This window comes from Paracoccus sp. SJTW-4, assembly GCF_047716885.1.
Taxonomy (GTDB): Bacteria; Pseudomonadota; Alphaproteobacteria; order Rhodobacterales; family Rhodobacteraceae; genus Paracoccus; species Paracoccus solventivorans.
In genome coordinates this window covers 1,833,920-1,949,262 of the sequence record NZ_CP136681.1, presented here as the reverse complement: position 1 = coordinate 1,949,262, position 115,343 = coordinate 1,833,920, and the positions used below count along the sequence as shown (strand labels likewise).

Genomic DNA, 115,343 nt, shown 5'->3' with positions numbered 1-115,343 from the left:
CCAGGTCAAGCCGGCGGCAGGCGATCCATTCCGGGCCTGTTTCCCCGCGCACCTGCCCCATGGGACGGCGGATCGGCGTGCCCGTCACCACCACCGACGAGGCGCGGCCGTTATAGCCGATCGGCATATGCGTCCATTGCGGCGGCAGCGCGTTTTCCGGACCGCGGAACAGCACGCCCACGTTGAACGCGTGGTTTTTCGAGGCGTAGAAATCGGTGAACTCGGTTACCCGGATCGGCAGGTGCAGCGTGGCATCGGCCATCGGGACCAGCGGCAGGGTCTCGTCGCCGCCCTCGGCCAGCAGCTCGGTCAGCCGGGCGCGGGTGGCGGTCCAGATCTCGCGTCCCAGCGCAATGAAGTCGTTCAGTTCCGGGCGCGAGAAGCTGCCCTGCGCGTCGATCAGCCCACGTTCCTCGCAGGCGGCCAGGTCCAGGATCATGTCGCCAATGGCGACCCCGCAGCGGCGTGCGCCACCGGCCACGGAAAACACGCCGTAGGGCAGGTTCTGGATGGGAAATTCGCAGCCCGCCGCATTGGCGGAAGTCACCCAGCTTTTCAGCGTCGCAGCCATGGTCGATCCTCGTATCTGAAAGACCCCCGCGCCGATGGCGGCGCGGGAGGGGAGAGTATGGAAAGAGAGGGGAAATGCGCGGGTCGGGCGCTTACTTGACTCCCGGGGTGCCGTCGAACTTCTTTTCGAGCTGGTTCCAGACCTCGATGTATTCCTTTTGCATCGGGGCCTCTTTCGCGGCGAACTCGGTCAGGTGCTGCGGGAAGCGGGTCTCGAACATGAAGGACATGGTCTCGTCCAGCTTTTCGGGCTTCAGCTCGCCGTTCGAGGCGCCCTCGAAGGCGTCGCGGTCGGGCCCGTGCGGCAACATGCAGTTGTGCAGGCTCATGCCCCCCGGCGCGAAGCCCTGCGGCTTGGCGTCGTAGATGCCGTAGATATTGCCCATCAGCTCGGACATGATGTTCTTGTGATACCACGGCGGGCGGAAGCTGTGCTCGGCCACCATCCAGCGTTCGCGGAACAGCACGAAATCGATGTTCGCCGTCCCCGGCTGCCCCGAAGGTGCGGTCAGCACCGTGAAGATCGAGGGGTCGGGATGGTCGAACAGGATCGCGCCGACCGGGGAATAGGTCCGCAGGTCGTATTTATAGGGGCAGTAGTTGCCGTGCCAGGCCACCACGTCCAGCGGCGAATGGTCGATCCAGGTTTCGTGGAACTGGCCGCACCACTTGATGACCACGCGCGAGCGCACGCCGTCGCGGTCCTCGAACGCCGCCACCGGGCATTTGAAATCGCGCGGGTTCGCCATGCAGTTGGCGCCGATCGGGCCGCGGCTGGGCAGGTCGAACTTCTGCCCGTAGTTTTCGCAGACAAAGCCGCGCGCCGGGCCTTCCAGCACCTCGACCCGATAGACCAGTCCGCGCGGGATGATGGCGATTTCCTTGGGCTCGAGGTCGATGATCCCCAGTTCCGTGCAGAAGCGCAGCCGCCCCTCTTGCGGGACGATCAGCAACTCGCTGTCGGCGGAAAAGAAATACTCATCCTGCATCGAGCGGGTGACCAGATAGATGTGGCTGGCCATGCCGACCTGGGTGTTCACGTCGCCGGCGGTGGTGATGGTCCGCATCCCGGTGATCCAGGTCAGGTCCTCGTCCGCGCCGGGCAGCGGCACCGGGTCCCAGCGGTACTGGCCCAGGCTGGTCACGTCGGGCAGCACGTTGGGCGCGGTTTTCCAGTAGGGGACCTGGATCGCCTTGAACTCGCCCGTATGCCGGACCGAGGGTCGGATGCGGTAGCACCAGGTCCGTTCGTTCTGGCCGCGCGGGGCGGTAAAGGCGGTGCCGGACAGCTGCTCGGCATAAAGCCCGTAGTTGCATTTCTGCGGGCTGTTCTGGCCCTGGGGCAGGGCGCCGGACAGCGCCTCGGTTTCGAAATCATTGCCGAAGCCCGGCATGTAACCTTCGACCGTGCCGGTGGTGACGCTGGCGCGCACCATGGATTTCGGCAGTTCATGGATGGTCATGGTGGCTCCCCAAGCAGATCATTTCCAATGCAACGATATGCTGTTGCATTGGCAACGATGTCAAGTCCCCCCAGGGGTGCCCCTATTCCGCCGCGCCGGTGCCGCCCGGCCGGGGGAAGCTGGTGCCGTGGCCGGTTTCGGGGTCGGTGACGGCGGCGATGGCGCGGTCGAGGGCGGCGATGCCGCGGGTCAGGGCCTCGCGGTCGTGCGGGGGCATGGCGTCCAGGATTTCCTTGGCGCGGGCCTCGACCTCGGCGAAGACGCGGGCGAACAGCGCCTCTCCGGCGGGGGTGATGCGATAGTCGCGCAGCCGCCGGTCCGACCCCAGCACCGAGCGGGTGATCAGCCCCTTGGCCTCGAGCCGCGTGGCGGCGCGGCTGACCTGCACCTTGTCCAGCGAGGTCCGCTGCGCCAGCTGCAGGGAATCGAGCTTGCCGGCATCCTCGAGCAGGAACAGCAGCCGCCATTCCTCGCGCGTCAGCCCGTGGGTGCGGCCGTAGACCGCCACCAGCTGGCGCGAGAATGCCTCGGCGGTGACCGCGATCCGATAGGGAAAGAACGCTTCCAGTTTCATGCAATGCCCCGCAAGTGACAAACCGGCCTGATTTCAAACGCAACGATGTCTGCCGGTGTGCCGGAAGCGGTCCGGCCCCGTCAAGCGGCGCAAGGTCGCGGGCGTGGGGGCCGGGCGCAGGGGCTATTTATATTCGATGATCCGGCTTTGCCGCGCCCGCAGCCGGTTCAGCCAGTAGCGCAGCGCGCCCGTCGCCTCGGCAAACTTGCCCAGCAGGGAAAACCCGGCTGCACGCGGCCCCATGCGCCGCGCCAGCCGCAGGAACTGCAGCGGATAGATCAGCGCGAGGATCAGGAAATCCCCGTCCAGCAGCGCCAGCAGCAGGATCGCCAGCGGCAGCACCAGCCCCCACAGCAGCGCGCGGCGGGTCTCGCGGACATAATGGCGCTCGGGGCCGTGGCCATGCAGGGCGGCGCCTTCGGCAAAGGCGTGGCCGGCGCGGACCGAGCGGGCCCACCATTGCCCGAACCGGTGCATCGCCGCGTCGTGGCGGGTCATGTCGCTGTCGATGCGCCAGATCTCGCCGCCCGCCCGGCGCAGCCGCAGGGCGAGTTCCGGCTCTTCGCCGGCGATCAGGCTGTCGCGATAGCCGCCGGCGGCCGCCAGCGCGGCGCTGCGCATCAGCACGTCGCCGCCGAAGGGCGTGCCGGGGCCGGGCGGCGTGTTCCATTCGTCTTCGCACTGGCGGTTGTAGACCGAGGCGTCGGGGAAACGCTCGCGCCGCCGCCCGGCCACCGCCACCACCTCTGGGTGAGCGTCCAGAAAGCCGGTGGCCTGCGCCAGGAACCCCGGCACCAGCTCGCAATCGCCGTCGATGAACATCACCAGCGGCGGTGCGTCGGGCCCGGACGTCAGCTGCGCGAAGCCGGCGTTGCGCGCCCGCGCCGCGGTAAAGGGGACCGTGGGGTCCAGCACCACCACCTCTGCCCCGGTGCGGCGGGCGATCCCGAGGCTGTCGTCGGTCGAGCCGGAATCGACATAGACCAGCGGCGCCACCGCCTCGGCCCGCAGCGACGCAAGGCAGGCGGCCAGCCGCGGCCCCTCGTTGCGGCCGATGACCACGGCGCCGACCCGCGCCGCCCCGGGACCGGGCAAAACTTGCGTGAGATCGGTCATATTGCCCCGGTCATGGCCTGTTCGCGCTTTCGATCCTAGTCATCTCTGCTTATGAGGTGAAGTCGAAGCGAGTGCAGGGGCGCCGGATGCGGGCAAGGCCGACTCATAAGAACGAGGACTCCAATCTGCCGGTGGCAATGGTGCAGGTCGCGGGCAGCCGCAACCTGACCGAGACCGAGGTCGAGCTGAACTGGTCGCGCCTGCCGTCGGTGCAGGTGGACCGGGCGGTCCTGCGCGAACAGCAGCTGTATTCCGACAGCGGCACCGGCGGCGATCCGGCCGACGCCTTCGACCTGCTGCGCACTGAGCTGTTGCAGGCCGCGCACAACCACGGGCTGACCCGCATCGCCGTGACCAGCGCGCATCGCGGCGCCGGGGTGACCCATGTCGCGGCCAATCTGGCGGTCGCCATCGCGCGGCGCAAAAGCGCGCGGGTGGTGCTGGCCGATCTGGACCTTGCCCGCCCCGATCTTTCCGCCCGCTTCGGAATCAAGGCGCCGGGGCCGCTGCCGCCGGTGCTGCTGGGCGAGGTGGCGCCGATGGTGCAGCCGCTGCGGGTGGCGGGCAACCTGGCGCTGGTCCTGAACGAACAGCGCGTGGCGGCCCCGGCCAGCATCCTTGGCGAACACAGCGCGCGCGAGGCGCTGGACGACCTGGAACGGATGCTGCAGCCCGACATCATGCTGATCGACCTGCCGCCGCTGATCGAGGGCGATGCGGCGCTGTCGATCCTGCCGGCGATGGACGGCATCCTGCTGGTCGCCGACGGAACCACGACCACCCGGCGCGACCTGCAGCAATGCGAACGCGCGCTCGAGGGAAAGACGCGGCTGGTGGGGCTGGTGCTCAACCGGGCCGAGGACACCACGCGGCGCTGGTGGCGCCGCCACAGACGGGACTGATCGCCATGCTGCATATCGTGCAGACCCCGGCCGAGGCTGTTTCGGCGCTGTGGCGGCACCGCTGGCTGGCCGGCGGGGTGCTGGTCGCCGGTTCGGCGATCTCGTTGCAGGTGGCGCTGATGCAGCCGCGCAGCTTTGAAAGCTCGGCGCTGATCCAGATCGACAATCTGCAGTCGGTGAACCCCGAGGGCGATGCGCGCACCAGCCTGGCCAGCTCGGCCTGGCTCGAGCAGATCGAGGCGCGGCTGATGCGGCGCGACCACCTGCTGCAGATCCTGGACGATTACGGGCTGTTTTCCGACCTGCCGGCCACCGACAGCGAAAAGGTGGCGCTGCTGCGGCAGACGCTGCGGATCGTGCCGGTCAGCCAGCGCGCGCCCGTCTACGGGGTCGAGCCGGCGATGGGGCTGTTGCAGGTGACCGCGCAGGCCGATTCGGCCGAGCTGGCGGCGACGCTGGCCAATGACCTGGCCGCGCAGCTGGTGGCGCTGAACGCCGAGATCGTCGAGCAGCGGGTGCAGGAAACCGCCGCCTTCTACATCCACGAGGAAACCCGGCTGGAGCAGCAGATCGCCGACGTGGACGCGCGGATCTCGGACTATCGCAGGCGCAATTTCGACGTGCTGCCCACCGGGCTGCACAACCGCACCGAAGAGCTGTTGCAGCTGGGCGTCTCGATCCGCGAGATCGACGCCGAGCTGGTGGGGCTGCGCCGCAAGCAGGCCGCGACGGACGACCGCGGCTCGGCGCTGGAACGGCAGGCGGCGGAAGAGCTGCAGCGGCAGATCTCGGTGCTCGAGACCCAGCGCGAGGCCCTGCAGGCGCGGGTCGCGGAAATCGAGGACACCGCCCGGCAAAGCGTCACCGCCGAGGCCGAGCTGGCGGCGCTGGACCGCGAACGCGACACGCTGCGCGAGCAGCTGGTGGGGGTGGCGAATCGCCGGGTGGCGGCGGAAAGCCAGCAGCGCCGCGACAGCTCGATGGTGTCGGATTCGTTCACCCTGCTGGAAAAGGCGGTGCCGCCGGATTACCCGATGTCGTCGCAGCGCAAGAAGATCGCGCTGGGCGGCGGGATGCTGTCGGTGCTGGCGGCCCTTGCCCTGACCCTGCTGATGGAGATGCGCCGCCCGATCATCCGCACCGCCGCGCAGATGGAGCGGATCACCGGCCTGCGCCCGGTGATCGACCTGCCCGACACGAAACAGAAAAACACGCGGCGCTGAGGCTCGCGGGTCCGGGATCGACGCAGGACCAAAGATGCCCGCCGCGAGGGAGAGGCGAAGGACCGGCGGCTAGCAGCCGGTCCCGCGCAGGACCACCCGCACGGTCTTGAACAGCAGCGCGACATCGCCGCTCAGCGTCAGGCTGGCATCATAGGCATCGTCGAACCGCGCCCGGTCGGCAAAGGCCGAAAGATGCCGCGCGCTGACCTGCCAGGGGCCGGTCAGCCCCGGCCGTAGCCGGTAATAGGCGTTCGAGGGGTACAGCTTCTGCTGGTCCAACATCATCGGCCGCGGTCCGACCAGGCTCATGTCCCCGGCCAGCACGTTCCACAGCTGCGGCAGCTCGTCCAGTGAGGTCTGGCGCAGGAACCGCCCCATCAGTGTGATGCGCGGGTCGTCGGTCAGCTTCTGGCTGCGGTCCCATTCCAGCCGCGCCGCCGGGTTGGCCGCCAGATAGCTTTCCAGCATTTCGTCGGCATTCGGCACCATGGTGCGCAATTTCCAGATGCGGAAGGCCGAACCGCCCTTTCCGACGCGCAGCTGGGAATAGAAGGGATTGGCCCGCTCGATGATCAGCATCACCAGCGCGATCAACCCTACGGTGAAAAACACGATCGGCAATGCTGCCAGAACGAGTGCAATATCCAGCGCGCGCTTTCCACCATGACGATAGATCGGCGCCTTGACCCGCTGGAGCTTCGGATCTGCTGCAAAATCGTTGATCCGTTCGATACTCATACCATTTGTCCCCGAAACATAGGCGACTCTCCAATACGTTACACGGCTCACACGGCGGGTTATTGCCGAGCCCTATACATGAACTTTCAACCTATTGCGCCCGGCAGACCCGCAGATCTACCGGAACGCGCTTGCAGATTGGCAAGTTATCGCTCGCGTTGCAATTTATACATAAAGGTAGTTGACTGGCCGCCGTTAACGATCATTAACACAAGGTTAATGAGTTTGCCACCACGATTCGTTCGCGGGTGCGGGCTGGTCGAATCTCCCCATGGTTGTGTAAATGATGTGTTGAGCGGTCTGGACCTCCGGTCTAGTCTCCGCCGTCGACGGGTATTTTGCCCGCCTCTGTGCAGCAGGGCTGTGTTTGATCGGCGCATGAACTCCAGACCTGACATCGACGGCCCGAGCGGGGCGGCTTTTCCCCGCGCGGCGGCGCCGCTGAACCCGGAGGCCGGCCTATGACCGCCGCGGCGCGGTTCTCGCCCGATGTGGTGGTGATCGGGGCGGGCATGGGTGGGGGGCTGGCCGGCCGCGCCCTGGCCGAGGCCGGGCTGTCGGTGCTGTTCCTGGAACGCGGTCCGACCCCGCCGCGGCTGGCGGTCAACGCCATGGCCGCCGAGCCTGGCAATGCCAGCGCGCGCGAGTTGCTGGGCTGCTGGCCCGCCCCCACCCGGGCGGTGATCGGTGGCGTCCCCAGCCTGCCCGTGGCCAACCAGGGGGTGGGGCCGGGGGGCACTTCGGCGTTTTACGGGGCGGCGCTGGAACGCCCCGCCCGCCGCGACCTGGAAACCGTGGGCGCCATGGCCCACCCCACCGGCGGCTGGCCGGTCGGGCATGACGAGTTCGCGCCGTGGTTCGACCGCGCCCAGCAGCTGCTGTATCTGAGCGGCACCTCTGACCCGCTGGGCGATCCGCCTGCCGTGCCGCTGCTGACGCCGCCGCCGCTGTCCCCCGCGCATGAGGCGCAGGTGGCGCAGCTGCGCCGCCGCGGGCTGCACCCCTATCGCACGCCGCTGGGCATCCGCTACCTGCCGGGCTGCCTGGAATGCATCGGCCATCGCTGCCCGCTGTCCTGCAAGATGGACGGCCGCTCTGCGGGGGTGGAACCGGCGCTGGCCACCGGCCGGGCCCAGCTGTGGGACCGCGCGGTGGTGCGCCGCCTGCTGGGCCGCGGCCGCCTGGTCGAGGGGGTCGAGGTCGAGGTCGGCGGTCGCCTGCGCATCGTGCGCGCGCCGGTGGTGGTGCTGGCGGCCGGGGCGATGTCCTCGCCGCGGCTGCTGCTGGCCTCGGCCAGCGAGGACTGGCCGCAGGGCTGCGCCAATGGCAGCGGGCTGGTCGGGCGCGGGCTGATGTTCCACCTGGACGAGATGTTCGCGTTGTGGGCGCCCCGCGGCCTGTCGCGGCAGGGCCCGCGCAAGACCTTTTCGCTGCGCGACTTCTACGACGGCGCCGGGGTTCCCGGCCTGGAACCGGCGGCGCCCGAGCGGCTGGGGCTGGTGCAGGCGCTGGGGGTGCGGGCGGAATACGGGCTGATCCTGGCGGCGCTGCGGGCGCGGCTGGAAAGCTCGGCGTTCCACCGGCTGCCGGGGCTGCGGCTGGCGCTGCATCTGCCGGCGGCGATGGCCGCGCGGCTGCTGGGCAGCGCCGATCTGTATGCCGCGATGATCGAGGACCTGCCCAGCGACGAGAACCGCGTCCTCTACGACCCCGACAACCCCGACGACCTGCTGTTCACCTATGATTTCCCGGCCGAGCTGCTGGCCCGCCGCCACCGCCTGCGCCGGCAACTGGTGCGCCGCTTCGGGCGCGGGCGGATCCTGTTCCTGAACCACCGGCCCGAGCCGAACCTGGCCCATGCCTGCGGCACGCTGCGGTTTTCCGACGACCCGGCGCGCGGGGTGCTGGACCGCGACTGCCGCGCGCATGAGCTGGACAATCTTTACGTGGCCGATGCCTCGTTCATGCCGACCTCGACCGGGGTGAACCCAAGCCTGACCATCGCCGCCAACGCCCTGCGCGTGGCCGGCATCATCGCGGCCAGCCGTTCCGCCAGCCGCAAGGGGGTGTCATGACCATCACCATGCCGGACCCGAGCAGAACCCCCGGCGAAGATGCCGAGACCGGGCTTTTCCCGGTGGCGGCTGTGTCCGCGGGCTGCCGCGTGGCCGGGCCGCCGGTCCCGGCGATGCGGATGGGGCGCCGCGGTGGGGTGGACTCCTGCGCCGGGCTGGCGCCGCATGGCGTGATCCTTGCAGTCCGGCGTCTCGCCCCCCTCGGCCGGCGCAGCCTGCCGGCCCTGCGCCGGCTGGACGGGGGCGGGCGATGATGCGGGACGCGGCCTCGAACCGGGACCCCGGCTCTCGCCCGCAGCGCCGGCTGGCGCGGCTGCTGCAAGGCGACGGGCTCGAGCAGCGGGCGCTGCGCGGGTCGCTGTGGACGGTCGTCGGCTTCGGCAGCTCGCAGGGGCTGCGGCTGGCGTCGAACCTGATCCTGACCCGGCTGCTGTTCCCCGAGATCTTCGGGGTGATGGCGCTGATCATGGTGGTGATCCAGGGGCTGAACAATTTCTCGGATGTCGGCGTTGGCCCGGCGATCATGCAAAGCCGCCGCGGCGACGACCGCGATTTCCTGAACACCGCCTTTACCATGCAGGCGGTGCGCGGGGTGATACTGTGGCTGGGCTGCGTGGTGCTGGCGGTGCCGGTGGCGCGGTTCTACGACACGCCCGAGCTGGCATGGTACCTGCCGGTTGCCGGGTTCGTCTCGGTCATCAACGGCCTGCTGACCACCCGGCTGGAAGAGGCCAACCGCCACCTGCAGCTGGGGCTGCTGACGCGGATCGAGCTGGCGTCCTCGGCCCTGTCCATCGTGCTGACGGTGACGCTGGCGGCGGTGATGCGCTCGGCCTGGGCGCTGGTGATCGGCATGGTGATCGGGGCGGCGATCAAGTGGCTGCTGGCCGAGCGGCTGCTGCCGGGAGAGCGCAACCGCTTCCGCTGGGACCGCAGCGCGGTGGCCGAGCTGGTCGGGTTCGGCAAATGGATCTTTCCCAGCACCATCGTCGGCTTTGGCATCGGCCAGGGCGACCGCGCGATCCTGGGCAAATACCTGACGCTGGACGAGCTGGGCATCTACAACATCGCCTATTTCCTGGCCAGCTTTCCGCTGCAGCTGGCGATCGCGGTGATCTGGCGGCTGATGATCCCGGTCTATCGCGAATATCATCAGGGTCCCTCGCCCATGCTGACCTACCGGCTGCGGCGCATCCACTGGGGGCTGACCGGCGGTTTCCTGGCGGTGCTGGTGACGATGGCGGCGCTGGGGCCGTGGATCGTGGCGCTGCTTTACGACCCGCGCTACGAATCCGCCGGGATGATGCTGCCGATGATCGCCTGCGCCACCATCCCGCAGATCGTGATGCTCAGCTACGACCAGGCGGCACTGGCGAACGCCGACAGCAAGCGGTTCCTGGTGGTGACCGCGGTGCGGGCGACGCTGTTCCTGTCGCTCTACTGGGTGGGGGTGCATTTTGCCGGGCTACCGGGGGCGCTGGCCGGGCAGGCGCTGGGGGCGATGCTGGCCTATCCGGCGGTGGTGTGGATCGCGCGGCGCCACCAGGTGTGGGACCCGCTGCATGACGCGGTGTTCCTGTCCGCGGGGGCGCTGGTGGCGCTGCTGGTGCTGTGGTTCTGACGGGCCGGGGGGGGGTGTGTTGCCCTTGGGGATCGTCGATGAAAACTCCGGGCGGCCGCGCTCAGCCCTCGCGGCGCTGGCGCCGTGCGGCCAGGTATTCCCCCGGCAGGATCGCCGCGCATTTCGCATAGCGCGGCCCCAGCCGCCGCGGGGCCGAGGCGGCGCGCCACAGCCATTCCAGCGCCAGCCCCCGCACCAGCGCCGGCGCCCGTGTCTGCGCCCCGGCGATGAAGTCGATGCCCGCGCCCACCGACAGGAACCCCATCGCCGGCAGCAGCTCGCGCCCGCGGGAGGCGAGGATTTCCTGCTTGGGCGCCCCGAGTGCAAGGAACGTCACCCGCGCCCCGGTCGCGCCCAGTTCCGCCAGCAGCGCCTCGGCCTGCGGCCCCCTGGGGTCGAACCCCATCGGCGGCGCGATCCGCGCCACCACCCGCAGCCCGGGGCAGAGCGCCTCCAGCCGGGCGGCGGCGTCGTCCAGCACCGCGGCGGTGCTGCCCAGCAGCGCGACCGGCGCGTCCTCGGCCGCCGCCAGCGCCGCCATCGGCAGCACCAGATCCGAGCCGGGGACCAGCGCGACCCGATGCCCCGCCGTGCGCGCCAGCCACACGATCGGGTTGCCGTCGGCCACGATCAGGTCCTGGGCCGCATAGGCCCGGCGGAAGCCGGCATCGCCGCGCAGCTTGACCAGGTGGTCCAGGTTGATCGTGGCCACCGCAAAGCCCCGCCCCTCGCGCAGCCGCTGCCGGATTTCCGCCAGCAGAGTCTCGCGATCCGGCATATTGACCGTTATGGTGATGTCCTCGTAACGGAACTTCATCGCGCCGGCCCGCCCGTTACGGCCAGCCGCAAGGCCCGCAGCAAGGAACCATCGCCCCGTGCCCAGCAGTCCCGTTGCATTCCTGGCCCTGGCGCTGTGGTTCCCGCTGACATTCGTGCTGTTCGCCCGTATGGCGCCGCTGCGGGCGCTGCTAGTTTCGGTTCTGGGCGGCTATCTGCTGCTGCCGCCGCTGGTTGCCTTCGACCTGCCACTTCTGCCGGCGCTGGACAAGCTGGCAATCCCGGCGATCGCCTCGTATCTCGCCGCCTGGACGATCCGGGGCGAGCGGGCGCCGCTGTTCGGCGCCGGGATCTGGGCGGCCCTGTGTCTGGCGCTGATCATCGGCGGCGGGGTCGGCACGGCGCTGACCAACGGGGATGCGCGCTTCGTCGGCGGCGGCGTGGTGCTGCCCGGCCTGTCGCTGCGCGACGGGCTGTCGATGGTCATCAACATCCTGCCGCCGCTGCTGATCTGGGCGCTGGGGGTGCGCTATGTCCGCAGCCCCCGCGACCTGCGCGAGCTGCTGGGGGCGCTGGTCGCGGCGATGCTGCTCTATGCGGTGCCGATGCTGGTCGAGGTGCGGATGTCCCCGCAACTGAACGTCTGGGTCTACGGGTATTTCCAGCACCAGTTCGACCAGATGGTCCGATTCGGGGGATACCGCCCCATCGTGTTCCTGGAACACGGCATCTGGGTGGCGCTGCTGACCTATATGGCCGCCCATGCCGCGGCGCTGCTGACCCGCCTGTCCGCACCCGAGCGCCGGCGCCGGCTGCTGGCGGCGCTGCTGGCGCTGCTGGTGATGGTGGTCCTGTGCCGGACGCTGGCGGCGTGGATCTATGCGCTGCTGTTCGTGCCGCTGGTGCTGGCGGCGCCGCCTTGGCTGATCGGGCGGGTGGCCGTGGCGATGGCGGCGGCGGTGTTCTGCTATCCGCTGCTGCGGCTTTACGGGCTGGTGCCGATCGACTGGATGCTGGAAATGGCGGGCAAGGTCAGCGTCGACCGCGCGAGCTCGCTGCAATATCGTTTCGACAACGAGTGGGTGCTGCTTGAGCATGTGCAGATGCGCCCGCTGTTCGGCTGGGGCGAATGGAACCGCAACCACGTCTTCGACGTGGACGGCAGCATCCTGACCGTCACCGACGGCGAATGGATCATCGTGATGAGCTCGCGCGGGGTGGTGGGCTTTGCCGGACGGTTCGGGCTGCTGGTGCTGGCGGTGCTGCGGGCGGCGCAGGCGGCGCGGCGGGCGGTAAATCAGGGCGCGGGCGGGCAGGCGTCGTTGCTTTTCGCCGGCACGGCGCTGATGCTGGCGGTGAACATGGTCGATCTGGTTCCCAACGCCACCATGACCCCGCTGACCTGGCTGCTGGCCGGGGCGCTGCTGGGGGCGGCGCAATCTGCGGGCGAGCTGGCCGAGGATCCGGCCGCATCCCCCGAGGATCCGCGCCCGGCCCGGACCCTGATCTGACCGCGCTGCGACAGGCTGTATAAATAGACAGAGTTTTTGTTCATATTGACTGCTGTATACCCGTTGCCGGATCTGGCGATATCTGACTGTGGTTGTGTTTAATGAGGGGCGATGCACGCATGGATATGCAGGACAGGCCCGGTTCGGGCGACATCGCGATCGTCGGGATGGCCGCGCATCTGCCCGGGGCGGCCTCAATCACCGAATACTGGGACAACCTGCGGCAGGGCGTCGAATCGATTCGCACCCTGACCGAGTCCGAGCTGCGCGAGGCCGGCGAAAGCCCGTCCCGGATGCGCCAGCCGAACTACGTCCCCGCTGCCGCGACGCTGGACCGCTTCGACCATTTCGACGCCGAGTTCTTCGGCCTGTCGCCGAAAGAGGCGGCGATCATGGACCCCCAGCATCGCCAGTTCCTGGAAACCGCGTGGGAGGCGATGGAGAATGCCGGCCACACGCCCGAAGGTCTGGGCCGCCCCATCGGCGTCTTTGCCGGCTGCGGCATGGGCAGCTATTTCTATTTCAACGTCTGTTCCCAGGACGAGCTGGTGCGCTCTACGGGCATGTTCCTGCTGCGCCATACCGGCAACGACAAGGATTTCCTGTCCACCCGGGTCAGCCATATCCTCGACCTGACCGGGCCCAGCATTTCGGTGCAGACGGCGTGCTCGACCTCGCTGGTGGCAATCCACATGGCCTGCCAGTCGATCCAGCGCGGCGAATGCGCCATGGCGCTGGCCGGCGGCGTCACCATCGAACTGCCCCACGGCCGCGGCTATCTGTATCAGGACGGCGAGGTGCTGTCCCCCGACGGGCATTGCCATGCCTTCGACCACCGCGGGCAGGGGACGGTGTTCGGGTCCGGCGCGGGCTGCGTGGTGCTGCGCCCGCTGGCCGATGCGCTGGCCGAGGGCGACCATATCTGGGCGGTGATCCGCGGCAGCGCCATCAACAACGACGGCGCGGCCAAGGCTGGCTATCTGGCGCCTTCGGTCGACGGGCAGGCGGCCGCGGTGGCGGCGGCGCATCGCGCGGCGGGCGTCAGCGCCGACAGCATCGGCTATGTCGAATGCCACGGCACCGGCACCTATCTGGGCGACCCGATCGAGATCGCCGCCCTGACCGAGGCTTTCGCCAAAACCGGCTCGGATGCCGCGCGCTGCCTGGTGGGCAGCGTCAAGACCAATATCGGCCATCTCGACACCGCCGCGGGGGTGGCCAGCGTCATCAAGGCGTCGCTGGCGCTGCATCACGGGGAAATCCCGCCCTCTCTGGGATATGAGGCGCCGAATCCCTCGATCGACTTTGAACATTCGCCCTTTGCAGTCTGCGACCGGCTGACGCCGTTCCCGCAGCAGGGCGCGCCGCGGCGGGCGGGGGTGAACAGCCTGGGCGTCGGCGGCACCAACGCGCATCTTGTGCTTGAAGAAGCGCCCGCGCGCGCCCCATCCGAGGAACCGGATTTCCCGTTCCAGCCGCTGGTGGTCTCGGCCCGCAGCAAGGCGGCGCTGGATCAGGCCACCGCAAGGCTGGCCGCGCATCTGCGCGCCCATCCCGAACAGAAGCTGGCCGATGTCGCCTTTACCCTGATGCAGGGGCGGCGCCAGTTCGACCATCGCCGCATCGTCGTCGCCAGCGACCACGACACCGCCGCCGCGCGGCTGGAATCGGGCGACCAGCGGCAGGTGTTCACCCACCAGCATCTGGGCAACCGCCCCGAGGTGGTGTTCATGTTCCCCGGCGGCGGCGCGCAATATGCGCAGATGGCGCGCGGGCTTTACGATACCGAGCCCGAGTTCCGCGAGTGGATGGACAAGGGCCTGTCGCATCTGGCCCCGATGCTGGATTACGACCCCCGCGCCGTCTGGCTGCCCGAGCCGGGGCAGGAAGCGGCGGCCGAGGCGGCGCTGACCAGGCCCTCGGTCCAGCTGCCGCTGATCGCGATCACCGAATATGCGCTGGCGAAGCTGTGGATGAGCTGGGGCGTGCAGCCCTCGGCGCTGATCGGGCATTCCATGGGCGAAAACGTCGCCGCCTGCATCGCCGGGGTGATGTCGTTTCAGGACTGCATCGGGCTGGTGCACCGGCGCGGGCAGCTGTTCGACAGCGTGCCGCCGGGGGGGATGCTGTCGGTGCCGCTGTCGGTCGATGCGGTGCGGCCGTATCTGAGCGATGATCTGGACATCGCCTCGGTCAACGCGCCCGAGCTTTGCGTGATTTCCGGCCCCGACGCGGCGCTGGACGCGCTGGCCGCACGGCTGGCGGCGGATGAGATCACCCCCCAGCGCATCCGCATCGACATCGCCGCACATTCCCGGATGCTCGAGCCGATCCTGGCCGATTTCGGCGCGCATCTGCGCGGGATGAAGCTGTCGGCGCCCAGGCTGCCGGTGATTTCCAACCGTACGGGCGAGGAACTGACCGCCGCGCAGGCCACCGACCCGGAGTATTGGGTCGCGCATCTGCGCAATACCGTGCATTTTGCCGACGGCATGGCGCAGCTGAGCCGCGACAAGGGGCGGGTCTATCTTGAGGTCGGGCCGGGGCGGACGCTCGCCTCGCTGGCCGTGGCCAACGGGGTGCCGGCGAACCAGTCGCTGGCAACGCTGCGCCACCCCGACCATCAGGTCGCCGATGACGAATGGTTCATCGCCACGCTGACCCGGCTGTGGGCGCTGGGGGTGGCAGTGGACTGGCCGCAGTTCTGGGGCGACGTGCCGCGGCAGCGGGTGGTGCTGCCGACCTATCCGTTCCAGCGCCAGCGCTATTTCATCGACCGCGCCGCGACTGTCGCGCGCGACGACACCGCCCGTTTCCCCGAACGGGTGGACGATGTGGCCGACTGGGGGTGGGAGCCTTACTGGCTGCGGCGCAGCGCCGAGATCGCGGTGGATGCACTGGATCGTGCGGAAAAACGCTGCTGGCTGTTCCTGTCGGACGGGCAGGGCTTGGGCGCCGCGGTGGCCGCGCCCCTGCGCGCCGCCGGGCATCGGGTGATCGAGGTGCTGGCCGGCGACAGCTTTGCCCGGCTGGATCAGGACCGCTATTGCATCTCGGCCGAGCGCGGGCGCGACGATTACGACCTGCTGCTGGGCGATCTGGTGGCGCAGGGGCTGGCCCCCGACCGGATCGCGCATTTCTGGCTGGCCGCGGATGACGGGTTTCGCCCGGGGTCGAGCCTGTTCCACCGCAATCTGGAACAGGGGTTCTACAGCCTGACCTTCCTTGCGCAGGCGATGGACGAGGCCGGGCTGCCTGCGCCATGGCACCTGACCGCGATCACCAGCGGCGCGGCGGCGCTGCCCCTGCGCGGGGGTGTTGGTGGCGCGGCCGGAGCCTCCGGCGGGGATATTTCGGGACAGAAGATCGAGCGGCTCGCCCACCCGGAAAAAGCCGCGATTGCCGGGCCGCTGGGGGTGATCCCGCGCGAATTCGCGGGCGCGAGCTGTTCCAGCCTGGATATCGACCCGGGGATGCCGCCGGCCGACACCGCCGCCGAGGTTCTGGCCGAGCTGCTGGCCCCGCCCGGCCGCCGCACCGCCGCCCTGCGCGCGGGCGTGCGCTATGAGCGTGACTGGCGCCCCCGGGCGCTGACCGTGCCCGAGGATGCGGCGCTGCCGCGGGGTGCGGTCTGCCTGATTACCGGTGCGTTCGGCGGCATTGGCCTGACCGTGGCGCGGCGGCTGTGGCGCGACCATGGCGCGCGGCTGGTGCTGCTGGGCCGCAGCGCCCTGCCGGAACGCGGCGAGTGGCCGGCGCTGATCCGGCAGGCGCCGCCCGGCGACCCGCTGGCAGCAAGGCTGCGCGCCGTCGAGGCGCTGGAGGCCGAGGGCGCTGAGGTGCTGACCCTCGCCGCCGACATCTGCAACGTCCAGGAGGTCGAGGCCGCCCGCGCCGCCGCCGAGGCAAGGTTCGGCCGCATCGACGCGGTGATCCATGCCGCCGGCGTGGTCGACGACGCGCCGATCCTGGCCAAGACCCCCGAATCCATCGAGCAGGTTCTGGCCCCCAAGCTGCATGGCACCATGGTGCTGGACAGCGTGTTCCCGGACGGCTCGGTCGGGCTGATCGTGGTGTTTTCGTCCTCGTCCACGGTGACGACGCCGCCCGGGCAGCTGGATTACGTCGCGGCCAACAGCTTCCTGAACGCCTGGGCGGAATCGCGCGCGGGCGGCGCCACGCGGGTGCTGGCGATCAACTGGGGGATCTGGGCCGATGTCGGCATGGCCGCCGCGGCACTGGCGCCGCCTGCGCCTGCCGCGCCGACGACGATCACCCAGCCCCTGCTGGCCGAGGCCGGGTTCGATCCCGACGGCCGGCGGCTGTTTTCGGGGGTGGTGGACCACCGCGACTGGATCATCGACGGGCACCGGCTGGCTTCGGGTCAGGCGCTGCTGCCCGGCACCGGCTATCTGGAGCTGCTGGCCGAGGCGCTGGCCGAGGTCGAGGCCCCGGGACCCCTGCGCATCACCGACCTGACCTTCCTGCGCCCGCTGCTGGTGGCGGATGGCGAGCAGGCGCGCATCCGCGTGCGGCTGACCCGCACGCAGGGCGGCTATGACGCCGAGATCCGCAACGCGGTGGCGGTGGACGGCAGCACCGGCTGGCTGCTGCACGCCGAGGCGCGGGTCGAGACTGCTGTCGCCGCGCCGCCCACGCTGGACCTTGCCGCGATCCGCGCCCGCTGCCCCCAGCCCGAGCGGGGCGAAGGGCTGGTGACCGATCAGGAACGCCACCTGCGCTTCGGCCCGCGCTGGCGGGTGCTGCAAAGCCGCGCCTTGGGCGCGGGTGAGGGCATCGCCGATCTGGCGCTGCCGCCGCGGTTCCGCGACACCGATGCGGCTTGGCTGCTGCACCCGGCGCTGCTGGACATCGCCACCGGCTGGGCGATGCGGCTGATCGAGGGCTATGACGACGCAAGGCTGTGGGTGCCGCTGAGCTATGGCGCGATCACCCTGACCGGGGCGCTGCCGGCGCAGATCGTCAGCCATATCCGCAACGCCGCCCCCAATCGCGACGGCGACGGGCTGGCGCGGCTCGACATCACCCTGGCCGACACCGACGGCAAGGTGGTGGCCGAGATCGCCGGCTTTACCCTGCGCCGGATCGAGGGGGCGCTGGACCTCTCCGCCACGCCCGACGCGCGCGAGATCGCCTTTGACGCCGCCGATGCGCCGCGCCAGATCGGCCCTGCCGAAGAGCAGCTGCGCCACAACCTGTCGCAGGGCATCCACGCCGACGAGGGGGCCGAGGCGTTCCTGCGCGCCATCGCCAGCGGCGCCGGGCAGCTGGTGGTCAGCTCGATCCCGCTGCCGGCGCTGATCGCGCAGGCCGATGCCGGCGCGGATGCGGCGAAACCCGGCGCCACCGAGTTCGAGCGCCCCGAGCTCGACAGCGAGTTCGTCGCCCCCCGCAACGATATCGAGCGCACCCTGGTCGGGTTTTGGAAGGACCTGCTGGGCGTCGGCAATCTGGGGGTCGAGGACAGTTTCTTCGACCTTGGCGGGCATTCGCTGATCGCGGTGCGGCTGTTTTCCATGATCCGCAAGACCTATGCGGTGGATTTCCCGATCTCGATCCTGTTCGAGGCCCCGACCATCGCCGCCTGCGCCGCGCTGATCGAGGCGCAGATCGGGCCGGCGGGCGATACCGCCGAGCCAGCGGCCGACAGCGCCCCGGCCGAGGTCACGCCGATGCGCCGCCACACCCATCTGGTCGCGATGCATCGCGGCGACGGCGGGCCGCGCACGCCGTTCTTCCTGGTGGCGGGGATGTTCGGCAACGTGCTGAACCTGCGCCATCTTGCGCAGCTGCTGGGCCATGAGCGGCCGTTCTACGGCCTGCAGGCGCGGGGGCTGTTCGGGGATGCGCCGCCGCATGAGGATTTCACTGACGCCGCCCGCGATTACATCGCGGAAATGCGGCAGGTGCAGCCGCATGGGCCCTATCTGGTCGGCGGATTCTCGGGCGGCGGGCTGATCGCCTGGGAAATCGCCCGCCAGCTTGAAGAGGCGGGCGAAACCGTCGCCGTCACCGTGCTGCTGGACACGCCGCTGCCGATGCGGCCGGTGCCGGGGCGGGTGGACAAGGCGCTGATCAAGCTGGCGCTGCTGCGCGAGGAAGGCCCCGCCTATCTGTCGCGCTGGGCCCGCGAACGTGCCGAATGGAAGCGCGCGCAGCGCAACCCCCGCGCGGTCGAGGATGCGCACCAGCTGCACAACTCGGCGATCGAGGCGGCGTTCTATGCGGCGCTGCCCCGCTTCGACATGGTGCGGCGTGACGGGCGGGTGGTGCTGCTGCGCCCGCCGCTGGACCGGCGCTTCAAGGTGTCGGGCGGGCGCTGGATCAGTGCGGCCAAGGAATATGTGATGGAAGACAACGGCCTGACCCCGCTTTCCCCCGCGCTCGAGGTGATCGAGGTGCCGGGCGACCACGACAGCATGGTGCTGGAACCCAACGTCCGGGTGCTCGCCTCGCATCTGCGGCGCATCCTGGCGCAGGCGGAAGCGGCGCCCATGCGCCAGGCGGCGGAGTGATCATGACGGTGCTGCACGCGATCATCCTGAACTGGCGCACGCCCGACATGACCCTGCGCTCGGCCGAGGCGCTGGTGGCGGCGATGGCGGGCATCGACGGCGCCATCACCATCGTCGACAACGACAGCGGCGACGGCTCCGAAGACGCCATCGCCCGCGGCATCGCCGAACGCGGCTGGGACCGGGTGCGGCTGCTGCAATCGGGCCGCAACGGCGGTTTCGGGGCGGGCAACAACCACGCGATCCGGGCCGGGCTGCCGGATGGGCGGCGGCCGGATTTCGTCTATCTGCTGAACTCGGACGCGTTTCCGGCCCCGGATGCGGTGCGGGCGCTGCTGGACCACATGCTGGCGCATCCGCGGACCGGCATGGCCGGCAGCTATATCCACGGCCCCGACGGCGACCCCCACACCGCCTGTTTCCGCTTTCCCTCTGTCGCGTCCGAATTCGAGGGCGCGGCCGTCACCGGCCCGATCACCAGGCTGCTGCACCGCCATGTGGTGCCGCGGCCGATCCCCGACCAGCCTACGCGCATGGACTGGGTGGCGGGCGCAAGCCTGATGATGCGGCAGGACCTGCTGGACGAGATCGGCATCTTCGACGAGGAGTTCTTCCTCTATTTCGAGGAAACCGACCTGTGCCTGCGCGCCGCCCGCGCCGGCTGGCAGACCGATTTCGTGCCCGCCAGCCGGGTGATGCATATCGGCTCGGTCTCGACGGGGATGAAGACCTGGGCGCGGACGCCCGACTACTGGTTCGATAGCCGCCGCCATTACTGGCGCAAGAACCACGGGCAGCTGCGCTATCTTGCCGCGACCGGCGCGGTGGTCGCCGGGTCCATGATTGCCCGGCTGCGCGGACGTCGGGCTGCGGCCCCGGGGTTCACCCGCCAGCTGCTCGCCCATATGCTGACCGGCCCCCGGCCAGCCCCTTAGTCACATCGTTAGAGGTTTGCCATGTCCGTTTCGGCGCTTTTCATCGGTAACGAATCGCTTCTGGTCCAGTGCGCCGAGCATTGGCTGGGGCGCGGCCTGACCATCGCCGCGGTGGCCACGCGCAACCCCGACATCGCCCGCTGGGCCGAAGGGCGCGGCATTCCCCTGCGCGCGCAGGATGATCTGCGCAGCCCCGAGGGGCTGGACTACGACTGGCTGCTGAGCGTGGCGAACCTGTCGATCATCCCGCAGCCGCTGCTGGACGGCGCGCGGCGCGGCGCGGTGAACTTTCACGACGGGCCGCTGCCGCGCCACGCCGGGCTGAACGCCCCCGCCTGGGCGATCCTGGGGGCCGAGCCGCGCCACGGCATCACCTGGCACCTGATCGAGGGCGGCATCGATGAGGGCGACATCCTGGTCTCGCGCGAGTTCGAGATCGCCCCGGACGACACCACCCTGACCCTGAACGCCCGCGCGTGGGAGGCTGCGGTGGACAGCTTCCCCGAGCTGGCCGAGGCGCTGCTTACCGGCGCGCCCGCGCGGCGCCCGCAGGACCTGTCGCTGCGCAGCTATCACCCCCGCGACAAGCGGCCCGCGGCTGGCGGCCGGCTGGGCTTCGACCGCCCGGCGGCCGAGGTGGCGCGGCTGGTCCGCGCGCTCGACCACGGCGATTTCGCCAACCCGCTGGCGTTGCCCAAGCTGTGGGTGCGGGGGCGGCTGCTTTCCGTCCGCACCGCCGCGCTGGCCGAGGGTGCCGGCGCGCCCGGCACGGTGCTGGCCGCCGATGACACCGGCCTGACCGTCGCCTGCGCCAGCGGCGCCGTGCGCCTGTCGGGGCTGCGCGAGATGGACGGGACCGAGGTCGCCGCCGCGGACGCGGCGCAGCTGGGCGAGGTGCTGGCCACCGCCCCCGCCGACGAGGTCGCGCGGATCGACGTCGCCATCGCCGCCGTCGCCGGGGGCGAGGGGGCGTTCCGCCGCGCGCTGACCGCTGAACCCGCCGCGCTGCCCTTTGCGCAGCCGGGGCAGGGCGCCGCCGACTGGCAGGAGTTCCCGCTGGGCACCGCCGCGACCCCGGCGGCGCTGGCGCTATGGGCCGCGCAGCTGGCGGGGCGCGAGCGTGTTTATCTGGCCTTTGCCGATGGCAATGCGCCGCGGCTGCCGGGGTATCTGTCGGGCTGGGCGCCGCTGCCGCTGACGGGCACTGGCCCGCTGGACCGTATCGCCGCTGATGCCGAACAGGGGTTCCAGCGCGCCCGCCGCTGGCCCGAGTTCGCCGTGGACCTGCCGCTGCGCGACCCCGCCATCGGGGCCGCGCCGATCCCCGCCATCGGCTGGTCCGACGCGAACCGCCCCGTCCCCGGCACCGTTCTGACCGTGACCGCCGACGGGCGGCTGCTGGCGGACCTGTCCCGCATCGACCGGATGGGCGCGCAACTGCTGGCCGCGCGGCTGGCGCATTTCACCGCTGCGGTTGCCGCGGCCGCCAGCGACGCCGATGCCGCCACCATCCCGACGATGCCCGAGGCCGAACGCCAGCTGCTGCTGACCGGCCTGAACGGCACCGCCTGCGCCGTCCCCGACCACTCGATCCACCGCGCGTTCGAGGCTCAGGCCGCCCGCACCCCCGGCGGCGCCGCGCTGACGCATGAGGACAGCACCCTGACCTATGCGCAGTTGAACGCCCGCGCCAACCGGCTGGCGCATCTGCTGCGGCAGATGGGGGTGGGGCCGGGCACGGTGGTCGGGCTGAACCTGCGCCGCTCGCCGCTGTTGCTGGTGGGGGCGCTGGGGATCCTCAAGGCCGGCGGCGCCTATCTGCCGCTGGACCCCGCCTATCCCGCCGACCGCATCGCGCTGTATGTGGAAGATTCCGGCGCCCCGGTCATCATCACCGAAACCGCGCTGCAACCCGCGCTGCCCGACAGCGAGGCCGAACTGCTGGTGCTGGATGCCGAGCCGCGGCTGGCGGCGATGCCTGAATCCAACCCCGAGGGCGGCGCCGCGCCCGAGGATCTGGCCTATCTGATCTACACCTCGGGCTCGACCGGCCGCCCCAAGGGGGTGATGCTGGAACACCGCAACGCGGCGAATTTCTTTGCCGGCATGGACCAGCGCATCCCTGACAGCGACGGGCGGGTGTGGCTGGCGGTGACCTCGCTTTCCTTCGACATCTCGGTGCTGGAACTGTTCTGGACGCTGGCCCGCGGCTATCAGGTGGTGCTGATGGGCGAGGAAGAACGCGCGCTCGTCTCTGCCGGCAGCCGCATCAGCGCCCGCAAGATGGATTTCAGCCTGTTCTACTGGGGCAACGACGATGGCGTCGGGCGGCAGAAATACCGGGTGCTGCTGGAAGGGGCGAAATTCGCCGACCAGCACGGGTTCTGCGCCGTCTGGACGCCGGAAAGGCATTTCCACGCCTTTGGCGGCCCCTATCCGAACCCCTCGGTCACCGGGGCGGCGGTTGCGGCGGTCACGACCAACCTTGAGGTCCGCGCCGGGTCCTGCGTGGCGCCGCTGCACCATCCGATTCGCATTGCCGAGGAATGGGCGGTCATCGACAACCTGACCAACGGGCGCACGGCGCTGGGCATCGCCTCGGGCTGGCACCCTGAGGATTTCGTGCTGCGCCCGGAAAACGGCCCGCCGAACAACAAGGCGGCGATGTTCGACACCATCGACAAGCTGCGGCGCCTGTGGCGGGGCGAGGCGGTGCCGTTTCCGCTGAACGACGGGCGCATGGTCGATGTGGTGACGCAGCCGCGCCCGGTCAGACGCGAGTTGTCGCTGTGGGTGACCACCGCCGGCAACCCCGCCACCTGGCGCGAGGCCGGCGAAATCGGCGCCAACGTGCTGACCCACCTGCTGGGCCAGTCGGTCGAAGAGGTCGGCGAAAAGATCGCGATCTATCACGACGCGCTGCGCAAATCCGGCCGCGATCCGGCGGATTTCAAGGTCACGCTGATGCTGCACAGCTATATCTGCCACGACCGCGAGGTGGCGCGCGAACGCGCGCGCGGCCCGATGAAGGATTACCTGAGATCGGCCGCGGCGCTGGTCAAGCAATACGCCTGGGCCTTTCCCGCCTTCAAGAAGCCGCAGGGCGTGACCAACCCCATGGACATCGACCTGCGCAGCCTGGACGCCGAGGAAACCGAGGCGATCCTCGATTTCGCCTTCCAGCGCTATTTCGAGGATTCGGGCCTGTTCGGCACCGTCGAGGACGGGCTGGCGCGGGTCGAACAGCTCAAGCGTATCGGCGTGGACGAGATTGCCTGTCTGATCGACTATGGCCTGCCGTGCGAGACGGTGCTGGAAGGGTTGGCCCCGCTGGCCGAGATCCTGCGCCGCAGCAATGAGGCGCCGGAACTGGCCGAGGGCGACTGGTCGATCGCCGCGCAGATCACCCGTCACCGCGCCACGCATATGCAATGCACTCCCTCGATGGCGCGGATGATCGCGATGAACGACGACGCCCGCGCCGCCATGGGCGGGCTGCGCCATCTGGTGCTGGGGGGCGAGGCGCTGCCGGCCTCGCTGGTGGGTGACCTGACCCGCGCCGGCGCGCGCCGGATCACCAACATGTATGGCCCGACCGAGACCACGATCTGGTCCACCACCGCCCCCGCCGGGGTCGCGGACCCGGTGGTCAGCATCGGCACCCCCATCGCCAACACCCAGTGCTATGTGCTGGACGCGGACGGCCAGCCCGTTCCGCTGGGGGCCGAGGGCGAGCTGTGGATCGGCGGCGAGGGCGTGGCCCGCGGCTATTGGCAGCGCCCCGACCTGACCGAGGACCGGTTCCGCCCCAATCCCTTCGCTCCCGGCCGCATCTACGGCACCGGCGATCTGGTGCGCTGGCGTCCCGACGGACAGGGCGGCGCGAAGCTCGAGTTCCTGGGCCGCGCCGACCATCAGGTCAAGCTGCGCGGCTATCGCATCGAGCTGGGCGAGATCGAGGCCGCCGCCGAGGACTGCGCCGGCGTCCGCCAGGCGGTGGTGATCTGCCGCGAGATGGCCCCGGGCGACCTGCGGTTGATCGCCTATCTGACTGGCGACCACCAGCTGTCCACCGATGCGGTCAAGCGCCATCTGGCCGAGCGCCTGCCCCCGCATATGATCCCCGCGCATTTCGTGCGGCTGGCCGAGTTCCCGCTGACCCCCAACCGCAAGGTGGACCGCAAGGCGCTGCCCGACGTGGTGGAAAGCGCCGATGCGGTGGCCGAGGATTTCGTGGCGCCCTCGGACGGGATCGAGGCGACCATCGCCGCGGTCTGGGCGCGGGTGCTGAACCGGCCGCGGATCGGCTCGCGCGACAATTTCTTTGCGCTGGGCGGGCATTCGCTGCTGGCGGTGCAGGCGCACCGGGAAATCCGGGCGGCGCTGGGCGGGGGCGTGCGGCTGTCGATCACCGACATCTTCCGCTTTCCGACGCTGGAATCGCTGGCCGCGCATCTGTCGGGCGGCGCGGTGGACGACAGCGCCCGCAAGGAGGCCGAGGCCGCCGAGGAAACCGCCCGCGCCGATGCCATCGCGCGGCGCCGCGCGCTGCGGGCGCAGCGCGATGGCGGCTGAGGCCGTCCTGACCGGGACAAGCGCCGCCCGCACGGTGGCGGCGCTGTTTCCCCCGGGCATCGGCGTCGGCGCCTGTGTGGTGGGGCAGGGCGGGCCGCTGCTGGGGGCCGAGGGCGCCGCCATGGCGCGCGCGGTCCCGGCCCGGCAGGCCGAGTTCGCCGCCGGCCGCCACGCCGCGCGGCAGGCGATGGCACGGCTGGGCCTGCCCGCAAGTCCGATCCCGATGGGCGAGGACCGTGCCCCGATCTGGCCCGCAGGCGTCACCGGCAGCATCACCCACCACGGCTGGCTGGCGCTGGCGGTGGCCGCGCGCGCTGGGGCGCTGGCGCTGGGGCTGGACGTCGAACCCGACGAGGAACTGCCCGGCGATCTGCTGCCGCTGATCTTTCCCGATCCGGCGGAACAGCGCCTGCTGGCGGCCTCGCCCCAGCCGCTGCGCCGCGCGCGCGAAGGCTTCGCCGCCAAGGAGGCCGCCTATAAATGCCAGTTCCCCCGCAGCCGCCAACTGCTGGAGTTCACCGGCCTGCGGCTGGACGCACTGACGGCGGATGCGGCGACCCTGCGCTTTACCCGCGCCGTGCCGCCCTATCCGGCAGGCGCGGTGCTGCCGGTGCGGTTGGCGCGGGCCGGGGGGCTGGTCATCGCGGCCTGTGCGGATCCTCGGCCCGATCCCGCGGGGGCGGCAGATGCGTCAGGATGATCCGGCTGCGATGCGCAAACGCGGTCTCGTCGTCGTGGCCGTGGGCGGCCTTGGCGGTCGCCGTGATCATCCGCGCCAGCGTTGCGCGGTGACGGTGCAGCAGGGCAAGCTCCTGCGCCAGCAGGTCCGGCCGCCCGTCGGGGACCAGCGCCCCGGCGCCGTTGTCCGCGATCAGCGACTGCTGGAACGGCCCCTCATAGCCGATCAGCGGCGCGCCCGAGACCAGCGCCTCGATCAGCACCCGCGGCGATTCCGGGGTGCGGTGGCAGAACAGCAGCGCATCGGCATCCCGCAGCGCCGCCAGCACCGCCGCCCGGTCGGAAAGGAACCCCGGCGCCGTCACCTGCCCGGCCAGCGGGCCTTGGGCGATGCGGGCGCGCAGCGCCTCGATCTGTTCGCCCCCGCCGATCCAGCTGGCGCGCAGATCGACGCCGGCCTGCGCGGCAAGCTCCAGCGCCTCGATCCAGTCGAGCGGGCCTTTCATCGGATCAGCGCGGCCGACATAGACCAGCCGCAGCGGCCCGCCCGCGCCTGCGCGCGCGGCCTTTGCGGCCAGCGCCTTGGCCGGGATCAGGTCGGCGGCGCGGACATGGATGTCGTGGACCAGATGCGGATCGCGGCTGAAGCGCGCGTAATGGTCGAAGGTTGCCTGCCCGTGGAACAGCCCCAGCGTCGCGCGCCGCACCGCGCGCCGTTCCAGCGCCGCCATCGGGCGCCAGATCAGCTGCGCCTTGAGCCGGCGCCGCAGCCGCGGGGCGCCCACGGCCTCCATCCGTGTGACCTCGGATTCCACGCGGTCGGTCCAGACGGCATGGGGGCGGCCCATGCGACAGGCCTCGGCGCAGGCCAGCGCGCCCCAGTCGCCGACCAGCCCGCCGATTGCAAAGGACAGGTAGTCCGCGCGCGCGATCTCGTCGCGGATCAGCTGCCGCACGGCGGGGCGGGCGCGCAGGAACCGGCCCAGCGTCCAGGCCTGTGGCACCGGCAGCAGCCGGATGCGCTCCAGCGCCGGGCCGACCCGCTCGACCGGCACCCAGCTGGCCGGGGCAGGGGCGTCGGAAACCGGCATGATCGCCGTCACCTGCGCGAAATGCGCCGCCCACAGCCGCAGGCCGTTGCAGGCTTGGTCCTCAAGCAGAAGCTGCGCGCCGTCCCGGTGCAGCGGCACCGGCGCATAGATCAGCAGGCTTGCGTCGGCTGGTTCTGGCATTCGCGGCCTACTCCTGCATATTCTGGGGAAACAGCGTCTTGAACAGGAAACCGCACATGACCGCCCAAGGCAACCATGGTTAGCCGCCGGCAGGGATTGCTGGGGGCCGCGGGGGTGCTGGCTGCGGGCGCGGCCGCGGCGCTGGGCTGGCGCCGGCAGCGCCGCGCCGGGCCGCCGATGCCCGAGCCGTTGCCGCCTGAGGATTATCGCGCCGCGCAGCCCCGGCTGGCGCCGCCGGTGCCGCCGGTGAATGTCTACCACCTGGGCCACAGTCTGGTCGGGCGCGACATGCCGGCGCTGGCCACCGCGCTAGCGGGGCCCTTGGGCGGGCAGGATCACGCGGTGCAGCTGGGCTGGGGCGCCTCGCTGATGCAGCACTGGCAGGGCGACGCCGCCGTGCCCGGGTTCGAGCGCGAGAACGCGCATCCGCATTTCCGCCCGGTGCGGCAGGCGCTGGAAACGGGCTGGGCCGATGTGCTGGTGCTGACCGAGATGGTCGAATTGCGCGATGCGATCCGCTGGCACCACTCGGCGCATTACCTGGCGCAATGGGCGCTGCTGGCGCGGCAGGCCCGCCCAGACCTGCGCATCTATCTTTACGAAAGCTGGCACCAGCTGACCGACCCCGAGGGCTGGCTGGAACGTATCGACCGCGACCTGCCCGAACTGTGGGAACAGCAGATCCTGCGCCGCGCGCTGGCGGTGCCGGGGGTGGGGCCGATCCACCTGATCCCCGGCGGGCAGGCGATGGCCGCCGTCGCCCGCGCCGCCGAGGCGGGGCAGATCCCCGGCGTCACCTCGCGCGAGCAGCTGTTCGCCCGCGACGATGCGGGCGCGCTGGACCCGATCCATTTCAGCGATCTGGGCGCGCTGGTGGTGGCGCTGACGCATGTGGCGGTGATCCACCAGCGCCTGCCCGAGCCGGCCCCGGCGCCGCTGACCGCCGCCGACGGCCGCCCGATCGACGTCGCGCCCGACACCCTGGCTGCGCTGCACCGGATCGTCGCGGCCACCATCCGCCGCTTTCCGCAAACCGGGGTTCCGACATGATGCTGCGCCTTGTCCTTGCCCTGCTGGCGTTCCTGGCCCCGGCTGCGGTGCTTTCCGCCCCGCAGACCGTGCTGCGCGACGACATCGGCTTTGGGCTCGAGGGGATTTCCGACTGGACGGCAGAGCAGCCGTTCCTGGACCTGATGAAGACCGCGCGGCCCTGGATCGGCCATCTGCCCGACCAATGGGGCGGCTGGGACCATCAGCGGCTGCGGGCCGAGGGGTTTCTGGACGAAAACGGCTGGCTGAAGGCGCTGCCCGCGGAGGTGACCGGCGTGTCCACGCTGGTGCTGACCGACCTGCCCGAGGGCGCCGCTGACACCGCCGGCCGCTATGAGCTGCGCTGGGACGGCCGCGGCGCGCTGTCGGTCGAGGGCCGCGTGTCGCGGCTGGACCTGCGCCCCACCCTTGCGCGGTTCGATTTCACCCCCGGCGAGGGGATGGTGGTGCTGACCATCCGCAAGACCGACCCCGCCGACCCGATCCGCAACCTGCGGCTGGTGCGCGAGGATCGCCGCGCGCTGCTGGAATCGGGCGAGATCTTCAACCCCGATTTTCTGGCGCGGATCGAGGGCGCGCGCAGCATCCGCTTCATGGACTGGATGGCGACGAACGACGCCACCCTGGTCGAGGCCGCCGACCGCCCCCGCATCGACGACTATGCCTGGACGGTGAAGGGCGTCCCGGTCGAGGTGATGGTGGAGCTGGCCAACCGTATCAAGGCCGACCCCTGGTTCACCATGCCGCACACCGGCTCGGACGGGCTGGCGCGCGAGTATGCGGCGATCGTGGCGCGCGATCTCGACCCCGGGCTGCGCGCGCATGTCGAGTTCTCGAACGAGATCTGGAACTGGCAGTTCCAGCAGGCGCAATGGGCCGACGACCACGCGCAGGAACGCTGGGGCATCCGCGATGCCTGGGTGCAATACGGCGCCGTGCGCGCGGCCGAGGTCGCGGCGATCTGGACCGAGGAGTTCGGCGATTCCGCCCCCCAGCGGCTGGTGCGCGTCATCGCCACCCAGACCGGCTGGCTGGGGCTGGAAGACGACATCCTCAACGCACCGCGGGCCCGGCAGGTGGAACGCACGCTGCGGCCGCCGGTGGAAAGCTTCGACGCCTATGCAGTGACCGGGTATTTCGGCCATGGCTTCGGCAGCGAGGAGTTCCGCCCGGTCTGGCAGCAATGGCTGGCTGGCGCGGGCGGCGACATGGCGGCGGTCTTCCCGCAGGCGGCGCAGGCGCTGCTGGAGGATCCGCGCACCGATTCCCTGGACCGGCTGCTGACCGAGATCCTGCCCCATCATCGCAAGATCGCCGATCAATACGGGCTGAAGCTGCTGATGTACGAGGGCGGCACCCATGTGGTCGGGCAGGGCCCGGTGGTCGACGACGAACAGGCGACCGGGTTCTTTCTGGCGCTGAACTACTCGGACGAGATGGCGGGGCTGTATCGCAGGCTGATCGACGGCTGGGCGGAACTGGGCGACGGCCCGTTCATGGCGTTTGTCGACGTGTCCGCGCCGTCGAAATGGGGCAGCTGGGGCGCGCTGCGGCATCTGTCCGACGACAACCCGCGCTGGCAGGCGCTGCGCCGGGCGGCGGACGAGTGATCCTGTCGGTCATCATCCCCGCTAGCAACGAGGAACGCTGGCTCGGCGCCTGCCTCTCGGCGCTGATCGCCTCGGACCCGGTGGCGGGTGGGGCGGAAATCATCGTCGCGGCGAACGGCTGCCGCGACCGCACCGCCGATGTGGCGCGCGCGGCGATCCCGGCCGCCGCCGCCGCGGGTTGGCAACTGACGGTGATCGAGCGGGCCGAGGGCGGCAAGCCCGCCGCGCTGAACCATGCCGACCGCGTGGCGCGGGGGGAAATCCGCGCCTATCTGGACGCCGACGTGATCGTTTCACCCCCGCTGCTGGCGGCGCTGGCGCGGGGGCTTATGGCGCGCGAGGGCGCGGCCTATGGTTCGGGGCGGCCGCGGGTGACGGCGCAGTCCCGGCTCAGCCGCGCCTATGCGCGGTTCTGGTCGCGGCTGCCCTTTGCCCGCAGCACCGCGCCGGGCTTCGGGCTGTTCGCGGTCAACCGCGCCGGCCGCGCCCGCTGGGGCGAGTTCCCGGCGATCATTTCCGACGACAGCTATGTGCGGATGCTGTTCCAGCCGTCCGAGCGGATCGAGGTCGCCGCCCCCTACGACTGGCCGATGACCGAGGGTTTCGCGGCGCTGGTCCGCGTCCGCCGCCGCCAGGACGCCGGCGTGGCCGAGATCGCCGCCCGCTGGCCCGAGCTGCTGGCGAATGAGGGCAAGCCGCGGCTGGGCGCGGGCGGGGTGCTGCGGCTGGCGGCCGCCGATCCCGCGGGGTTCGCGGCCTATGCGGCGGTGTCGCTGGCCGTCCGCATGGGGCGGGACAGCGGCACCTGGGCAAGGGGACGACAATGACCGCGCGTATCGCCTATCTGCTGAACACCTATCCGCAGCCCAGCGTCACCTTTATCCGCCGAGAGATCGCGGCGCTGGAGCGGCAGGGGGTAAAGATCCACCGCTTTGCCATGCGCTCGGACCGCGCCGGGCTGAAGGACGCGGCCGATCTGGCGGAACATGAGCGCACCGAGTTCGTGCTGAAGGCGGGCGCCCCGCGGCTGCTGGCCGACATGGGCGCGCGGCTGCTGGCCGAGCCGCGGCGGTTCCTGTCGGCGGCCAGGCTGGCGCTGCGCATGGGCCGGCGGCACCCGCAGGGGCGGCTGCGGCATCTGATCTATCTGGCCGAGGCCGCGCATGTCGCCGCCCGCGCCCGCGCGCTGGGGATCACCCATCTGCACGCGCATTTCGGCACCAACGCGGCGGCAGTGGCGGCGCTGGTCCGGGCGATGGGCGGGCCCGGCTACAGCTTCACCGTCCACGGCCCCGAGGAGTTCGACGCTCCGCGGGCGCTGAGCCTGGCCGACAAGATCGCCGGCGCCCGCTTCGTCGCGGCGATTTCCCAGCACGGGCGCAGCCAGCTGTTCCGCTGGGCGCGGCTGGGCGATTGGGACAAGCTGCGGGTGATCCATTGCGGCATCGCCCCCGCGGCCTTTGCAGAGCTGCCCGACCCGCCGCCGCTGGCGGGACGGCCGGTGCATCTGGTCAACATCGGCCGCTTTGCCGAGCAAAAGGGGCAGATCCTGCTGCCCGCGGCGCTGGCGCAGGCGGTGGATCAGGGCGCGGATGTGCGGCTGACGCTGGTCGGCGACGGCGCGCTGCGCCCGCAGATCGAGGCCGCGATCACCGCCACCGGCATGGGCGGGCGCATCCGGCTGGCCGGCTGGCTGGACGACCGCGGCGTGCGCGAGGCGCTGGCCCAGGCCGACGCGCTGATCCTGCCCAGCTTCGCCGAGGGCCTGCCCGTGGTCGCGATGGAGGCGATGGCCGCCGGCCGTCCGGTGATTTCCACCTGGATCGCCGGCACGCCGGAACTGGTGCGCGACGGGCGCGACGGGCTGCTGGTGCCCGCGGGCGACATCGACGCGCTGGCGGGCGCCATCGCCCGCTTCTGCGCCCTGCCCGAGGACCAGCGGCTGGCGATGGGCCGCAGCGCAAGGGCGCGGGTGGCCGGGGCGCATGACATCGACCTGATCGCCGCCGATCTTGCCGCCGCCTTTGCGGAAACCTCCGGGGCGTGATTGCCGCGGCCGGGGTGGGACGGAAGCGCCGCCCCGCCCGGTTTCACGCTACCCCAGCGCCCGCACCAGCCCCAGGGTGATGCCGGGAAACGCCACCAGCAGCACGATGCGCAGCAGGTCCGAAATCAGGAACGGCATGACCCCGCGGAAGCTGTCCCACATCGGCACGTCGCGGGCCAGGCCGTTGATGACGAACACGTTCATCCCGACCGGCGGGGTGATCAGCCCGACCTCGACCACCACCACGGCAAGGATGCCGAACCAGATCAGCGTCTCTTCGCGGCCCATGCCGAAATCCAGCCCGGCGATGATCGGGTAGAAGATCGGGATGGTCAGCAGCAGCATGGACATGGAATCCATCACGCAGCCCATCGCCAGATACAGCAGCAGGATCGCCGCCAGCACCATCAGCGGCGACAGCCCCGCCTCGACGATCATCTGCGAGGCGAGCGTGGGCGTCTGCGTGGCCGACAGGAAGGCGTTGAACATCTCGGCCCCCAGCATGATCAGGAAGATCATCCCCGAGGTCCGCGCCGTGCCCAGGATGCACTGCACCACCCCGCGCAGCCGCATCCCGCCCTTGACCACCGCCAGCACGAAGGCGCCGAAGGCGCCGACCGCCGCGCCCTCGGTGGGGGTGAACCAGCCGCGATACATGCCGACGATCACCACGCCGAAGATCAGGATGATCGACCAGGTTTCCTGCAGCGACTCCAGCCGCTCGGACCAGCTGGCGCGGGGGCCGGCGGGGCCGGCCTCGGGGCGGCGGCGCACGAAGATGGCGACCGCCAGCATGTAGCCCAGTGCCGCGATCACCCCCGGCACCATGGCGGCGACGAACATCTTGGCGATGCTCTGTTCCGCCATCAGCGCGTAAAGCACCAGGATGACCGAAGGCGGGATCAGGATCCCCAGCGTGCCCCCCGCCGCCAGCGAGCCGGTGGCGAGCGCGCCGGAATAGTTGTAGCGCCGCATCTCGGGCAGGGCGACCTGCCCCATGGTGGCGGCGGTGGCCAGCGACGAGCCGCAGATCGCCCCGAAGGCCGCGCAGCCCCCGATCGAGGCCATGGCCAGCCCGCCGCGCAGATGCCCCATGAAGGCCGCGGCGGCGCGGTAGAGCGCCCGGCTCATCCCGGCGTGGGTGGCGAACTCGCCCATCAGCACGAACAGCGGGATCACCGACAGCGAATAGGTGGAGAACTGGTAATAGGTGTTGGTCTTGAGAAAGGCGAGCAGCGGCATCCAGCCGCTGACCAGCCCATAGCCCACGATGCCGGTGGTCAGCATCGCCACCGCAATCGGAATGCGGATGGCCATCAGCGCCAGCAGCACCGCGAAACCCGTCAGCCCGGCGGCGATCCCGGTCATGCGGCGGCCTTTCTGACATGGCCCAGCAGGGTGAACAGGGTGGTCACGATCAGCAGCGCCATGGCCGGCATGGCGATGACGAAGCTCCACCAGATCGGGATGCGCAGCACCATGGTCTGCTCGCCGTAGGCGTGGAAATCCACCGCCCCGTGCCACAGCCGCCAGGTCAGCAGCGCCCCGATCGCCAGATACACCAGGTCCCCCAGCGCCTCGAGCGCATGGTTGACCCGCGGCCCCGCCTTCATGGTGAAGAAATCCACCAGCACGTTGCCGCCGACGATCTGGCACCAGGGCAGAAAGCAGAACACGGTGATGGCGGAAAGCACCTCGACCAGCTCGAAATCGCCGGGGATCGGCCAGCCCAGGACCGAGCGTAGCGTGACGCTGGTGACGGTCATCAGCATCATCGCCAGCAGGGCGGTGCCGCCGATGGTGGCGAACCAGCGGCACAGGGTGACCAGCCAGCCGGGCACCGGCACCGGATGGGCATGTTCGGTCAGGGGTTCGGCTTTGGTCATCTCGCCCTCGCGGTCCCTTATTCGGCCTGCGCCGCGGCCAGCATGGCGTGCGCGTCGTCCAGCATCGCCTGCCCGTCCAGCCCGCGCCCGTCCATCGCCTTGACCCAGCCGTCAACCACCGGCTGCACCGCCTCGCGCCAGTCGCCCAGCTGGTCGGCCGGGATCACGTTGATCTGCGCGCCGGCGTCCAGGTATTTCTGCCGTTCCTCGGCCTCGACCCGGTCGAACGCCTCGCCCGCCAGCGCGGCCAGCGCCGCGCCGCTGTTGTCGTCGATCACCTTCTTCAGGTCGTCGGGCAAGGCGTCGTATTTCGCCCGGTTCATCACCAGCGCCATCACGGCGGTGGACATGCCGCCGTTCTCGACGCCAATTTCCGTGTGGGCCTTGGTAATCTCCTCGACCCGCAGCGAGCCGACGACTTCCCACGGGATCTGGGCGCCGTCGATAACGCCGGTGGTCAGCGCCTGCGCGACCTCGGGAACCGGCATCCCGACCGCGGTGGCCCCCAGCGCGTTCAGCGCGTCGGTCATCGCGCGCGAGGGGGCGCGGATCTTCTTGCCCCTGAGATCGGCCAGCGAGGCGATGGGGTCGCTGCGCATGTGGAACTTGTAGCCCGCCGGCGCGTGCAGCAGCAGCGGTTTGACCTGCGCCAGTTCTTCGCCCAGGTATTTCGCCTGGAACTGCTGCAGCGCGGCGGTGGTCTGGGCGGCGGTGCCGGACATGAACGGCAGCTCGAACACCTCGGCGATGGGGAAGCGGCCGGGGGTGTAGCCCAGCAGCGTCCACGAGATGTCCACGATGCCGTCGCGCGCCTGGTCGAACAGCTGCGGCGGCTTGCCGCCCAGCTGCATCGAGGGGAACAGCTGCACGTCGATGCGGCCGCCCGACTGTTCCTCGACGGTCTTTTCCCAGGGAATCAGCACCTCGGTATGCATCGGCGCCTCGGCCGACAGGAAGTGGTGGACGCGCAGCGTCACCTCGGCGGCGGATGCCGCGCCGCCCAGCGACAGCGAGGCGATGGCCGACAGGATCAGGGTTTTCATGGTTTCCTCCCGTTTGGTTCGTTCAGTCCGGTGTTGCGGCGCGGGCCTGGTCGGGCGCGGCGCCGGTCAGGTTTTCGGGGCGCAGCGCCTCGGCCCAGTCGCGGCCGGGGACAAGCTGCGCCAACGCCTCGGCCAGCGTCGCGGCCTTGCCGTCGTCGAGCTGCGCCAGCGCCTGCGCGACGATGGCCAGCGCCCGGTCGCGCGGCATGGCCCGGGCCAGCAGGAAGCCCGCGGCCTCGGCCGCCATCCGGCCGCGGTCGGCGGCGAAGCTGGCGGCGATGCGGTCGGGGCGCGGCGCCAGCGTGCCCGCCAACGCGCAGCCGATGCGCAACGCGGCGGCGGTGCGTTCCAGCATCGCGGGCAGCAGCATCCATTCCAGCCCCAGCGCGCTGCCGTCGCGTTCCTGCGCGTGGATCATCGCCTGATGCATCCCGGCCAGATCGCCCGCATTCAGCCGCGCCAGCGTCACCAGCGCCTCGGCCGCGACCGGGTTCTGTTTCTGCGGCATGGTGGACGAGCCGCCCCCGTCCCCGGCCGAAACCTCGGCGATCTCGCTTTGCCCCAGCTGGATCAGGTCGAGGCCCATCTTGCCCAGGCCCCCCGTGACTAGCGACAGCCAGCCTGCCAGTTCTGCGATGCCGTCGCGGGCAGCGTGCCAAGGGCCGCCCGGCACGCCCAGCCCCAGTGCCGCCGCCATCGCGGCGCGTAGCGCCTTGCCTTGGCCGGCCAGCGCGGCTTCCGTCCCCGCCGCGCCGTGCAGCGACACCAGCAGCAGCCGCGGGCGCAGCTGCACCAGCCGCTGGCGGTTGCGTGCCGCCATCCCCTGCCAGACCGCGATCTTGGCGCCCAGCGTGGTCGGCGCGGCAAGCTGGTGGCGGGTGCGCGCGGGAATCGGCAGTTCCGCATGGTCGGCGGCCTTTTGCGCCAGCAACGCCGCCAGCTGCCCCAGCCGCGCGTCCAGCAGGTCCAGCGCCTGCACCAGTTGCAGCGCCAGCGCGGTGTCCTGGATATCTTGCGAGGTGGCGCCGTAATGGGCGAAGCCCCCGGCCTCGCCCGCCGCGGATTTCAGCGCCGCGATCACCGGCTGCGCGGGGATGCCCGCCACCGCCACCGCCGCAGAAAGCTCTGCCGGGTCGGGGTTGAGGGTCGCGGCCGCCTGCGCGATCGCCGCGGCCGCCGCGGCCGGGATCACCTCCAGATCGGCCTGCGCGCGCGCGAGCGCCACCTCGACCCGCAGCATGGCGGCAATGGCGGACCGATCCGACAGGACCGCCGCCATCTCCGCATCGCCGTAAAGCTGCCCCCGCAGCGTGCCCGTGGTCATTGTGGCATCCGCAGCCCGAGGATCTGCCGCGCCTGCTGCCAGCTGGCGACCGGGCGGCCGTATTTCCCGCACAGTTCGACCGCACGGGCCACCAGCGCCGCGTTCGAGGGAGCCAGCCGCGTCCGGTCCAGCCGCACGTTGTCTTCCAGCCCGGTGCGCGCGTGCCCGCCCGAGGCAATCGCCCATTCGTTCAGCACGATCTGGTTCGGCCCGATCCCGGCCGCGCACCAGGGCGCATCCGCGCCGAACAGCCGCTTCACCGTGTGGATGTAATAGTCGAACACATCGCGGTCGGCGGGCATGGCGTTTTTCACCCCCATCACGAACTGGACATAGGGGGTGCCCGCCAGCCGCCCGTCCTCGGCCATGAGCTTCGCCTGCAGGATATGGGACAGATCGAAGGCCTCGATTTCCGGCTTGACCCCGTGTTCCAGCATCTGCCCGGCCAGCCAGTCCACCAGATCCGGCGGGTTTTCATAGACCCGCGTCGGGAAGTTGTTGGACCCGACCGACAGCGAGGCCATGTCGGGCCGCAGCGGCAGCATCCCCCCTCGCGCCTGTCCCGCACCCGAGCGTCCGCCGGTCGACAGCTGCACGATCATACCGGGGCAATGTTTCTCCAGCCCCTCTTTCAGCGCGGCGAAGCGGTCGGGGTCGCTGGTTGGGCGGCCCTGATCGTCGCGGACGTGGCAATGGGCGATCGAGGCCCCGGCCTCGAACGCCTCATGCGTCGATTCGATCTGCTCGGCCACGGTGATCGGCACCGCCGGGTTGTCGGCCTTGGTCGGCAGGCTGCCGGTGATGGCGACGCAGATGATGCAGGGCTTGCCGGGCAGCTCAGACATCGAAGAACACCGTCTCGTCCTCGCCCTGCAGGCGGATGTCGAAGCGATAGACCGGGGTGCCGTCGCGGACCGTGCGCCTGGCGATCAGCGTGGCGCGGCGGCGTTCCCATTCGATCAGGTTCAGCACCGGATCGGCGGTATTGGCCGCGGCCTCGTCGTCGAAATACATCCTTGTGTTCAGGCCGATGTTGATGCCGCGGGCGACGATCCACAGGTTCAGGTGCGGCGCCATCGGCACGTTGTCTTCCTGCGCGCGGCCCTGCCAGTCGGGATGGCTGTCGCGCACCCGCTGGGCCACGCCCGATTCCATGCGGCCCCGCGCCCGCACCGGCCCGGGCTTCACCGTGTCGAAACCCCATTCGCCGGTCTCGAAATCGGTGATCACCCGGCCCCAGCCGCGAAACCCGTCCTCGACCTCGCCGCCGCCCTCGGGGTGGGCGTAGATGCCGGCGGCATTGGCCTGCCAGACCTCGATCAGCACGTCCTTGACCGGGCTGCCGGTGCCGTCGATCACCAGCCCCTCGACCCGGATGCGCTCGCCCGCCGCATTCGGCCCGGCGATGTCCCAGCCCAGTTCCCGGTCGAAGATCCGGAAGCCGGCGGCCCCCGGCGCCAGCCCGATATGGACATAGGGGCCGGCGGTCTGCGAGGCGGTTTCCGGCAGGTATTGCGGGCGGTTGGCCCGCGCGTCGACGATCTTCATCAGTTCCCCTCCAGCCGGTTTTCGAACATGGTGGAGCGGCGCCCGCGCAGCACGATGTCGAAACGATAGGCGATGCTGTCCAGCGGCACCCCGGCGTTCATGTCCAGCTTGGCGGTCAGCCGGTCGATGGCGTCGGGGTCGGGGATGGTCTGCACGATGGGGCAGATCGGGATCAGGGGATCGCCCTCGAAATACAGCTGGGTGATCAGCCGCTGGCAGAAGGCATGGCCGAAGACCGAGACATGGATATGCGCCGGCCGCCAGTTGTTGACCCAGTTGCGCCAGGGATAGGCGCCGGGCTTGATGGTGCGGAAGAAATAATAGCCGTTGTCGTCGGTGATGGTGCGCCCGCAGCCGCCGAAATTGGGGTCGATCGGGGCCAGGTAGCTGTCCTTCTTGTGGCGATAGCGGCCGCCGGCATTGGCCTGCCACACCTCGACCAGCGTGTTCGGCACGGGGCGGGCGTTCTCGTCCAGCACCCGGCCATGGACGATGATGCGTTCCCCGATCGGGTCGCCGTCCTTGGCGTAGTTCTTGATCAGGTCGTTGTCGATCGGGCTGATGTCGCCGTGGCCAAAGGTCGGGCCGGTGATTTCCGACATCGAGCCCTGCAGGCTGATCAGGCTGAGGCGCGGGCTGCGCGCGACCGAGGTCTTGTAGTCGGGGGTCAGCGCCGGCGGGTGCAGTCGCCGGTCGCGCTGGTAATATTCGGCGGGGGTCATGGGGTCTCCTCCTGCTCCATCTCGGCGTAGGTATCGCGGGCGATCTTCAGCGCGTGGTTGGCCCTGGGCACGCCGCAATAGATCGCGACATGCTGGAACGCCTCGAGCACGTCGCGTTTGCTGGCGCCGGTGCGGGCGGTGGCACGGATGTGCATGGGGATCTCCTCCCAATTGCCCATGGCGGCCAGCAGCGCCAGCGTCAGCATCGAGCGCTCGCGCCGCGCAATCCCGTCCGAGGCCCAGACCGTGCCCCAAGCCGACAGGGTGATCAATTCCTGAAACGGGCGGTCGAAATCCGAAGCCGCCGCCTCGGCGCGGTCCACATGCGCGTCGCCCAGCACTTCGCGGCGCACCTGCATCCCGGTCGCATGACGGTCAGACATGGCCGATGTCCCTGAAAAAGCGGTTAAGAATGGCGGCATGGGCGGCGGGCGCCTCCACGCACGGAATATGCGCGGCCCCTGGGATCAGGTCGAAGCGCGCGCCGGGGATCAGCGCGGCGGTGGCCTGCACCAGATCCGGCGGGGTCGAGCCGTCCAGCCCGCCCGCGATCACCTGCACCGGCAGGGCCAGCGCCCGGGCGGCGTCGGTCAGGTCGGCCCCGGCAATGGCCTGGCAGCAGGCGACATAGCCCTGCTGCGGCTGGCGGGACAGCATCCGCGCCCAGACCGCATCGCGACCCAAAGCGCGGAAGGCGGGCGAGAACCAGCGCTCCATCGTGGGGGCGGCGATGCTGGCCAGCCCGTCCTTGCGGATCGCCGCGATCCTTGTGTTCCACATCGCCGCATCGCCAATTCTGGCGGCCGAGTTCGAGACGACCAGCCCCGCCAGCAGCCCGGGATGGCGGGCGGCCAGCGACAGGCCGATCAGCCCGCCGATGGACAGGCCCACGAACACCACCCGGCGCAGACCCAGCGCCGCAATCAGCGCCGCGGCGTCGTCCGCCAGCGTCCCGATGCTGTAGGGGCCGGGGGTTTCCTCGGACAGGCCGTGGCCGCGCTTGTCATAGCGCACCAGCCGCAGCCCCGGCGCCAGATGCCGGATCAGCGCGTCCCAGACCCGCAGGTCGGTGCCCAGAGAGTTGGCAAACACCACCGCCGGGCCGGTGTCCGGCCCCGACACCGCGACATGCAGCTCTGCCCCGTTTGCCTGGATCGTCTGCATCAGTACGGCAACCCCACGTAGTTTTCGGCAAACGCGCGCTGCTGCGATTCGTTGTCGCGCAGGAACGCGATGTCGGCCTTTTGCATCTTGAGGTCGAACGGGCTCTGGTCGGGATAGCGGTGCAGCAGGCCGCTGAACCACCAGCTGAACCGCTCGGCCTTCCACACCCGCAGCAGCGCCTTTTCGGAATAGCGGTCCAGCCCCTCGCTGTCGCCGTCGTGGTAATGCTGCACCAGCCCGTGATACAGATACTGCACGTCGCTGGCGGCGGTGTTCAGCCCTTTGGCGCCGGTCGGCGGCACGATGTGGGCGGCGTCGCCGCACAGGAACAGCCGCCCCCAGCGCATCGGCTCGGTCACGAACGACCGCAGGGGGGCGATGGATTTCTCGATCGAGGGGCCGGTGACCAGACGCTCGGCCACATCCGCGGGCAGGCGGCGGCGCAATTCGTCCCAGAATGCCGCGTCGGTCCAGTCGCTGGTGTGGTCCGACAGTGCGCATTGGATGTAATAGCGCGACAGATTGGCATTGCGCATCGAACACAGCGCAAAGCCGCGGTCGGAACTGGCGTAGATCAGCTCGTCATGCACCGGGGGCGTTTCCGACAGGATGCCCAGCCAGCCGAAGGGATAGGTCTTTTCGTATTCGCGCCGCACGTCCAGCGGGATGGTCTGGCGGCTGATGCCGTGGAACCCGTCGCAGCCGGCGATGAAATCGCAGTCGATGCGGTGGCTTTGCCCTGCGCGCGTGTAGGTCACATGCGGGCGGTCGCTGTCGGCGTCATGGATCACCACGTCGTCGACCTGAAAGATGGTCTGCGCGCCTGCGGCCTCGCGCGCGTCGTAAAGATCGCGCGTCACCTCGGTCTGGCCATAGACCACCACCGGGGTGCCGGTCAGTTGCTTGAAGTCGATGTGGAACATGCCGCCGTCCCAGGCGATCTGGGTGCCGTCGTGGACATAGCCCTCGCGGTGCAGGCGGTCGGCGACGCCGGCTTCCTCCATCAGGCGCACGAGGCCGGTTTCCAGCACCCCGGCGCGGATGCGGCCCAGCACATAGTCGCGGGTCTTGCGCTCCAGCACCACCGCCTCAATGCCCTTGCGGTGCAAAAGCTGCCCCAGCAGCAGCCCGGACGGCCCGCCCCCGATGATGACGACTTGTGTACGCATGACTGCTCCCCCCTTGCCTGTGCAGCTTGACCTGTCGCGCGGTGCAAATAAAATGAATAATACGCTGGGTTGATTATCGGAATTGGTAAGTATTGGACCGCAGGATCCGCCTTCGCCATATCCAGGCCTTTGCCGAGATCGTCCGGCAGGGCAGTCTCAAGCGCGCGGCCGAGGTGCTGTACCTGACCCAGCCCGCGATTTCCCGCACCATCGCCGAGCTGGAGGAGATCGTCGGCGCAAGGCTGCTGAGCCGCAGCCGCCGCGGCGTGTCGCTGACCCCGCAGGGCGAGTTCTTCCACGGCCACGCCCTGAATGCGCTGGGGGCGCTGACCCAGGGGCTGGCTGGAATCGGCGGCCAGGCCGACCCGGGGCTGGCGCTGCTGGTGGGGGCGCTGCCCTCGGTCTCGGCGCGGCTGATGCCGGATGTGGTGGCCGAGCTGCAGCGCGTCGCGCCGCATCTGCGGCTGAGCATCGCCGACGGCGGCCACGGGCATCTGACCACGCTGCTGCGCGCGGGCGACCTGGACGTGGTGATCGGCCGGCTGGGCGCGCCCGAGACCATGCAGGGGTTGAGCTTCACCCAGCTTTACCTTGAGGATGTGGCGGTGGTGGTGCGCCCCGGGCATCCGATCCTTGACGATCCCGACCTGCGCCGCATCGCCGAGTTCCCGGTGCTTTACCCGCCCCGGACCGCCGCGATCCATCCGCTGGTCGAGCGGCTGCTGCTGTCCCGCGGCATCGCACCACCGCCCCGGCGGATCGAGACCGTCTCGGGCGCCTTCGGCCGCGTCCATGTGCGGCAAAGCGATGCGGTGTGGTTCATCTCGGCCGGGGTGGTCGCGCGCGAGATCGCCGACGGCCGGCTGGTGCGGCTGCCGCTGGATACCGAACTGACCAAGGGCCCGGTGGGGCTGATGACCCGCGCCAGCCAGCCCGAGACCAGCGCGCAGCTGCTGTTCCGACAGGCGGTGATGCGGGTGGTGGCGCCGGGGTTCGTCGGTCCCTCGGCCTAGGGATCACGGCCAATCCGCAAAGGAGGTGGTGGCGGGGCGCGAGGCCGTGCTCTGGTTGCGGACCTGCTGGCGATAGGCCGAGGGCGACAGCCCGCTGTTGCGCTTGAAGAAATGGCTGAACTCGGCGCTGTCGTGAAAGCCCAGCAGATGCGCGATCTGCTGGACCGAGCGGCCCGATCGCTCCAGCCAGTCCGCCGCCTCGCGCATCATCCGCCGGTGCACCAGCTGCAGCGGCGAGCGTTGCAGGTTGCGCCGGCAGATCCGGTGCAGGCGGTCATAGCTGACCCCCAGCAGCCCGGCATAGTCGCGGACCCCCAGCCGGCTGCGGAAATGCAGCTCGACCAGCCGCCGGAACGCCTGCAGCACGTGGATTTCGTTGCCGCGGCCGACAAGCCCGGGCTGGATGTCGCTGCCGCGCCAGATGTCCAGCAGGATCAGCCGCAGACAGGCCAGCACCGCCATCTGCGCCCCGACAGCGCCGCGCGACAGCTCGTCCCCGATCCGCTCGGCCAGCAGGAACGGGTCGGGGGCGGTTGCCTCGGACAGGCCCGGCGCGATCAGCAGCTGCGTGCCGATGGGGACGAGAAACTCGGATTCCGCCCGCACCCCCACCGCCGCGGCCCACATCGAGGGCGCCATCCCCAGCAGCCAGCCGCCGCAGCCGGGACCAAGCTGCAACAGCAGTGATTCGCCCGGCGGCAGGATCGCGGCGGCGGGCCCCTCGATCTGGCGGGCGGACTCGGCCGTCTCGATGCCGATTTCGCCGTGGTCCAGCAGCAACAGATGGGTGAAGGGCGCGTAGCTGCCGCGCCCGGGGCGAATCGCCGTGCGGCGCAGTGCCGCAGGCAGCGGCTCGGCCCGGACCAGCTGGTCCAGCCGGGCGGAAGCAGGGTTTTGGGGCGCAATCATGCCAGAAACTCACAATTAACTGCCATGAAACGACATTACGCGACGCCGGGCAACCATGTAGCGTTCATGGATCGGCACAGGCCGCACGCAATCACCCTGCGACAGGAGGGCGCAATGACAGGATCGACGCAGGCCCGCGCCCGGCCGGGGACGGGCGCCGCCACCGCGACGGCGGCCGAGTTCCAGCGCCTGGACCCCGCGACCGGGCTGGTCGCCTCGACCGCGCCCGCCTGCCGCCGGCGCGAGGCGGTGCTGGCCGCCAGCCGCGCCGCGCACGCCCATGCCGACTGGTCCCGCACCCCGCCCGCCCGCCGGCGCGAGATCCTGACCCGCGCCGCCGAGCTGGTCGCCGCCTATGAGCCTCGGCTTGCCGCCGCGATGCAGGCAGAGATCGGGGCGACGCCGCTGTGGGTGCGGTTCAACCTGGATATCGGGCGCCAGCATCTGGAAAACGCCGCCGCGATGGTGACGCAGGCCAGCGGCACGGTGCAGCGCGACCCCTTGGGCCTCAGCTTCGCCTTTCGCGAGCCGGTCGGGGTCTGCCTGGCGATGGCGCCGTGGAATGCGCCCTTCGTGCTGGGGATGCGGGCGGTCGCCACGGCGCTGGCCTGCGGCAACAGCGTGGTGCTGAAAGCCTCGGAAATCTGCCCGCAGACCCATCTGCTGATCGGGCGCATCCTTGCCGATGCCGGGCTGCCCGAGGGGGTGCTGAACATCGTCACCCACGCCCCCGAACACGCGCAGGAAGTGGTCGAGGCGCTGATCGCCCACCCGGCGGTGCGGCGCATCAACTTCACCGGCTCGACCCGGGTCGGGCGGCTGGTCGCGGAAATCGCCGCCCGGCATCTGAAACGCTGCCTGCTGGAACTGGGTGGCAAGGCGCCGCTGATCGTGCTCGACGATGCCGACCTCGAGGCGGCGGCGGATGCCGCTGCCTGGGGCGCGTTCTTCAACCAGGGCCAGATCTGCATGGCCACTGACCGGATCGTGGTGCTGGACAGCGTGGCCGAGGATTTCATCGCACTGCTGTCGGACCGTGCCCGGCGGCTGCGGGCGGGCGACCCGCGGCAGGAGAGTTGCGCGCTGGGGCCGCTGGTCAGCGGCAATGTCGCCGCGCGGCTGGCCGAGCTGCTGCGCGACGCACAGGAACGCGGCGCGGTGCTGCGGGCGGGCGGGCCGCCGCGCGGCAGTTTCATGGACGCCACCGTGGTGGACGGGGTGGCGCCCGGCATGGCGCTTTACGCCGAGGAGTGTTTCGGCCCGATCGCCGGCATCTGCCGCGCCGCGACCGAGGCCGAGGCGATCGGCATCGCCAACGATACGCAATACGGGCTGTCGGCGGCGATCTTCAGCCGTGACAGCGGGCGCGCGCTGCGGCTGGCGCGGCAGCTGGAAACCGGCATCTGCCACATCAACGGCCCGACCCTGAATGACCGCCCCGACCAGCCCATCGGCGGCGTCAAGGACAGCGGCTACGGCCGGTTCGGCGGCGTATCGGTGCTGGACGAGTTCACCGAGCTGCGCTGGGTCACCCTGGCCGATGCCCCGCGCAGCTATCCGTTTCTGCAACCTCCGGCCAGCGAAGGACCCGACAGATGATGCTTTTCGGAAAGACGGTCGCCATCACCGGCGTGGCCAGCGGCATCGGCCGGCGCACGGCGGAACTGGCGGCGCAGATGGGGGCCGATGTCATCGGCATCGACCGCAACCCGCCCGCGCAGGCGGTGGGCGATTTCATCCGGGGAGACCTGTCCTCGGCCCAGGGCGTGCAGGCGCTGGCGCAGGCGCTGCCCGACGGCATCGACGCGCTGCTGAACATCGCGGGCGTGTCGGGCAACACCGGCGCGGCGCCGACGCTGGCCATCAATTTCTATGGGCTGCGGGCGCTGTCCCAAGCGCTGGCGCCGCAGATGCGGCCGGGCGGCGCCATCGTCAGCGTCGCCTCGATCGCCGGCTATGGCTGGCGAGGCAATCTCGACCGGGCGCGGGCGCTGGTCGGGGCGCAAGGCTTCCCCGACACCGCCCGTCTGGCCGCCGATCTGGGGGTGCCGGACGAGGCCGGCTATCCGGTCTCGAAAGAGGCGCTGATCCTGTGGACCCAGATCGCGGCCTTTCAGCCCGCCTTCCGCGACCGCGGCATCCGGGTGAACAGCGTGTCCCCCGGCCCAGTGGAAACCCCGATCCTGACCCAGTTCCGCGAGGTGCTGGGCGAGGCGCGGGTCAACAGCGACGTGACCCGCGTCGGCCGCGCCGGCACCCCGGGCGACATCGCGCCGGTGGTGCTGTTTCTGGCCTCGGACGGGGCGCGCTGGATCAACGGCGCCAATATCGCGGCGGATGGGGGGCTGGAAGCCTCGGTCAACGCCGAAACCATGGGCTTCTGAACAGGACATGCAGATGGACACCAAGCTTCTGATCAACGGCGAACACCGCGCGGCCGCGGGCGGGCGCAGCTATGACCGGCGCGATCCGGTGACCGGGGCGGTCGCCTCGACCGCCGCCGCGGCGGGGGATGCCGATGCGCTGGCGGCGGTCGCCGCCGCCCATGCCGCCTTTCCCGGCTGGTCGCGCACGTCGCCCCAGGACCGCCGCGCCCTGCTGCTGAAGGCCGCCGACGCGATGGAGGCGCGGATGGACGACTTCATCGCCGCCGCCATGGCCGAAACCGGCGCCACCGGCCCCTGGATCGGCTTCAACGTGACGCTGGCCGCCGGCATCCTGCGCGAGGCTGCCAGCATCGTCACCCAGGCGGGGGGCGAGATCATCCCCTCGAATAAGCCCGGCTGCCTGTCGATGGCGGTGGCGCGGCCGCACGGGGTCTGCCTGGGCATCGCGCCGTGGAACGCGCCGGTGATCCTGGGCACCCGCGCGGTGGCGGTGCCGGTGGCGCTGGGCAATACCGCGGTGCTGAAATCCTCGGAAATGTGCCCGGAAACCCACCGGCTGATCGGGCAGTGCTTTGTCGATGCCGGGTTCCCGCCGGGCGTGGTCAACGTGATTTCGAACGCGCCCGAGGACGCAGGCGCCATCGTCGAGACCCTGATCCGCGCGCCCGAGGTGCGGCACGTGAACTTCACCGGTTCGACCCGCGTGGGGCGGATCATCGGCCGGCTGGCGGGCGAGAACCTCAAGCCCGCACTGCTGGAACTGGGCGGCAAGGCGCCTTTCGTGGTGCTGGAGGACGCCGATATCGACGCGGCGGTGAATGCCGCGATCTTCGGCTGCTACATGAACCAGGGCCAGATCTGCATGTCGACCGAGCGGATGATCGTGGTCGACAGCGTGGCCGACGATTTCGCCCGCAAGTTTGCCGAGCGCGCGGCGGCGTTGCCGGCCGGCGATCCGCGCGGGCAGGTGGTGCTCGGGGCGCTGTGCCTGCCCGGCGCCGCCGACCGGATGGAGGAACTGATCGCCGATGCCGTCGCCAAGGGCGGCCGGGTGCTGGCCGGCGGCAGCCGCGACGGCGCCGTGGTCGCCGCGACGGTGATCGACGGGGTCACGCCGGAGATGCGCATCCACTCCGAGGAAAGCTTCGGCCCGGTCAAGCCCATCATCCGCGTGCGCGACGAGGCCGAGGCGCTGCGAGTCGCCAACGACAGCGACTATGGCCTGTCCTCGGCGGTGTTCAGCCGCGACATCAGCCGCGCCATGGGTTTTGCCGAGCGGCTGGAAACCGGCATCTGCCACATCAACGGCCCCACCGTGAACGATGAGCCGCAGGCCCCCTTCGGCGGGGTCAAGGCCTCGGGCTATGGCCGTTTCGGCGGCAGGGCCGGCATCGCCGAGTTCACGCAGCTGCGCTGGGTCACCATCGAGGACCCCGCCCAGCCTTATCCGTTCTGATCGCCCCCAGGCCGCGGCCCGCGCGCCCGGGCCGCCGCCACACCTGTCCAGGGAGGAACCATGTTCACCAGACGCAGCTTCATGCAGGGCAGCGCCGCCCTGCTTGGCGCGCTGTCCGCCGCCGGTGCGGCCGGTGCCACGCCAGCGGCGGCGCCGATCACCATCGACAGCGCCGAGACCCCGTTCTTCGGCCCCGGGCCGCGGCATCTACGGCTGGCGGGCAGCCAGCTTGACCGGTTCCGGCAGTTGCGCGCCCTGCTTGCCGACCCGGCGGCGTTGCGGCTTGAGCTTCATCTCGATGCCGCGGCCGAGGTGCTGCTGGACACCGCGCTGAATGCCCAGGGCCGCGCGGTCCTGCACCGCACCCGCCGCGGCGCCATCGAACGCCTGACCATCCAGAGCAGCTGAGGACACCATGTTCGACCCCAGATTGATCCCCGCGCTGGCGCTTGTGCTGGCAGCGGGCGGGACCGCCCTTGCTGATGCACCGCGGCTGGATGCGCAGCGGATGTTCCCCTCGGGCGAGATCGCCTTTCAGAAGATCTGCGCCCGCTGCCACACCGGGCGCGAGGATGCGGTCGGCCCCGACCTGACCGCCAACGACTATGACCCCGACACCATCCGCCATTTCGCCCGCCACGGCTCGGGCCCGATGCCGGCCTTTACCGAATCGATGGTGGATGCAGTCACCCTGGATCAGATCGCCGCCCACCTCGCCTCTATCCGCAAGGAAACCGAAGAATGACCACGCAGCGCGAAATCACCGTAACCCCGGACGGGGTGTCGCCCGAACAGTTCATGCAGGCGATGACCCGGTTTGAAAGTGTCGTCGGCCCCGACAACGTGCTGACCGGCGAGGATCGGCTGACCCCCTATCGCAAGACCATGATGCCGGTGGCGGACGAGGATTACGCCATGTCGGCGGTGCTGCAGCCGACCAGCGTCGAGCAGGTGCAAGAGATCGTGCGCATCTGCAACGACTTCGGGGTGCCGGTCTGGCCGACCTCGACCGGGCGCAATTTCGGCTATGGCACCTATGCGCAGGGCAATGCGCAGGGGCATCGCCATCAGGTGGTGATCGACTTCCGCCACATGAACCGGATTCTGGAGGTGGACGCCGAACTCGGCACCGCGCTGCTGGAACCGGGCGTCACCTATCAGCAGCTGGTGGATTATCTGGAAGAAAACAACATCCCGCTGTGGGTGTCCTGCCCGGCGCCCTCGGCCATCGCCTCGCCGGTGGGCAACACGCTGGACCGCGGTGTCGGCTACACCCCCTATGGCGAGCATTTCATGATGCAATGCGGGATGGAGGTGGTGCTGCCGAACGGCGATCTGCTGCGCACCGCCATGGGCGGCGTCGAGGGCTCGAACAGCTGGCAGGTGTTCAAATGGGGTTACGGCCCGTATCTGGACGGCATCTTCACCCAATCGAACTACGGCATCGTCACCAAGATGGGCCTGTGGCTGATGCCGAAGCCGCCGGCCTACAAGCCCTTCTACATCCGGTTCCGCGACGACGACGACATCGCCGAAATCGTGGACATGATGCGGCCGCTGCGCATGGCCAACATCATCCCCAACGCGGTGGTCTTTGCCCATGCGCTGTGGGAAGCCCCCGCCGTCATCCCGCGGTCGAAATACTATGACGGCCCCGGCGCCATGCCGCAGGCCGAGATCGAGCGCATGAAAGAGGCCGAGGGCTTCGGCGCCTGGAACGTCTATGCGGCGCTTTACGGCACGCCCGAGCAGATCGAGGTGAACTGGAAGATCGTCACCGATGCGGTCAAGCCGCTGGGCAAGGGCGAGATCTTCACGCAGGAGGACATGGCCGGCACCGAGCCGTTCGAATACCGCGCCGCCTTGATGCGGGGCGGGATGAACCTGCAGGAATTCGGGCTTTACCGCTGGCGCGGCGGCGGCGGCTCGATGTGGTTTGCGCCGGTGACGGTCGCCAAGGGATCCGAGACACTGAAACAGACCCGGATGGCCATGGAGATCCTGAACCGCTGGGGCTTCGACTATTGCGGCGAATATATTGTCGGCATGCGCGACATGCACCACGTCATCGACCTGCTGTTCGACAAGACCCACCCCGAGGATACCAGCAACGCCCATGCCTGCATGACCGAGCTGATCGAGACCTTCCGCCAGCACGGCTATGCGGTCTATCGCACCAACAACGCCTTCATGGATCAGGTGGCAGAGTGCTACGGGCCGGTGCAGCGGCGGGTGAACCAGACCCTGAAACGGGCGCTGGACCCCAACGGGATCATCGCCCCCGGCAAGTCGGGGATCACCGTCTGAGAACGCCGCCCGGCCGCCCGCCGGCCGGGATCGCGCCCCGAAATCCCCTCGTGCCCTGTCCTTGGCGGCGCGATGCCCTATGTCATGTGCATGATCGTGGTGTCGCGCGCTTTCCCCGGATCGCCGCGGCATCGGTGGATCGAGGTTGAGGGGGCGTGATGGGACGGCTGTCTTTCTTTACCGGCATGATGTCGGGCCTGTTCGAAAGGGTGCCGCGGCGCGGTGCGGCCCGCCGGGGCCGCGCCTCGGGCGACGGGATCACCGAGCTGGCGCTGGCGCTGCTGTCGGCGCAGGGCGAGGTCTCGGGGACGCGGCTGGCGGGCGAGATCCTGGACGAATACCGCGGGCTGGACCGCGACGGGCAGCTGGGGTTCTTCGGCTGGATGGCCGGGGCGCTGGACGTGGACCCGGCCGCGATCATCGCCGCGGCGGAACGCTATCGCGATGCGCCCGACCGGCGGTCCTACATGGCGCTGGCCGAGGCGGCCGAGCCGCGCCGGCAGGAACTGCTGCGACGGCTGAACCAGGCGCCGGGAGCGACGCTGGATCTGGTGCGGATGCGGCTGGACCTGCTGCGGCTGCTGCCCGACCACCCCGGGCTTGCGGCGCTGGACGTGGATTTCCGGCATCTGTTCCGGTCGTGGTTCAACCGCGGCTTTCTGGTGCTGCGGCCGATCGACTGGCACACGCCCGCCAACATCCTTGAAAAGATTGTGGAATACGAGGCCGTCCACGCCATCGACGACTGGTCCGACCTGCAACGGCGGGTGATGCCGCAGGACCGGCGCTGCTTTGCCTTCTTCCACCCCTCGATGCTGGAAGAGCCGCTGATCTTCGTCGAGGTGGCGCTGTGCCGGGGCATCCCGTCCTCGGTCCAGGACCTGCTGGCGGAAAACCGGGTGGCGATGGACGACGAGGATACCGATACGGCGGTGTTCTATTCGATCTCGAACTGCCAGGAAGGCTTGCGCGGCATTTCCTTTGGCAATTCGCTGATCAAGCAGGTGGTGGCGGAACTGCATCAGGAACTGCCGCAGCTACGGACCTTCGTGACGCTGTCGCCGATCCCGGGGCTGATGGGGCATCTGCGCGCGCAGGACGACGATTCCGCCCGCAAGCTGGTCGCCGCGGCCGAGGCGGGCGACCGCGACGCCATCGCCGCGCTGTCGGACCGGCTGCGCATCCATGCCGCCCGCTGGCTGGCCGAGGAAAAACGCCCCGGCGGCGCCCCCGCCGACCCGGTGGCGCGGTTCCATCTGGGTAACGGTGCCGAGCTGCATCTGATCCACGCGCTGGCCGATGTGTCGGCGCAGGGGCTGGCGCAGTCGGCCTCGGCCATGGTCAGCTATCTTTACGACCTGGACCGGGTCGAGGCGAACCACGAGGCTTTCGCCTCGCAGAATACCGTGGTGATGTCCAAGGATATCCGGGCCCTGCTGTCCCGGGGCAAGCAGACAGGAAAGACCAAGGAATGACCAACCCGCTGTATGACGCGCTGATCGCGCCGCAGATCGACCGCGCCGCGCCCCTGCTGCTGACTGACGGGGCCGAGATTTCCGGCGCCGAGTTCGCCGCCATGGCCCATCGCTTCGCCCATGCGCTGGTGGTGCTGGGGCTTGAGCCGGGCGACCGCATGGCGGTGCAGATCCAGAAATCGCCGGCGGCGCTGGCGCTGTATGGGGCGGCGCTGGCGGCGGGGGTGGTGTTCCTGCCGCTGAACACCGCCTATACCCCCGACGAGGTCGCCTATTTCGTGGAAAATTCGGGGGCGGTGCTGCTGGTCTGCGACCCTTCGGCGTCTGAATCGCTGGGGCCGGTCGCAGCCCACCACGGCGCCGCCATGCAGACACTGGACGGCACCGGCGACGGCAGCCTGGCGCTGCTGGCGGCCGAGCAGCCGGACAGTTTCGATCCGGTAGGGCGCGGCCGCGACGATCTGGCGGCGATCCTTTACACCTCGGGGACGACGGGGCGATCCAAGGGCGCGATGCTGACGCAGGCGAACCTGCTGGACAACGCGCAGGTGCTGGTGGACGAGTGGCGCTTTACCGCCGATGATGTGCTGCTGCACATGCTGCCGATCTTTCACACCCACGGGCTGTTCGTGGCCTCGAACGTGTCGCTGCTGTCGGGGGGCAAGATGATCTTCCTGCCCGGGTTCAGCGTGGACCGGGCGCTGCGCTGGCTGCCGCGGGCGACCAGCATGATGGGGGTGCCGACCTTCTACACAAGGCTGCTGGACGATCCGCGTTTCGACCGGGCGCTGACCGGGCATATGCGGCTGTTCACCTCGGGCTCGGCGCCGCTCTTGGCGGAAACCCACCGGCAGTTTCAGGGGCGTACCGGCCACCGCATCCTGGAACGCTACGGGATGACGGAAACCAACATGTCCACCTCGAACCCCTATGACGGCGAGCGGCGCGCGGGCACCGTCGGCTTTCCGCTGCCGGGGGTCGAGCTGAAGATCACCGATCCCGAAACCGGCGCGGAACTGCCGCAGGGCACCCCCGGCATGATCGAGGTGCGCGGCCACAACGTCTTCAAGGGCTATTGGCAGATGCCTGAAAAGACCGCCGAGGAGCTGCGCGCCGACGGGTTCTTCATCACCGGCGACATCGGGGTGATCGACGCGGACGGCTATGTCTCGATCGTCGGGCGGCAGAAGGACCTGATCATCTCGGGCGGCTACAACATCTACCCCAAGGAAATCGAGCTGGTCTTGGACGAACAGCCCGGCGTGCTGGAAAGCGCGGTGATCGGGGTGCCGCATCCCGATTTCGGCGAAGGGGTGGTGGCGGTGATCGTGCCCGAGGCGGGGGCCGAGGTTTCGGCGCAGGCGCTGGAGGCCGCGATTGCCCCCCGGCTTGCGCGGTTCAAGCAGCCCAAGCGCTACGCGGTGGTGGCCGAGCTGCCGCGCAACACCATGGGCAAGGTGCAGAAGAACCTGCTGCGCGAACAGTTCCGGGACAGCTTCACCGGATAGACCACCGGGGCGCGGCCTCTATTCGATGTCGGCCAGATCCGGCACCGCGTCCAGCAGCATCCTTGTGTAATCCGCCTGCGGGTGGTCGAAGATCGCATCGACCGGGCCGCTTTCGACCAGCACGCCCCGATGCAGCACGCCCACGTCATTGGCCATCTGCCGGATCACCGCCAGGTTGTGGCTGATCAGCAGATAGGTCAGGCCGAACTCGTCCTGCAGCTCGCTCATCAGGTCCAGAACCTGCGCCTGCACCGACACATCCAGCGCCGAGGTCGGCTCGTCGCAGACGATGAACTCGGGCTGGCTGGACAGCGCGCGGGCAATGGCGATGCGCTGGCGCTGGCCGCCGGAAAACTCATGCGGGAACTTGCGCATGACGATCGGGTCCAGCCGCACCTTGCGCAAGAGGTCCGCGACCCGGTCCTCGATTTCGGAACCCCGGGCCAGCCCCAGCACCCGGATCGGTTCCGCGATGATGTTGCCCACCCGCCAGCGCGGGTTCAGGCTGGCATAGGGGTCCTGAAAGATCATCTGCACCGCGCGGCGGCGCGCGCGTTCGGCGGCGCTGACCTGCCAGACGTCCATGCCGTTGACCACCACCCGGCCGGCGGTGGGTTCGATCAGCCCGGCGATCATCCGGGCGCAGGTGGATTTGCCGGATCCGGATTCGCCGACCAGCCCATAGGTTTCCCCGCGGCGGATGCGGAAGGACACGTCATTGACCGCCCGGAACGGCGGCACCGCCCGGCCCAGCACCCGCGCCAGCCAGCCGCCGCCGGCGTCGAAATCCTTGACCAGCCCCTGCACCTGAACAAAGGCCGGGGCGCTGTCCTGCGCCGGCGGGGGCGGGGGCTCGCCGGTGCGGGCGATGGTGGGGATCGAGCTGATCAGCTTGATGGTGTAATCCTCGCGCGGGTGGCGGATCACCTGCGCCACCGGGCCGGTTTCCACCACGCGGCCCGCGTTCATCACCATGATGCGGTCGGCGATCTGGGCGATCACCCCCATGTCATGGGTGATCAGCATCACTGCGGTGCCCCGGCGCTGGCACAGGTCCTTCAGCACCTTGATCACCTGCGCCTGCACCGACACGTCCAGCGCCGACGTCGGTTCGTCCGCGATCACCAGTTCCGGGTCGGCGGCGATGGCCAGCGCGATTACCACCCGCTGCCGCATACCGCCGGAAAACTGGTGCGGATAGGCGTGGATACGCCCGCGGGCATCGGGAATCCCGGCCTCTTCCAGCAGCGAGATGGCGCGTTCCAGCGCCTGGTCCTCGGACAGGTCCATGTGCTGGCGGATGGTTTCCACCAGCTGGTCGCCGATGGTGAACAGCGGGTTCAGCGAGGTCAGCGGGTCCTGCATCACCATGCCGATGCGCTTGCCGCGCAGGGCCTGCATCTGCGCGGGCGGCAGGGTGTCGATGCGGGTGCCGGACAGATGCACCTCGCCCGCGGTGATGCGGCCCGGGGGCTCCAGCAGCCCGATCACCGCGGCCCCGGTCATCGATTTGCCGGCGCCGGATTCGCCCACCACGCCCAGTACCTCGCCCGCCGCGATGTCGAAGCTGACGCCATCGAGCGCGCGGAAATTGCCCCGGCGCAGCGGGAAATCCACCACGAGATCGCGGACTGAAAGAACGGGCGTGTCGGTCATTTGCGCAGCCTCGGGTTCAGGGCGTCGCGCAGCCAGTCGCCCAGCAGGTTGACCGACAGCGCCAGCAGGATCAGCGTGACGGCTGGGAAGGCGAGGATCCACCACTCGCCCGAGAACAGGAACCGCTGCCCGATGCGGATCAGCGTGCCGAGGCTGGGCTGGGTGGGCGGCACGCCGACGCCCAGATAGGAAAGCGTGGCTTCCTCGATGATGGCCAGCGCAAGGCTGATGGTGGCGATCACCAGCACCGGCCCCAGCACGTTGGGCAGCACGTGGCGGGTGACGATGGCCAGCGGGTTGCGCCCCAGCAGCCGGGCGGCGGAAACATAGTCCTTTTGCCGCTCGACCATGGTGGTGCCGCGCACGGTGCGGGCGAATTGCGCCCAGTTGGACAGGCCGATGGCCAGGATCAGCACCCAGACCGCGGTCTGTTCCTGCTGGCTGGCCGGGATCAGCCCTTGCGCCACCCCAAAGATCAGCAGCGCGATCAGGATTGCCGGGAAGGACAGCTGCACATCGGCGATGCGCATGATGATGGTGTCGGCAAAGCCGCCGCGATAGCCGGCGGTCAGCCCCAGCGCGATGCCCAGCGTCATCGCGAACAGCGTGGCCGCAAACCCCACGAACAGCGACACGCGCGAGCCGTACATGATCGTCGACAGCATGTCGCGGCCCTGGTCGTCGCTGCCCAGCAGATAGGTGGTGCCCGACAGCGCCTGCTGGCCGGGTGGGGTGAAGCCGTCCATCAGCTCGACCGTGGCGGGGTCGAAGGGGGTGTGCGGCGCGATCCACGGCGCCAGCACCGCCGCCAGGATCAGCGCCAGCGCCACCAGCGAGGCGATGATGGTCACGGGCGAGCGCGACCAGGAAAACCAGATGTCGCTGTCGAACAGCCGCTGCCAGAAGCCGCGCGGGGCGGAAGTGGGGGAAGTGGTCGGATCGGTCATCTCAGCGCCCCTTGCCCTGCACCCGCAGCCGCGGATCGACCAGGTAATAAAGGATGTCCACCACCAGGTTGATGGTGACGAAGACCAGCCCGACCATCATCAGATAGGTCGCCATCACCGGCACATCGACCGCCTGCACCGAGTTGATGAACAGCGAGCCCACCCCCGGCCACTGGAACACGGTTTCCGTCACGATGGCGAAGGCGATCACCGAACCCAGCTGCAGGCCGGTGATGGTGATGACCGGGACCAGCGTGTTTTTCAGCGCGTGGCGGAAGTTGATCACCCGGTCGGGCAGGCCGCGGGCGCGGGCAAAGCGGATATAGTCGCTGCGCAGCACCTCGAGCATCTCGGCCCGCACCAACCGCATGATCAGCGTCATCTGGAACAGCGACAGGGTGATCGCCGGCAGGATCAGCGAGCGCAGCCCGCTTTCGGTCAAAAACCCGGTGCGCCACCAGCCCAGCTGCACCGTGGTGCCGCGCCCGTTCGAGGGCAGCCACTGCAGTTCCACCGCAAAGATGTAGATCAGCCCGATCCCGATCAGGAAGGTCGGCAGCGACACCCCGACCAGCGACAGCGTCATGATGACGCCCGACAGGAACGACCGCGCCCGCAGCGCGGTGAAGATGCCCATCAGCACCCCCAGCACCAGCGCCAGCGTGGCCGACACCACCGCCAGCTCGATCGTGGCGGGCAGCCGGTCGAGGATCAGCCGCATCGCCGGTTGTTGCAGACGATACGAGATCCCGAAATCCCCGTGCAGCGCATTGGTCAGGAAGTTCCAGAACTGGATATAGAACGGGTCGTTCAGCCCCAGCCGCTCTCGCATCAGCTCCTGATCCTCAAGCCGCGTGTCGACCCCGGCCATGGAAACGATGGGATCGCCGACATAGCGGAAGATCAGGAACGCGATCAGCGCCACCACCAGCATCACGATGACGGACTGGAGAAGGCGTCGCACGATGAAGATGAGCATGGGCGGGTTCCTGCAGGTCGATGCCGACAAGCGTCGGGCGGGCGATGGATCGGCGGGAAGGGATCTGGCTGGCGGATAGCGGCTGGCTGGCTGAATCGGCTGGCGGCGAGAGACGGGGCCATCTGGCCGATCCCGTGTCCCGGCGCAAGCGTGACGCAGGGGCGCGGGCAGCAATGCGGCCCGCCCGAGCGGGGCGGGCCGGGCGGCGTCACTGGTCGAAGGTGACGGTCATCATCAGCGGCTGGTTTTCCGGGTGCACCGCGATGTTGACCCCCTTGCGCGTCGCATAGGCCAGCATCTGGTTGTGCAGCGGCAGCAGCACCCGGTCCTTCTGCACCACGTCCCAGATTTCGGCGATGGTGGCGTTGCGCTTGTCGATGTCGATCTCGGTTTCCAGCGACTCGATCTTGGGGTCCAGCTCGGGGTTGGAATAGAGCCCGCCGTTATAGGCGCCGAAATTGCCCTCTTTCGTGTGGACCAGATCGTTGAAGATATAGGCGGAATCGAAGGTCGGCACCCCCCAGCCCATCAGGTAGAAATCCGTCAGGTTGTTGGTGATCTGCGGCGAGTGCTGCGCGATCGGGCGCGAGGCCAGCGTCACCTTGATCCCGATCCGCGCCAGCATCCCCACCACGGACTGCGAGATCGCCTCGTCGTTCACATAGCGGTTGTTGGGGGTGTCCAGCGTGATGGTGAAGCCGTCCGGATAGCCTGCCTCGGCCAGCAGCGCCTTGGCGCGTTCCGGGTCGGGGGCGGGATAGGCGTCCAGTTCCTCGGTCCAGCCGTTGACGAAGGGCGGCGTCGCCACCCCGGTCGGGATCGAGTTGCCGCGCATCACCACCCGCTGGATCGTGTCGCGGTCGATGGCCAGATGCATCGCCTCGCGCACCAGCGGATTGTTGATCGGGTTCGAATCGGTGACGTTCGAGGTCTTCAGCGGCTCTTCGCCGAAGCGGTAGCCCAGATAGATGATGCGGTTTTCCGGGCCCTTGGTGACGGTGATGCCTTCGCTGGATTCCAGCCGCTCGATGTCCTGAACCGGCACGTCCTGCACGAAATCGACCTCGCCCGACAGCAGCGCGGCGATGCGGGTCGCGTTCTCGGCGATGGGGACATAGACGATCTCGGTCACCTGCGGCTTGTCGGCCCAGTGGTTCTCGAACCAGGTCAGGACCGAGCGCACGTCGACCTCGCGTTCGGTCAGCGTATAGGGGCCGGTGCCGTTGGTGTTGCGCACGGCATAGTTGTCCTCGCCGGCGGCATAGTCCTGCACCTCGACCACGTTGTTTGCCTCGGACCATTCGCGGTCCATGATGAAGGTGTTGGTCAGGTTGTCGGGATAAAGCGGGTTCGGGCCGACCATGTGGACCTCGACCGTGTGGTCGTCCACCGCAACCACGTGATCCACCCCCGCGTGCAGCTGCCGCATGTTCGAGGTTTCCGAGCGCGCCCGGTCGATGGAAAACACCACGTCGTCGGCGGTGAACGGCGCGCCGTCGTGGAAGGTCACGCCCTCGCGCAGCTTGAACACCCAGACGTTGGGCTCGCCTTCCTTGATCGCCCACTCGGTCGCCAGCCGCGGGACCAGCGTGCCGTCGACCTCGCGCTCGACCAGCGTTTCGTAGATGTGGTGCAGGAAATTGTGGTTGGTTCCAAGGTTTTGCGAATGCGGGTCCAGGGTGGTCGCATCCGCCGCCTTGGCCCAGCGCAGGGTCTCGGCCGAGACCGGCCCCGCCAGGATGCTGGCCGACAGCAGCGCCGCTGTCAGAAGTTTGTGACGATATTGCATGAGCTTGCACCTCCGCTGCATTTTGTCTGCCAAGGTGACCCGAGCGGGATGGTTCTGCAACTGTCGTTTTGCATCCCCCGCCCGGGCCGCCGGAAGTGACGAGGCGTCAGCACGGGCGGGGCGGGCAGGGCGGGTCTATTCGAACTCCATCTCGGCAAAGACCAGCCCGGCGTTCTTGGTCGCCAGCTCGTCGAAGGTGTCCAGATCCTGCCAGCGGCTCTGGTCGACGTAATAGGCGCCGGCCAGATCGCCGCCCTCGGCGATATGGGCGCCGATCTTTTCGCGCAGGTCCAGCAGGTAGTCGCGGGTGTAAAGCTGCACGGTGGCCATGTCGGTGGGGTGGCCGTGGCCGGGGATCACCACCTCGGCCCCCAAGGGCACCAGCGCATTGTCCCAGGTCTCGATCCAGCAGCTGGTGCAGGTGTCGTTGAACAGCGGCAGCATCCGTTCGTGGAACGCGATGTCGCCGGCGATCAGGGTCCTGTCGTCGGGCAGCCAGACCTGGGTGTCGCCTGGGCTGTGGGCGGGGCCGAGATACAGCACCTCGATCGTGACGCCGCCCATGCTGGCGTCGTAGCGGTCGGTGAAGGTCTCGTCCGGGGCGACGATGCTGGTGCCCTCGGCGCCTTCGCGGGCGTAACCCTTCAGCGATTCCAGCGCCTGCGGGGCGCTGTCGGCGAACTCGGCCGCCGCGTCCTCATGCGCGACGATGCGGACCCCCTGTTCGCGCCAATAGCCGTTGCCCAGCATGGAATGGCCCTGGCCGTTTTCGTTGATGACCAGCCTGACCGGCTGGTCGGTGACGGCCTTGATCTCGTCATGCAGCGCCTGCGCCAGCACGGTCGAGGCGCCGCCGTTGATCACCACCACGCCCTCGTCGGTGACGATGAAGGACAGGTTGTTGTTGTGCCCCTGGTTTTCATAGGTCGGCGGCGCGGTGGCGCCGATGGCCGACCAGACCCGGTCGGTCACCTGCACGGGTTTGTCGTAAAGCGGCGATTCGGGGTATTTGTCGGGGATGTCCTCGGATGCGGCCGCGGCCGCGGCGGCGCAGATGACCGCAGCAGCGGCAAGCGGCGCAAGGCTGCGCCGGACGGAACTGGACATGAAAGACCCTCCCTTACATTCAAACATCACGATATGTGCGAGAATGGAGAGAGGTCAACGCCCCTTATCCGAGGGCAGGGCCAGGATCTGCTGCACGATCCGCGCCGTGGGCTGGCCCGCGTCGATGCGGTGCCAGCCGGTGATCTCGGCCGTGCGCTGCAATTGCGATTCCAGCACCGCCAGCGTGGCGTCCGATACCCCGCCCCGCCGCGCCGCCACCCGCTGGCGCAGCAGCGCCGGGTCGGCGTCCAGCCAGACTCCCAGGAACGCCGCGCCCGCGGCGCGGGCGGCCTGCTCGATCGCGGCGCGGTCGGGTTCGCGGTCGTGCACCCCGTTGGCGACCACCGGCGCGCCCTGCGCCAGCATGGCGGTGCTGCGCCCCGCCATCTGCGCATAGACCTGCGCCGAGACCTCGGGCGCATAGGCGGCGGCGGGCAGCCGTGTTTCGGCGGCGACCCCGTGCATCGCCTTGCGCAGCCGGTCGCTTTCCAGCAGCCGCGCCCCGGGCGGGGGCGACAGATGCGGGGCCAGCGCCTCGGCCACCGTGGTCTTGCCCGACCCGCTGAGCCCCCCCAGCGCCACCAGCCGCGCGGGCGCTTGCGCCAGCAGCGCCTGCGCAAGGTCGAAATACCCCCGCGCCTCGGCCGCCAGCCGGTCGCGGCCTGCGCCCGCGGTTTCGGCCTGGGTGGCGATGACATGCGCCCGCACCGCCGCCCGCACCGCCATGAAGAACGGCAGCAGCGCAAAGCCGTCCTCGTCGCCGGTCGCGTCGCACCAGCGGTTGGCGGCCAGGTTCGCCAGCCCGGCCAGCCCGCGGTGCCACAGGTCCATCAGCAGAAAGGCGAGGTCATAGGCCACGTCGATGCCGGCCAGCTGCTCGTTGAACTCGATGCAGTCGAACAGCAGCGGGCGGCCGTCGATCAGGCAGATGTTGCGCAGATGCAGGTCGCCATGGCAGCGCCGCACCATCCCGGCATCGGCGCGGCGGTCCAGCGCCGGGGCGTGGCGGTCCAGCGCGGCGCGGAAGGCGGTGTTGAGCGCGGTCTGTTCGGTGGCAGAAAACACGCGACTGCCGGCGAAACCGGCCTCGTTGATGCCCAGCACCCAAGCCATGTTGTCGGCGCCGCCCAGATGCAGCACCGGCGCCGAGGCGTGGAAATTGGCGATGTTGCGGGCAAGCGCCTCGATCAGCGCGGGCGTCAGCTGCCCCGCCGCGGCCATGCGGTCGAACAGGCAGTCCTGATCGAAGCGGGCCATTTCCACCACCGCATCGACCAGCTCGCCGGTGCCGTCGAACGCGATGCCCTCGGCGGTCCGCGTCAGCCGCCGCACCCGCAGGTACAGCGCGGGGGCGGTGCGGCGGTTCAGGTCAAGCTCGGCCCCACATGCCGCCAGCCGCAGCGCCGGGGTCGAGAAATCCGCATAGGGCAGGCGCACCGCCCGCTTCATCTTCCAGGCGCGGTCGCCGGCCAGGAAGATGCGCGAGATATGGGTCTCGATCACATCGACCGATGCGCCGCCATGGGTGGCGGGATCGGACAGGAATGCGATCACATCCGCCTGATCGTCCATGGCCGCCCCTTTCGGTTTCAGCCCATCCGCTCGGACGCGTAGCTGCCGGGCGAGGCGGGGAACACCACCGTCTTGTTGCCGTTCAGGAACACCCGCCCGTTCACATGCGCATGGACCGCCCGCGCCAGCACCGCCGCTTCCACGTCGCGGCCAAGGCTGACGTAATCCTCGGGCGATTGCGCGTGGGTCACCCGCACGATGTCCTGTTCGATGATCGGGCCTTCGTCCAGATCGGCGGTGACGTAATGCGAGGTCGCGCCGATAAGCTTCACCCCGCGCTCGAACGCCTGCTTGTAGGGGTTAGCGCCCTTGAAGCTGGGCAGGAACGAGTGGTGGATGTTGATGATCCGCCCCGACATTTCCTGGCACATGCGGTCCGACAGCACCTGCATGTAGCGGGCCAGCACGATCAGCTCGGCCCCGGTTTCCTCGACGATGCGCATCTGCTGGGCCTCGGCCTCGGCCTTGGTCTCGGGGGTCACGCGGATGCAGTAATAGGGGATGTCGTGGTTCACCACCAGCTTCTGGTAGTCCATGTGGTTCGAGATCACCGCCACGATGTCGATGGGCAGCGCGCCGATGCGCCAGCGATACAGCAGGTCGTTCAGGCAATGGCCGAAGCGGCTGACCATCAGGATCACCCGGCGCTTGCGGGTCTCGTCGAAGAACTCGGTCTCCATCGCGAAAGGTGCGGCAACGGGGGCGAATCCCTGCCGCAGCTTGTCCAGCGTGCGGCCCTTTTCGCTTCGGAAGCTGATGCGCATGAAGAAACGGCCGGTGTGGGTGTCGTCGAACTGGGCGCTGTCGGTGATGTTGCAGCCCTGATCGGCCAGAAAGCCCGAGATGGCGGCGACGATGCCGCGGGTCGAGGGGCAGGAGACGCGAAGGGCAAAGCGGGACATGAGGGTTCCTGTGGCGGTTTGCGGATCGGGCGGGTGCGGCCGCCGGGCGGCGGCTTCATGCCAGATCGCGGGATGGTTGTCAGCGGTGCGCGGCGACGCAGGCGGGCGCGGGGGTCAGCCCGAGGGCAGGGGCGCAGGCTCGGGCAGCGGCTCGAGCGGTTCCAGCGGCGGCAGCGGCTCCATGGTGAACAGCGGCTCGGGGGCGGGGGTGCTGGTGCGGATCACCGCGCCGGGACCGCCCAGCGTCGCGATCTGTGCGGCCAGCTGCGCGATGGCGGCATTCTGCGCGGCGGCGATGGCGGCGGGCGGGGCCGGGGGCTTGCGCCTGCCGCTGGCGGGGGCGGCCTGCGGGATCGGCACCGCGATGGCGAAGCTGCGGGCGTGGTTGGCGCCGCCGGCGCTGTCCTGCGCGACGTAATAGCGCCCGCCCAGCCGATAGACGCCGTCCATCCCGGCCAGCGCCTGTTCCACCCGCACCTCGATCCGGCGCCGCGGCGGCTCGGCCAGGGGCCAAGGCTCGGCGATCACCGTCGCCCCGCTCATGTCGGAAATCGCCCGCGCCAGCGCCAGGGTGAAGCCGCGTTCCGGCTTGTCGGCCCACAGGGTTTTCGTGTTCGAGCGCACCGCCCCGTCCGCGGTCTGCCACGCCACCTCGCCCGAGGCCGCGTATTCCGGTAGCGACACGTCGCGCAGCTCGGCGGTGCCCAGGTTGTTGGCCACCCGTATGGGCGGCGTCGGCGGGTCGATCAGATAGCGGCCCGTCGCCTCGGGGTTGGAACAGCCCGCCAGAACCAGCGCCACGGCAGGGAAGAACAGGAAAGCCCGCATGGTCTAACGTCCCAGGATAAAGGCGCGGGGGTTGCGCTCGATGGTGGTGGCAAGGCTGCCGAACGCCTCGGCGGCGCGGCGCAGGCTGCGCATGGTGTTGATGGTTTCCGTGTTGAAGGCGCCGCGTTCGCCGTAGCTGGCGATCACGGTTTCCCCCCGCATCGCCAGCTGCTGGAAGCGCAGCGACAGCGCGGGCAGGGTGTTGGCGGCCTGCGCCACCTGGTCGGCCGCGCGCCGCGCCGATTGCAGCGCCGCGTTCAGGTTGCCCGACGCGCCGCCCTCGCGCAGATCGTTCAGCAGCGCCGAGGCCGCCTGCAGCGTGTCCGACAGGTTGCGCGGCAGCTGCTCGGCGTCCTCGCTGCCCAGCATGGCGCGCAGGTCGTCCACCACCGCCTTGGCAGAGTCGCTGATGCCCGAAAAGTCGAACTCCTCGACCGCGACGGCGGCAGCCTCGATCTGCTCGACCATCGAGGGCACGTCGGCGGCGGCCTCGGTCACCGCCTTGGCGGCGGCCGAGGTATCGTCGAGCGCCTGCCCGATCCGCCCCGCCAGCCCGCTGTCGCGCAGCTCGGCGGAGATCGCGCTGATGTCGGCGGCCGCGGCGCCGATCTCGTCGCTGGCCTTGCGCACCGATTCCGGGATGGCGCGGGTGTCCTGCGACGAGGCGATGGCGGTGACGCTGTCCATCATCTCGGTCGCCGATTTCAGCAGCTCTTCCAGCTTGAGCTTGCCAATCCGCGTCATCAGCCCCTGCGCGGTGGTCGAGATGTCGGACAGGTCCGGCGGCGCGGTGGGGATGACGGGGAAGGGCTCGGCATCGGGCTGCATCTGCGCGGGCGGCGCCTCGGGCAGCTCGACCAGCTCGACCATCAGCGAGGTGCCCAGCAGCCCGGCGCCCGCGACCCGCGCCCGCAGCCCCTGTTCGGCGACCAGCTGGGACAGGAACTCCAGCGCCTCGGCGGGGCCGGCGTCCTGGGGCAGGCCCATGCGCTGGGGCGACACCGCCAGGGTGATGTCCTGGAACACGTCGCCGTCGTCGGGCGAGACGCGCACCGACAGGTTGGTGATGCGGCCCACGCTCAGCCCCTGGAACTGCACGTCGGCGCCGACCGGCAGGCCGCGCACCGCCTCGGGGACCAGCATGGTCAGGCGCAGCTCGTCCTCGGGCGAGGTGGCAAACAGGCTGTTCTGCGCGGTCTCGCGGTCGGGCTGCAGGTGGAACACATGCCCCGCCGTGACCGGCCGCCCGCCCGAGGACAGGGTGGCGAACTCGGCCCCCCCTTGCAGCACCGAGGCCAGCGAGCCGACGTTCAGCGCCAGCCCCTGCGTCCCCAGCGAGATGTTGAACCCCGACACGTCCCAGAACACGGTGGTGGTGGTGAGCCGGCGGTCGTGCGGGGCCTCGATGAACACATCGGCGATCACGGTCTCATCGGCCTCGGACAGGCGCAGGTTCTGCATCCGTCCCACCGCCAGCCCGTGATAGAGGATCGGGGCGCCCTCGCTCATCCCGGTGGCGTCGGTGGCGGCCAGCCGCACCCAGGTGCCGCGTTCGTTGCTGCGCGTCAGCGGCGCGCGTTCCAGCCCGCTGTGAACCTCAAGCGCGGTGGTGCCGATCTCGCTGTCCCACCAGCCCTCGATGAAGGCGCCGGTCAGCACCGTGTCCAGCCGCGAGATCCCCTGCGTGGAAACCTGCGGGCGCACGATCCAGAACTCGGCGTCGTCGTCGATGAACTGGGCGATGTCCTTGTCCACCCGCATGTCCACGATCACCTGTTCCAGATCGTGGGTGAAGCGCACGGCCTCGACCTGGCCGACGGTGATCTCGCGGAACTTCAGCAGGGTTTCGCCGGGGGTGATGCCGGTGGCGTCCTTGAAGGCGACGGAGACCAGCGTGCCGCGCCCGGCATAGGCGTTCCAGGCCAGCGCCAGCGTGACCAGCAGCGCGATGATCGGCACCGCCCAGATGACCGAGACGCTGGCCCGCGCCGCCCGCGCCGCGGTGCGCCGGACCGGATGCGCCGGGCGCAGCGGCGGCGGCGGGCCCTTGGGTGGGGTCTGCTGCGGGGGCGTGGTCCCCGGGGGGATGTCGGTCATTCGGCGGTCCTGTCCCTGCGGGTCCGAAGCGGCAGTCCGCGCCAGATCAGCCGCGGATCGAAACTTTGTGCCGAAAGCATCGTGAAGGCAACCGACAGCGCGAAACTGGCCGCCGCCGGGCCGGGGTGGATGGTTGCGACGAAGCCCAGCTGCACCAGCGCCGACAGGATCGCCACCACGAACACGTCGATCATCGACCAGCGGCCGATGTATTCGACCGCCTCGAGCGCGCGCAGCCGCGTGTGCGCGGCCTCGACGCTGGCGGGGCGCCCGGCGACGGTGGCCAGCCAGGCGATGACCAGGAACTTGCCGATCGGCACGATGATCGAGGCGATGAAGATGATCGCCGCCACCCCATAGTTGCCGTAATGCAACAGCTCGATCACCCCGCCGAAGATGGTGGCCTCGCTGTTGCCGGCCAGCCCGCCCAAGGTCTGAGTCTTGAGCATCGGCAGCAGGTTGGCCGGGATGTAGAAGATCAGCCCCGCCAGCCACCACGCCCAGACCGCCTGCAGGCTATGGCGGTCGGGCTGGTAGACATGCGCCCCGCAGCGGCCGCAGAACTCGGTCCCCGCGGGCCAGACCCGCCCGCAGCCGCGGCAGCCGACCAGCCCGGCGCGGTGGGCGGTCAGGACCGGGGGCTCGTCCGGCTTGGGGGCGCTCATCCGGCGCGCCCGTCCGGGGCGGGGCGGTGGCGGGTTTGCGCCACGGCCTGCGGGTCGGCGACCACCTCGCGTCCGTCGGTGAAGGCGCCGCGGTCCTCGAGCGTGTCCCAGATCGTCGTCGAGCAGGTGAACACGTTGCTGGCGGCGCCGACCACGATCAGCCCGCAGAACGCCCAGAACGCCGGCCCCAGGCTGACGGTCGCCAGCCCCGCCACCTTGACCAGCGCAACCGAGGTGCCGATCACGAAGATCTCGGCCATCGACCACGGCCGCAGCAACTCTGACAGGCGGAACGCCTCGCCCGCGTGGCGCGCGGGCGGGCCGTCGCCGCGCATCGGCCACAGCACATAGACCAGCAGCAAGGCCCGCAGCGCCGGCAGCCCGACGATGAACCCCAGCATCGCCACCGTCAGCGGCATCAGCCAGCCATGGGAAAACGCCAGCGCCACCCCGAACAGCGAGGTGGCGTTGCCGAACCCCATGCGCGAGATTTCCAGGAACGGGAAAAAGATCGCCGCCACCATCAGCACCAGCGAGGTGACCGACAGCGCCACGATCTGGGTGAAGGCGCCCGCCCGCGGCCGCCCCAGCACCTTGCCGCAGCGGATGCAGCGCGCGGTCTCGCCCTCGGCCAGCTCGTCCTCGACATGCAGCGCGTCGCAGCGCGGACAGGCCATCAGCCCCGCGCCGGTTTCCAGGTCGAACTGTCCTGCCTCGATCATGGGAAACACTCTAGCCCGATCCGGGCACCGCGCAAGCAAGCGCTCCGGTCCGGCTGCGGCGATCCTTCCGTTGCGTCCGGCGCGGCCTTTGCTAGCCTTGCGGCGATGGGACGAGGCAGGGGGAACGGACCGAATGCACGATGTGGTCATTGCGGGGGCGGGCAGCGCCGGTTGCGTGCTGGCCGCGCGGCTGTCCGAGGACCCGCGCCTGCGCGTCCTGCTGATCGAGGCCGGGGAAAGCGACCGCTATCCGTGGATTCACGTGCCGATCGGCTATCTTTATTGCATCGGCAACCCGCGCACCGACTGGATGTACAAGACCGCGCCCGACCCCGGGCTGCACGGGCGGCAGCTGCTGTATCCGCGCGGCAAGGTGCTGGGCGGGTGCAGCTCCATCAACGGGATGCTGTATCTGCGCGGGCAGGCCGCCGATTACGACCACTGGCGGCAGCTGGGCTGCACCGGCTGGGGCTGGGACGACGTGCAGCCGCTGTTCCTGAAGTCCGAGGATTATTTCGACGGTGCCTCGGAACATCACGGCGCTGGCGGCCCCTGGCGGATCGAGCGGCAGCGGCTGCGCTGGGACATCCTCGACGACTGGGCGCGGGCGGCGCAGGCAGTGGGGATCCCCGCCAGCGACGATTTCAACACCGGCGACAACGAGGGCGTGGGCTATTTCAAGGTCAGCCAGCGGAACGGCTGGCGGGTCTCGGCCGCCCGCGCCTTTCTGCGCCCGGCGATGAAGCGGCCGAACCTGACCGTGCTGACCGGCCGCCACGTCCGCCGCGTCCTGTTCGAGGGCGACCGCGCCGTCGGGCTGGAACTGTTCGCCGACGGTGCGGTCGAGGTGGTGCGCGCGGGTCAGGTGGTGCTGTCGGCCGGCGCCATCAACACCCCGCAGATCCTGCAACTCTCCGGCATCGGCCCGGGGGCGCTGTTGCAGGAGATGGGCATCGCGGTGCGCCGCGACGCCCCGGTGGGCGAGAACCTGCAGGACCACCTGCAATTGCGCTGCGCCTGGAAGGTCTCGGGCGCGCGGACGCTGAACCAGATGGCCCGGCGCTGGTGGGGGCGGGGGATGATCGGCGCCGAATATCTGCTGCGCCGCACCGGCCCGATGAGCATGGCGCCCAGCCAGTTGGGGGCGTTCGCGCGGTCAAGCCCCGATGTGGCGACGCCGGACCTGGAATGGCACGTCCAGCCGCTGAGCCTCGAGGCGTTCGGGCAGCCGCTGCATGATTTCCCCGCGATCACCGCCAGCGTCTGCCACCTGCGCCCGGAAAGCCGCGGCCATGTGCGGATCACCTCGGCCGACCCCATGCGCGCGCCCGAGATCGCGCCGAACTACCTGTCCACCCCCGGCGACCGCCTGACCGCGGCGCGCGCGATCCGCCTGACCCGCCGGATCATGGCGGCCGAGCCGATGTCCCGCTATCGCCCCGAGGAAATGAAGCCCGGCCCCTCGTTCCAGAGCGACGAGGAACTGGCCGACGCCGCCGGGCTGGTGGGCTCGACCATCTTCCACCCGGTGGGCACGGCGCGGATGGGGGCCGACGACGGCGCCATCGTGGACCCGCGGCTGCGGGTGCGCGGGGTGCAGGGGCTGCGCGTGGTCGATGCCTCGGTCATGCCTGTGATCACATCCGGCAACACCAACGCCCCCACCATCATGATCGCGGAAAAGGCCGCGGTGATGATGCGCGAGGAAATGCGCGGCATTTGAACGGTTAACCTGCCGGCAACACCGCGTCTGCTATGGCTGGCCCTTGGGTAATCCGGGGGTGCGCAGATGGCGTCGAAACGAAATGCTCTGCCGATCATCATCCGGCGCTGCGCTGCGGTGGCCGAGGAATCGCACCACGGCGGCGCGTGGAAGGTCGCCTACGCGGATTTCGTGACCGCGATGATGGCGTTTTTCCTGCTGATGTGGCTGCTGAACGCGACCACGGAAAAGCAGCGCCAGGGGCTGGCGGAGTATTTCGACCCGACCATCGTCCATGCCCCCGCCTCGGCCGCGATGGGCATGGACGGCGGCGAATCGGACGATCCCCCCGCGGATCAGGCTGCGGTCTACACCCCCTCGGCCGACCGGCAGATGCGCGAGATCGAGCAGGCGATCCAGAATGCCCTGACCGGCACCGGCGCCGAATCGATGCAGCGGGTGAACCTGCTGCGCCACGTCGTCACCCGCATCACCGACGAGGGGCTGGTGATCGAGCTGGGCGACATCGTGGACGAGGCGCTGTTTCATGGCGAATCGGCCGAGCCCACGCCAGCGCTGCGCGAACTGACCGCGATTCTCGCCACCGTGCTGGGGCGCACGAAGAACCAGCTGGCCATTGCCGGGCATGTCCGGGGTTTCCCGGAAATGCTGGTGGAAAACCCGACCTGGCCGCTGTCGGACCAGCGCGCCCACGCCGTCCGCCGCCTGCTGGTCGATGGGCGGCTGGACGACCGCCGCATCCAGCGCGTGACCGCTTTCGGCGACAAGAAACCTCGCAATTCCAATGCGATGGACCCGGGGAATAACCGGGTCGAGGTGATTTTACTTAGATAATGCAGGACAGGGCAGCGCCGTTAGCGGGAAATTAAGCTCTGGCGCGCATCTTCCAGTCAATGTGATTCAACCAGGGTGACCCGAATGACGATTTCCTCGTCCCTTCATGCCGGCGTGTCCGGCCTTGCCGCCAACGCTGCGCGGCTGGCAAGCATTTCGGACAATATCGCGAACTCGGGGACCTATGGCTACAAGCGGCTGAACACCGATTTCGAAAGCATGGTGATCAACCAGGCGCGGGGAACCGGGGTCTATGCCTCGGGCGGGGTCAGGACCGTGACCACAAGGCTGGTGGACCAAAAGGGCGGGCTGGTGTCCTCGTCCCATTCGCTGGACATCGCGGTCTCGGGGCGGGGGATGCTGCCGGTGATCCCCTCCGTCTATCTGGACGGCGGGCTGGGCGGGGGGCTGGGCAGCCAGCCGATGATGATGACCCCGACCGGGTCCTTCCGCCCGGACGACAACGGGGTGCTCAAGACCGAATCGGGCTTGGTGCTGCTGGGCTGGCCGGCGCTGGCCGACGGGACCATCCCGCTGAACGCCCGCGACAGCGTGGCCGGGCTGCAGCCGGTGGTGCTCAGCCATCACCAGACCTCGGGCGACCCGACGACGCGGATCCAGCTGGGCATCAACCTGCCCGCCGGCGCGACGCGGCCCGGCGCGGCCGGACTGCCCGAGGTGACGGCGGTCGAGTATTTCGGCAATCTCGGGGCGCCGGAAAGCCTTCAGGTCACCTTCACCCCTGTGCCTTCGACCGGGGCGCTGCCCAGCAACAGCTGGCGGATGGAGATCCGCGATTCCGCCATGGACCCGGCCTCGAACCTGGTCGGCAGCTACGAGCTGGTGTTCGACGACGGCCAGACCTTCGGCGGCACGCTGCGATCGGTGACGGTGCTGTCGGGCGGGGCCTACGACGCCGCCACCGGGGAATTGACGCTGGCCGTGCAGGGCGGCCCCATCGCCGTCACCATCGGCCGGCTGGGCGACCCCAACGGGCTGACCCAGCTCGAGTCCGGCTTCGCCCCGACCAACATCGCCCGGAACGGCTCGCCCGTGGGCAATTTCTCGACGGTCGAGATCGACGAACACGGGATGCTGCGGGTGACCTATGATACCGGCTTTACCCGCACCATCGCCCAGATCCCGCTGGTGGACGTGCCCAACCTGAACGGGCTGATCGCCCGGGACAGCCAGACCTATCAGGTCTCGGCGGAATCGGGGTCGTTCTACCTGTGGGACGCGGGCGACGGGCCGACGGGCGCCGTGGTCGGCTATGCCCGCGAGAACTCGACCACCGATGTCGCGCAGGAGCTGACGGACCTGATCCAGACCCAACGCGCCTATTCGTCGAACGCCAAGGTCATCCAGACCGTGGACGAGATGCTTCAGGAAACCACCAACATCAAGCGCTGAGGAGGGCCGCGGCGCGGCCGCGGACACGCCGGACATGAGCCTTTCCAATGCCATCTCGAACGCGGTCTCGGGGATCGTCGCCGCCTCGCGCGGGACCGAGGTCGTCGCCTCGAATCTCGCCAACGCCCTGACCCCCGGCTATGCGCGCCGCGAGCTGCAGCAATCGGCGCGCTCCTATCTCGCCGGCGGCGGCGGGGTGCAGGTCGACGGCGTGGCAAGGGTTGTGCGCAACTCGGTCCTGGCGCAGGGGCGGCTGGCCTCGGCCGATGCGGCCCGCGCCGGCACCCTGGCCGATTTCCACAAATCCATGGCCGATGCGCTGGGCGTGCCCGGCCAGCCCGGCGCCCTGACCACGCTGCTTTCCGAGTTCGAGGCGGCGCTGGTCTCGGCCTCGGCGCGCCCCGAGAACGAATCCGGGCTGGCGCGGGCCCTGTCCGCCGCCAGCGCGCTGGCCGGCGCCTATCAGTCGATCGGCAACAGCATCCAGCAGGCCCGCACCACCGCCGACCAGGCCATCGCGCAGGATGTGGCGACGCTCAATTCCGGGCTCGAGCAGGTGGCCGAACTGAACCGGCAGATCGCCATGCAGACGACCGCCGGCGGCGACGCGAATGCCCTGCAGGACGAACGCCAGCGGCTGATCGACCAGCTGGCCGAGATCGTGCCGTTGAAGGAACTGCCCCGCGAAAACGGGCGCGTGGCGCTGTTCACCGCGAACGGCGGCGTGCTGCTGGATGGGACCGAGCCCGCCCGCTTCGGCTTCACCGCCGCCGGGCCGGTCACGGCAGGGATGGCGGTCGGCGCCTCGGCACTGGGGCTGCTGTCCCTTAATGGCCAGGAAATCCCGGCCGCGCAGATGGGCCGCTATGCTGGCGGCCGGCTGGCCGCCAATTTCCAGATCCGCGATGTGGACGCGCCGCTGGCGCAGGCGCGGCTGGATGCGGCGGCGCTCGACCTGCACGACCGCTTCGCCGACAGTGCCGTGGACCCGACCCTCGGGGCCAGCGATCCGGGGCTGTACACCGACGCCGGCGCGCTTGTGCTGCCGCCGCCCGCCCCGGGCCTCGCGCAGCGCCTGACCCTCAACCCCGCGCTTGATCCGGCGGTGGGCGGGGACATCTGGCGGCTGCGCGACGGGCTGGGGGCAACCGCGCCGGGCCCGGCGGGCGCCTCGGGGCTGCTGGTGGCGATGAAGGATGCGCTGGGCGCGTCCCGCGCCGGCACCCTGCCGGGGCTGAGCGCGCGCCCGCGCACCGCTGCGGTGCTGGCCTCCGAGCTGACCTCGCTCGCCGCTTCGGGTCGGATCGACGCCGAACGCGTCCTCGGCGCGGCCGCGGTGCAGTCCTCGACCTACGCCTCGCTGCTGCAGCAGGACGGCGTCGACAGCGACAAGGAGATGGAGACGCTGCTCGCGCTCGAACGCGCCTACGCCTCCAACGCCCGGGTTCTCCAGGCGGTGGACGAGATGATCCAGACGATATTGAGGCTGACATGACCAACAGTGTTTCGATCGGCGATCTGTCGCGTGCGGCGTTGCTTCGACAGGCCAATGCGCAGTTGAAGTCGCGCCTGCTGGTGCTGACGCAGGAATCGGCCAGCGGCGTCAAATCCGACATGGCGCAAGCGGTCGGCGGCAATTTCGGCCATCTCGCGCAGGTCGAGGCGCGGCTGACCACGCTGGCCGCCTATCGCGAAACCGCCGCTGCCGCGCAGGCCGAGCTGGCCGGGCTGCAGGCGGCGCTGGAAACCATCGGCAAGATCGGGTCCGAGATCGGCAACGGCATGTCCTCGGGCGTCTCTGCCACCGACGAGACCAGCATTTCCATCCGTTCCCGGCAGGCTCGCGACGATCTGAATGCGGTCGTCGGCCTGATGAATGTCGAGATCGGCGGCCGCTTCCTGCTGTCCGGCAGCGCCGTGGAAACGCGGCCGATGGGCGACGCCGCCGGAATCCTGGCGGATGCGCGGGCGCAGGTTGCCGGGCTGACCGACCCGGCCGCGATCGCCGCCGCCATTTCGGGCTGGTTCGGCGCGGCACCCGGTCTGGGCGGGTTCGCCGACACCTGGTTCGGCGGCAATACGGACACGCGGATGGTGGCCAGTTCCTCTCAGGCCGCGGTGACGCAGACGCTGACCGGGCTGGATCCGTCGTTCCGCGATATCCTCAAGGGACTTGTGCTGGGCGCGCTGGCCGACGATCCCGCCGTCGCCCTCGCGCGAGAGGACAAGGCGGCGCTGGTCGCGCAGGCCGGCACCACCACCCTGGCGGGGGTGCGCGCCCTGACCATGCGGCGGGCCGAGGTCGGGATGCAGGAGGAAGCGATCGCCCGCGACGCCGCGCGCAATGCGGCGGAGACCACGGCGATGTCTATCGCGCGGACCCGGATCGTCGAGGCCGACCCCTATGAAACGGCCAGCGCCCTGACCCAGACCGAAACCAGTTTGCAGAATCTCTATGCGCTGACCGCGCGGCTGTCGCGGCTGTCGCTGACGGATTATCTGCGATGAGGGCGGTGCTCGGGCTTCTGGCGGTGCTGATTCTGGCGCCCGCGCTTGCATGGGCGGCGCCGGTGCGGATCAAGGATCTGGCGACGGTGGACGGTGTGCGCGGCAACGACCTGCTCGGCTACGGGATTGTGGTCGGGCTGAACGGCACTGGCGACAGCCTGCGCAACGCTCCTTACACCGAGGAAATGCTGGGCGGATTGCTCGAACGGCTGGGGGTGAACGTCACCGGGGAAAGTTTCCGCCCCAAGAACGTTGCGGCGGTAATGGTGACCGGGACCTTGCCGCCCTTTGCGCGGGCGGGGGGCCAGATCGACGTGACCGTGGCCGCGATCGGCGATGCCAAAAGCCTGCTGGGCGGCACGCTGGTGATGACGCCGCTGAGCGCGGCCGACGGGGAAATCTATGCCGTCGCGCAGGGTTCGATCATCGCCGGCGGCGCCTCGGCACAGGGCGAGGCGGCGTCGGTGGTGCAGGGGGTGCCGACCTCGGGCCACATCCCCTCGGGCGCACGAGTCGAGCGCGAGGTCGATTTCGACTTCAGCCGGATGTCGAGCTTTCGCCTGGCGCTGCGTTCGGCCGATTTCACCACGGCGGCGCGGATCGAAAAGGCCATCAACGACGATTTCGGCACCGGAATCGCGACGCTGCTGGACGCCACCACCATCCTGATCGATTCCGGACGGCTGGGGGCGGTCAACCCGGCACGGCTGGTGGGGCGGATCGAGAACATCCTGGTCGAGCCGGAAAGCCGCGCCCGGGTCGTGGTCGACCACCGCTCGGGCACCATCGTCATGGGCGAGGATGTGCGGATCTCTCGGGTTGCGGTGTCGCAGGGGAACCTGACCATGCGGGTCCGTGAAACGCCGGTGGTGTCGCAGCCCAACCCCTTTGCGCCCGGAGAGACCGTGGTGGTGCCGCGCAGCGATGTCGAGATCACGCAGGAACCCGGAATCGGCTTCGCCGAGGTCAGCGGAGAATCGTCCCTATCCGACGTGGTCGAAGGGTTGAACGCCTTGGGCGTGCGCCCGCGCGAACTGATCGACATCCTCAAGGCCGTCCATGCGGCCGGTGCCCTGCATGCCGAGTTCATCGTGAACTGACTGAACGGTGGGCATCACAGAGGTAGCGCGTGAGGTGTCGGGAATAGAGAAAACACGGCGGATCGTGTAACAGAGTGGACGGCCTTGGCCCGGGCTGGAGCGGTAAGACGGATACGTTCATCTTTCATCTCTACTATGCCGCGGAAGGTCGGCCTCCGCCGCTCGGACGTAAGGCAGATGGTTCTCGCATGACCGGGGTGGCCCCGGAAGCCCTCGATTTGCGGCTGGAGAGAAATCGGTTGCAGCGTTGTTGTCGCTACGGATGCGCTCGGAGTCCCGGTAACTTTCGTCGACCTCGACCTCGACCTGACCTTGGGCAGCCCTCTTCCGTCCGGCCGGCCATTGTGAAGCGCAGCAGTCGATAGCGCGAGAGAAGTGTCGTGGTACATCCTCTCAATTGGCTGCCCGGCTGGCCAAGAGCTCGAGCGCAAACGGATACAGCAGAGGGGGAACTTGCGCTCTGGAGTCTCGAAACAGGGAGCGGCTTTTGGGAAGCATGAATGCACCTAACACACGCCCTTAGAACTGGTCAGCTTGTGTAAACCCTATCCCGGGCGGCAGCGGCGCGGGTGCAGCGCGATACGGCGGGGGTTGGACGAGGGAGTCGGTCCGTTGAGGTCGACAATGCAGGGACAGCTTATCCTTGCCCTCGGGACGGCCTACCAGCCTGCATAGTCCGGCGGGGCAGCGAGATAGGCCAATCCGTCGCGATCAGCTGGAGACGTCGGTTCATCTTCGAACTTTCGGGCCGCCGTTTGACCCTGCATGGTCCAGCGGGCAGAGCGAAAAAGGGTAATCCGATCAACTGGAAAAGAGGCGGTCCATCCTCGAACTTCAAAATTCCGCCTGGTTCAGGCCGGTCCGGCGGGCAGGTGAGAGCAGCCGGTCCGTTGAGGTTGGCAATGGAAAGGCGGTTTATCCTTACCATCAGAACAGCCCTACCTGCCCTGGACAGTCCGGCGGGCAGCGCGGGACGGGCCGGTCAGTCGCAATCAACTGGAAAACTCGGTCCATCGCCAACTCCCGAACCGCCGCCCCAGTTCAGCCCGCTCCGCCCCCGTTCAGCGCAACGAATCCCCGTTCGACCCCCTGCCCGTCCAGAGTGATCTCCACGCCCGCGCCCGATCGGGTGACCCGGATCTCGTGCCTGGTTCCGTCCAGCATCAGCGTGGCGGTGAAGCCGGGCCAGGCTTCGGGCAGGCTGGGGTCGATCTCGATGCCGCCGGGGCGGCGGCGCAGGCCCAGCAGGCCCTCGACCGTGGCGCGGTACATCCAGCCGGCGGAGCCGGTGTACCAGGTCCAGCCGCCGCGGCCCATCTTGTCGCGGGCGGCATAGACATCGGCGGCGACCACATAGGGCTCGACCCGGTAGATCTCGGCCGAGCGCGCATCGAGTGCGTGGTTGATCGGGTTCAGCGCCCGCAGCAGCCGGTGGGCGCGGGTGCCGTCGCCGCCCCGGGCCAGCGCATAGACCATCCAGGCCGCGGCATGGGTGTACTGGCCGCCGTTTTCGCGCACCCCCGGCGGGTAGGATTTGATATAGCCCGGCTCGGCATCGGTGTTCTGGAAGGGCGGGGTGAACAGCCGCAGCAGCTGCCCGTCGCGGTCGAACAGCTGCGCCAGCGCCTCGGACACAGCGTCCTGTGCCCGGTCCGGGCGGCCGGCGCCGGAAATCATCGCCCAGCTTTGCGCGATGCTGTCGATGCGGCATTCGGCGTTCCCGGCCGAGCCGAGCGGGGTGCCGTCGTCGAAATAGCCGCGCCGGTACCAGGCGCCATCCCAGCCGGATTCGTCCAGCGCCTGCGCGACGCTGGCGGCATGAGCCTCCCACGCGTCGGCGCGGGCGTGGTCGCCGCGGGCGCGGGCCAGAGGCGCAAAACTGGCGATGGTGTCGCACAGGAACCAGCCCAGCCAGATGCTTTCGCCGCGCCCCTGTTCGCCCACGCGGTTCATCCCGTCGTTCCAGTCGCCGCCCAGGATCAGCGGCAGCCCATGCGGGCCGGTGCGCTGCACCGCCAGGTCCAGCGCCAGCGCGCAATGGTCGTAAAGCGCCGCCTCGGCCCCCGCCGGCTCGGGCTGGAAATAGCGGTCGTGTTCGCCGGGGTCGAGCTGCGGTCCGGTGATGAAGGGCACCATCTCGTCCAGCACCGCGGCGTCCCCCGTCGCCGTCACATAGCGGGCGGTGATGTGGCCCAGCCAGATCACATCGTCCGAGATCATCGTGCGCACCCCGGCCCCGGTCCGGGGCAGCCACCAGTGCTGCACGTCGCCTTCCACGAACTGGCGGGCGGCGGCGTTGAGGATCTGGCGGCGGCATAGCGCCGGGTCCTGCAGGATCAGCGCGCTGGTGTCCTGCAGCTGGTCGCGGAACCCATAGGCGCCCGAGGCCTGATAGAACGCCGTGCGCGCCCGGATCCGGCAGGCGATCGCCTGATAGGGAAGCCAGTGATTCACCATCAGATTCAGGGCCTTGTCCGGGGTGTCCACCTGCAGGCAGCCCAGGGTCTCGTCCCAATCCGCGCGTGCCGCGGCCAGCGCGCGCTCGGCGGCGCCGTCCGCCAGCGCGGCGCCCAGCACGGCGGGCAGGTCGTCCTGCGGGGCGCTGGCCAGCACCAGCGTGGTCTCGAGCTCTTCGCCGGGTTGCAGGGTCAGGTCGCAGCGCAGCGCCAGGCAGGGGTCGCCGGCGGCCTCGACCGCGGGCCAGAGGCGCAGGGCGGCGGGGTGCGACAGCTCGCCGAACCGGCCGAGAAAGGCCAGCCGGTCGCCGCAATGGGCGGCGACGGGGCGGTCGCAGGCCAGGGCGGCGATGCGCCCGCCGTGCTCGATCGAGAACGGGTTCACCGCCAAGGCCGCGTTCAGCCCGGGGTCGAAGCGGGTCTGGATCTTGTCGGCGGTGCGGCTGCGGTCGGTGCCCAGCACCAGCTCGGCATAGGCGATCAGCTGCAGCGACAGCGCCCGGCCGCTGCGGTTGCGCAGCCGCAGCCGCGTCAGCCGCGCCGGGCCGGTTTCGGCCAGGGTCATGGTGGCCTCGATGGTCAGCCAGCCGTAATCGGCGCTGAAACGCGAATAGCCCAGCCCGTGCGCGATCTCGTGCACCGCGCGCGGGTCCTCGGACAGGCCCAGGAAGGGCGAGGCCACCAGCCCGGTTTCGGGGTCGTGGATCAGGATCGCCTCGCCGGGGCGGTTTTCCACCGGGTCGTTCGACCAGGGCGTGATCTGGTAGTCGCGCGAGTTCACCGCCCAGCTGTAGGGCGCGCCCTCGGCCGAGACGTGGAAGCCGAAATCTTCACGCGCGACCACGTTGATCCAGGGATGCGGGGTCTGGCGGTCGCGGTCGATGCGCAGCACGTATTCGCGCCCGTCCGGGGAAAACCCGCCGTAGCCGTTCCAGAACTGCAGCGGAGAGCGCGAGGGCTCGGCCGGGGCCACCACCGGCAGTGCGGTCCGGCGCGGGCGGTCGCGGCGGCGGGGCAGGGGTGCGGGGACCGGCGGCTCGCGCAGCCGCTCGATCTGGTCGACCAGCCGGCCGTTGCGCGTGTGCAGCACGATCCGCGCCGCCGATACCAGCGTGTCGAAACAAGCCTTGGAAATCTGGTCGCGGCGCACCGCGTGGACATGGCGCGGCACCCCCGGCCCCGCCGCCTGCAACGCCATGTCCACCAGCGAGCGGATCGCGTGCTGCAGGTCCTGCACATAGCTCGAGGCGCGCTCGTTCAGGATCACCACGTCGTGGCGCACGCCGCGCAGGCGCAGGAATTCGTGCATCCGCAGCGCCTCGCGCAGGATCGGCAGGTCAGCCTCGTTGTCGATGCGCAGCAGCAGGATGGGATCGTCGCCGGAAATCCCCATCGGCCACAGGTCGCTTTGCGGGCCCAGCTCGGTGCGCCGCTTGGGGGTTGCCGCCATCGACAGGTCGGGCCAGACCAGCAGCGCGGCATAGGCGCGGAACAGCCGCACCTCTTCCAACGAGGTGTGCAGGTGGCGCAGCTGCACCTGCGACCAGGTCCAGGCTAGCCGCAGCTCGTGTTCAAAGACGGCGTGGCGGGCGTAATGGGCGGCCAGCCGGTCGCGTTCGGCGGCGCTGTCGGCGATCAGCGTCCAGAAGATCACCGAGACGGTCTTGCCCGCCGGGATCCGCATCCGGCGGCGGATGGCGAAGATCGGGTCCAGCGTGTGCCCCTGGTTGCCCCCCAACGAGGCGCCGCGGTCAAAGGCCGCCGGGTTGCGGATCGAGCGGCCGCGCCCGACAAAGGCGCGGCGGTCGGTTTCCGCCTCGGCCCCGGGGGTGATGGCGCCGTCGGGGCAGGCGATCAGATGCGCCAGATACAGCGGCCGCCCGTGCGGGTCGCGGGGGCGGCGCTCGGCCGCGATCATGGTGCCGCCGCCGCGGATCTCGGTCTGCACGAACATCTTGGAAAACGCCGGGTGGGCGCGGTCCGAGGCGGGGTCGTCCAGCACGATTTCGCCGTAGGAGGTGATCTCGATGGTCTTGTCCGACCCCGAGCGGTTGCGCAGCGTCAGCCGCCGCCCGTCGGCGTGGCTTTCGGTGGCGGCGATGACCTCGAGCCGCGTCTCGATGGCGTTGGCGGTCTTGAAGAACTCGGCCTTGTGGTCGGAAAACACTGCGCTGGCGCGTTCGTCCGGGCCGGAATGCGGGGAATGGGTGGCCGACCACCACTCGCCCGACTGCACGTCGCGCAGAAAGACGAAGATGCCGCCGTCGTCCTGCGCGGGGTCGGGGGTCCAGCGGTTCAGCGCGATGCCGCCCAGCATCGACCGCCCCGCCCCGGTCGAGGACAGCAGCGTCGAGAAATCGCCGTTCGAGATCAGCGCCACCTCGCGCCCGGCGCGGCCGGGCTCGTCCACCACGGTCAGCGAGTCCCCGGTGCCCAGGGTGGCGCCGCGCCCGGCCACCCGGGTCGAGGGCGCGCGGGTGACCGGGGTGATGTCGCGGGGGGATTTTTCCTGCAACAGCAGTTCCGACGCCCGCACCACCGGGTCGGCGTGGAAGCGTTCGCGGTGGATGCCGTCCATCACCGTGTTGGCGATGGCCAGGATCGACATGCCGTGGTGGTGGGCCATGACGTTGCGCACCACCGCGTGGCTGTCGCCCTCGCGCAGCCGGGCGGGCGAGAAATCCACCGCGTCGAAAAAGCCGAACGGCCCCTCGGCCCCCAGTTCGCGCAGCGCGGACAGGTTGCGCACCGCCTCTTCCGGGCGGATCTGCGCGGCAAGGATGGTCGCATAGGGCGCGACCACGTTTTCGCCGAACGCCCGCTTCAGCGCCAGCGTGGGCACGCCGAAGGCGTAGTACTGATAGTTCATGTGGTGGTCGCGGGCGTTGAAGGCGCTTTCCGAGATGCCCCAGGGCAACCCGTGTGACTTTCCCCATTCGATCTGCGCCTGGACCGCCATCTGGTTGGAGTGGTTCAGGATCCCGCCCTGCCGTTCCTTCAGCAGCAGGGGCGGCATCAGATATTCGAACATGCAGCCCGACCAGGACAGCAGCAGGCTCTGGTGGCCCAGCGTGGCGAAGGGGCGGCCCAGCCGCGTCCAGTGTTCCTTGCGGATGTCGCCCTTGGCGATGGCCAGGAAGCTGGTCAGCCGCGCCTCGGACGCCAGCAGGTCATAGGAGCTGTCGTCCAGCTGGTCGTCCAGCGGCCGGTAGCCGATCGACAGCAGCATCTTGTCGGGGTGGATGAACAGGCCGAAATCCATCTCGAATGCCAGCATCCGGGCGCGCTCGGCCAGCAGCCGGGTGCGCAGGGCGAATGCCTCGACCGCGTCGCGCCCCTCGGCGATCGGGGCCATGGCGTCGGTGGCGTCGCGTTCCAGCAGCTCGGCCCAGGCGAGCGCCTCGGCGGCCTCGCCATCGGTGGCGGCGTCCAGCTCGGCGGCCAGCCGGGCAATCTCGGCGCAGCGGGCGACCAGCTGCGTCGGCGCCACCGGGTCCGAGATGGGACGCCCGGCGGTCTGGTCCAGCAGCTCGTGCAGGCTTTCGATGGCACCGTCCAGCGCCCGGCGCAGCTCGCGCAGGCTGCGGCGGTCCTGCGGCAGAAGATCCAGTTCCTGCCTGAGGTTGGCCAGCGCGTCGCCCACCCCGTCCGTGCGCCGCCGCCGGACCGAGGGCGCCGCCTCGGCCCAGCCGCGCAGCCCCGAGGACAGCGCGATCAGTAGCCCCGCCAAATTGCCGCTGTCCACCGCCGAGACATAGGGCGCCGGCAGCACCGCCAGCGTGCGGGTGTCGTACCAGTTGAAGAAATGCCCGCGCAGCCGCGCCATGCGCTCCAGCGTGGAAATCGTGGCCTCGATCCGCGCCAGAGCGCTGTCGAGCCCGATCCAGCCGAAATCATGCGCCGACATCACCGACATCAGGTAAAGCCCGATATTGGTGGGCGAGGTGCGCTCGGCCAGTTTCGGCTCGGGGCGGCCCTGCCAGTTGTCGGGGGGCAGGTGGTTGGTGTCGGGGCCGACGAAGGTCTCGAAATAGCGCCAGGTGCGGCGGGCGATGCGGCGCAGCTCGGCGGTGTCCTCGGGCGACAGCAGCAGCCGGTCCTCGGTCTGCAGGGGGCGCGAGGCCCGGTCCATGATCCAGGGCGCGGCGATCCACACGCCCCCCACGACCAGCGCCACCGGCAGCGCCACCGGGTTCAGCGCCGCCGCGGCGAGGGTGGCCGCCGCCCCGATGACGGGCGAGGCGATCATCCGGCGGTATTCGCCGCGCAGGCTGGGGTCGACCTGGCCCGCCTCGCGCGCGGGGGTCCATTCCAGCAGGTGGCGGCGGGTAATGATCATCCGCCACAGCGCCCGGCCGATGGCGTCCAGCGCCGCCGCCGCCCGGTGCGCGGCGGTGGCCAGCCGCAGCCCCAGCTGGGTCAGATAGGAAATCGCATCGCGCGCCATGTGCCGCAGGTGATAGTCCCACGACACCCCGTAGCCCGGCCGGAACACCCGCAGGTCGACCTGCAGCACCGCCACCGCCGCCACCAGCAGGATCATCAGCCCCTGCCACATGATCGGCCAGGCCCCCGGCAGCACCAGCCAGCCCAGCACCGAGGCCGCGATCCATGCCGGCGTCACCAGCGAGCGGCGCAGGTTGTCCAGCATCTTGAACCGCGACAGGCCCGACAGGCCGTTGCCCGGCCTGAACATGATCGGCAACAGCTGCCAGTCGCCGCGGGTCCAGCGGTGCTGGCGGCTGGCCTCGGTCGCGTAGCGGACGGGGAAATCCTCCACCACCTCGATATCGGTGACCAGCGCCGAGCGTGCCAGGCAACCTTCCAGCAGGTCGTGCGACAGCACCGCGTTTTCGGCGATGCGCCCGGCGACCGCACGCTCGAACGCATCCACGTCATAGATGCCCTTGCCGGTGAAGCTCCCCTCGTCGGCGAGGTCCTGATACAGGTCCGAGACGGTGAACACGTAGGGGTCCAGCCCCCGGTTCACCGAAAAGATGCGCTGGAACACCGAGGCCTCGGGGCCCGTGGTCAGCGAGGGCGTGACGCGGGGCTGCATGATGCCGTGGCCGCGGATCACCACCCCGTCTTCCGCATGGACCGGGCGGTTGACCGGATGCGCCATCTTGCCGACCAGCGCCGCCACCGTGTCGCGCGGCAGGCGGGTGTCGCTGTCCAGCGTCACCACGTAGCGGATGCCCTCGGGGGGCGTGGGGCCGGTGGGGACGAAGCTGGTATTCTCGACCCCGCGCAGCAGCAGGTTCAGCTCCGCCAGCTTGCCGCGCTTGCGTTCCCAGCCCATCCAGACGCCCTCGGCCGGGTTCCACAGCCGCCGCCGGTGCAGCAGGAAAAAGCGGCGGATGCCGCCGTGGTCGTAGCGGTCGGCCAGGTCGTCGATGCGGGCGCGGGCATGGGCCAAGAGCCGCGCATCCTCGGGCATGGTCTCGGCGGGCGCGTCGCGCCAGTCGGTCAGCAGCGCGAACGACACCTCGCCCAGCGGGTTGGCGAGGTAGTGCGATTCCAGCATCTCGGCCAGCTCGTCGATGGCATCCATCGAGGTGATCATGCCGGGGATCACCACCAGCGTGCGGAACCGCGCCGGCACGCCCTCGCGGAAGTCATAGGCGGGCAGGCGGGTGGGCGGGATGGTGCGTGCGGCCAGGAACGACACCACCTGCATCGCCGTGTCCGAAGCCGGCAGCATCACCAGCGCCAGCAGCAGCGCCAGCTGCCAGCCGGGCAGCTGCCCGGGCAGCGCATAGCCGAGCAGCGCCACCAGCACCGCGGTGATGCCGACCAGCGGCAGCGCGATCAGCCACAGCCCGGCCTTGCGCAGCGGGATCGACAGCCGTTCCAGCAGCGTCGGGCGATAGGCGCAGGATTCGCGGAAGCCGCGGCGGTGGTCGCCGACCAGCAGATGCCCGACCTCGACCCGCTCGCCCTCGATCCGGCCGCCGCCGCCGTCGTCGCCGCCGGCTGCCTGCCCGCGTTCCTCGGCGGCCGCGGCGTCGGCGCGGCCCTGCTCGATCGCGCGGCGGGCGACTTCGGTTTCGGTCAGGGCGGAACGGCGGGCGATACGCTCGATGGTGCTGCGGTAGCTGGCGCGGGTGGGCTGGTCGAGGCGGTCGAACTCGGTATGCCGCGCCAGCAGGATGTCGACGGCGCTGACGCTTTCGAACCAGTCCAGCCAGTCGATGTCGCCCATGCGGCGCAGGCTGCGGATGATGTTGCCCACGGTGACGTTGCCGCTGGACTGGCGCGCGTATTCGGCCTGCACGGCGCGGTCGCCCGCCTCGGCGTCGCCCAGCCGCGCTTCCAGTGCCAGCAGCGCGGCCTGCGCTGCCGGGCCGCCGTCGCGCAGGCGATAGTAAAGCTGCGCGGCCACGGTGTCGTCGGTGACCAGCGCGCCGCTTTGCTCGATCACCGCGGCGGCGGCGCCGGGCCCCTCGACCCCGGCCAGCTGGTCGGCGATGTCGTTGGCCAGCGCCCGGCGCACCCGGGCCGAGGCCACGCGGTCCGACAGCCGCCGCAGGTTCTCGACCAGCATGTAGCGCAGGAACACCGGCAGCGCCCACAGCTCGGCGATGTCCAGCGTCACCACCGACTGATAGCCGCCCAGGAACTGCGCCAGCGCGTCCTCGGTGATCTCGGAGTTGGTCAGCGCGATGAAATACCACGCCAGCACCAGGCTGCGCGGCGCGTGGCTGCCGCCCGACAGCCGCACCCGTGGCAGCCGGTTCAGGAACCCGGCCGAAAACGCCTGCCGCAGCTGGCGCAGGTTTTCCTCGACCATGTGGTGGTTGTCGATCAGCCATTCGGCGGCCGGGGTCACCGGCTCGTCCTGTTCCTCGGCCGCGACGGTCTGCAGGTAGTTGTGGCGGATGGCGGACTGGTTGTCGACCAGCCGCGCGACCAGGTTCCTGGGGGCCTCGGGCAGGTCGGGCAGGGCGGTGGCGGCAAGCTCGCGTCCCGCATCGCGCAACGAGCTGCCGGTCCAGATGTCGAAGCGGATCGGCGGCGGCATCGCGTCCCAGGCCAGCGGCTGGCTGCGGCGCAGGGCGCCGTTGGTCCCGCCCGCGCGGCTGCGCAGCCGCTGGACCGCCTGTTTCAGGCTGTTGCCGCTGCGATAGCCGCGCGGCATCCGGGCATGGTTCAATGGCATCTTCTGTCCCGTTGTGACCGTCCCCTTCTTGCAGCTGCCCCGGCATGTCCGTTCCGGGCCGCCGGGACGGGGGGCGACATCTTCCAAAGCCCCGGCGTTGCGCCCGGGTTCCCGATCCGCCCGCCCGCGCCGATCTGCCGGGCCGGATGGGCAGGGACTGCGCGCGGTGCGGGGCCTGTTGCGGGGGCGATGGCTGCGTTATGGGACAAACAGACCATTGCCCGCAAGGAATTGACGAATGTCCGCATCGCCCGACAGCCCCGCGCCGGCCCCGCTCACCGTCGCCACCAGCCCGTTTCAGGGGCAACGACCCGGCACCTCGGGGCTGCGCAAGAAGACGCGAGTGTTCATGCAGCCGGGCTATCTGGAAAACTTCACCCAGTCGGTGTTCGACGCCATCGGCGGGCTGGCGGGGCGGGTGCTGGTGCTGGGCGGCGACGGGCGGTTCTTCAATGCAAGCGCGATCCAGGTGATCCTGCGGATGGCGGCGGCGAACGGGGCGGCGCGGGTGATCGTGGGGCAGGGGGGGATCCTGTCCACGCCGGCGGCCTCGAACCTGATCCGGCTGCATGGCGCCGATGGCGGTATCATCCTGTCGGCCAGCCACAACCCGGGCGGCGAGGACCAGGATTTCGGGATGAAGTTCAACGGCCCCAACGGCGGCCCCGCCCCCGAAGCGGTGACCGAGGCGATCCATGCCCGCAGCCTCGAGATCGACGCATACCGCACGCTGGACAGCGCCGATCTGGACCTGTCCACGCCCGGCCGCCGGCAGCTGGGCGCAACCGAGGTCGAGATCATCGACCCGGTGGCCGATTATGCCGCGCTGATGGAGCGGCTGTTCGACTTCGACGCGATACGGGCGCTGTTCGCCGGCGGCTTCACCATGCGCTTCGACGCCATGCACGCGGTGACCGGCCCCTATGCGCGCGAGATCTTCGAGCGTCGGCTGGGCGCCGCCCCCGGCAGCGTGGTGAACGCGGTGCCGCTGCCCGATTTCGGCGGCAGCCACCCCGACCCGAACCCGGTCTGGGCGCGCGGCCTGTATGATCTGATGATGGGCGCGGAGGCCCCGGATTTCGGCGCCGCCTCGGACGGCGACGGGGACCGCAACATGATCATGGGGCGCGGGATTTACGTCACCCCCTCGGACAGCCTCGCGGTGCTGGCGGCGAATGCGGCGCTTGCGCCGGGCTACGCGGCAGGGATCCGGGGCATCGCGCGTTCGATGCCGACCAGCCGCGCCGCCGATCGCGTGGCCGCCGCCCGCGGGGTAGGGATGTACGAAACCCCCACCGGCTGGAAGTTCTTCGGCAACCTGCTGGACGCCGGCCGCGTCACCATCTGCGGCGAGGAAAGCGCCGGCACCGGCTCGGACCATGTGCGCGAAAAGGACGGGCTGTGGGCGGTGCTGCTGTGGCTGAACATCCTCGCCGCCCGCCGCGAGCCGGTCGCCGCGATCATGGCGGCGCATTGGCAGGAATACGGCCGCGATTACTACAGCCGCCACGATTACGAAGCCGTCGCCGCCGACCGGGCCGAGGCGCTGATCGCGCGGCTGCGCGAGCTGCTGCCCGCGCTGCCGGGGCAGGAGTTCGCCGGGCTGCGCGTCGAATCCGTCGATGATTTCGCCTATCACGACCCGGTGGACGGCTCGACCTCGGCGCATCAGGGGATCAGGGTGATGTTCACCGACGGCAGCCGCGTGGTGCTGCGGCTGTCGGGCACGGGGACCGAGGGCGCGACCCTGCGCGTCTATCTGGAACGCCACGCCGCCCCGGGCGATGACCACGGGCTTGCCCCCGACACCGCGCTGGCCCCGGTGATCGCGGCGGCCGAGGCGCTGGCCCTGATCCGCGACCACACCGGCCGCGACCGCCCCGACGTGACCACCTGAGCCCTCTCGCAAGCCACCGATATCGCTTCTTTCTGGTTGAAATACCCTTATGGGCGCGGGGGCTGGCCCCCGCTTCCATCCACTCGGCACCAGCGCCACCGGCCGGAACCCGCCGATGCCGTCCGGGTGCGCTGCGGTGGAACCCTGACCCCCCTTGCCGGCTTGTTTCGGAAGCATCACCCTGCGGGCGAATGCGGTTTCAATCACGCGGCCGCGAGGCCGGGGATACAAGGAAGATTTCATGCGCATCGCGGTTCTTGGGGGCGACGGCTTCGTGGGCTGGCCCACCTCGCTGCACCTGTCCAGCCTGGGACATGAGGTCCATATCGTCGACAACCTGTCGCGCCGCTGGATCGACACCGAACTGGGCGTGCAGTCGCTGACCCCGATGGATTCGATCCAGGAACGCTGCCGGATCTGGAAACAGGAAAGCGGCAACACCATCCAGTTCCACCTGCTGAACCTTGCCAAGGAATACGAGCGGCTCAAGCAGTGGCTGCTGGACCATCGCCCCGACGCGGTGATCCATTTCGCCGAACAGCGCGCCGCGCCCTATTCGATGAAGACCGACCGCCACAAGGTCTATACCGTCGACAACAACGTCAACGCGACCCACAACCTGCTGGCGGCGCTGGTGGAAACCGGCATCGACGCGCATCTGGTGCATCTGGGGACCATGGGGGTCTATGGCTATTCCAGCGTCGGCGCCCCGATCCCCGAGGGCTATCTGGACGTGGAAATCGACACGCCCACCGGCAAGAAGGGGCAGCAGATCCTGTATCCGACCCGCCCCGGCTCGGTCTATCACATGACCAAGAGTCTCGATCAGATCCTGTTCCAGTTCTATGCGCAGAACGACGGGCTGCGGATCACCGACCTGCATCAGGGCATCGTCTGGGGCACCCATACCGACCAGACCCGCCGGCACGAACAGCTGATCAACCGCTTCGACTATGACGGCGATTACGGCACGGTGCTGAACCGCTTCCTGATCCAGGCGGCGATCGGCTATCCGCTGACCGTGCACGGCACCGGCGGCCAGACCCGCGCCTTCATCCATCTCCAGGACAGCGTGCGCTGCATCGAGCTGGCGCTGGGCGATCCGCCCAAGGCCGGCGAGCGGGTGCGCATCTTCAACCAGATGACCGAGACCCACCGCGTCCGCGACCTTGCCCATCTGGTCGCCAAGATGACCGGGGCCGAGGTCAAGCTGCTGCCCAACCCCCGGAAAGAGGCCGACGAGAACGACCTGATCGTCAAGAACGACCAGTTCCTGGCGCTGGGCCTGAACCCCATCACCCTGCAAGAGGGGCTGCTGGCCGAGGTCGTGGATGTGGCCCGCAAATACGCCCACCGCATCGACCGCTCGCGGGTTCCTGCCGTGTCGGCCTGGACCAAGGACATCGCCCAGCGGGTCGACCACGACCCCGAGGGCCGCAAGCTGCGGGCCGTGTGATCTTGCAGGGGCTGCAACCGGACCGCCCGGCGCGGTCCGACCGCGCCTTCGTGACGCTGGTCACCAACGCGGATTACGCGCTGGGCGCGCGGGCGCTGCTGCGCTCGATCGTGCTGTCGGGCACGGACGCGGACATCTGCGTCCTGCATACCGACGTGGCGGCGGCGCATCTGGCGCCGCTGTCCGCGCTTGGCGCGCGGCTGGTGCGCTGCGAGCTGCTGCCGACCTCGCCTGCGTTCAACGCCGCCCATGCGCGCGAGGCGCTGCACGGCCGCGCCGCCTTTACCAAGGGCGAAAAGCCGCCCTTCCACACGCCCCTGGACAATTTCGCCAAGCTGCGGCTGTGGCAGCTGGATTACGCGCGGGTGGTGTTCGTTGATGCCGACGCGCTGGTCCTGCAGAACGTGGACAAGCTGTTCGACTACCCCGAGTTCTGCGCGGCGCCGAATGTCTATGAAAGCCTTGCCGATTTCCACCGGATGAACTCGGGCGTGTTCACCGCGCGGCCCTCGCAGGAAACCTTCCGGGACATGCTGGCGCGGCTGGACGTGCCGGGGGTATTCTGGCGCCGCACCGACCAGAGCTTCCTGCAGGAGTATTTTCCCGACTGGCACGGGCTGCCGGTGTTCTGCAACATGCTGCAATATGTGTGGTTCGCGATGCCGCAGTTGTGGCGCTGGCGCGACATCAAGGTCCTGCATTTCCAGTATGAAAAGCCCTGGCAGGACCACGCCAAGGCCGATCAGCTGCGCCCCCTGATCGAGCTGTGGCGCGCCTATGCCGAAGGCGGCCCGGTGCCCGACAGCCGCGACCTGCCGGACCCGGGATGAGGGTTGCGGTCACCGGCGCCAGCGGCTTGGTGGGCCGCTTCCTGACCCGCGGGCTGGCGGTGGCGGGCCACCGGGTCGAGACGCTGCAAGGCTGGCGGCTGGGCCAGCCCGCGCCGCTCGACGGTTGCGAGGCGCTGATCCACGCCGCCTTCGCCCATGTCCCCGGCCGCTATCGGGGCGGCGAGGGCGACGACCCCGAGGGCTTTGTCGCCCTGAACCGCGACGCCTCGCTGCGCCTGTTCGAACAGGCCCGGGCGGCGGGTGTGGCGCAGGTGGTGTTCCTGTCCTCGCGCGCGGTCTATGACGCGCTGCCCGCCGGCACGCCGCTGCCGGACGGCACAGCCCCCGCGCCGCACAGCCTCTACGGCCGAGTGAAGGCCGAGACCGAGGCCGGGCTGGCGGCGCTGGCCCGCCCCGGCTTTGCCACCGCCAGCATCCGCGCCACCGGCATCTACGGCCCCGGCGCGGGGCACAAATGGACCGGACTTTTCGCTGATTACCTTGCCGGGCAACCCGTCGCCCCCCGGATCGGCACGGAACTGCACGGCGACGACCTTGCCGCCGCCGCCCTGCTGATCCTCGGCCGCGGCGCCACTGGGGCCTTCAACGCCTCGGACCTGACGCTGGACCGCCACGACCTGCTGGCCGAACTTCGCCGCCTGACCGGCTGCCGACATCCGCTGCCGCCGCGCGCGAAGACCCCTGTCTCTGCCATGTCCTGCGAACGCCTGGCCGCCATGGGTTGGCGCCCCGGCGGCTGGCCGCTGCTGCGGAAAGCCCTGCCTGCGATGCTGACTTCGGGCGGTTTCTAAATATCCCGCGGGGGTCCGGGGGCGCGAAGCCCCCGGTCCGGCCGCGCAGCTCACCCCGGCGCCACCCCGCCCAGCACCCGGGTCAGCTCCTGTGCCGCCTGTGCGACCAGCCGGCCCAGCGGGTCCAGCCGGTCCTCGGTCAGCCGAACGGCGGCGCCGGAAATCGAGATGGCGCAGGCGGCCTCGCCCTGCGGCGACCAGACCACCGCGGCCAGGCAGCGCATCCCCAGGTTGAACTCTTCGTCGTCCAGCGCCCAGCCGCGGGCGCGGGTGCGGGCGATCTCGGCCAGCGCCGCCTCGCGCGAGCGCAGGCTTTTGGTGGTCAGCGGCGGCAGCCCGGCGCGGTCGGCCAGCGCCAGCACCTCGTTGTCGCGCCAGGTTGCCAGGATCGCCTTGCCCATGGCCGAGCAGAATACCGGCACCCGGCGGCCGGGGGGCGACAGCGCGCGGCGGATTTCCCGGCTTTCGACCTGGCTGATCGTCACCAGCTGGTCATCGTCCAGGATCCCCAGATTCGCGGTTTCGCGGGTAGCGTCGCGCAGCCGGCGCAGCAACGGCAGCGCCGGCGCCACGAAGCTGAGCCGCCGCCCATAGGCCAGCCCGACGGTGAAGGCGTCGCGCCCGACATGCCACAGCGCGGACGCCGGTTCGAACTGCGCGAAGCCCTGCTGCTCCAGCGTGGTCAGCAGCCGGTGCGCGGTCGAGACCGGCAGCCCCGCCGCCCGCGCCAGATCGCTCAGCCGGCTGCCGCCGTCCCCCTGCGCCAGCAGTCGCATCAGCGACAGGGCGCGGGCGACCGATTGCACCCCGTTTTCGGCCATCTCACCCTCCGTTCTTGCCGCATGATGGGAAACTCTGCCGAGGATGTCACCTGCCACGACCGCCGATGCTATGCCATGCGCAGGATCAAGGAGGGTGAGATGTCCGAATACGTCGAGCGTGCAGCTTTGCAGGTCGCGGCGCCGCTGGCCGCGCTGGTCGAGGGCGAGGTCCTGACCGGCGGCGTGACGCCCGACCGTTTCTGGCGCGGCTATGCCGAGCTGCTGCGCGAGCTGGTCCCCGCCAATCGCGCGCTGCTGGAACGGCGCGGCGCGCTGCAACGCCAGATCGACGACTGGCACCGCGCGCACCGCGGCCAGCCCCATGACGGCGCCGCCTATCAGGCGTTCCTGCGCGAGATCGGCTATCTGGTCCCCGAGCCCGCCGCCTTTGCCATCGGCACGGAAAACGTGGACCCAGAGCTCGCGCAGCTGGCCGGGCCGCAGCTGGTGGTGCCGGTGGGCAATGCCCGTTTCGCGCTGAACGCGGCGAATGCGCGCTGGGGCTCGCTCTATGATGCGCTTTACGGCACCGATGCGCTGCCGGGTCAGGCGGCGCCGGGCGGCTATGACCCCGCGCGGGGCGCGCAGGTGATCGCCTGGGCGCGGGCGCATCTGGACCGGGTGGCGCCGCTGGCGGGGGCGTCCTGGGGTGAGATCACCGGGGTTTCGGCACGGGACGGGCGGCTGGTCGCCTCGACCCCCGGCGGAGAGGCTGGGTTGGCCGATCCCGCGCAATTCGCCGGGACGGCGGGCGAGGATGTGTTCCTGCGGGCCAACGGGCTGCTGATCCGGCTGGTGATCGACCGCGCGACCGCGATCGGCCGCGACGATGCCGCCGGCATTTCCGATATCCTGCTGGAATCCGCCCTGACCGCGATTCAGGATTTCGAGGATTCCGTCGCCGCCGTCGATGCCGAGGACAAGGTCGCCAATTACCGCAACTGGCTGGGGCTGATGCGCGGCGATCTGGTGGAGAGCTTCACCAAGAACGGGCGCGAGATGACCCGGCGGCTGGCCGGCGACGTGACCTATACCGGCCCGCAGGGCAATCAGCTCACCCATCCCGGGCGTGCCGTGCTGCTGGTGCGCAACGTGGGCCATCTGATGACCACCGATGCGGTCCTGCTGGACGGGCAGGAAACCCCCGAAGGGATCATGGATGCGCTGGTGACCGTCGCCGCGGCCATGCATGACCTGGGCGAAGGCGGCGGGCGCAACTCTCGCACCGGCTCGGTCTATGTGGTCAAGCCCAAGATGCACGGCCCCGAAGAGGTCGGGTTTGCCGAGCGGCTTTACGGCAAGGTCGAACGGATCCTCGGCCTGCCTGCCAATACGGTGAAACTGGGGGTGATGGACGAGGAACGCCGCACCTCGGCCAACCTCGCCGCCTGTCTGGAGCAGGTCAAGGACCGGGTGGTGTTCATCAACACCGGCTTTCTGGACCGCACCGGGGACGAGATCCATACCTCGATGGAGGCCGGGCCGATGGTGCCCAAAGCAAGGATGAAGGACCAGCAATGGCTGGCCGCCTATGAGGCTGGGAACGTCGATGTGGGGCTGGCGCTGGGGCTGGCCGGGCGCGGGCAGATCGGCAAGGGCATGTGGGCCAAGCCCGACGACATGGCCGAGATGCTGGAGGCCAAGATCGCCCATCCGCAGGCGGGGGCGAATACGGCATGGGTGCCCTCGCCCACCGCCGCGACGCTGCACGCCACGCATTACCATCAGATGGCGGTGGCGGCGGTGCAGGAGAGCCTGCGCGACCGCGCCCGCGCCAGCCTGGACGCGCTGCTGACGCCGCCGCTGCTGGCTGGCGAGAACCTGTCCGAGGCCGAGATCGCGCATGAGATCGACAATTCCTGCCAGTCGATCCTGGGCTATGTGGTGCGCTGGGTCGATCAGGGGATCGGCTGTTCCAAGGTGCCCGACATCAACGACGTGGCGCTGATGGAGGACCGGGCGACGCTGCGCATCTCGGCCCAGCATCTGGCCAACTGGCTGAAGCACGGGATCATCACCCGGGCGCAGGTCGAGGAGTCGCTGGCCCGCATGGCCGCCAAGGTCGATGCGCAGAACGCCGGCGACGCCGCCTATCGGCCGATGGCGCCGGGGCTGGACGGGGCGGCCTTCCGCGCCGCGCGCGACCTGATCCTGACCGGGGCCGAGCAGCCCTCGGGCTATACCGAGCCGCTGCTGCACGCGGCGCGGCGGGCGGTGAAGGCGGGGGCGCGGTAGGGATCGACGCGGGACCGGGGCGCTGCCCCGGGCCGCGGGATATTTGTGCCACGATGAAAGCCGCAGAGCGTGATCGTTGCGGCGGCAACGTGGCAGATGGCTACAGCAGCCACTCGATCGGCAGGCGGCCCATCAGCCACAGCGTGGCGCGGCTGCGGGCGCGGGCGCCGGGTTCGCGGGCGCGCTCGATCTCGGGGCCGTCGATGGTCTGTTCGCGCCAGATGATGCGGCCGCTCGCGTTGCGGGCGGGGGCATAGCTGAACGCGGGCAGGGTGTCGTCCAGCATCCGGGTCATTGTCCGCGCCACCTGCGGGCTGTCGATCACCACTCCCATTTCCGTGTTCAGGAATACCGAGCGGGGGTCGAAGTTGAACGAGCCGATGAACAGCTTTTCATCATCGACCGAGATGGTCTTGGAGTGCAGGCTTTCATGCGAGGCGCTGCTGCCGGTGGTGCGCGGCTCGGGCGGGCGGTCGGGCGAGGCGCGCATCTCGTAAAGCTGGACGCCGCCGTCGATCAGCGCGGGGCGGTATTTCACATAGGCGGAATGGACCACCAGCTGGTTCGTCGCCTCTTGCGAGTTGGTGAACACCCGCACCCGGCAGCCCTCGGCTGCCAGCTGCACCAGCCGCCGGGTGAAGCGGTGGCCCGGCACGAAATAGGGCGAGACGATATCGACCGACCGGGCGGGGTTGGCCAGCATCTCGGCCAGCCGCGCGATCATCAGGTCCTGCGCGGGGAGCCGGCCCAGTCCCTTGGCGGGATCGTCGCTGATCAGCGTCACCGGCGCCCAGACAAAGCCCACCCGTCCAGAGGCGATGTCGTGGGTCAGCGGCCGTTCCGCCACCGCCCTGGCATAGGAGACCGCGCCGGGCTGCGCACAGGCGGCCGTCAGCTCGGCGTCGATCACGCCTTCGGGCGGCGGCGGGGGCAGGATCAGCCGGGCCGGATAGGCCGAGAGCGAGTCCCAGTAGCGGTCGAAATCGGCCCCGGCCTCGTCCGCGACCTGGCCGATGGCCAGCACGTCGGTATCGAGGTTGTGCCGCCCCGGCCCATAGGCGAAATACACGTCCCCCACGTTGCGCCCGCCCAGGATCGCCGCGGCGCCGTCGGCCACCATCAGCTTGTTGTGCATCCGCCGGTTCAGCCGCACGAAGTCGAACAGGAACCCCAGCACCTTGGGCCGGCGCAGGATGAAGGGGTTGAACAGCCGCACCTCGATCCCGGGGAGGGCGTCGAGTTCCGCCAGATGCGGGTCCAGCCCGGGGATGCCGTTGTCGTCCAGCAGCAGCCGGATGCGCACCCCGCGCGCGGCGGCCTGGCGCAGCTCGTTCATCAGCAAGAGCCCGGTCAGGTCGCGCTGCCAGATGTAATACTGGATATCCAGCGCGTGGTCGGCCTCGCGGATCAGGGCGACGCGGGCGGCGAATGCGTCGCGCCCGTCGTCCAGCGCGACCACGCCGCTGTCGTGGGGATGATGGGGCGCGGCCGACAGCACCAGCCGCCCCAGCCGCGTCTCCGCCGATAGCCGTAACGCGGAGGAAACCGCCCGCCCGACCAGCGGCGGCGGGCGATAGACGATGTGCAGCACCAGCACCGCCATCGCCAGCATGACGGGAATCGCCAGCAGTTCCATTCGTCCCCGCGCTGCGTTGCGGCCCGGCGCGCCGGCCGGTCAGGCAAGGGCGCGGGCGATTTCCTCGGCGCTGGCAGAGGTCAGGGTCTTGGGCAGCTCCTTGACCAGCTTCTGTTCCAGCATCTTGTGATAATTCTTGCGCATCACCCCCAGAGTCGAGGGGTCTGCGATCACCGCGAGCTCTTCGACCTTGTTCTGCAGCACCATGCGGTTCAGCCGCTCGGTCAGCTGCTTGGCGAATGTCGCCTCGTCCTCGTCGCGGGGGGTGGTCTCTTCGGGCTGCCTGCCCTGGCTTTCGTCCTGCAGATGCGCGGGGCCGATGCGTTCCTGTTCCTGAAGTTCGATCCCGTATTTGGCGATGTTGCGCAGCAGCACCGCCTGGTGCCCATCGGCGACGACGACAAGCGCATTGTGAGACAGCATGTTTCGATCCTTTCGGCCAGCCTGGGACAGTCGTCCCAAGGAACGCCCGCTGCCCGCCGCGGTTCCTAGCGCAGGCTGCCGCAAAAGCCGCGGATGCGGGCGACGGCATCGGAAAGCTGCGCGTCCGAGGCAGCATAGCTGATGCGGAAATGCGGCGACAGGCCGAAGGCCTCGCCGAACACCACCGCGACGCCGGTGGCGTTCAGCAGCTCCATGGCAAAGGTCCGGTCGTCGGTGATCCGCGTGCCCCCGGGCGTCGTGCGGCCGATCAGCCGCGCGATCGAGGGGTAGACGTAGAACGCCCCCTGCGGCACCGGGCAGTCGATGCCTTCGCACTGGTTCAGCCCGGCCACCACCAGGTCGCGGCGGCGCTGAAACACCGCGCGGCTTTCCGCGATGTAGTCCTGCGGCCCGGTCAGCGCGGCCAGCGCCGCATACTGGCTGATCGAGCAGGGGTTCGAGGTCGATTGCGACTGCACGTTCGCCATCGCGCGGATCAGTTCCACCGGGCCCGCGCCATAGCCGATGCGCCAGCCGGTCATCGCATAGGCCTTGCTGACCCCGTTCATGGTCAGCGTGCGCTCGATCAGCCGCGGCTCGACCTGCGCCGGGGTGACGAAGCGGAAATCGTCGTAGACGAGATGTTCATAGATGTCGTCGGCCAGCACCCAGACATGCGGGTGGCGCAGCAGCACATCGGTCAGCCCGCGCATCTCGGCCTCTCCGTACCCCGCCCCGGTCGGGTTCGATGGCGAGTTCAGGATTACCCATTTCGTGCGCGGGGTAATCGCAGAGTCCAGCTGTTCCGGCGTGATCCGATAGCCGCTTTCGATGCTGCCCGCGACGATCACCGGGGTGCCGCCGCCCAGCGTCACCATGTCGGGATAGCTGACCCAGTAAGGGGCGGGGATGATGACCTCATCCCCCGGGTCCAGCGTCGCCATCAGCGCGTTATACAGGATCTGCTTGCCGCCGGTGCCGACGGTGACCTGCTGCGGCGCATAGTCCAGCCCGTTTTCGCGGCGGAACTTGTCCACCACCGCCCGCTTCAGTTCCGGGATGCCGTCCACGGCGGTATAGCGGGTGTGGCCGGCGTCGATCGCGGCCTTGGCGGCCTCGCGGATATGCAGGGGGGTGTCGAAATCCGGCTCTCCGGCCGACAGGCTGACGATGTCGCGGCCTTCTGCCGCAAGCTCGCGCGCCAGATTGGTCATCGCAATGGTGGACGAGGGTTTGACGCGGGCAAGGGTCTGGGACAGAAAGCTCATCGGCGGCCTCGCGGGTTGAAGGGGGCGCGCCGGTGATATGCAGTGCGTCGACAAGTCGCAAGCCGCACGGAGTTTTCGGATGGAGAACCACGACACCCGCCTCAAGCGGCTGACCATGCGCAGCTGGCGCCGCGGCACCCGCGAGATGGACCTGATCCTGGGCCCGTTCGCCGATGCCGAGCTGGCCGGGCTGGGACCCGAGGCGCTGGACGATTACGAGCGCCTGCTGGATGAAAACGACCAGGAGCTTTACCCCTGGATCACCGCGCGGCTGGCCGGGCGGGCCGCCGGGCCGCAGGCGCTGGGGCCGATCATGGACCGCATCGCCGCCCATGCAAGCGACCGGCTGAAAGAGATTCGCGGCGCTTAACCGAATCTTGGGGTCTTCGTGACAGCTTGGGTCGGGACGACGCCAAGCGGATGACAAGATGACCCGATTCGCCGTGCTGAAAACTGCTGCGCCCGTGCAGTCCGCGCCCGCGCCGCCCGCGGATTACGGGCTGCCGGACGTGCTGGAACCCTATCTGGAAAGCCTGCAGATCCTCGACCGGCTGCACCGGCTGATGCTGGACCTGATCAAGGACGATTTCGAGCGGCTGGGGCTGACCGACCTGACCCCGGTGCAGGCGCTGCTGCTTTACAACCTGGGCACGGCCGAGGTCTCGGCGGGCGAGCTACGGTCGCGCGGCATGTATCAGGGCTCGAACGTCAGCTACAATCTCAAGAAACTGGTGCAGATGGGCTATGTCCACCACCAGCGCTGCGACCTCGACCGCCGCTCGGTCCGCGTCCGCCTGACCCCGCACGGCGAAGAGATCCGCGATACGGTGGGCCGCATGTTCGCCCGCCACGCCGAGGGGTTGCAGGCCTCGGGCGTGCTGGACGACCCGCCGATCCGGCTGGTGAACCTGCAATGGCGGCGGGTCGAGCGGTTCTGGGCGGACCAGATCCGCTATATCTACTGACGCCTACCAGTGGCCGGTGTTGCCCATGCTGGCCCAGGGTTCCTGCGGCGGCAGGCTGCCGCCCTTTTGCAGCAGCTCGATCGAGATGTTGTCGGGGCTACGCACGAAGGCCATGCGCCCGTCGCGCGGCGGCCGGTTGATGGTGACGCCGTTCGCCTGCAGATGCGCGCAGGTCGCATGGATGTCGTCGACCTCATAGGCCAGATGCCCGAAATGCCGGCTGTCCGAGGGCAGGCCCTCGTCCCCGTCCCAGTTCCAGGTCAGCTCGACCGGGGTTTCCGGCTGCCCGGGCGGCGCCATGAACACCAGCGTGAAGCGGCCCTGTTCGTTGTCGATCCGCCGCGTCTCCTCCAGCCCCAGCAGCCGATAGAACGCCATGCTGGCGTCCAGGTCCTTCACCCGGACCATGGTGTGCAGATAACGCATCTTGGGACTCCTTCTGGCAGCAGCAGCTGATGGTGGCACGATGCGCGCCGGGACGCTAGAGACAGGGGGCAGACGAGCAAAGAGGACGCCATGCCCCTGACCCCAGACCAACAGGCCGAGATCGACGACGCCCGCGCCAACCCGCGTCCGACCCTGCGCGCGGTGGCCGAGGGGATGGAGCGTCACCTCTACGTCGCCCATCCGGTGCTGGACCACGGGCTGATCCGGGTCATCGACTATATGGGCGACGACAGCGCCATCGTGCAGGCGGCGCGCGTCAGCTACGGGCGCGGCACCAAGGCGGTATCGAACGACGAGGGGCTGATCCGCTATCTGATGCGGCACTGGCATTCGACGCCGTTCGAGATGTGCGAGGTGAAGTTTCATGTGAAATTGCCGGTCTTTGTCGCCCGCCAGTGGATCCGTCACCGCACCGCCAATGTGAACGAATATTCCGCCCGCTATTCGATCCTCGACCGCGAGTTCTACATTCCCGCGCCCGAGCATCTGGCCGCGCAATCCACGGTGAACAACCAGGGCCGCGGCGAGGTGCTTGCCGGCGCCGAGGCGCAGCGCGTGCTGGACATCCTGCGCGAGGATTCCATGCGCAGCTACGACCATTACGAAGGGATGCTGTCACAGGACGGCCAGCAGGGCCTGGCCCGCGAACTGGCCCGCATGAACCTGCCGGCGAATATCTATACGCAATGGTACTGGAAAACCGACCTGCACAACCTGTTCCACTTCCTGCGCCTGCGCGCCGACACCCACGCGCAATACGAAATCCGCACCTATGCGGAAACGATGTGCCGCATCGTGAAGGATTGGGTGCCGCTGGCCTACGCCGCCTTCGAGGACTACCGGCTGGGCGGTGTGTCTTTGTCGGCGAAGGCGGTGGAGGTGTTGAAACGGCGGCTGGCGGGGGAAGTTGTGACGGCGGAGAACAGCGGGATGAGCAAGGGTGAGTGGCGGGAGTTTGAGGGGGTGTGGGGGTGACGAGATTGCTCGGAGAAATGACGCGGAAGGACTTCGTGGATAGGCTGAACCATTTTGTTCACCCGAGCGAGGAAATTTCCCATCCCGAACAACTTAAAGGACGGGAGGGTCAGCTGAGGCAACTTCGTGATTGCTTTGAAACTAATGGAATGAACGCGTTCATTTGGGGCCTCCGCGGCGTAGGAAAAACCTCCTTAGTCCACACGGCATTAACCGCCTTCACCCAGAATGTGCGCTTGGCTGCAGCCATTGGGTGCGAAAAGGACTCAACTTTCGACGACCTGTTGAACGACGTGTTCCGCCGAGTTGTCTCCGGAGGAAAGGTTGACGTAAGAGACAAGGGATTGAAGGCCAAACTTAGTGCATTTGGCTTCAGTGTTGAAGCCGGTTTGCCTGCGCTGAAAGACCAGATTAAAATCAGAAGCGTCAATCATGCATCCGACCTACTTAATACAATATTGCCTGCAGATTATGATAACGGGCGTGAGTGGGTAATCATCGTTGATGAATTCGATCAATTGAAGAACACCGAAACGATTGGATCGTTTACTGCACTTGCAAAGCAGATATCTGTAGATAAGCTCCCTCTCAAGCTGGTGTTTTGCGGGGTTGCCTCTAATCTGAATGACCTAATAGGAACGCATGAGTCGGTGGATCGCTATCTCAAAGCCATCGAGTTAGCACCGCTGATCGATGGCGCTATTTTGGAAATAGTCGACTACGTTGCTTGTAATTTTGGGATCGAGTTCTTTCCCGGCCAACGTTATAGAGTGGCGCAAATTGCTAGCGGGTATCCCCATTTCGCGCATGTGATACTTAATGAAGTACTTCGGGTCGCTTATGAGCAGGGAAGCGGACAAGAAATCAGTCAAGTCATCTTTAAAGAGGCGGTGCAAAATGCCGCAAAAAGTGCGGCGACACGTCTGCAGAACGCATACGATTTGGCAACGAGGAAGGGAACCGATCGCTACATCGAAGTGCTGTGGGCCGTGGCCGACGGTCAGCACTTCGACAAACAATTCAAGGATATCTTCAGTGCTTATCAGCGTATAATGTCGGTGCGGAGAGGCCGAGAGGCGCTGGAGGATGAGCAGAAATTCAGAAACCATCTGAATTCCCTATGTGGAGCGTCGCACGGGTCCGTGCTGCTAAAGGGGAAAGTTGGATGGTATCGCTTCGCTGATCCTATGTTCCGGAGTTATGTGAGGATGATCGCCCACACCAATGACATGGACTTGGGTGAGGAGAGCTTTCGCCTCTGACCTTTGAGAAGGTGCGTACTCCGCTCGCACAACTTGGTCACTTGGGTCAAACGGGGCGTGCCAAACCAGGCATCCTACGCCTCGAGGCGCTTTCTTATTTCCCCAACCCACGCCCTGACCACTGCCACACTCTCCCCCTCGTCCAGCCACGGGATATGCCCGCGCCCCGGCACCTTGCCGTAGATCATGTCCGGCCGGCGCCGCTGCATCTCGGCCACCGTGTTCTCGCCCAGCAGGTCCGATCCCGCGCCGTGGATCAGCGCCACCGGCAGCCCGGCCAGCGCGTCGAACAGCGGCCAGGCGGTGGCGTCGGGGTTCTTGAAGGCGGCGAGGAAGGCCTCGCGCAGCGCCGGGTCGTAGGTCAGCTCCACCCCGTCCGTGCCCTGGCGGTAAAGCCGCGCGGCCTCTTCCTCCCAGCGGCCCGCGGGGACCTCGCCGAAGCCGCGCAGCGTCCGGGGCAGGGCCTGCGCCACCTCGGCCAGGGTCCTGGCGGCCGGGCGGCGGCCGACGTAGTCCACGATCGCCTCCAGCCCCTCGCGCTGCAGCGCCGGGCCGACGTCGTTCAGGCAGACACCCAGCACCCGGTCCTTGGCCACGGCGGCCAGATACATCGCGACCAGCCCCCCGCGCGAGGTGCCGATCATCGCCGCGCGGTCGATCCCCAGATGGTCCAGCAGCGCCAGCGCGTCCGCGCCCTCTTGCGGGACGGTATAGGTGGCGGCGCCGGTCCGGTCCGACTGGCCGCGGCCGCGGTAATCCATGCGGATCATCCGGCAATCGGCCAGCGTCGGCGCCAGATAGTCGAAATCGTCCATGCTGCGGGTCAGCCCGGCCAGGCACAGGACCGGCAGCCCCTCGCCCTCGTCCTGATAGGCCAGCCGCGCACCATCCGCCGCCGTGAAGAACTGCGTCGCCATTTCACCCTCCATCTTCTGTCCTGAAATATCCCGGGGTCCGGGGCAGCGCCCCGGTTCCTGGATCCCCGGCGTCAGATATTCTCGGGCTGCGGCATCCCCAGCACGTGATAGCCGCCGTCGACCATCACCACCTCGCCGGTGGTGCAGGCGCCCCAGTCGGAACACAGCCACACCGCCGTGCCCCCGATCGCCTCCAGCGTGGCGTTGGCGCGCAGTGGCGCGTTGGCCTCGGTATGGCGATAGGTCTTGCGCGCGCCCCCGATCGCGGCGCCGGCCAGGGTCTTCATCGGGCCCGGGCTGATCGCGTTGACCCGGATCCCCTCGGGGCCCAGGTCGTTGGCCAGATAGCGCACCGCCGATTCCAGCGCCGCCTTGGCCACGCCCATCACGTTGTAGAACGGCGTCACCCGGTTCGAGCCGCCATAGGTCAGGGTCAGCACCGTGCCGCCCGCCTGCATCAACGGCCGCGACCGCCGCGCCACCTCGATCAGCGAATAGCAGGAAATATCCAGCGAGTTCTTGAAGTTCGCGCGGCTCGTATCGACGAAACGCCCGGTCAGCTCGTCCTTGCTGGAAAAGGCGATGGCGTGGACCAGGATGTCCAGCCGCCCCCAGCGTTCCGCCAGCTTGGCGAAGGCCGCGTCCAGCGAGGCGTCGTCGGTCACGTCCACGTCCAGCAGCAGGTCCGAGCCGACCGAGGCCGCCAGCGGCTCGACCCGCTTGCCGAAGGCCTCGCCCTGATAGGTGAAGGCCAGTTCCGCCCCCTGCGCGGCCAGCGCGCTGGCGATGCCCCAGGCGATGGACCGATCATTGGCGACGCCCATCACCAGCGCGCGCTTGCCCTGCAAAAGCCCCATGCTCATCCCCGGTATTTCGACATCACAAGCGTGGCGTTGGTGCCGCCAAAGCCGAAGCTGTTGGACAGGACCGAATCGAAATCCACCCCGTCGATGCGGCTGGTGGCGATTTCGCTGGCCGCGATCTCGGGGTCCAGCTGGGTGACGTTGGCCGAGGCGGCGATGAAGCCGTGCTGCATCATCAGCAGCGAATAGATCGCCTCGTGCACGCCGGTCGCGCCCAGGGAATGCCCGGTCAGCGACTTGGTGGAGCTGATCGGGGGCGTCGCGCCCTCGCCGAAGATGCGGCGGATCGCCTTGACCTCGCCGATGTCGCCCACCGGGGTCGAGGTGCCGTGCGAGTTGATATAGCTGATCCGCCGCCCCTCGGGCAGGGTGTCCAGCGCCAGCCGCATCGCCCGCTCGCCGCCCTCGCCCGAAGGCGCGACCATGTCGTAGCCGTCCGAGGTGGCGCCGTAGCCGGTGACTTCGGCATAGATCTTGGCGCCGCGGGCCAGCGCGTGGGACAGTTCCTCGAGCACCACCACGCCCCCGCCGCCGGCGATCACGAAGCCGTCGCGGGTGGCGTCATAGGGGCGCGAGGCGGTGGCGGGCGTGTCGTTGTACTTAGACGACATCGCGCCCATGGCGTCGAACAGGCAGGACAGGGTCCAGTCCAGTTCCTCGCCGCCGCCGGCGAAGACGATGTCCTGCTTGCCCATCTGGATCAGCTCGGTGCCGTTGCCGATGCAATGGGCGCTGGTCGCGCAGGCCGAGGTGATCGAATAATTCACCCCCTTGATCGCGAACGGCGTCGCCAGGCAGGCCGAGTTGGTCGAGGACATGCAGCGGGTAACCATGAACGGCCCCATCCGCTTGGGCGCGCCCTTTTCGATGACGATCTGGTGGGCGTTGAAGAAGTTCGAGGTCGACGGCCCGCCCGAGCCCATCACCAGACCGGTGCGCGGGTTCGAGACATCGCCCGGCTCCAGCCCGGAATCGGCCACCGCCTGCTGCATGGCGATGAAGTTCCAGGCCGCGCCCTCGCCCATGAAGCGCAGGTCGCGCTTGTCGACATGGGCGGCGATGTCGATGGTCGGGCGCCCCTCGACCTGGCTGCGGAAGCCCTTTTCCGCATATTCCGGCGAGAACACGATGCCCGAGCGGCCCGTGCGCAGGCTCTCGGTGACTTCTTCGGCGTTGTTGCCGATGGGCGAGACGATCCCCAGCCCGGTAATGACGACGCGGCGCATGATGCGGCCCTCCTGGGTTCAGCTCTCGGAAAGAGCGACCTTCATGTCCTTGACCTGATAGATAAGCTCGCCATCGGCCTCGACCGTGCCGTCGGCGACGCCCATGGTCAGCCGGCGGGTCTGCACGGCCTTGGTGAAATCGACGCGATAGGTCAGCAGCTTGCGGTCGGGGCGGACCATCCCGGTCAGCTTGACCTCGCCCACCCCCAGCGCATAGCCGCGCCCCTGCCAGCCGCGCCAGCCCAGGTTGAAGCCGGTCAGCTGCCACAGCCCGTCAAGGCCCAGGCAGCCCGGCATGATCGGGTTGCCGGGGAAATGGCAGGCAAAGAACCACAGCTCGGGGTGGATGTCGAACTCGGCCACCACATGGCCCTTGCCATGGGGGCCGCCGTCGGCCGAGATTTCGGTGATGCGGTCCATCATCAGCATCGGCGGCTCGGGCAGCTGGGCGTTGCCGGGGCCGAACAGCTCGCCCCGCGCACAGGCCAGCAGGTCGTCGCGGTCGAAGCTTGTCTGTTCCATCGCCATCCGGTCGCATCCTTGCCAGTTGTTCCGGCCGTCCCGCCGGGTTCCTGTCGCGTCTATCATCCGGGCCACAAACCCTGCAAGCAGCGCCCGCCCGCCAGACCCGGCCGGTGCTTGCAATATTGCGCCTTTCGCCCCGGCGCGGGCAGCATCAGGCAAGTTTTTCTGCGATTCACGGCCGAGTCTTGCGCAATTCAGTTGTGCCGCCGGGCGGTTTGGGGTTGTTTGCGCGCCGCAACGCCCCATTGGCGAGGAATGACATGACGCGTATCGACGAAAAACTGGAACCCATCCTGACGACGGTGAAAGAGCGCAACGCCGGCGAACCCGAGTTCCATCAGGCCGTTATCGAGGTGATGGAAAGTCTTGGCCGCGTGGTCGCCAAGCATCCGCAGTTCCTTGAGGAAGGCCTGATCGAGCGGATCTGCGAGCCGGAACGGCAGATCATCTTCCGCGTGCCCTGGATCGACGACAACAACCAGGTGCGGATCAACCGCGGCTTCCGGGTGCAATTCAACTCGGCGCTGGGCCCCTACAAGGGCGGGCTGCGCTTCCACCCCTCGGTCAACGTGGGGATCATCAAGTTCCTGGGTTTCGAGCAGACGTTCAAGAACGCGCTGACCACCATGCCGATCGGCGGCGGCAAGGGCGGGTCCGACTTCGATCCCAAGGGCCGCTCGGACCGCGAGATCATGCGGTTCTGCCAGTCCTTCATCACCGAGCTGCACCGCCACCTGGGCGAATACACCGACGTGCCCGCCGGCGACATCGGGGTCGGCGGCCGCGAGATCGGCTACATGTTCGGGCAGTACAAGCGCCTGACCAACCGCTACGAGGCCGGGGTGCTGACCGGCAAGGGCCTGTCCTACGGCGGCTCTCGCGCCCGCCCCGAGGCCACGGGCTTCGGGCTGGTGTTCTTCGTGCGCTCGATGCTCGAGGCGCAGGGCGATTCGATCGACGGCAAGACCGCGGTGGTGTCCGGCTCGGGCAACGTCGCCTGCTTTGCCATCAAGAAGCTGCAGGAATACGGTGCCAAGGTCATCGCCTGTTCGGATTCCGGCGGCTATGTGGTCGATGAAAACGGGCTGGACCTGGAGCTGGTGCGCGAGATCAAGGAAAAGCGCCGCGGCCGGATTTCGGAATACCACCGGATCAAGGGCACCGGCACCTATTTCGTCGAGGCCGGCAAGGGCCCGATCTGGGACCTGCCCTGCGAGATCGCGCTGCCCTGCGCCACCCAGAACGAGCTGAACGGCAAGCACGCCGCCACGCTGATCCGCAACGGCGTCCGCGTCGTGGCCGAGGGCGCCAACATGCCCTGCACCCCCGATGCGGTCGACGCGCTGCGCCAGTCGAACGTGCTTTACGCGCCGGGCAAGGCCGCGAACGCGGGCGGCGTCGCCACCTCGGCGCTGGAAATGCAGCAGAACGCCTCGCGCGACAGCTGGACCTTTGAACAGACGGTCGAGCGGCTGGACGAGATCATGACCAACATCCATGACGTCTGCGCCGAAACCGCCGAGGAATACGGCGCCCCCGGCGACTATGTGCTGGGCGCCAACATCGCCGGTTTCGTCCGCGTGGCCGAAGCGATGCGCGCCCTCGGCGTGGTCTGACCCGGACGGACTGCCCGGGCCCAAGGGCTTCGGGCGGTCCCAAATATCCTCGGGGGTGAATGACAGCCCAAAGGGCTGGCAGAGGGGGCAGACAGCCCCCTTTTCCCTGCGACCGTCAGAACCGGGTCAGAACCATTGCCCCGGCTCCATCAGCCCCAGTTCCATCAACTGCTGCGATTCCCAGCGGAACCGGACCGAGTTCCGCCAGGTGAAGTCGCGGATATGCTCGCGCGAACCGGGGTTGCGGGCCAGCGCCTTGGCCACCCTGAACGACGCCACCGCCGCGGTCAGGTTGTTGTGCCATGGGCAGGCATAGGTGTTGTATTCCTCGACCGAAAGCCGGTGATCGGGCAGCAGTTGCAGGGTCTTTTCGGTGCGAAACAGCGCGATGCGGTCGATGCGGCGGCGGTCGGGGGGCAGGTGCTCCTCGAACCGCCAGCGCAGCCCGCCATAGAAATCCAGCTGACGCTCGCGGAACCCGCCCTGCCGGTCGGGCCGCCCCAGCGCGTAATAGCCGGTGCGGTCGAACATCGCCTGCTCCATGCTGACCGCATCGGGATCGCGCGCGAGGTCCGGGGCGTAAAGATCGACCACATAGGTCAGCATCGCGCGGCGGCGTTCCTCGGCGTGAAAACCCAGCATCTCGCCGACGCTGCGGGTCTCGGAAAACGGATAGAACAGGAACTCGGCGTTATAGCCGTAATACAGCCAGCTGTCGGCGGGCGCGGCGGCGATCACCGCATTGACCGCGCGGGGCAGGGCGTCGCGGGCGCGGGTGTCGTGGATCAGGTTCAGCACCCGCCCCTTGGGATCGTCCAGCGGCGCCACCGGGGCCAGCGGCTCGGGCGAGAGCGCCAGGATCTTGCAGAACCCCAGTTTCAGGTGGTGGGCCAGGGTCGCGGCGACCTCGGTCTGGTCCTCGACCAGGATCACCGCGATCGGGCCGCGCTTCAGATGCTCGCCCGGGGCGGCCAGGAACCGCTGCAGCGGCACGGGCGCCGCCACGGCGGCGGACGTGGGGACCGCAGGCGCCTGCCCCCCAGGAGGAAGGGCGCGCGCCGCGTCCATCACCGCAGCACGGCCCGGACCTGTTCCAGCGCCGCGCGCAGCATCTGCGGGCTGCTGGCCGATGCGGCCACTGCCGCCTTCAGCGAATCGCGCTGCGCGGGGTCCAGGCTGCTTGAATCGATCAGCGCCTCGACCTCGGCGGCGTTGAAGCCCTCGGGGGTCAGCAGCCGGTCGATCTCGACCGCGGTGCGGCTGGCCGAGGCGGCCTCGGCCGCCGCATCCGCGGCCTGGCGCGCGGCGTCGCTGGCGGCTTCGGTGGCAGCGGCGGCGGTGTCGGGGGTGCCGGTCTCGGCCCCGGCTTCCGCCTGGGCGGCCGCGTCAGCGGCGGCGGCGGCGGCCTCGATGGCCGCCTCGGCCGCGGCCTGCGCCTCGCGCGCGGCGTCGTCCAGCACGGGGACGGGGGCGCTGTCGTCCCCGGTGGTCGCGGCCGCCTCGGCCGCGGCGTCGGCGGCGGTTTCGGCGGCATCGGCCGCGGCATCGGCGGCGCTGCCGGCGGCGTCCGCGGCCTCATCCGCGGCCTGCTGGCCCGCGGCCCCGGCATCCGGCTGCGGCTGGCCCTGCTGCGACTGCCAGTAGAACACCCCCGCCAGCAGGATCACGAGCACGAGAATCAGACCGGCCAGACGCGACATGAAACGAACCCTTTTCCGTCAGGAACCCTGCCCGGCAGCGCGGCGCTGCGGGCGCCGACTGTATCGCACAGCTTTCCCGTGGGGAAAAGCCGTCCCCGGCGGCCGCCGCGGGGGTGCAACCGCCGCGGGGGCCAGCGATATCCGGTTGAAACACAGGCCGGGGTTGATTATCTGACAAGCGTCATTTTCAGCGATAAAAGGACCACGCCCATAGCTCGCCGCCCGCACAACGCTCCGCCCACCCGTGATACCGGCCCCCGCACCAACGACCGCATCCGGGTCCCCGAAATCCGCCTGATCGGGGCGGATGGTGAAAACATCGGGGTGGTGACCCCGGCCCGCGGCATGGCGCTCGCCGAAGAAGCCGGGCTGGATCTGGTCGAGATTTCGCCCAATGCCGTGCCGCCGGTCTGCAAGATCATGGACCTCGGCAAGTTCAAGTACGAACAGCAGAAGCGCGAGGCCGAGGCCCGCAAGAAGCAGAAGACCATCGACGTCAAAGAGGTCAAGTTCCGCCCCGGGACCGACGACCACGACTATGACGTCAAGATGCGGTCAGTGAAGCGGTTCCTGGACGACGGCGACAAGGTCAAGGTCACCCTGCGCTTCCGCGGCCGCGAGATGGCGCACCAGAGCCTGGGGATGGAACTGCTGAACCGGGTCCGCGACGATGTGGGCGACGCCGGCAAGGTCGAATCCATGCCCAAGCTGGAAGGCCGGCAGATGGTGATGATGATCGCGCCGCGCTAAGGCGCCGTCCTTGTGGTTTCAGCGGCCCGCCCCCTTGGCGGGCCGTTTTCGTATCGGGAAGGGCATATGGAGCGGGTCGGCTGTATCGTGATCGGCGCGGGCGTCGTCGGGCTGGCGATCGCCCGGTCGCTGGCCCTGCGCGGGGTCGAGGTGGTGGTGGTCGAGCGTGAGGGCGCCATCGGCACCCACACCAGTTCGCGCAACTCCGAGGTGATCCACGCCGGGATCTATTATCCGCAGGGCAGTCTCAAGGCGCGGCTCTGCACGCGCGGGCGGGCGCTGCTTTACGACTATGCCGCTGCCCGCGGGCTGGCGCACCGCCGCTGCGGCAAGCTGATCGTGGCGACCTCGGCCGCGCAGCTGGCCGATCTGGAACGTATTTCCGCGCAGGCCACGGCCAGCGGCGTGACGCTGCAACCGCTAAGCGCCGCGCAGGCGCGGGCGCTGGAACCGGTGCTGGCCTGCCATGGGGCGCTGCTGTCGCCCGACACCGGCATCGTCGACAGCCATGCGCTGATGGCGGCGCTGCTGGCCGATGCGGAAGCGGCGGGGGCGCTGCTGGCATTGGGCACCGCTGTGACCGCGGTCGAGCCGGGCGCCTCGGGTTTCGTCGTCCACACCGAATCCGCGGGCGAGCCATTCGTGCTGGCCGCCGACCGTGTGGTGAACGCGGCCGGGCTGTGGGCCAGCGACATTGCCCGCGCCACGCAGGGGCTGGACCCCGCGCATGTCCCCGACACGCGCTATGCCCGCGGCAGCTATTTCGCCGCCCCCGGCCGTGCGGCGTTTTCGCGGCTGGTCTATCCGGTCCCCGAACCCGGCGGGCTGGGGGTGCATCTGACGCTGGATCTGGGCGGCGCCATGCGCTTTGGCCCGGATGTGGAATGGATCGACACGGTGGATTACCGGGTGAACCCCGCCCGGCTTGCGCATTTCGAGACCGAGATCCGCCGCTATTGGCCCGGCCTGCCCACGGGCACGCTGGCGCCCATCTATTGCGGCATCCGCCCCAAGCTTTCCGGCCCGGATCAGCCGGCCGCGGATTTCCGCATCGACGGACCAGGGGTCCACGGCCTGCCGGGGCTGGTCAACCTGTTCGGGATCGAAAGCCCCGGGCTGACGGCCTCATTGGCGATCGCCGAGACGGTGGCGGCGCTGCTGGACTAGATCCCGGCCTCGGCCGCGATCTGCGCGGCGGATTTGCGGCCGCGCTCGGTCGCGGATTTCAGCTGCCCGCAGGCGGCCATGATGTCCTCGCCCCGGGGCGTGCGGATCGGGCTGGCGTAGCCGGCCTTGTAGATGATGTCGGCGAAGGACTCGATCCGCTCCCAGCTCGAGCGCCGATAGGGCGCTCCGGGCCATTCGTTGAAGGGGATCAGGTTGATCTTGGCCGGGATGCCGCGGATCAGCCGCACCAGCCGGCGCGCATCCTCGTCGCTGTCGTTCACCCCGTCCAGCATCACGTATTCAAAGGTGATGCGCTCGCTGTTCGACAGCCGCGGATAGTCGCGCAGCGCGTCCAGCAGCGCCTGGATGTTCCAGCGCCTGTTGATCGGCACCAGCACGTCGCGCACCGCGTCGGTGGTGGCGTGGAAGCTGACGGCCAGCAGGCAGCCGATTTCCTCGGCGGTGCGGGCGATTTCCGGCACCACGCCGCTGGTGGACAGGGTGATGCGGCGGCGCGACAGGCTCAGCCCCTCGCCGTCCATTACCACCCGCATGGCGTCGCGCACGCTGTCGAAGTTGTACAGCGGCTCGCCCATGCCCATCAGCACCAGGTTGGACACCAGCCGGGTTTCATCCTTGGGCGCACCGGGTTCGGGCCACTCGCCCAGATCGTCGCGGGCCACCATCAGCTGGCCGACGATCTCGGCCGCGGTCAGGTTGCGCACCAGTTTCTGCGTGCCGGTGTGGCAGAAGGAACAGGTCAGCGTGCAGCCGACCTGGCTGGACACGCACAGCGTGCCGCGCCCGTCCTCGGGGATATAGACGGTCTCGACCTCGTGCCCGCCATTGATGCGCAGCAGGTATTTGCGGGTGCCGTCCTCGGAGACCTGCCGGGTCACCACCTCGGGCAGGGCGATCTCGAACCGCTCGGCCAGCAGGGCGCGGTAATCCTTGGCGAGGTTGGTCATCTGCGCGAAATCGCGCACGCCCCAGTGATAGACCCACTGCCAGATCTGGCCGACGCGCATCCTGGCCTGCCGGTCCGGGGTGCCGGCGGCGATCAGCGCCTCGCGCAGGGCCTCGCGGGTCAGCCCGACGATGTTCTGCCGCCCGCCCTCGGGCGCCTTGCGGGGCAGGGTCAGCAGATCCTGCACCACCGGCGCGGCCGGGGTTGGCGTCTGGGGGGCGGCGGCGGGCGAGGTCATCGGGCTATCCATGGGCGGCTTTGGGTCGGGCGGGAAAACGGGACGGGGCCGCCCACAGATGGGGCGGCCCCGAGGTCGAAACAACCCATAGCACGGGCGGGGCTGCGGCGCAGCCCGGGAATCACTTGCAGTTGTCGCGGGCCATGTTGCTCATCGCGGTCAGGCCCATCAGCGAAAACGTGTCGGTGGTGCGGGTGCCGCGGGTCGAGCGGCCCTTGACCACCGCCTCGCTGCCGCCGCGCAGCGCCGCGATCAGCTTGGCATCCTCGTCGGGCGAGCCGGTCCAGGCGTTCTCGCCCTCGGTGAACAGCTTGAAGGTCTGGCCGCCGACGGTGACGTCCACGGTCGAATCGGGGGCGAAGGGATAGCCGCCCTGGAACGAGACCTCGCCCCCCTGGCCGGGGCGATAGGCGATATACAGGCGGATGTCGCTGCGCGTCACCTCGCGCGGGTTGCCCTCGGCGTCGGTGTTGCGGGTCGATTTCGGGGGCGAGACGGTCCAGCATTCCTTGGGGCTGTCGCCGATAAAGGCGGTCCAGTCGTTCTGGCTGCCCAGCACCCGGGGCTCGGCCGCGAACGCCGGCGAGGCAAGCGCCGTCAGCGTGGCGGCCACAAGGCCGAGGTTGAAGATGGAATTCGTCATGCTCGAGCCCTCTTGCTGGCCCCGGTTAAGGCCGGGTTGTCACAAAGGTGGTCTTGCCACCGTCCGGGTCATAGATAACCGTAAACCCCGGGCGGGCAAAAGCCCCGCGGGCAGGAAATCGCGCATTTGTCAAAGGTCTGACCCCATGGCAGCCGTCGAAATGGTGGAATTGTGGCGGGGCGGGCTGAAGGAAAGCGTCCATCGCGGCCACGCGGTGGTCTGGGACCGCGGCGGCATGGTCGCGGCCTGGGGCGATCCGGCGGCGGTGATCTTTCCGCGCTCGTCCTGCAAGATGATCCAGGCGCTGCCGCTGGTGGAAAGTGGCGCCGCCGATGCGGCGGGGCTGGGGCCGCGGCAGCTGGCCCTGGCCTGCGCCTCGCACAACGGGGCGGCGCTGCATGTGGGCGCGGTGGGCGACTGGCTGCACGGGCTGGGGCTGGCAGAGCCGGACCTGCGCTGCGGCGCGCATATGCCGCAGGACCCGGCCGAGCATCGGCGGCTGCTGTGTTCGGACCAGCCACCCTGCCAGCTGCACAACAACTGCTCGGGCAAGCACGCGGGGTTCCTGACCTGGAACCGCCACCACCGGGGCGATGCCGACTACCACCTGCCCGAGCACCCGCTGCAACGGGCCATCGCCGCCGCCACTGCCGAGGTCTGCGACGAGACCCCGGCCGGTTTCGGCATCGACGGCTGTTCGGCCCCGAACTTTGCGGTCTCGATCGCCGGGCTGGCGCGGGCGATGGCCGGGTTCGCCGCGGCGAGTGAGGGCGCGCGGGGGCAGGCGCAGCGGCGGCTGGTGCAGGCGATGCTGGCCCACCCGGAACTGGTCGCGGGCGAGGGCCGCGCCTGCACGGAACTGATGCGCGCCATGGGCGGCCGTGTCGCGGTCAAGACCGGGGCCGAGGCGGTGTTCGTCGCCATCGCGCCCGAGCGCGGCCTTGGCATTGCGCTGAAGATCGAGGACGGCGCCACCCGCGGCTCCGAGGCCGCGATCACCGCGCTGCTGGTCCATTACGGGCTGCTGGACCCGGCGCATCCGGTGGTGGGGAAATACCTGCGCCGGCCGCTGCGCAACTGGCGCGGGGTGGATGTGGCCGAGCGCCGGCTGGCCGCGGCATTCCCGGGACGGGGCTAGAGCATCTGCCACAGCAGCCGCGCCGCCAGCGCGGTCGAGGTCACCACCAGCAGCGGCTTGATGATCCGCGCGCCGATCCGCAGCGCCAGCCGCGCCCCCAGCGCGGCGCCGAGAATCTGCCCCGCGCCCATCAGCAGCCCGGCCAGCCACACCGGATGCCCGCTCAGCGCGAACACCGCCAGCCCGCCCAGGTTCGAGGAAAAGTTCAGCAGCTTGGTATGGGCGGTCGCGCGCAGCACTCCGTGCCCGGCCAGCATCACGAAACCCAGCATATAGAACGCCCCGGCGCCCGGTCCGATCAGCCCATCGTAAAAGCCGATTACCGGCACCAGCGTCAGCCCGAAGATCGCCGGTGACAGCCGCGCCGCGCGGTCAAGGTCGTTCAGTCCCGGCTTCAGCGCAAAGAACAGTGCGATCCCGATCAGCACCACCGGCAGCGCCAGTCGCAGCACCTCGGTCGGCAGTGCCGTCACCAGCGCCGCGCCGGCGCCGCCCGCGGCAAAGGCCAGCGCGGCGGTGGGCAGCTGCCGGCGCAGGTCGACCAGCCCGCTGCGGGCATAGCTGACCGCCGCGGTCGCGGCGCCGAAACTGCCCTGCAGCTTGTTGGTGGCCAGCGCCTGCCCGGGGGTCATGCCCGCCAGCATCAGCACCGGCACGGTGATCAGCCCGCCGCCGCCGGCGATCGAATCGACGAATCCCGCCGCGGTGGCGGCCGCCACCAGCCCGGCGATCAGCGACAGATCCATGAAGCGCCTAGTTCAGCCCGTATTGCAGCGGATAGCGCCCGTCCTCGAACTCTCCGAAACGGGCGGTCAGCTCGGGGTGTTCCAGCGGCTCGCCCGAGGCATCGGGGACGAGGTTCTGTTCCGACACATAGGCGACGTAATAGGTCGCCTCGGTCTCGGCATACAGGTGGTAATAGGGCTGGTTCTTGGACGGGCGGCAGTCCTCGGGGATGGACTGATACCATTCCTCGGTGTTGGCAAAGACCGGGTCCACGTCGAAGATCACCCCGCGAAACGGGTGGTCCCGGTGGCGCACCACTTGTCCGATATTGTATTTCGCCGTACGCATTCCCGGCCGTCCCGCAGTCGATTCCAAAGGAACTATTAACCCGCAAGTGCCTGCGAGTAAATCGCTCCGCGGGCACGAAGCTGACAGAATGACGACAATTTGGCCGATTCAACCCGGCCCGGCGGGGCGCAGAGGCTGCGGTCCGCCATCGGTCAGCAGCCAGGCGCCGCCCCCGTCCAGCCGTATCGCCGACAGCGGCCCGCCGCGCCCGGCGCCGCTGTCGATGTTGATACGGTTGCCGTAATGAGTGGCGCGCCGGATCGGGGTATGGCCGTGCACCACCAACACCCCGTGGTCGCGGGGATCGTCCAGGAACGGGCGGCGGATCCACATCAGCTCGCCGGGGTCCTGCGCCGCAAGCGCGACGCCGGGGCGAATACCGGCATGGACGAACAGCGCGCCCGCCTGCCGGTGCCACAGTGGCAGCGCCCCCAGCCAGCGCGCATGGGCGGCGGGAACCGCGGCCAGCGCCTCGGCATGAACCTCGGCCAGGGGACGGCGCGCCGCATCCGCCACCCCGTAAGAGGCCAGCGTGGTGTCCGCGCCCACGTCGCGGGCGATCCAGTTGGCGGGCATCGCGGCGCGCGGGTCCACCCAATGCGGGTCGCGCAGGAACTCGGGCAGGGCGGGGTCGTGGTTGCCGCGCAGCACGATCCAGTCGCGCCCCGCAGCCTGGCCCTGCATCAGATGCTCGACCACCCCGCGCGAATCGGGGCCGCGGTCGATCAGGTCGCCCAGATGCACGATCCGCGCATCCCTGCCGCCGTCGCGGGCGATCCGCTCATGCGCCTGCAGCAGCAGGTCCAGATGGCCGTGGATGTCGCCGATGGCATAGATGGGCATGGCTGCCTCTTCGCAGAGGCCCCGGCCGGCGGACCGGCCGGGGGATGGGCTCTCAGACCTCGAAGCGCAGCGCGCGGACCTGCTCGAACTTGCCGGTGGCCAGCAGCGCCTCGCGCACGTCCTCGCGCAGCGGCGCGTCCAGATAGGTGATGGCGATGGCATCGCCCCCGGTGCCTGCGCGGCCCAGCGAGAAATTGGCCATGTTCACGCCCAGCCCGCCCAGCGTCATCCCCAGCGTGCCGATTACGCCCGGAACGTCGCGGTTGCGGGTGTACATCATGTGCTCGCCGATCTCGGCATCGACGTTGATGCCGCGGATCTGGATGAAGCGGGGCTTGCCGTCGCTGAACACGGTTCCCGCGATGGAACGCTCGCGGTCGGCCGTCACCATGGTGACCTTGATATAGCCGTCATAGACGCCCGACTTGTCCTGGGTGGTGGTGGCGATATGGGTGCCGCGTTCCTTGGCGACGACCGGGGCCGAGACCATGTTCACATCCGGGTTCGATGCCTTCATCACCCCCGCGATCACCGCCGCGTTCAGCGCGTTCAGGTTCATCTCGGCTGCAACCCCGTCATAGAGGATGTTGACCGCCAGCACCGGCTCGTCGGTCATCTGCCCGACGAACGTCCCCAGATGCCCGGCCAGCTTGATCCAGGGGCCCATGACCGCGGCTTCCTCGGCGGTGACGCTGGGCATGTTCAGCGCGTTCTGCACGGCGCCGGTCAGCAGATAGTCCGACATCTGCTCGGCCACCTGCAGCGCCACGTTTTCCTGCGCCTCGGTGGTCGAGGCGCCCAGATGCGGGGTCACCACCACGTTCGGCAGGCCGAACAGCGGGCTGTCGGTGGCGGGCTCGGTCGCGAACACGTCCAGCGCGGCGCCGGCGACATGGCCGGATTTCAGCAGCTCGGCCAGCGCGGCCTCGTCCACCAGGCCGCCGCGGGCGGCGTTGATGATGCGCACGCCCTTTTTCGTCTTGGCCAGGTTTTCCGCCGACAGGATGTTGCGGGTCTTGTCGGTTAGCGGCACGTGCATGGTGATGAAGTCGGCCTTGGCCAGCAGCTCGTCCAGCTCGACCTTGGTCGCGCCCAGCTCTTTGGCGCGCTCGTCCGACAGGAAGGGGTCATAGGCCAGCACCTTCATGTGCAGCCCGCGGGCGCGGTCGATCACGATGCCGCCGATATTGCCGGCGCCGATCACCCCCAGGGTCTTGTTGAACAGCTCGACGCCCATGAAGCGGTTCTTTTCCCACTTGCCGGCATGGGTCGACACGCTGGCCTCGGGCAGCTGCCGCGCCACCGCGAACATCAGCGCGATGGCGTGTTCGGCGGTGGTGACGCTGTTGCCGAAGGGCGTGTTCATCACGATCACGCCCTTTTTCGACGCGGCCGGAATGTCGACGTTGTCGACACCGATGCCGGCGCGGCCGATCACCTTCAGCTTCGTGGCCTTTTCCAGCAGCTTGTCGGTGACCTTGGTGGCCGAGCGGATCGCCAGCCCGTCATAGTCGCCGATGATCTCGGCCAGCTTTTCCTTGTCCTTGCCAAGGGTGGGCAGATAGTCGACCTCGATCCCGCGGTCGCGGAAGATCTGGACGGCGGTTTCGCTCAGCGCGTCGGAAACCAGAACCTTGGGTGCCATGTGGATTCGTCCCATGTGAGATGTGGGGAAATGGTGCGTGCCGAGCACACACCCTACGGGAAGGGGTAGGGTGCGTGGTTCCCACGCACCGTCTGGCGTCAGCCCTGCGCGGACAGTTCCGTGCGATACGCCCATTCGATCCAGGGCGTCAGCGCCGCGACATCCGCGGCCTCGACGGTCGAGCCGCACCAGATCCGCAGCCCGGGAGGCGCGTCGCGATAGGCGCCGGCGTCCAGCGCCACGCCCTCGGCTTCCAGCCGCTTGGCGACGGCCTTGGCGAATGCGGCGCCGTCCCTGATCGCCGGGTCGGTGAACTTGAGGCACACCGAGGTGGTCGATTCCGTCGCCGGATCCTCGGCCAGATTGGCGATCCAGTCGTTAGCGGCGCAGAACTCGCGCAGCACCGCGGCATTGGCCTCGGCCCGCGCGGCCAGCGCCTTTTGCCCGCCAAGCGCCTTGGCCCATTTCAGCGCGACGATGTAATCCTCGACGCACAGCATCGACGGCGTGTTGATGGTCTCGCCCTTGAAGATGCCTTCGATCAGCTTGCCGCCCTTGGTCATGCGGAAGATCTTGGGCAGCGGCCAGGCGGGGGTATGGGTCTCCAGCCGCTCGACGGCGCGCGGGGACAGGATCAGCACGCCATGCGCGCCCTCGCCGCCCAGAACCTTCTGCCAGCTGAAGGTGACCACGTCGAGTTTGCTCCAGTCCATCTCCATCGCGAATGCAGACGAGGTCGCGTCGCAGATGGTCAGCCCGGCGCGGTCGGCAGGGATCACGTCGGCCGAGGGCAGCCGCACGCCCGAGGTGGTGCCGTTCCAGGTGAACACCACGTCATTGTCGAAATCGACCTGCGCGAAATCGACGATCTGGCCATAGGGCGCCTTGCGCACCTCGGCGTCGATCTTCAGCTGCTTGACGACATCGGTCACCCAGCCTTCGCCAAAGCTTTCCCAGGCCAGCATCTCGACCTTGCGCGGGCCCAGCAGCGACCACAGCGCCATTTCCATCGCGCCGGTGTCCGAGGCGGGAACGATGCCGATCCGGTAGTCGGCGGGAATCTCAAGAACCTCGCGGGTCAGCGCGATCGCCTCGGCCAGCTTGGCCTTGCCCACCGCCGAGCGGTGCGAGCGCCCCAGCGGCGCGTCGGCAAGCATGTCCAGGGAAAAGCCGGGGAGCTTGGCGCAGGGCCCCGAGGAAAAGCGCGGATTGGCCGGCCGCGCGGCCGGTTTCGTCATGTCAAGCATGGTTAGCCTTCCAGCTAAAAAGCCCTTCGTTGGGGAAGGGTGTCCCGCTGCCGGACCTACGCCTCGCATCCCTTTTGCGCAAGAGCGAAATTGCCCCGGCGCCGCCGCTGGCGCGGGGGCGGGAAACTTCGTAAGCGAGGGGCCGCAAGCCGCCGAAGGGGTCCCTCATGTATACCGTCAGCATCCTCGCCTCGCCCGTGCGCGCCGATCTGGACGACGATACCATCATCGCCCTGCAACGGCGCTGGAGCGGCGGGTGCGCGCTGTGGCTGGACCACGGCACCGCGGCCGAGTTTCCGGTGGAGACCCCGCCCGAGGATTTCGACGCCGCCTGGGCGGAACTCGACGCGCGCGGCTTCGACCTGGCCGTGCAGCCGACCGCGGGCCGGCGCAAGGCGGTGCTGCTGGCCGACATGGATTCGACGATGATCGGGCAGGAATGCATCGACGAGCTGGCCGACATGGCCGGCGTCGGCCCCCGCGTCGCCGCCATCACCGCGCGGGCGATGAACGGCGAGCTCGACTTCCACGAATCGCTGATCGCGCGGGTGGCGCTGCTGGAAGGTCTGCCCGATTCGGTGATCGCTCAGGTGCTGGACAGCCGCATCACCCTGGCCGCCGGGGGGCCGACGCTGGTCGCCACCATGCGCGCCAACGGGGCGTGGACCGCGCTGGTGTCCGGCGGGTTCACCGATTTCACCGGCCCGGTCGCCCGGAGGATCGGCTTTGACGAACAGCGCGCCAACGTGCTGCTGTCCGACGATTCGGGGCGGCTGAGCGGGCGCGTCGCCCTGCCGATCCTCGGCCGCGAGGCCAAGGTCGAGGCCCTGCGCGACATCACCGCCGCCCGCGGCCTGACCCCCGCCGACGCCATCGCGGTGGGCGACGGCGCCAACGACCTCGGCATGCTGCAACTCGCCGGAACCGGCGTCGCCCTGCACGCCAAGCCCGTGGTGGCCGCCCAGGCCCCGATCCGCATCAACCACGGCGACCTGACCGCGCTGCTCTACCTGCAAGGCTACGGCCGCGACGAGTTCGTGACGGGGGCGGAGTGAGGGGGAAGCGGTTGTGGTCCTTTGGCAGGAACCCGCGCTGCGCTGCACACCAAGCTGGTGAGCGCCACCCAGGATCCGATCCGCATCAACCACGGTGACCTGACTGCGTTGCTCTACCTGCAGGGCTGCGGCCGCGATGTGTTGGTGGCGGGACCGGCGAGGTGAAGGAAGTTTTGGGCCGCGGTGAGGGGCATTGGGTCTGGGCAACTGCTGTACTTTGCCGGAACCGGTGTCCTGTGCGCCAAGCCTGTCGTGGCGGCTCAAGCCCGATCCGCGTCACCACAGCGATCTGACCACACTCGGTCCATCGCCTCCCATATAGCGTTGCGGACCTGGATCAGCGGGTGGGAATGTGGATATTGATGAAAGAGCTGCCGGAGCCCATGCTTCTCCGACACTTTGCGGTAGGCGCAGCTTTCAGCCAAGGTGGCGGGAAATCACGTTGTCATGCAGGGCAACGTTACAACGAAGCTTCGACGAGCGTATCCTGATCTCCGTCATCGCAGGCCGGCTGCTCATTCGTCCTGGGGCGACTGCTACGCAGCCCTTTCTTTCCCCGCATCCCTTCGGGCGGTCGCAAATATCCTCCGGGGGTGCGGGGGTGGAAAACCCCCGCTCCGGCGGCGCGGCCAGGCGGGGCGGTGGCAATCGCGCAGCCGCGTTGCCGTGGCCGCAGCGGCGGTTAAGGTGCCAGTGCCGCCACGGTCTCGGCCGCCGGGCGGGCCACGGCGCGGGCGCAGCCGGTGCCCGCCCATTGCGCGCCATAGCTGGTGATGCCCTTGGCCAGTGCGGCCGCATTCAACGCCTTGCCCGCGGCGTAGGTGACCGGATAGCCGGGACTCTCCCGGTCCGGGATGGCGGTGAAGTCGTTGGTGCAGGACCGGGCCGGGCGGCCCGAGATTGCGCGGGTCATGGCGGTGTCGCCCCGCGACAGCGCGGCGCGATGGGCGGGCGTGGTGGCGGCCTCGGGCGCCAGCAGGAACGCGGTGCCGCATTGCACCGCCGCCGCCCCTGCCTCGAGCGCGCGGCGGCTGTCGTCCGCGTCCATGATCGCGCCTGCCGCGACCACCGGCAGGCCCAGCGGCAACAGTTGCTGCA

92 protein-coding genes (2 of these 92 running past the window's edge) are annotated in these 115,343 nt (G+C 69.4%); 43 read left to right on the top strand and 49 right to left on the bottom strand.

The genetic code is table 11. The features are described from left to right. The 4 genes from fahA to RSP45_RS09505 form a co-directional block, all read right to left on the bottom strand. Window positions 1–571: the start of a fumarylacetoacetase gene (fahA, locus tag RSP45_RS09520; RefSeq protein WP_415391740.1), read on the bottom strand. The gene continues 638 nt to the left of window position 1, outside the view; only the first 571 of its 1,209 coding nucleotides appear in the window; the start codon lies at window positions 569–571; the stop codon falls past the left edge of the window. A 91-nt stretch (window positions 572–662) separates the two neighbouring features. Beyond that, window positions 663–2,033: a homogentisate 1,2-dioxygenase gene (hmgA, locus tag RSP45_RS09515; protein WP_415391739.1), complete on the bottom strand. Its 1,371-nt coding sequence runs from the start codon at window positions 2,031–2,033 to the stop codon at window positions 663–665. A gap of 82 nt (window positions 2,034–2,115) precedes the next feature. After that, entirely contained in the window at window positions 2,116–2,607 is a 492-nt protein-coding gene (locus tag RSP45_RS09510) for a MarR family winged helix-turn-helix transcriptional regulator (protein ID WP_415391738.1), read from the bottom strand. 123 nt (window positions 2,608–2,730) lie between these two features. Next, window positions 2,731–3,723: a glycosyltransferase family 2 protein gene (locus RSP45_RS09505; protein ID WP_415391737.1), complete on the bottom strand. Its 993-nt coding sequence runs from the start codon at window positions 3,721–3,723 to the stop codon at window positions 2,731–2,733. 86 nt (window positions 3,724–3,809) lie between these two features. On the opposite strand from RSP45_RS09505, the gene RSP45_RS09500 reads away from it, so the two are divergent. Beyond that, window positions 3,810–4,625, top strand: coding sequence for a P-loop NTPase (locus RSP45_RS09500; RefSeq protein WP_415391736.1), 816 nt, complete (start codon window positions 3,810–3,812; stop codon window positions 4,623–4,625). Window positions 4,626–4,630: 5 nt separating this feature from the next. Further along, window positions 4,631–5,848 (top strand): hypothetical protein, encoded by a 1,218-nt coding sequence (locus tag RSP45_RS09495; protein WP_415391735.1) that lies wholly within the window; start codon window positions 4,631–4,633, stop codon window positions 5,846–5,848. A 69-nt stretch (window positions 5,849–5,917) separates the two neighbouring features. Here RSP45_RS09495 and RSP45_RS09490 read toward each other — a convergent pair whose 3' ends face one another. Beyond that, on the bottom strand, window positions 5,918–6,586 hold the full coding sequence (locus RSP45_RS09490; RefSeq protein WP_073068366.1) for a sugar transferase: 669 nt from the start codon (window positions 6,584–6,586) through the stop codon (window positions 5,918–5,920). Window positions 6,587–7,047: 461 nt separating this feature from the next. Here RSP45_RS09490 and RSP45_RS09485 point away from each other — a divergent pair, with 461 nt between their 5' ends. From RSP45_RS09485 to RSP45_RS09475, 3 genes are read left to right on the top strand one after another with little or no spacing between them, the layout of a single operon-like run. Continuing rightward, window positions 7,048–8,661 (top strand): GMC oxidoreductase, encoded by a 1,614-nt coding sequence (locus RSP45_RS09485; RefSeq protein ID WP_415391734.1) that lies wholly within the window; start codon window positions 7,048–7,050, stop codon window positions 8,659–8,661. Next, entirely contained in the window at window positions 8,658–8,915 is a 258-nt protein-coding gene (locus RSP45_RS09480; protein ID WP_415391733.1) for a hypothetical protein, read from the top strand. Before RSP45_RS09485 ends, RSP45_RS09480 begins: the two co-directional genes overlap by 4 nt. After that, complete coding sequence (locus RSP45_RS09475) at window positions 8,912–10,282, top strand: oligosaccharide flippase family protein (RefSeq protein ID WP_415391732.1); 1,371 nt, start codon at window positions 8,912–8,914, stop codon at window positions 10,280–10,282. Before RSP45_RS09480 ends, RSP45_RS09475 begins: the two co-directional genes overlap by 4 nt. Window positions 10,283–10,343: 61 nt before the next feature. On the opposite strand, the gene RSP45_RS09470 is transcribed toward RSP45_RS09475, so the two are convergent. After that, complete coding sequence (locus RSP45_RS09470; RefSeq protein WP_415391731.1) at window positions 10,344–11,099, bottom strand: WecB/TagA/CpsF family glycosyltransferase; 756 nt, start codon at window positions 11,097–11,099, stop codon at window positions 10,344–10,346. A gap of 58 nt (window positions 11,100–11,157) precedes the next feature. Here RSP45_RS09470 and RSP45_RS09465 point away from each other — a divergent pair, with 58 nt between their 5' ends. The 5 genes from RSP45_RS09465 (at window position 11,158) to RSP45_RS09445 (ending at window position 25,316) form a co-directional block, all read left to right on the top strand. Continuing rightward, the gene (locus tag RSP45_RS09465) at window positions 11,158–12,570 is read left to right on the top strand and encodes a hypothetical protein (RefSeq protein WP_415391730.1); all 1,413 of its coding nucleotides are present in this window, start codon (window positions 11,158–11,160) and stop codon (window positions 12,568–12,570) included. Between the two features lie 125 nt (window positions 12,571–12,695). Continuing rightward, window positions 12,696–19,106, top strand: coding sequence for a type I polyketide synthase (locus tag RSP45_RS09460; protein WP_415391729.1), 6,411 nt, complete (start codon window positions 12,696–12,698; stop codon window positions 19,104–19,106). 2 nt (window positions 19,107–19,108) lie between these two features. After that, window positions 19,109–20,041, top strand: coding sequence for a glycosyltransferase family 2 protein (locus RSP45_RS09455; RefSeq protein ID WP_415391728.1), 933 nt, complete (start codon window positions 19,109–19,111; stop codon window positions 20,039–20,041). Window positions 20,042–20,062: 21 nt separating this feature from the next. Next, complete coding sequence (locus tag RSP45_RS09450) at window positions 20,063–24,616, top strand: MupA/Atu3671 family FMN-dependent luciferase-like monooxygenase (RefSeq protein WP_415391727.1); 4,554 nt, start codon at window positions 20,063–20,065, stop codon at window positions 24,614–24,616. Further along, a complete protein-coding gene (locus RSP45_RS09445; protein WP_415391726.1) occupies window positions 24,606–25,316 on the top strand; it encodes a 4'-phosphopantetheinyl transferase family protein in 711 nt (236 codons plus the stop codon). The genes RSP45_RS09450 and RSP45_RS09445 overlap by 11 nt, the downstream gene beginning before the upstream one ends. Here the strand turns inward: RSP45_RS09445 and RSP45_RS09440 are convergent. Then, window positions 25,255–26,526, bottom strand: coding sequence for a glycosyltransferase (locus RSP45_RS09440; RefSeq protein WP_415391725.1), 1,272 nt, complete (start codon window positions 26,524–26,526; stop codon window positions 25,255–25,257). The genes RSP45_RS09445 and RSP45_RS09440 overlap by 62 nt on opposite strands. A 75-nt stretch (window positions 26,527–26,601) precedes the next feature. Here RSP45_RS09440 and RSP45_RS09435 point away from each other — a divergent pair, with 75 nt between their 5' ends. From RSP45_RS09435 to RSP45_RS09420, 4 genes are read left to right on the top strand one after another with little or no spacing between them, the layout of a single operon-like run. Next, a complete protein-coding gene (locus RSP45_RS09435) occupies window positions 26,602–27,576 on the top strand; it encodes a hypothetical protein (protein ID WP_415391724.1) in 975 nt (324 codons plus the stop codon). Further along, window positions 27,573–29,186, top strand: coding sequence for a hypothetical protein (locus RSP45_RS09430; RefSeq protein ID WP_415391723.1), 1,614 nt, complete (start codon window positions 27,573–27,575; stop codon window positions 29,184–29,186). Before RSP45_RS09435 ends, RSP45_RS09430 begins: the two co-directional genes overlap by 4 nt. Next, window positions 29,183–30,013: a glycosyltransferase gene (locus RSP45_RS09425; protein ID WP_415391722.1), complete on the top strand. Its 831-nt coding sequence runs from the start codon at window positions 29,183–29,185 to the stop codon at window positions 30,011–30,013. The genes RSP45_RS09430 and RSP45_RS09425 overlap by 4 nt, the downstream gene beginning before the upstream one ends. After that, on the top strand, window positions 30,010–31,233 hold the full coding sequence (locus tag RSP45_RS09420) for a glycosyltransferase (protein ID WP_415391721.1): 1,224 nt from the start codon (window positions 30,010–30,012) through the stop codon (window positions 31,231–31,233). The genes RSP45_RS09425 and RSP45_RS09420 overlap by 4 nt, the downstream gene beginning before the upstream one ends. Before the next feature lie 48 nt (window positions 31,234–31,281). Here RSP45_RS09420 and RSP45_RS09415 read toward each other — a convergent pair whose 3' ends face one another. The 10 genes from RSP45_RS09415 to pobA are packed head-to-tail and all read right to left on the bottom strand — an operon-like array spanning window position 31,282 to window position 40,089. Beyond that, the gene (locus tag RSP45_RS09415) at window positions 31,282–32,601 is read right to left on the bottom strand and encodes a TRAP transporter large permease (protein WP_415391720.1); all 1,320 of its coding nucleotides are present in this window, start codon (window positions 32,599–32,601) and stop codon (window positions 31,282–31,284) included. Beyond that, window positions 32,598–33,119: a TRAP transporter small permease gene (locus tag RSP45_RS09410; protein WP_415391719.1), complete on the bottom strand. Its 522-nt coding sequence runs from the start codon at window positions 33,117–33,119 to the stop codon at window positions 32,598–32,600. The genes RSP45_RS09415 and RSP45_RS09410 overlap by 4 nt, the downstream gene beginning before the upstream one ends. Window positions 33,120–33,136: 17 nt before the next feature. Continuing rightward, window positions 33,137–34,162, bottom strand: a complete 1,026-nt coding sequence (locus RSP45_RS09405; RefSeq protein WP_415391718.1) for a TRAP transporter substrate-binding protein — start codon at window positions 34,160–34,162, stop codon at window positions 33,137–33,139. Window positions 34,163–34,184: 22 nt separating this feature from the next. Next, on the bottom strand, window positions 34,185–35,486 hold the full coding sequence (locus RSP45_RS09400) for a lyase family protein (RefSeq protein WP_415391717.1): 1,302 nt from the start codon (window positions 35,484–35,486) through the stop codon (window positions 34,185–34,187). Beyond that, entirely contained in the window at window positions 35,483–36,331 is an 849-nt protein-coding gene (locus RSP45_RS09395; RefSeq protein WP_415391716.1) for a 3-keto-5-aminohexanoate cleavage protein, read from the bottom strand. Before RSP45_RS09395 ends, RSP45_RS09400 begins: the two co-directional genes overlap by 4 nt. Next, window positions 36,324–37,034, bottom strand: coding sequence for a protocatechuate 3,4-dioxygenase subunit alpha (locus RSP45_RS09390; RefSeq protein ID WP_415391715.1), 711 nt, complete (start codon window positions 37,032–37,034; stop codon window positions 36,324–36,326). Before RSP45_RS09390 ends, RSP45_RS09395 begins: the two co-directional genes overlap by 8 nt. Continuing rightward, window positions 37,034–37,756, bottom strand: a complete 723-nt coding sequence (pcaH, locus tag RSP45_RS09385) for a protocatechuate 3,4-dioxygenase subunit beta (protein WP_415391714.1) — start codon at window positions 37,754–37,756, stop codon at window positions 37,034–37,036. Before pcaH ends, RSP45_RS09390 begins: the two co-directional genes overlap by 1 nt. Next, window positions 37,753–38,139, bottom strand: a complete 387-nt coding sequence (gene pcaC, locus RSP45_RS09380; protein ID WP_415391713.1) for a 4-carboxymuconolactone decarboxylase — start codon at window positions 38,137–38,139, stop codon at window positions 37,753–37,755. The genes pcaH and pcaC overlap by 4 nt, the downstream gene beginning before the upstream one ends. Beyond that, window positions 38,132–38,920 carry a 3-oxoadipate enol-lactonase gene (gene pcaD / locus RSP45_RS09375; RefSeq protein WP_415391712.1) on the bottom strand — a complete coding sequence of 263 codons (789 nt, stop codon included), beginning with the start codon at window positions 38,918–38,920 and terminating at the stop codon, window positions 38,132–38,134. The genes pcaC and pcaD overlap by 8 nt, the downstream gene beginning before the upstream one ends. After that, window positions 38,920–40,089 carry a 4-hydroxybenzoate 3-monooxygenase gene (pobA, locus tag RSP45_RS09370; protein WP_415391711.1) on the bottom strand — a complete coding sequence of 390 codons (1,170 nt, stop codon included), beginning with the start codon at window positions 40,087–40,089 and terminating at the stop codon, window positions 38,920–38,922. The genes pcaD and pobA overlap by 1 nt, the downstream gene beginning before the upstream one ends. Before the next feature lie 92 nt (window positions 40,090–40,181). Here pobA and pcaQ point away from each other — a divergent pair, with 92 nt between their 5' ends. Beyond that, window positions 40,182–41,102, top strand: coding sequence for a pca operon transcription factor PcaQ (gene pcaQ / locus RSP45_RS09365; protein ID WP_073068323.1), 921 nt, complete (start codon window positions 40,182–40,184; stop codon window positions 41,100–41,102). A 3-nt stretch (window positions 41,103–41,105) separates the two neighbouring features. Here pcaQ and RSP45_RS09360 read toward each other — a convergent pair whose 3' ends face one another. Next, complete coding sequence (locus tag RSP45_RS09360) at window positions 41,106–42,011, bottom strand: helix-turn-helix transcriptional regulator (protein WP_415391710.1); 906 nt, start codon at window positions 42,009–42,011, stop codon at window positions 41,106–41,108. A 114-nt stretch (window positions 42,012–42,125) separates the two neighbouring features. On the opposite strand from RSP45_RS09360, the gene RSP45_RS09355 reads away from it, so the two are divergent. The 8 genes from RSP45_RS09355 to RSP45_RS09320 all read left to right on the top strand — a co-directional run bounded on the left by RSP45_RS09355 (window position 42,126) and on the right by RSP45_RS09320 (window position 51,144). Then, window positions 42,126–43,610, top strand: a complete 1,485-nt coding sequence (locus tag RSP45_RS09355) for an aldehyde dehydrogenase family protein (protein ID WP_415391709.1) — start codon at window positions 42,126–42,128, stop codon at window positions 43,608–43,610. After that, window positions 43,607–44,395 carry a coniferyl-alcohol dehydrogenase gene (locus tag RSP45_RS09350; RefSeq protein WP_415391708.1) on the top strand — a complete coding sequence of 263 codons (789 nt, stop codon included), beginning with the start codon at window positions 43,607–43,609 and terminating at the stop codon, window positions 44,393–44,395. Before RSP45_RS09355 ends, RSP45_RS09350 begins: the two co-directional genes overlap by 4 nt. Window positions 44,396–44,408: 13 nt before the next feature. After that, the gene (locus RSP45_RS09345; protein ID WP_415391707.1) at window positions 44,409–45,854 is read left to right on the top strand and encodes an aldehyde dehydrogenase; all 1,446 of its coding nucleotides are present in this window, start codon (window positions 44,409–44,411) and stop codon (window positions 45,852–45,854) included. Window positions 45,855–45,914: 60 nt separating this feature from the next. Next, window positions 45,915–46,262 carry a hypothetical protein gene (locus RSP45_RS09340; RefSeq protein WP_415391706.1) on the top strand — a complete coding sequence of 116 codons (348 nt, stop codon included), beginning with the start codon at window positions 45,915–45,917 and terminating at the stop codon, window positions 46,260–46,262. Window positions 46,263–46,269: 7 nt separating this feature from the next. Next, a complete protein-coding gene (locus RSP45_RS09335) occupies window positions 46,270–46,599 on the top strand; it encodes a c-type cytochrome (protein WP_415391705.1) in 330 nt (109 codons plus the stop codon). After that, window positions 46,596–48,161 (top strand): FAD-binding oxidoreductase, encoded by a 1,566-nt coding sequence (locus tag RSP45_RS09330; RefSeq protein ID WP_415391704.1) that lies wholly within the window; start codon window positions 46,596–46,598, stop codon window positions 48,159–48,161. Before RSP45_RS09335 ends, RSP45_RS09330 begins: the two co-directional genes overlap by 4 nt. 167 nt (window positions 48,162–48,328) lie before the next feature. Then, entirely contained in the window at window positions 48,329–49,636 is a 1,308-nt protein-coding gene (locus RSP45_RS09325; protein ID WP_415394038.1) for a malonyl-CoA decarboxylase domain-containing protein, read from the top strand. Then, window positions 49,633–51,144: a malonate--CoA ligase gene (locus tag RSP45_RS09320; protein WP_415391703.1), complete on the top strand. Its 1,512-nt coding sequence runs from the start codon at window positions 49,633–49,635 to the stop codon at window positions 51,142–51,144. Before RSP45_RS09325 ends, RSP45_RS09320 begins: the two co-directional genes overlap by 4 nt. Before the next feature lie 18 nt (window positions 51,145–51,162). On the opposite strand, the gene RSP45_RS09315 is transcribed toward RSP45_RS09320, so the two are convergent. From RSP45_RS09315 to RSP45_RS09265, 11 genes are all read right to left on the bottom strand, one after another. Continuing rightward, window positions 51,163–52,800: an ABC transporter ATP-binding protein gene (locus tag RSP45_RS09315; protein WP_415391702.1), complete on the bottom strand. Its 1,638-nt coding sequence runs from the start codon at window positions 52,798–52,800 to the stop codon at window positions 51,163–51,165. Next, complete coding sequence (locus RSP45_RS09310) at window positions 52,797–53,747, bottom strand: ABC transporter permease (RefSeq protein ID WP_415391701.1); 951 nt, start codon at window positions 53,745–53,747, stop codon at window positions 52,797–52,799. The genes RSP45_RS09315 and RSP45_RS09310 overlap by 4 nt, the downstream gene beginning before the upstream one ends. Before the next feature lies 1 nt (window position 53,748). Next, on the bottom strand, window positions 53,749–54,726 hold the full coding sequence (locus RSP45_RS09305) for an ABC transporter permease (RefSeq protein ID WP_073068305.1): 978 nt from the start codon (window positions 54,724–54,726) through the stop codon (window positions 53,749–53,751). Window positions 54,727–54,934: 208 nt separating this feature from the next. Then, complete coding sequence (locus tag RSP45_RS09300; RefSeq protein ID WP_415391700.1) at window positions 54,935–56,515, bottom strand: ABC transporter substrate-binding protein; 1,581 nt, start codon at window positions 56,513–56,515, stop codon at window positions 54,935–54,937. Between the two features lie 135 nt (window positions 56,516–56,650). Further along, a complete protein-coding gene (locus RSP45_RS09295) occupies window positions 56,651–57,622 on the bottom strand; it encodes an MBL fold metallo-hydrolase (RefSeq protein WP_415391699.1) in 972 nt (323 codons plus the stop codon). A 54-nt stretch (window positions 57,623–57,676) separates the two neighbouring features. After that, on the bottom strand, window positions 57,677–59,194 hold the full coding sequence (locus RSP45_RS09290) for an AAA family ATPase (protein WP_415391698.1): 1,518 nt from the start codon (window positions 59,192–59,194) through the stop codon (window positions 57,677–57,679). Between the two features lie 17 nt (window positions 59,195–59,211). Then, the gene (gene purU / locus RSP45_RS09285; protein WP_415391697.1) at window positions 59,212–60,096 is read right to left on the bottom strand and encodes a formyltetrahydrofolate deformylase; all 885 of its coding nucleotides are present in this window, start codon (window positions 60,094–60,096) and stop codon (window positions 59,212–59,214) included. A 114-nt stretch (window positions 60,097–60,210) separates the two neighbouring features. Next, window positions 60,211–60,924, bottom strand: a complete 714-nt coding sequence (locus RSP45_RS09280) for a membrane integrity-associated transporter subunit PqiC (protein ID WP_415391696.1) — start codon at window positions 60,922–60,924, stop codon at window positions 60,211–60,213. 3 nt (window positions 60,925–60,927) lie between these two features. Next, window positions 60,928–63,021, bottom strand: coding sequence for an intermembrane transport protein PqiB (locus RSP45_RS09275; RefSeq protein ID WP_415391695.1), 2,094 nt, complete (start codon window positions 63,019–63,021; stop codon window positions 60,928–60,930). Further along, the gene (locus tag RSP45_RS09270) at window positions 63,018–63,686 is read right to left on the bottom strand and encodes a paraquat-inducible protein A (protein ID WP_415391694.1); all 669 of its coding nucleotides are present in this window, start codon (window positions 63,684–63,686) and stop codon (window positions 63,018–63,020) included. Before RSP45_RS09270 ends, RSP45_RS09275 begins: the two co-directional genes overlap by 4 nt. Beyond that, a complete protein-coding gene (locus RSP45_RS09265; protein ID WP_073068293.1) occupies window positions 63,683–64,408 on the bottom strand; it encodes a paraquat-inducible protein A in 726 nt (241 codons plus the stop codon). The genes RSP45_RS09270 and RSP45_RS09265 overlap by 4 nt, the downstream gene beginning before the upstream one ends. 133 nt (window positions 64,409–64,541) lie before the next feature. Between RSP45_RS09265 and RSP45_RS09260 the strand changes: the two genes are divergently transcribed. The 6 genes from RSP45_RS09260 (at window position 64,542) to RSP45_RS09235 (ending at window position 71,986) form a co-directional block, all read left to right on the top strand. Further along, the gene (locus RSP45_RS09260; protein ID WP_415391693.1) at window positions 64,542–66,131 is read left to right on the top strand and encodes a GMC family oxidoreductase; all 1,590 of its coding nucleotides are present in this window, start codon (window positions 64,542–64,544) and stop codon (window positions 66,129–66,131) included. A 66-nt stretch (window positions 66,132–66,197) separates the two neighbouring features. Continuing rightward, the gene (locus tag RSP45_RS09255; protein ID WP_415391692.1) at window positions 66,198–66,965 is read left to right on the top strand and encodes a flagellar motor protein MotB; all 768 of its coding nucleotides are present in this window, start codon (window positions 66,198–66,200) and stop codon (window positions 66,963–66,965) included. Between the two features lie 84 nt (window positions 66,966–67,049). Next, window positions 67,050–68,378: a flagellar hook protein FlgE gene (locus tag RSP45_RS09250; RefSeq protein WP_415391691.1), complete on the top strand. Its 1,329-nt coding sequence runs from the start codon at window positions 67,050–67,052 to the stop codon at window positions 68,376–68,378. A 34-nt stretch (window positions 68,379–68,412) separates the two neighbouring features. Then, window positions 68,413–69,873, top strand: a complete 1,461-nt coding sequence (gene flgK, locus RSP45_RS09245) for a flagellar hook-associated protein FlgK (RefSeq protein WP_415391690.1) — start codon at window positions 68,413–68,415, stop codon at window positions 69,871–69,873. Then, window positions 69,870–70,886 carry a hypothetical protein gene (locus RSP45_RS09240; RefSeq protein ID WP_415391689.1) on the top strand — a complete coding sequence of 339 codons (1,017 nt, stop codon included), beginning with the start codon at window positions 69,870–69,872 and terminating at the stop codon, window positions 70,884–70,886. The genes flgK and RSP45_RS09240 overlap by 4 nt, the downstream gene beginning before the upstream one ends. Beyond that, complete coding sequence (locus RSP45_RS09235) at window positions 70,883–71,986, top strand: flagellar basal body P-ring protein FlgI (RefSeq protein WP_415391688.1); 1,104 nt, start codon at window positions 70,883–70,885, stop codon at window positions 71,984–71,986. The genes RSP45_RS09240 and RSP45_RS09235 overlap by 4 nt, the downstream gene beginning before the upstream one ends. A gap of 1,041 nt (window positions 71,987–73,027) precedes the next feature. Here RSP45_RS09235 and RSP45_RS09230 read toward each other — a convergent pair. Continuing rightward, window positions 73,028–81,604: a GH36-type glycosyl hydrolase domain-containing protein gene (locus tag RSP45_RS09230; RefSeq protein WP_415391687.1), complete on the bottom strand. Its 8,577-nt coding sequence runs from the start codon at window positions 81,602–81,604 to the stop codon at window positions 73,028–73,030. Window positions 81,605–81,842: 238 nt separating this feature from the next. On the opposite strand from RSP45_RS09230, the gene RSP45_RS09225 reads away from it, so the two are divergent. The 4 genes from RSP45_RS09225 (at window position 81,843) to RSP45_RS09210 (ending at window position 86,599) form a co-directional block, all read left to right on the top strand. After that, window positions 81,843–83,501 carry an alpha-D-glucose phosphate-specific phosphoglucomutase gene (locus RSP45_RS09225; RefSeq protein WP_415391686.1) on the top strand — a complete coding sequence of 553 codons (1,659 nt, stop codon included), beginning with the start codon at window positions 81,843–81,845 and terminating at the stop codon, window positions 83,499–83,501. Between the two features lie 241 nt (window positions 83,502–83,742). Beyond that, window positions 83,743–84,957: an NAD-dependent epimerase/dehydratase family protein gene (locus RSP45_RS09220; RefSeq protein WP_415391685.1), complete on the top strand. Its 1,215-nt coding sequence runs from the start codon at window positions 83,743–83,745 to the stop codon at window positions 84,955–84,957. Next, the gene (locus RSP45_RS09215; protein ID WP_415394037.1) at window positions 84,957–85,787 is read left to right on the top strand and encodes a glycosyltransferase; all 831 of its coding nucleotides are present in this window, start codon (window positions 84,957–84,959) and stop codon (window positions 85,785–85,787) included. Before RSP45_RS09220 ends, RSP45_RS09215 begins: the two co-directional genes overlap by 1 nt. Continuing rightward, window positions 85,784–86,599 (top strand): NAD-dependent epimerase/dehydratase family protein, encoded by an 816-nt coding sequence (locus RSP45_RS09210; protein WP_415391684.1) that lies wholly within the window; start codon window positions 85,784–85,786, stop codon window positions 86,597–86,599. The genes RSP45_RS09215 and RSP45_RS09210 overlap by 4 nt, the downstream gene beginning before the upstream one ends. A gap of 50 nt (window positions 86,600–86,649) precedes the next feature. On the opposite strand, the gene RSP45_RS09205 is transcribed toward RSP45_RS09210, so the two are convergent. Next, complete coding sequence (locus RSP45_RS09205; RefSeq protein ID WP_415391683.1) at window positions 86,650–87,420, bottom strand: IclR family transcriptional regulator; 771 nt, start codon at window positions 87,418–87,420, stop codon at window positions 86,650–86,652. Window positions 87,421–87,519: 99 nt separating this feature from the next. On the opposite strand from RSP45_RS09205, the gene RSP45_RS09200 reads away from it, so the two are divergent. After that, window positions 87,520–89,655, top strand: coding sequence for a malate synthase G (locus RSP45_RS09200; RefSeq protein WP_415394036.1), 2,136 nt, complete (start codon window positions 87,520–87,522; stop codon window positions 89,653–89,655). A 100-nt stretch (window positions 89,656–89,755) separates the two neighbouring features. On the opposite strand, the gene RSP45_RS09195 is transcribed toward RSP45_RS09200, so the two are convergent. The 3 genes from RSP45_RS09195 to RSP45_RS09185 form a co-directional block, all read right to left on the bottom strand. Then, on the bottom strand, window positions 89,756–91,291 hold the full coding sequence (locus RSP45_RS09195; RefSeq protein WP_415391682.1) for a phospholipase D-like domain-containing protein: 1,536 nt from the start codon (window positions 91,289–91,291) through the stop codon (window positions 89,756–89,758). A 39-nt stretch (window positions 91,292–91,330) separates the two neighbouring features. After that, entirely contained in the window at window positions 91,331–91,714 is a 384-nt protein-coding gene (locus RSP45_RS09190) for a host attachment family protein (RefSeq protein ID WP_415391681.1), read from the bottom strand. A 65-nt stretch (window positions 91,715–91,779) separates the two neighbouring features. Further along, window positions 91,780–92,982, bottom strand: a complete 1,203-nt coding sequence (locus tag RSP45_RS09185) for a pyridoxal phosphate-dependent aminotransferase (protein ID WP_415391680.1) — start codon at window positions 92,980–92,982, stop codon at window positions 91,780–91,782. A 79-nt stretch (window positions 92,983–93,061) separates the two neighbouring features. On the opposite strand from RSP45_RS09185, the gene RSP45_RS09180 reads away from it, so the two are divergent. Continuing rightward, a complete protein-coding gene (locus RSP45_RS09180) occupies window positions 93,062–93,352 on the top strand; it encodes a succinate dehydrogenase assembly factor 2 (RefSeq protein ID WP_415391679.1) in 291 nt (96 codons plus the stop codon). Window positions 93,353–93,410: 58 nt separating this feature from the next. Then, window positions 93,411–93,947, top strand: coding sequence for a MarR family winged helix-turn-helix transcriptional regulator (locus RSP45_RS09175; RefSeq protein WP_415391678.1), 537 nt, complete (start codon window positions 93,411–93,413; stop codon window positions 93,945–93,947). A gap of 3 nt (window positions 93,948–93,950) precedes the next feature. Here RSP45_RS09175 and RSP45_RS09170 read toward each other — a convergent pair whose 3' ends face one another. After that, complete coding sequence (locus RSP45_RS09170) at window positions 93,951–94,373, bottom strand: VOC family protein (protein WP_324329087.1); 423 nt, start codon at window positions 94,371–94,373, stop codon at window positions 93,951–93,953. Between the two features lie 90 nt (window positions 94,374–94,463). On the opposite strand from RSP45_RS09170, the gene thyX reads away from it, so the two are divergent. Further along, a complete protein-coding gene (gene thyX, locus RSP45_RS09165) occupies window positions 94,464–95,369 on the top strand; it encodes an FAD-dependent thymidylate synthase (RefSeq protein WP_415391677.1) in 906 nt (301 codons plus the stop codon). A gap of 35 nt (window positions 95,370–95,404) precedes the next feature. Further along, complete coding sequence (locus tag RSP45_RS09160) at window positions 95,405–96,631, top strand: ATP-binding protein (RefSeq protein ID WP_415391676.1); 1,227 nt, start codon at window positions 95,405–95,407, stop codon at window positions 96,629–96,631. A gap of 74 nt (window positions 96,632–96,705) precedes the next feature. Here the strand turns inward: RSP45_RS09160 and RSP45_RS09155 are convergent, their stop codons facing one another. From RSP45_RS09155 to fabA, 4 genes are all read right to left on the bottom strand, one after another. Beyond that, the gene (locus RSP45_RS09155) at window positions 96,706–97,548 is read right to left on the bottom strand and encodes an alpha/beta fold hydrolase (protein WP_415391675.1); all 843 of its coding nucleotides are present in this window, start codon (window positions 97,546–97,548) and stop codon (window positions 96,706–96,708) included. A 71-nt stretch (window positions 97,549–97,619) separates the two neighbouring features. Beyond that, entirely contained in the window at window positions 97,620–98,405 is a 786-nt protein-coding gene (locus RSP45_RS09150; RefSeq protein ID WP_415394035.1) for an enoyl-ACP reductase, read from the bottom strand. A 2-nt stretch (window positions 98,406–98,407) separates the two neighbouring features. Beyond that, window positions 98,408–99,637, bottom strand: a complete 1,230-nt coding sequence (gene fabB / locus RSP45_RS09145; RefSeq protein ID WP_415391674.1) for a beta-ketoacyl-ACP synthase I — start codon at window positions 99,635–99,637, stop codon at window positions 98,408–98,410. Between the two features lie 18 nt (window positions 99,638–99,655). Next, window positions 99,656–100,165: a bifunctional 3-hydroxydecanoyl-ACP dehydratase/trans-2-decenoyl-ACP isomerase gene (gene fabA, locus RSP45_RS09140; protein WP_073068033.1), complete on the bottom strand. Its 510-nt coding sequence runs from the start codon at window positions 100,163–100,165 to the stop codon at window positions 99,656–99,658. A gap of 257 nt (window positions 100,166–100,422) precedes the next feature. Here fabA and gdhA point away from each other — a divergent pair, with 257 nt between their 5' ends. Further along, window positions 100,423–101,778, top strand: a complete 1,356-nt coding sequence (gene gdhA / locus RSP45_RS09135) for an NADP-specific glutamate dehydrogenase (protein ID WP_415391673.1) — start codon at window positions 100,423–100,425, stop codon at window positions 101,776–101,778. Between the two features lie 126 nt (window positions 101,779–101,904). On the opposite strand, the gene RSP45_RS09130 is transcribed toward gdhA, so the two are convergent. Then, the gene (locus RSP45_RS09130) at window positions 101,905–102,783 is read right to left on the bottom strand and encodes a glycosyltransferase family 2 protein (RefSeq protein WP_415391672.1); all 879 of its coding nucleotides are present in this window, start codon (window positions 102,781–102,783) and stop codon (window positions 101,905–101,907) included. A 62-nt stretch (window positions 102,784–102,845) separates the two neighbouring features. Then, on the bottom strand, window positions 102,846–103,478 hold the full coding sequence (locus RSP45_RS09125; RefSeq protein ID WP_415391671.1) for a hypothetical protein: 633 nt from the start codon (window positions 103,476–103,478) through the stop codon (window positions 102,846–102,848). Window positions 103,479–103,661: 183 nt separating this feature from the next. Between RSP45_RS09125 and infC the strand changes: the two genes are divergently transcribed. Then, complete coding sequence (gene infC / locus RSP45_RS09120; protein WP_415394034.1) at window positions 103,662–104,228, top strand: translation initiation factor IF-3; 567 nt, start codon at window positions 103,662–103,664, stop codon at window positions 104,226–104,228. 66 nt (window positions 104,229–104,294) lie between these two features. Beyond that, the gene (locus RSP45_RS09115) at window positions 104,295–105,395 is read left to right on the top strand and encodes an NAD(P)/FAD-dependent oxidoreductase (RefSeq protein ID WP_415391670.1); all 1,101 of its coding nucleotides are present in this window, start codon (window positions 104,295–104,297) and stop codon (window positions 105,393–105,395) included. Here the strand turns inward: RSP45_RS09115 and rlmN are convergent. Continuing rightward, on the bottom strand, window positions 105,392–106,600 hold the full coding sequence (gene rlmN / locus RSP45_RS09110; RefSeq protein WP_415394033.1) for a 23S rRNA (adenine(2503)-C(2))-methyltransferase RlmN: 1,209 nt from the start codon (window positions 106,598–106,600) through the stop codon (window positions 105,392–105,394). The genes RSP45_RS09115 and rlmN overlap by 4 nt on opposite strands. 121 nt (window positions 106,601–106,721) lie before the next feature. Next, entirely contained in the window at window positions 106,722–107,243 is a 522-nt protein-coding gene (locus tag RSP45_RS09105; RefSeq protein ID WP_073068025.1) for an invasion associated locus B family protein, read from the bottom strand. A gap of 145 nt (window positions 107,244–107,388) precedes the next feature. Here RSP45_RS09105 and RSP45_RS09100 point away from each other — a divergent pair, with 145 nt between their 5' ends. Further along, window positions 107,389–108,381 (top strand): asparaginase, encoded by a 993-nt coding sequence (locus RSP45_RS09100; RefSeq protein WP_415391669.1) that lies wholly within the window; start codon window positions 107,389–107,391, stop codon window positions 108,379–108,381. Here the strand turns inward: RSP45_RS09100 and RSP45_RS09095 are convergent. From RSP45_RS09095 to RSP45_RS09075, 5 genes are all read right to left on the bottom strand, one after another. Continuing rightward, entirely contained in the window at window positions 108,378–109,127 is a 750-nt protein-coding gene (locus tag RSP45_RS09095) for a TSUP family transporter (protein ID WP_415391668.1), read from the bottom strand. The genes RSP45_RS09100 and RSP45_RS09095 overlap by 4 nt on opposite strands. Window positions 109,128–109,134: 7 nt before the next feature. After that, complete coding sequence (gene hspQ / locus RSP45_RS09090) at window positions 109,135–109,455, bottom strand: heat shock protein HspQ (RefSeq protein WP_073068019.1); 321 nt, start codon at window positions 109,453–109,455, stop codon at window positions 109,135–109,137. A gap of 108 nt (window positions 109,456–109,563) precedes the next feature. Beyond that, complete coding sequence (locus RSP45_RS09085) at window positions 109,564–110,298, bottom strand: metallophosphoesterase (protein ID WP_415391667.1); 735 nt, start codon at window positions 110,296–110,298, stop codon at window positions 109,564–109,566. Between the two features lie 52 nt (window positions 110,299–110,350). Beyond that, the gene (gene serA / locus RSP45_RS09080; protein ID WP_415391666.1) at window positions 110,351–111,943 is read right to left on the bottom strand and encodes a phosphoglycerate dehydrogenase; all 1,593 of its coding nucleotides are present in this window, start codon (window positions 111,941–111,943) and stop codon (window positions 110,351–110,353) included. 98 nt (window positions 111,944–112,041) lie between these two features. Continuing rightward, window positions 112,042–113,190: a phosphoserine transaminase gene (locus RSP45_RS09075; protein ID WP_415391665.1), complete on the bottom strand. Its 1,149-nt coding sequence runs from the start codon at window positions 113,188–113,190 to the stop codon at window positions 112,042–112,044. Window positions 113,191–113,357: 167 nt separating this feature from the next. On the opposite strand from RSP45_RS09075, the gene serB reads away from it, so the two are divergent. After that, window positions 113,358–114,245, top strand: a complete 888-nt coding sequence (gene serB, locus RSP45_RS09070) for a phosphoserine phosphatase SerB (RefSeq protein ID WP_415391664.1) — start codon at window positions 113,358–113,360, stop codon at window positions 114,243–114,245. A gap of 682 nt (window positions 114,246–114,927) precedes the next feature. Here the strand turns inward: serB and RSP45_RS09065 are convergent. Next, on the bottom strand, window positions 114,928–115,343 hold the final stretch of the coding sequence (locus RSP45_RS09065; protein WP_415391663.1) for an NAD(P)H-dependent flavin oxidoreductase. It continues 598 nt past the right edge of the window; only the last 416 of its 1,014 coding nucleotides appear in the window; its start codon lies off the right edge, out of view; it ends in the stop codon at window positions 114,928–114,930.

Coding starts and splice junctions, on each gene's coding strand:
- pcaC (WP_415391713.1), bottom strand. CDS start 38,139: ATGTCTGACCGTCATGCGACCGGGATGCAGGTGCGCCGCGAAGTGCTG.
- RSP45_RS09340 (WP_415391706.1), top strand. CDS start 45,915: ATGTTCACCAGACGCAGCTTCATGCAGGGCAGCGCCGCCCTGCTTGGC.
- RSP45_RS09315 (WP_415391702.1), bottom strand. CDS start 52,800: ATGACCGACACGCCCGTTCTTTCAGTCCGCGATCTCGTGGTGGATTTC.
- hmgA (WP_415391739.1), bottom strand. CDS start 2,033: ATGACCATCCATGAACTGCCGAAATCCATGGTGCGCGCCAGCGTCACC.
- RSP45_RS09175 (WP_415391678.1), top strand. CDS start 93,411: ATGACCCGATTCGCCGTGCTGAAAACTGCTGCGCCCGTGCAGTCCGCG.
- RSP45_RS09445 (WP_415391726.1), top strand. CDS start 24,606: ATGGCGGCTGAGGCCGTCCTGACCGGGACAAGCGCCGCCCGCACGGTG.
- RSP45_RS09190 (WP_415391681.1), bottom strand. CDS start 91,714: ATGCTGTCTCACAATGCGCTTGTCGTCGTCGCCGATGGGCACCAGGCG.
- RSP45_RS09460 (WP_415391729.1), top strand. CDS start 12,696: ATGCAGGACAGGCCCGGTTCGGGCGACATCGCGATCGTCGGGATGGCC.
- fabA (WP_073068033.1), bottom strand. CDS start 100,165: ATGGCGATGGAACAGACAAGCTTCGACCGCGACGACCTGCTGGCCTGT.
- RSP45_RS09420 (WP_415391721.1), top strand. CDS start 30,010: ATGACCGCGCGTATCGCCTATCTGCTGAACACCTATCCGCAGCCCAGC.
- RSP45_RS09410 (WP_415391719.1), bottom strand. CDS start 33,119: ATGACCAAAGCCGAACCCCTGACCGAACATGCCCATCCGGTGCCGGTG.
- RSP45_RS09115 (WP_415391670.1), top strand. CDS start 104,295: ATGGAGCGGGTCGGCTGTATCGTGATCGGCGCGGGCGTCGTCGGGCTG.
- pcaD (WP_415391712.1), bottom strand. CDS start 38,920: ATGCAGACGATCCAGGCAAACGGGGCAGAGCTGCATGTCGCGGTGTCG.
- RSP45_RS09270 (WP_415391694.1), bottom strand. CDS start 63,686: ATGAGCGCCCCCAAGCCGGACGAGCCCCCGGTCCTGACCGCCCACCGC.
- RSP45_RS09210 (WP_415391684.1), top strand. CDS start 85,784: ATGAGGGTTGCGGTCACCGGCGCCAGCGGCTTGGTGGGCCGCTTCCTG.
- RSP45_RS09250 (WP_415391691.1), top strand. CDS start 67,050: ATGACGATTTCCTCGTCCCTTCATGCCGGCGTGTCCGGCCTTGCCGCC.
- RSP45_RS09235 (WP_415391688.1), top strand. CDS start 70,883: ATGAGGGCGGTGCTCGGGCTTCTGGCGGTGCTGATTCTGGCGCCCGCG.
- RSP45_RS09225 (WP_415391686.1), top strand. CDS start 81,843: ATGTCCGCATCGCCCGACAGCCCCGCGCCGGCCCCGCTCACCGTCGCC.
- RSP45_RS09275 (WP_415391695.1), bottom strand. CDS start 63,021: ATGACCGACATCCCCCCGGGGACCACGCCCCCGCAGCAGACCCCACCC.
- RSP45_RS09485 (WP_415391734.1), top strand. CDS start 7,048: ATGACCGCCGCGGCGCGGTTCTCGCCCGATGTGGTGGTGATCGGGGCG.
- RSP45_RS09510 (WP_415391738.1), bottom strand. CDS start 2,607: ATGAAACTGGAAGCGTTCTTTCCCTATCGGATCGCGGTCACCGCCGAG.
- RSP45_RS09300 (WP_415391700.1), bottom strand. CDS start 56,515: ATGCAATATCGTCACAAACTTCTGACAGCGGCGCTGCTGTCGGCCAGC.
- serB (WP_415391664.1), top strand. CDS start 113,358: ATGTATACCGTCAGCATCCTCGCCTCGCCCGTGCGCGCCGATCTGGAC.
- RSP45_RS09085 (WP_415391667.1), bottom strand. CDS start 110,298: ATGCCCATCTATGCCATCGGCGACATCCACGGCCATCTGGACCTGCTG.
- RSP45_RS09435 (WP_415391724.1), top strand. CDS start 26,602: ATGGTTAGCCGCCGGCAGGGATTGCTGGGGGCCGCGGGGGTGCTGGCT.
- rlmN (WP_415394033.1), bottom strand. CDS start 106,600: ATGACCTCGCCCGCCGCCGCCCCCCAGACGCCAACCCCGGCCGCGCCG.
- fabB (WP_415391674.1), bottom strand. CDS start 99,637: ATGCGCCGCGTCGTCATTACCGGGCTGGGGATCGTCTCGCCCATCGGC.
- RSP45_RS09355 (WP_415391709.1), top strand. CDS start 42,126: ATGACAGGATCGACGCAGGCCCGCGCCCGGCCGGGGACGGGCGCCGCC.
- RSP45_RS09075 (WP_415391665.1), bottom strand. CDS start 113,190: ATGCTTGACATGACGAAACCGGCCGCGCGGCCGGCCAATCCGCGCTTT.
- pcaH (WP_415391714.1), bottom strand. CDS start 37,756: ATGACCCCCGCCGAATATTACCAGCGCGACCGGCGACTGCACCCGCCG.
- RSP45_RS09320 (WP_415391703.1), top strand. CDS start 49,633: ATGACCAACCCGCTGTATGACGCGCTGATCGCGCCGCAGATCGACCGC.
- gdhA (WP_415391673.1), top strand. CDS start 100,423: ATGACGCGTATCGACGAAAAACTGGAACCCATCCTGACGACGGTGAAA.
- RSP45_RS09390 (WP_415391715.1), bottom strand. CDS start 37,034: ATGAAGATCGTCGACGCGCGGGCCAACCGCCCGCAATACCTGCCGGAA.
- RSP45_RS09450 (WP_415391727.1), top strand. CDS start 20,063: ATGTCCGTTTCGGCGCTTTTCATCGGTAACGAATCGCTTCTGGTCCAG.
- RSP45_RS09200 (WP_415394036.1), top strand. CDS start 87,520: ATGTCCGAATACGTCGAGCGTGCAGCTTTGCAGGTCGCGGCGCCGCTG.
- RSP45_RS09100 (WP_415391669.1), top strand. CDS start 107,389: ATGGCAGCCGTCGAAATGGTGGAATTGTGGCGGGGCGGGCTGAAGGAA.
- RSP45_RS09415 (WP_415391720.1), bottom strand. CDS start 32,601: ATGACCGGGATCGCCGCCGGGCTGACGGGTTTCGCGGTGCTGCTGGCG.
- RSP45_RS09360 (WP_415391710.1), bottom strand. CDS start 42,011: ATGATTGCGCCCCAAAACCCTGCTTCCGCCCGGCTGGACCAGCTGGTC.
- RSP45_RS09480 (WP_415391733.1), top strand. CDS start 8,658: ATGACCATCACCATGCCGGACCCGAGCAGAACCCCCGGCGAAGATGCC.
- RSP45_RS09490 (WP_073068366.1), bottom strand. CDS start 6,586: ATGAGTATCGAACGGATCAACGATTTTGCAGCAGATCCGAAGCTCCAG.
- flgK (WP_415391690.1), top strand. CDS start 68,413: ATGAGCCTTTCCAATGCCATCTCGAACGCGGTCTCGGGGATCGTCGCC.
- RSP45_RS09240 (WP_415391689.1), top strand. CDS start 69,870: ATGACCAACAGTGTTTCGATCGGCGATCTGTCGCGTGCGGCGTTGCTT.
- RSP45_RS09280 (WP_415391696.1), bottom strand. CDS start 60,924: ATGCGGGCTTTCCTGTTCTTCCCTGCCGTGGCGCTGGTTCTGGCGGGC.
- RSP45_RS09440 (WP_415391725.1), bottom strand. CDS start 26,526: ATGCCAGAACCAGCCGACGCAAGCCTGCTGATCTATGCGCCGGTGCCG.
- RSP45_RS09170 (WP_324329087.1), bottom strand. CDS start 94,373: ATGCGTTATCTGCACACCATGGTCCGGGTGAAGGACCTGGACGCCAGC.
- RSP45_RS09330 (WP_415391704.1), top strand. CDS start 46,596: ATGACCACGCAGCGCGAAATCACCGTAACCCCGGACGGGGTGTCGCCC.
- RSP45_RS09230 (WP_415391687.1), bottom strand. CDS start 81,604: ATGCCATTGAACCATGCCCGGATGCCGCGCGGCTATCGCAGCGGCAAC.
- RSP45_RS09105 (WP_073068025.1), bottom strand. CDS start 107,243: ATGACGAATTCCATCTTCAACCTCGGCCTTGTGGCCGCCACGCTGACG.
- RSP45_RS09405 (WP_415391718.1), bottom strand. CDS start 34,162: ATGAAAACCCTGATCCTGTCGGCCATCGCCTCGCTGTCGCTGGGCGGC.
- serA (WP_415391666.1), bottom strand. CDS start 111,943: ATGGCACCCAAGGTTCTGGTTTCCGACGCGCTGAGCGAAACCGCCGTC.
- RSP45_RS09265 (WP_073068293.1), bottom strand. CDS start 64,408: ATGATCGAGGCAGGACAGTTCGACCTGGAAACCGGCGCGGGGCTGATG.
- RSP45_RS09400 (WP_415391717.1), bottom strand. CDS start 35,486: ATGACCACGGGCACGCTGCGGGGGCAGCTTTACGGCGATGCGGAGATG.
- RSP45_RS09260 (WP_415391693.1), top strand. CDS start 64,542: ATGCACGATGTGGTCATTGCGGGGGCGGGCAGCGCCGGTTGCGTGCTG.
- RSP45_RS09195 (WP_415391682.1), bottom strand. CDS start 91,291: ATGGAACTGCTGGCGATTCCCGTCATGCTGGCGATGGCGGTGCTGGTG.
- RSP45_RS09180 (WP_415391679.1), top strand. CDS start 93,062: ATGGAGAACCACGACACCCGCCTCAAGCGGCTGACCATGCGCAGCTGG.
- thyX (WP_415391677.1), top strand. CDS start 94,464: ATGCCCCTGACCCCAGACCAACAGGCCGAGATCGACGACGCCCGCGCC.
- RSP45_RS09150 (WP_415394035.1), bottom strand. CDS start 98,405: ATGGGGCTTTTGCAGGGCAAGCGCGCGCTGGTGATGGGCGTCGCCAAT.
- RSP45_RS09290 (WP_415391698.1), bottom strand. CDS start 59,194: ATGGACGATCAGGCGGATGTGATCGCATTCCTGTCCGATCCCGCCACC.
- pobA (WP_415391711.1), bottom strand. CDS start 40,089: ATGCGTACACAAGTCGTCATCATCGGGGGCGGGCCGTCCGGGCTGCTG.
- RSP45_RS09155 (WP_415391675.1), bottom strand. CDS start 97,548: ATGGCGACGCAGTTCTTCACGGCGGCGGATGGTGCGCGGCTGGCCTAT.
- RSP45_RS09495 (WP_415391735.1), top strand. CDS start 4,631: ATGCTGCATATCGTGCAGACCCCGGCCGAGGCTGTTTCGGCGCTGTGG.
- RSP45_RS09335 (WP_415391705.1), top strand. CDS start 46,270: ATGTTCGACCCCAGATTGATCCCCGCGCTGGCGCTTGTGCTGGCAGCG.
- RSP45_RS09295 (WP_415391699.1), bottom strand. CDS start 57,622: ATGTCCAGTTCCGTCCGGCGCAGCCTTGCGCCGCTTGCCGCTGCTGCG.
- RSP45_RS09255 (WP_415391692.1), top strand. CDS start 66,198: ATGGCGTCGAAACGAAATGCTCTGCCGATCATCATCCGGCGCTGCGCT.
- RSP45_RS09505 (WP_415391737.1), bottom strand. CDS start 3,723: ATGACCGATCTCACGCAAGTTTTGCCCGGTCCCGGGGCGGCGCGGGTC.
- RSP45_RS09395 (WP_415391716.1), bottom strand. CDS start 36,331: ATGTCTGAGCTGCCCGGCAAGCCCTGCATCATCTGCGTCGCCATCACC.
- RSP45_RS09310 (WP_415391701.1), bottom strand. CDS start 53,747: ATGACCGATCCGACCACTTCCCCCACTTCCGCCCCGCGCGGCTTCTGG.
- RSP45_RS09125 (WP_415391671.1), bottom strand. CDS start 103,478: ATGTCGCGTCTGGCCGGTCTGATTCTCGTGCTCGTGATCCTGCTGGCG.
- RSP45_RS09430 (WP_415391723.1), top strand. CDS start 27,573: ATGATGCTGCGCCTTGTCCTTGCCCTGCTGGCGTTCCTGGCCCCGGCT.
- RSP45_RS09345 (WP_415391707.1), top strand. CDS start 44,409: ATGGACACCAAGCTTCTGATCAACGGCGAACACCGCGCGGCCGCGGGC.
- RSP45_RS09095 (WP_415391668.1), bottom strand. CDS start 109,127: ATGGATCTGTCGCTGATCGCCGGGCTGGTGGCGGCCGCCACCGCGGCG.
- RSP45_RS09350 (WP_415391708.1), top strand. CDS start 43,607: ATGATGCTTTTCGGAAAGACGGTCGCCATCACCGGCGTGGCCAGCGGC.
- RSP45_RS09470 (WP_415391731.1), bottom strand. CDS start 11,099: ATGAAGTTCCGTTACGAGGACATCACCATAACGGTCAATATGCCGGAT.
- RSP45_RS09455 (WP_415391728.1), top strand. CDS start 19,109: ATGACGGTGCTGCACGCGATCATCCTGAACTGGCGCACGCCCGACATG.
- RSP45_RS09500 (WP_415391736.1), top strand. CDS start 3,810: ATGCGGGCAAGGCCGACTCATAAGAACGAGGACTCCAATCTGCCGGTG.
- RSP45_RS09220 (WP_415391685.1), top strand. CDS start 83,743: ATGCGCATCGCGGTTCTTGGGGGCGACGGCTTCGTGGGCTGGCCCACC.
- RSP45_RS09475 (WP_415391732.1), top strand. CDS start 8,912: ATGATGCGGGACGCGGCCTCGAACCGGGACCCCGGCTCTCGCCCGCAG.
- RSP45_RS09185 (WP_415391680.1), bottom strand. CDS start 92,982: ATGAGCTTTCTGTCCCAGACCCTTGCCCGCGTCAAACCCTCGTCCACC.
- RSP45_RS09205 (WP_415391683.1), bottom strand. CDS start 87,420: ATGGCCGAAAACGGGGTGCAATCGGTCGCCCGCGCCCTGTCGCTGATG.
- RSP45_RS09305 (WP_073068305.1), bottom strand. CDS start 54,726: ATGCTCATCTTCATCGTGCGACGCCTTCTCCAGTCCGTCATCGTGATG.
- hspQ (WP_073068019.1), bottom strand. CDS start 109,455: ATGCGTACGGCGAAATACAATATCGGACAAGTGGTGCGCCACCGGGAC.
- purU (WP_415391697.1), bottom strand. CDS start 60,096: ATGTCCCGCTTTGCCCTTCGCGTCTCCTGCCCCTCGACCCGCGGCATC.